The organism is Phycicoccus jejuensis (assembly GCF_000720925.1).
Classification (GTDB): Bacteria; Actinomycetota; Actinomycetes; order Actinomycetales; family Dermatophilaceae; genus Phycicoccus; species Phycicoccus jejuensis.
On record NZ_JOEE01000001.1, the window covers coordinates 56,577 to 170,374 of the forward strand.

General features: G+C 74.5%; 102 protein-coding genes and 1 pseudogene (1 of these 103 only partly in view). 41 read left to right on the plus strand and 62 right to left on the minus strand.

Annotated features, from left to right (window positions below):
• Positions 1-103: 103 nt before the first annotated feature.
• From IG69_RS0100255 to IG69_RS0100300, 10 genes are all read right to left on the minus strand, one after another.
• Entirely contained in the window at positions 104-1,399 is a 1,296-nt protein-coding gene (locus tag IG69_RS0100255; protein ID WP_030526182.1) for a fatty acid desaturase family protein, read from the minus strand.
• Between the two features lie 43 nt (positions 1,400-1,442).
• Positions 1,443-2,597 carry a ferredoxin reductase gene (locus IG69_RS0100260; protein ID WP_245616041.1) on the minus strand — a complete coding sequence of 385 codons (1,155 nt, stop codon included), beginning with the start codon at positions 2,595-2,597 and terminating at the stop codon, positions 1,443-1,445.
• Positions 2,598-2,903: 306 nt separating this feature from the next.
• The gene (locus IG69_RS0100265) at positions 2,904-4,553 is read right to left on the minus strand and encodes an ABC transporter ATP-binding protein (RefSeq protein ID WP_084696491.1); all 1,650 of its coding nucleotides are present in this window, start codon (positions 4,551-4,553) and stop codon (positions 2,904-2,906) included.
• The gene (locus IG69_RS0100270) at positions 4,553-5,590 is read right to left on the minus strand and encodes an ABC transporter permease (protein ID WP_030526185.1); all 1,038 of its coding nucleotides are present in this window, start codon (positions 5,588-5,590) and stop codon (positions 4,553-4,555) included. Before IG69_RS0100270 ends, IG69_RS0100265 begins: the two co-directional genes overlap by 1 nt.
• Positions 5,591-5,592: 2 nt before the next feature.
• Positions 5,593-6,753, minus strand: coding sequence for an ABC transporter permease (locus IG69_RS0100275; RefSeq protein WP_051749954.1), 1,161 nt, complete (start codon positions 6,751-6,753; stop codon positions 5,593-5,595).
• Positions 6,754-6,981: 228 nt separating this feature from the next.
• Positions 6,982-8,070, minus strand: coding sequence for a BMP family ABC transporter substrate-binding protein (locus tag IG69_RS0100280; RefSeq protein ID WP_030526187.1), 1,089 nt, complete (start codon positions 8,068-8,070; stop codon positions 6,982-6,984).
• 112 nt (positions 8,071-8,182) lie between these two features.
• On the minus strand, positions 8,183-8,935 hold the full coding sequence (locus IG69_RS0100285) for an SDR family NAD(P)-dependent oxidoreductase (RefSeq protein WP_030526188.1): 753 nt from the start codon (positions 8,933-8,935) through the stop codon (positions 8,183-8,185).
• Positions 8,932-9,432: a cupin domain-containing protein gene (locus IG69_RS0100290; RefSeq protein ID WP_245616042.1), complete on the minus strand. Its 501-nt coding sequence runs from the start codon at positions 9,430-9,432 to the stop codon at positions 8,932-8,934. The genes IG69_RS0100285 and IG69_RS0100290 overlap by 4 nt, the downstream gene beginning before the upstream one ends.
• Entirely contained in the window at positions 9,429-10,769 is a 1,341-nt protein-coding gene (locus tag IG69_RS0100295) for an amidohydrolase family protein (RefSeq protein WP_030526190.1), read from the minus strand. Before IG69_RS0100295 ends, IG69_RS0100290 begins: the two co-directional genes overlap by 4 nt.
• The gene (locus IG69_RS0100300; RefSeq protein WP_036828595.1) at positions 10,766-11,542 is read right to left on the minus strand and encodes an S-methyl-5'-thioinosine phosphorylase; all 777 of its coding nucleotides are present in this window, start codon (positions 11,540-11,542) and stop codon (positions 10,766-10,768) included. The genes IG69_RS0100295 and IG69_RS0100300 overlap by 4 nt, the downstream gene beginning before the upstream one ends.
• Before the next feature lie 73 nt (positions 11,543-11,615).
• Between IG69_RS0100300 and IG69_RS0100305 the strand changes: the two genes are divergently transcribed.
• The 3 genes from IG69_RS0100305 (at position 11,616) to IG69_RS0100315 (ending at position 18,116) form a co-directional block, all read left to right on the plus strand.
• Positions 11,616-13,148, plus strand: a complete 1,533-nt coding sequence (locus IG69_RS0100305) for a gamma-glutamyltransferase (RefSeq protein WP_030526192.1) — start codon at positions 11,616-11,618, stop codon at positions 13,146-13,148.
• 170 nt (positions 13,149-13,318) lie between these two features.
• Positions 13,319-16,645: a S8 family serine peptidase gene (locus IG69_RS0100310; RefSeq protein WP_030526193.1), complete on the plus strand. Its 3,327-nt coding sequence runs from the start codon at positions 13,319-13,321 to the stop codon at positions 16,643-16,645.
• 103 nt (positions 16,646-16,748) lie between these two features.
• The gene (locus IG69_RS0100315) at positions 16,749-18,116 is read left to right on the plus strand and encodes an MATE family efflux transporter (protein ID WP_030526194.1); all 1,368 of its coding nucleotides are present in this window, start codon (positions 16,749-16,751) and stop codon (positions 18,114-18,116) included.
• 104 nt (positions 18,117-18,220) lie between these two features.
• Here IG69_RS0100315 and IG69_RS0100320 read toward each other — a convergent pair whose 3' ends face one another.
• The gene (locus tag IG69_RS0100320; protein WP_030526195.1) at positions 18,221-19,447 is read right to left on the minus strand and encodes an acetyl-CoA hydrolase/transferase family protein; all 1,227 of its coding nucleotides are present in this window, start codon (positions 19,445-19,447) and stop codon (positions 18,221-18,223) included.
• Positions 19,448-19,543: 96 nt separating this feature from the next.
• Here IG69_RS0100320 and IG69_RS0100325 point away from each other — a divergent pair, with 96 nt between their 5' ends.
• From IG69_RS0100325 to IG69_RS0100335, 3 genes are all read left to right on the plus strand, one after another.
• A complete protein-coding gene (locus IG69_RS0100325; protein ID WP_030526196.1) occupies positions 19,544-19,819 on the plus strand; it encodes a DUF2277 domain-containing protein in 276 nt (91 codons plus the stop codon).
• A 387-nt stretch (positions 19,820-20,206) separates the two neighbouring features.
• On the plus strand, positions 20,207-21,577 hold the full coding sequence (gene dnaB / locus IG69_RS0100330; RefSeq protein ID WP_030526197.1) for a replicative DNA helicase: 1,371 nt from the start codon (positions 20,207-20,209) through the stop codon (positions 21,575-21,577).
• 227 nt (positions 21,578-21,804) lie between these two features.
• Positions 21,805-22,785: a GTP pyrophosphokinase gene (locus tag IG69_RS0100335; RefSeq protein WP_030526198.1), complete on the plus strand. Its 981-nt coding sequence runs from the start codon at positions 21,805-21,807 to the stop codon at positions 22,783-22,785.
• On the opposite strand, the gene IG69_RS0100340 is transcribed toward IG69_RS0100335, so the two are convergent.
• Positions 22,775-23,806 (minus strand): YncE family protein, encoded by a 1,032-nt coding sequence (locus IG69_RS0100340; RefSeq protein ID WP_051749955.1) that lies wholly within the window; start codon positions 23,804-23,806, stop codon positions 22,775-22,777. The genes IG69_RS0100335 and IG69_RS0100340 overlap by 11 nt on opposite strands.
• Positions 23,807-23,933: 127 nt before the next feature.
• Here IG69_RS0100340 and IG69_RS0100345 point away from each other — a divergent pair, with 127 nt between their 5' ends.
• Positions 23,934-24,611, plus strand: a complete 678-nt coding sequence (locus IG69_RS0100345) for an HAD family hydrolase (protein ID WP_030526200.1) — start codon at positions 23,934-23,936, stop codon at positions 24,609-24,611.
• Positions 24,612-24,629: 18 nt separating this feature from the next.
• Here IG69_RS0100345 and IG69_RS0100350 read toward each other — a convergent pair whose 3' ends face one another.
• Positions 24,630-25,430 (minus strand): alpha/beta fold hydrolase, encoded by an 801-nt coding sequence (locus tag IG69_RS0100350; protein ID WP_030526201.1) that lies wholly within the window; start codon positions 25,428-25,430, stop codon positions 24,630-24,632.
• Between the two features lie 88 nt (positions 25,431-25,518).
• A complete protein-coding gene (locus tag IG69_RS0100355; protein WP_030526202.1) occupies positions 25,519-26,637 on the minus strand; it encodes an aminotransferase class V-fold PLP-dependent enzyme in 1,119 nt (372 codons plus the stop codon).
• A 106-nt stretch (positions 26,638-26,743) separates the two neighbouring features.
• On the opposite strand from IG69_RS0100355, the gene IG69_RS0100360 reads away from it, so the two are divergent.
• Positions 26,744-27,589, plus strand: coding sequence for an aldo/keto reductase (locus IG69_RS0100360; RefSeq protein ID WP_030526203.1), 846 nt, complete (start codon positions 26,744-26,746; stop codon positions 27,587-27,589).
• 193 nt (positions 27,590-27,782) lie between these two features.
• Here IG69_RS0100360 and IG69_RS0100365 read toward each other — a convergent pair whose 3' ends face one another.
• Together IG69_RS0100365 and IG69_RS0100370 are read right to left on the minus strand one after the other, a co-directional pair.
• A complete protein-coding gene (locus tag IG69_RS0100365; protein ID WP_030526204.1) occupies positions 27,783-28,577 on the minus strand; it encodes a class I SAM-dependent methyltransferase in 795 nt (264 codons plus the stop codon).
• A 91-nt stretch (positions 28,578-28,668) separates the two neighbouring features.
• Positions 28,669-29,349: an aggregation-promoting factor C-terminal-like domain-containing protein gene (locus IG69_RS0100370; protein WP_051749956.1), complete on the minus strand. Its 681-nt coding sequence runs from the start codon at positions 29,347-29,349 to the stop codon at positions 28,669-28,671.
• Between the two features lie 112 nt (positions 29,350-29,461).
• Between IG69_RS0100370 and IG69_RS0100375 the strand changes: the two genes are divergently transcribed.
• Positions 29,462-29,932, plus strand: coding sequence for an SRPBCC family protein (locus IG69_RS0100375; RefSeq protein ID WP_030526206.1), 471 nt, complete (start codon positions 29,462-29,464; stop codon positions 29,930-29,932).
• A 7-nt stretch (positions 29,933-29,939) separates the two neighbouring features.
• Here the strand turns inward: IG69_RS0100375 and IG69_RS0100380 are convergent, their stop codons facing one another.
• Positions 29,940-30,644: a Pr6Pr family membrane protein gene (locus IG69_RS0100380; protein ID WP_030526207.1), complete on the minus strand. Its 705-nt coding sequence runs from the start codon at positions 30,642-30,644 to the stop codon at positions 29,940-29,942.
• A 49-nt stretch (positions 30,645-30,693) separates the two neighbouring features.
• Complete coding sequence (locus tag IG69_RS0100385; RefSeq protein WP_030526208.1) at positions 30,694-31,338, minus strand: hypothetical protein; 645 nt, start codon at positions 31,336-31,338, stop codon at positions 30,694-30,696.
• A gap of 356 nt (positions 31,339-31,694) precedes the next feature.
• On the opposite strand from IG69_RS0100385, the gene IG69_RS0100390 reads away from it, so the two are divergent.
• From IG69_RS0100390 to IG69_RS0100420, 7 genes are all read left to right on the plus strand, one after another.
• Positions 31,695-32,996, plus strand: a complete 1,302-nt coding sequence (locus IG69_RS0100390) for a nicotinate phosphoribosyltransferase (RefSeq protein ID WP_342666145.1) — start codon at positions 31,695-31,697, stop codon at positions 32,994-32,996.
• Complete coding sequence (locus IG69_RS0100395) at positions 32,989-33,567, plus strand: isochorismatase family protein (RefSeq protein WP_030526210.1); 579 nt, start codon at positions 32,989-32,991, stop codon at positions 33,565-33,567. Before IG69_RS0100390 ends, IG69_RS0100395 begins: the two co-directional genes overlap by 8 nt.
• Positions 33,564-34,280: an NUDIX hydrolase gene (locus IG69_RS0100400; RefSeq protein ID WP_030526211.1), complete on the plus strand. Its 717-nt coding sequence runs from the start codon at positions 33,564-33,566 to the stop codon at positions 34,278-34,280. The genes IG69_RS0100395 and IG69_RS0100400 overlap by 4 nt, the downstream gene beginning before the upstream one ends.
• 7 nt (positions 34,281-34,287) lie before the next feature.
• The gene (locus IG69_RS0100405) at positions 34,288-35,580 is read left to right on the plus strand and encodes a YibE/F family protein (RefSeq protein ID WP_051749957.1); all 1,293 of its coding nucleotides are present in this window, start codon (positions 34,288-34,290) and stop codon (positions 35,578-35,580) included.
• A 105-nt stretch (positions 35,581-35,685) separates the two neighbouring features.
• Positions 35,686-36,933, plus strand: a complete 1,248-nt coding sequence (locus IG69_RS0100410; RefSeq protein WP_030526213.1) for an arginine deiminase — start codon at positions 35,686-35,688, stop codon at positions 36,931-36,933.
• 3 nt (positions 36,934-36,936) lie between these two features.
• A complete protein-coding gene (locus IG69_RS0100415) occupies positions 36,937-37,887 on the plus strand; it encodes a phosphotransferase (protein ID WP_051749958.1) in 951 nt (316 codons plus the stop codon).
• Positions 37,888-37,970: 83 nt separating this feature from the next.
• Positions 37,971-39,113: a glutamate--cysteine ligase gene (locus IG69_RS0100420; protein WP_030526215.1), complete on the plus strand. Its 1,143-nt coding sequence runs from the start codon at positions 37,971-37,973 to the stop codon at positions 39,111-39,113.
• On the opposite strand, the gene IG69_RS0100425 is transcribed toward IG69_RS0100420, so the two are convergent.
• The 10 genes from IG69_RS0100425 to IG69_RS21395 form a co-directional block, all read right to left on the minus strand.
• Positions 39,103-39,759, minus strand: a complete 657-nt coding sequence (locus IG69_RS0100425) for an SDR family oxidoreductase (protein WP_030526216.1) — start codon at positions 39,757-39,759, stop codon at positions 39,103-39,105. The genes IG69_RS0100420 and IG69_RS0100425 overlap by 11 nt on opposite strands.
• Positions 39,760-39,896: 137 nt before the next feature.
• Positions 39,897-40,310 (minus strand): hypothetical protein, encoded by a 414-nt coding sequence (locus tag IG69_RS0100430; protein WP_030526217.1) that lies wholly within the window; start codon positions 40,308-40,310, stop codon positions 39,897-39,899.
• The gene (locus IG69_RS0100435) at positions 40,307-41,047 is read right to left on the minus strand and encodes a YqjF family protein (protein ID WP_030526218.1); all 741 of its coding nucleotides are present in this window, start codon (positions 41,045-41,047) and stop codon (positions 40,307-40,309) included. Before IG69_RS0100435 ends, IG69_RS0100430 begins: the two co-directional genes overlap by 4 nt.
• 83 nt (positions 41,048-41,130) lie before the next feature.
• The gene (locus tag IG69_RS0100440) at positions 41,131-41,328 is read right to left on the minus strand and encodes a hypothetical protein (RefSeq protein WP_030526219.1); all 198 of its coding nucleotides are present in this window, start codon (positions 41,326-41,328) and stop codon (positions 41,131-41,133) included.
• A 100-nt stretch (positions 41,329-41,428) separates the two neighbouring features.
• Positions 41,429-43,090, minus strand: coding sequence for a glycerol-3-phosphate dehydrogenase/oxidase (locus IG69_RS0100445; RefSeq protein WP_051749959.1), 1,662 nt, complete (start codon positions 43,088-43,090; stop codon positions 41,429-41,431).
• 164 nt (positions 43,091-43,254) lie between these two features.
• Positions 43,255-44,154 carry an NAD-dependent epimerase/dehydratase family protein gene (locus tag IG69_RS0100450; RefSeq protein WP_030526221.1) on the minus strand — a complete coding sequence of 300 codons (900 nt, stop codon included), beginning with the start codon at positions 44,152-44,154 and terminating at the stop codon, positions 43,255-43,257.
• Between the two features lie 129 nt (positions 44,155-44,283).
• Positions 44,284-45,198, minus strand: coding sequence for an SDR family oxidoreductase (locus tag IG69_RS0100455; protein ID WP_030526222.1), 915 nt, complete (start codon positions 45,196-45,198; stop codon positions 44,284-44,286).
• A gap of 83 nt (positions 45,199-45,281) precedes the next feature.
• Positions 45,282-45,692 (minus strand): nitroreductase/quinone reductase family protein, encoded by a 411-nt coding sequence (locus IG69_RS0100460; RefSeq protein ID WP_030526223.1) that lies wholly within the window; start codon positions 45,690-45,692, stop codon positions 45,282-45,284.
• 74 nt (positions 45,693-45,766) lie between these two features.
• Positions 45,767-46,177, minus strand: a complete 411-nt coding sequence (locus IG69_RS0100465) for a VOC family protein (RefSeq protein WP_030526224.1) — start codon at positions 46,175-46,177, stop codon at positions 45,767-45,769.
• Between the two features lie 63 nt (positions 46,178-46,240).
• The gene (locus tag IG69_RS21395; protein WP_084696496.1) at positions 46,241-47,638 is read right to left on the minus strand and encodes a DUF429 domain-containing protein; all 1,398 of its coding nucleotides are present in this window, start codon (positions 47,636-47,638) and stop codon (positions 46,241-46,243) included.
• Positions 47,639-47,736: 98 nt separating this feature from the next.
• On the opposite strand from IG69_RS21395, the gene IG69_RS0100475 reads away from it, so the two are divergent.
• The gene (locus tag IG69_RS0100475; protein WP_084696497.1) at positions 47,737-48,789 is read left to right on the plus strand and encodes an NAD(P)-dependent alcohol dehydrogenase; all 1,053 of its coding nucleotides are present in this window, start codon (positions 47,737-47,739) and stop codon (positions 48,787-48,789) included.
• Here the strand turns inward: IG69_RS0100475 and IG69_RS0100480 are convergent.
• Together IG69_RS0100480 and IG69_RS0100485 are read right to left on the minus strand one after the other, a co-directional pair.
• Complete coding sequence (locus tag IG69_RS0100480) at positions 48,740-50,380, minus strand: zinc metalloprotease (RefSeq protein ID WP_030526227.1); 1,641 nt, start codon at positions 50,378-50,380, stop codon at positions 48,740-48,742. The two genes, IG69_RS0100475 and IG69_RS0100480, sit on opposite strands and share 50 nt — an antisense overlap.
• 173 nt (positions 50,381-50,553) lie before the next feature.
• Entirely contained in the window at positions 50,554-51,930 is a 1,377-nt protein-coding gene (locus IG69_RS0100485; protein WP_030526228.1) for a cation:dicarboxylate symporter family transporter, read from the minus strand.
• A gap of 191 nt (positions 51,931-52,121) precedes the next feature.
• On the opposite strand from IG69_RS0100485, the gene IG69_RS0100490 reads away from it, so the two are divergent.
• From IG69_RS0100490 to IG69_RS0100500, 3 genes are all read left to right on the plus strand, one after another.
• Positions 52,122-53,690, plus strand: a complete 1,569-nt coding sequence (locus tag IG69_RS0100490; protein ID WP_036828600.1) for a sensor histidine kinase — start codon at positions 52,122-52,124, stop codon at positions 53,688-53,690.
• On the plus strand, positions 53,687-54,379 hold the full coding sequence (locus tag IG69_RS0100495; protein ID WP_030526230.1) for a response regulator: 693 nt from the start codon (positions 53,687-53,689) through the stop codon (positions 54,377-54,379). Before IG69_RS0100490 ends, IG69_RS0100495 begins: the two co-directional genes overlap by 4 nt.
• Positions 54,380-54,545: 166 nt before the next feature.
• Positions 54,546-56,963: an FdhF/YdeP family oxidoreductase gene (locus IG69_RS0100500; protein ID WP_084696499.1), complete on the plus strand. Its 2,418-nt coding sequence runs from the start codon at positions 54,546-54,548 to the stop codon at positions 56,961-56,963.
• Between the two features lie 87 nt (positions 56,964-57,050).
• Here IG69_RS0100500 and IG69_RS0100505 read toward each other — a convergent pair whose 3' ends face one another.
• Entirely contained in the window at positions 57,051-57,725 is a 675-nt protein-coding gene (locus IG69_RS0100505) for a TetR/AcrR family transcriptional regulator (protein ID WP_030526232.1), read from the minus strand.
• Positions 57,726-57,837: 112 nt separating this feature from the next.
• Here IG69_RS0100505 and IG69_RS0100510 point away from each other — a divergent pair, with 112 nt between their 5' ends.
• Positions 57,838-59,325 carry an MFS transporter gene (locus IG69_RS0100510; RefSeq protein ID WP_030526233.1) on the plus strand — a complete coding sequence of 496 codons (1,488 nt, stop codon included), beginning with the start codon at positions 57,838-57,840 and terminating at the stop codon, positions 59,323-59,325.
• A gap of 19 nt (positions 59,326-59,344) precedes the next feature.
• Here IG69_RS0100510 and IG69_RS0100515 read toward each other — a convergent pair whose 3' ends face one another.
• Entirely contained in the window at positions 59,345-59,839 is a 495-nt protein-coding gene (locus tag IG69_RS0100515) for a pyridoxamine 5'-phosphate oxidase family protein (RefSeq protein ID WP_030526234.1), read from the minus strand.
• 176 nt (positions 59,840-60,015) lie between these two features.
• A complete protein-coding gene (locus IG69_RS0100520) occupies positions 60,016-61,512 on the minus strand; it encodes a DHA2 family efflux MFS transporter permease subunit (RefSeq protein WP_084696500.1) in 1,497 nt (498 codons plus the stop codon).
• 117 nt (positions 61,513-61,629) lie between these two features.
• On the opposite strand from IG69_RS0100520, the gene IG69_RS0100530 reads away from it, so the two are divergent.
• Positions 61,630-62,682: a sigma-70 family RNA polymerase sigma factor gene (locus tag IG69_RS0100530; protein WP_051749960.1), complete on the plus strand. Its 1,053-nt coding sequence runs from the start codon at positions 61,630-61,632 to the stop codon at positions 62,680-62,682.
• Positions 62,679-63,269, plus strand: coding sequence for a maleylpyruvate isomerase family mycothiol-dependent enzyme (locus IG69_RS0100535; RefSeq protein ID WP_084696501.1), 591 nt, complete (start codon positions 62,679-62,681; stop codon positions 63,267-63,269). The genes IG69_RS0100530 and IG69_RS0100535 overlap by 4 nt, the downstream gene beginning before the upstream one ends.
• 152 nt (positions 63,270-63,421) lie before the next feature.
• Here IG69_RS0100535 and IG69_RS0100540 read toward each other — a convergent pair whose 3' ends face one another.
• Genes IG69_RS0100540 through IG69_RS0100550 form a run of 3 tightly spaced genes read right to left on the minus strand, consistent with a single transcriptional unit; the run spans position 63,422 to position 65,720 of the window.
• A complete protein-coding gene (locus IG69_RS0100540) occupies positions 63,422-64,306 on the minus strand; it encodes a 5-oxoprolinase subunit C family protein (RefSeq protein ID WP_036828605.1) in 885 nt (294 codons plus the stop codon).
• On the minus strand, positions 64,303-64,956 hold the full coding sequence (locus IG69_RS0100545; RefSeq protein WP_245616043.1) for a 5-oxoprolinase subunit B family protein: 654 nt from the start codon (positions 64,954-64,956) through the stop codon (positions 64,303-64,305). The genes IG69_RS0100540 and IG69_RS0100545 overlap by 4 nt, the downstream gene beginning before the upstream one ends.
• On the minus strand, positions 64,953-65,720 hold the full coding sequence (locus IG69_RS0100550; RefSeq protein WP_030526240.1) for a LamB/YcsF family protein: 768 nt from the start codon (positions 65,718-65,720) through the stop codon (positions 64,953-64,955). Before IG69_RS0100550 ends, IG69_RS0100545 begins: the two co-directional genes overlap by 4 nt.
• 193 nt (positions 65,721-65,913) lie before the next feature.
• On the opposite strand from IG69_RS0100550, the gene IG69_RS0100555 reads away from it, so the two are divergent.
• Entirely contained in the window at positions 65,914-71,148 is a 5,235-nt protein-coding gene (locus IG69_RS0100555; protein WP_051749961.1) for a peroxidase family protein, read from the plus strand.
• Between the two features lie 82 nt (positions 71,149-71,230).
• Positions 71,231-71,656 (plus strand): PPOX class F420-dependent oxidoreductase, encoded by a 426-nt coding sequence (locus IG69_RS0100560; protein ID WP_030526242.1) that lies wholly within the window; start codon positions 71,231-71,233, stop codon positions 71,654-71,656.
• 199 nt (positions 71,657-71,855) lie between these two features.
• Here the strand turns inward: IG69_RS0100560 and IG69_RS0100565 are convergent, their stop codons facing one another.
• The gene (locus IG69_RS0100565) at positions 71,856-72,062 is read right to left on the minus strand and encodes a cold-shock protein (RefSeq protein WP_030526243.1); all 207 of its coding nucleotides are present in this window, start codon (positions 72,060-72,062) and stop codon (positions 71,856-71,858) included.
• 139 nt (positions 72,063-72,201) lie between these two features.
• The gene (locus IG69_RS20700) at positions 72,202-72,813 is read right to left on the minus strand and encodes a superantigen-like protein SSL4 (RefSeq protein ID WP_051749962.1); all 612 of its coding nucleotides are present in this window, start codon (positions 72,811-72,813) and stop codon (positions 72,202-72,204) included.
• Positions 72,814-72,894: 81 nt separating this feature from the next.
• On the opposite strand from IG69_RS20700, the gene IG69_RS0100575 reads away from it, so the two are divergent.
• Both IG69_RS0100575 and IG69_RS0100580 read left to right on the plus strand, forming a co-directional pair.
• Entirely contained in the window at positions 72,895-73,929 is a 1,035-nt protein-coding gene (locus tag IG69_RS0100575) for a DUF5914 domain-containing protein (RefSeq protein ID WP_084696503.1), read from the plus strand.
• Entirely contained in the window at positions 73,926-74,678 is a 753-nt protein-coding gene (locus IG69_RS0100580) for an SDR family oxidoreductase (RefSeq protein ID WP_030526246.1), read from the plus strand. The genes IG69_RS0100575 and IG69_RS0100580 overlap by 4 nt, the downstream gene beginning before the upstream one ends.
• On the opposite strand, the gene IG69_RS0100585 is transcribed toward IG69_RS0100580, so the two are convergent.
• Genes IG69_RS0100585 through IG69_RS0100620 form a run of 7 tightly spaced genes read right to left on the minus strand, consistent with a single transcriptional unit; the run spans position 74,665 to position 81,821 of the window.
• A complete protein-coding gene (locus IG69_RS0100585) occupies positions 74,665-76,302 on the minus strand; it encodes an FAD-dependent oxidoreductase (protein ID WP_169742025.1) in 1,638 nt (545 codons plus the stop codon). The genes IG69_RS0100580 and IG69_RS0100585 overlap by 14 nt on opposite strands.
• A complete protein-coding gene (locus IG69_RS0100590) occupies positions 76,299-77,033 on the minus strand; it encodes a class I SAM-dependent methyltransferase (RefSeq protein WP_030526248.1) in 735 nt (244 codons plus the stop codon). Before IG69_RS0100590 ends, IG69_RS0100585 begins: the two co-directional genes overlap by 4 nt.
• On the minus strand, positions 77,030-77,350 hold the full coding sequence (locus tag IG69_RS0100595; RefSeq protein WP_030526249.1) for a lycopene cyclase domain-containing protein: 321 nt from the start codon (positions 77,348-77,350) through the stop codon (positions 77,030-77,032). Before IG69_RS0100595 ends, IG69_RS0100590 begins: the two co-directional genes overlap by 4 nt.
• Positions 77,343-77,687, minus strand: coding sequence for a lycopene cyclase domain-containing protein (locus IG69_RS0100600; RefSeq protein WP_245616044.1), 345 nt, complete (start codon positions 77,685-77,687; stop codon positions 77,343-77,345). The genes IG69_RS0100595 and IG69_RS0100600 overlap by 8 nt, the downstream gene beginning before the upstream one ends.
• The gene (gene idi / locus IG69_RS22835) at positions 77,684-79,198 is read right to left on the minus strand and encodes an isopentenyl-diphosphate Delta-isomerase (protein ID WP_245616045.1); all 1,515 of its coding nucleotides are present in this window, start codon (positions 79,196-79,198) and stop codon (positions 77,684-77,686) included. The genes IG69_RS0100600 and idi overlap by 4 nt, the downstream gene beginning before the upstream one ends.
• Positions 79,195-80,706, minus strand: a complete 1,512-nt coding sequence (gene crtI, locus IG69_RS0100615) for a phytoene desaturase family protein (RefSeq protein ID WP_030526251.1) — start codon at positions 80,704-80,706, stop codon at positions 79,195-79,197. The genes idi and crtI overlap by 4 nt, the downstream gene beginning before the upstream one ends.
• Positions 80,703-81,821 carry a polyprenyl synthetase family protein gene (locus tag IG69_RS0100620; protein ID WP_051749963.1) on the minus strand — a complete coding sequence of 373 codons (1,119 nt, stop codon included), beginning with the start codon at positions 81,819-81,821 and terminating at the stop codon, positions 80,703-80,705. Before IG69_RS0100620 ends, crtI begins: the two co-directional genes overlap by 4 nt.
• Positions 81,822-81,990: 169 nt before the next feature.
• Between IG69_RS0100620 and IG69_RS0100625 the strand changes: the two genes are divergently transcribed.
• The 5 genes from IG69_RS0100625 (at position 81,991) to IG69_RS19790 (ending at position 87,414) form a co-directional block, all read left to right on the plus strand.
• Positions 81,991-83,244 (plus strand): FAD-dependent oxidoreductase, encoded by a 1,254-nt coding sequence (locus tag IG69_RS0100625; protein ID WP_030526253.1) that lies wholly within the window; start codon positions 81,991-81,993, stop codon positions 83,242-83,244.
• Positions 83,244-84,737, plus strand: coding sequence for a cryptochrome/photolyase family protein (locus IG69_RS0100630; protein WP_036828610.1), 1,494 nt, complete (start codon positions 83,244-83,246; stop codon positions 84,735-84,737). The genes IG69_RS0100625 and IG69_RS0100630 overlap by 1 nt, the downstream gene beginning before the upstream one ends.
• A gap of 283 nt (positions 84,738-85,020) precedes the next feature.
• Complete coding sequence (gene gndA / locus IG69_RS0100635) at positions 85,021-86,502, plus strand: NADP-dependent phosphogluconate dehydrogenase (RefSeq protein ID WP_425414784.1); 1,482 nt, start codon at positions 85,021-85,023, stop codon at positions 86,500-86,502.
• 74 nt (positions 86,503-86,576) lie between these two features.
• On the plus strand, positions 86,577-87,062 hold the full coding sequence (locus IG69_RS0100640; protein ID WP_051749964.1) for a pyridoxamine 5'-phosphate oxidase family protein: 486 nt from the start codon (positions 86,577-86,579) through the stop codon (positions 87,060-87,062).
• Positions 87,063-87,177: 115 nt separating this feature from the next.
• Positions 87,178-87,414 (plus strand): VOC family protein, encoded by a 237-nt coding sequence (locus IG69_RS19790; protein ID WP_425414785.1) that lies wholly within the window; start codon positions 87,178-87,180, stop codon positions 87,412-87,414.
• Positions 87,415-87,438: 24 nt separating this feature from the next.
• Here the strand turns inward: IG69_RS19790 and IG69_RS0100650 are convergent, their stop codons facing one another.
• Both IG69_RS0100650 and IG69_RS0100655 read right to left on the minus strand, forming a co-directional pair.
• A complete protein-coding gene (locus tag IG69_RS0100650; RefSeq protein ID WP_030526258.1) occupies positions 87,439-88,839 on the minus strand; it encodes a WS/DGAT/MGAT family O-acyltransferase in 1,401 nt (466 codons plus the stop codon).
• 5 nt (positions 88,840-88,844) lie between these two features.
• Entirely contained in the window at positions 88,845-89,651 is an 807-nt protein-coding gene (locus IG69_RS0100655) for an esterase/lipase family protein (protein ID WP_157577251.1), read from the minus strand.
• A 230-nt stretch (positions 89,652-89,881) separates the two neighbouring features.
• Here IG69_RS0100655 and fumC point away from each other — a divergent pair, with 230 nt between their 5' ends.
• Complete coding sequence (fumC, locus tag IG69_RS0100660; protein WP_030526260.1) at positions 89,882-91,303, plus strand: class II fumarate hydratase; 1,422 nt, start codon at positions 89,882-89,884, stop codon at positions 91,301-91,303.
• 87 nt (positions 91,304-91,390) lie between these two features.
• On the opposite strand, the gene IG69_RS0100665 is transcribed toward fumC, so the two are convergent.
• The 3 genes from IG69_RS0100665 to IG69_RS0100675 form a co-directional block, all read right to left on the minus strand.
• Positions 91,391-94,699, minus strand: coding sequence for a DEAD/DEAH box helicase (locus IG69_RS0100665; protein ID WP_051749966.1), 3,309 nt, complete (start codon positions 94,697-94,699; stop codon positions 91,391-91,393).
• Positions 94,700-94,801: 102 nt separating this feature from the next.
• Positions 94,802-96,166, minus strand: coding sequence for a sensor histidine kinase (locus tag IG69_RS0100670; protein ID WP_051749967.1), 1,365 nt, complete (start codon positions 96,164-96,166; stop codon positions 94,802-94,804).
• Positions 96,166-96,870 carry a response regulator transcription factor gene (locus tag IG69_RS0100675; RefSeq protein WP_030526263.1) on the minus strand — a complete coding sequence of 235 codons (705 nt, stop codon included), beginning with the start codon at positions 96,868-96,870 and terminating at the stop codon, positions 96,166-96,168. Before IG69_RS0100675 ends, IG69_RS0100670 begins: the two co-directional genes overlap by 1 nt.
• Positions 96,871-97,135: 265 nt before the next feature.
• Between IG69_RS0100675 and IG69_RS0100680 the strand changes: the two genes are divergently transcribed.
• Positions 97,136-97,687 (plus strand): hypothetical protein, encoded by a 552-nt coding sequence (locus tag IG69_RS0100680; RefSeq protein WP_030526264.1) that lies wholly within the window; start codon positions 97,136-97,138, stop codon positions 97,685-97,687.
• Positions 97,688-97,768: 81 nt separating this feature from the next.
• Here the strand turns inward: IG69_RS0100680 and IG69_RS0100685 are convergent, their stop codons facing one another.
• The 7 genes from IG69_RS0100685 to IG69_RS0100715 form a co-directional block, all read right to left on the minus strand.
• Positions 97,769-99,145, minus strand: a complete 1,377-nt coding sequence (locus IG69_RS0100685; RefSeq protein ID WP_036828613.1) for an aspartate aminotransferase family protein — start codon at positions 99,143-99,145, stop codon at positions 97,769-97,771.
• Between the two features lie 50 nt (positions 99,146-99,195).
• Positions 99,196-99,807, minus strand: a complete 612-nt coding sequence (locus IG69_RS0100690; RefSeq protein WP_084696552.1) for a lipocalin family protein — start codon at positions 99,805-99,807, stop codon at positions 99,196-99,198.
• A gap of 58 nt (positions 99,808-99,865) precedes the next feature.
• Positions 99,866-101,344: a gamma-aminobutyraldehyde dehydrogenase gene (locus IG69_RS0100695; RefSeq protein ID WP_051749969.1), complete on the minus strand. Its 1,479-nt coding sequence runs from the start codon at positions 101,342-101,344 to the stop codon at positions 99,866-99,868.
• A gap of 99 nt (positions 101,345-101,443) precedes the next feature.
• Positions 101,444-101,965 carry a YbhB/YbcL family Raf kinase inhibitor-like protein gene (locus IG69_RS0100700; protein WP_030526268.1) on the minus strand — a complete coding sequence of 174 codons (522 nt, stop codon included), beginning with the start codon at positions 101,963-101,965 and terminating at the stop codon, positions 101,444-101,446.
• A 147-nt stretch (positions 101,966-102,112) separates the two neighbouring features.
• The gene (gene rpmG, locus IG69_RS0100705) at positions 102,113-102,283 is read right to left on the minus strand and encodes a 50S ribosomal protein L33 (RefSeq protein ID WP_030526269.1); all 171 of its coding nucleotides are present in this window, start codon (positions 102,281-102,283) and stop codon (positions 102,113-102,115) included.
• Between the two features lie 287 nt (positions 102,284-102,570).
• On the minus strand, positions 102,571-102,849 hold the full coding sequence (locus IG69_RS0100710) for an HU family DNA-binding protein (protein WP_030526270.1): 279 nt from the start codon (positions 102,847-102,849) through the stop codon (positions 102,571-102,573).
• 74 nt (positions 102,850-102,923) lie between these two features.
• Positions 102,924-103,916: a small ribosomal subunit Rsm22 family protein gene (locus tag IG69_RS0100715; RefSeq protein WP_030526271.1), complete on the minus strand. Its 993-nt coding sequence runs from the start codon at positions 103,914-103,916 to the stop codon at positions 102,924-102,926.
• Positions 103,917-104,108: 192 nt separating this feature from the next.
• Between IG69_RS0100715 and trxA the strand changes: the two genes are divergently transcribed.
• The 6 genes from trxA to IG69_RS0100745 all read left to right on the plus strand — a co-directional run bounded on the left by trxA (position 104,109) and on the right by IG69_RS0100745 (position 107,550).
• On the plus strand, positions 104,109-104,477 hold the full coding sequence (gene trxA / locus IG69_RS0100720; RefSeq protein WP_030526272.1) for a thioredoxin: 369 nt from the start codon (positions 104,109-104,111) through the stop codon (positions 104,475-104,477).
• A gap of 95 nt (positions 104,478-104,572) precedes the next feature.
• Positions 104,573-104,833, plus strand: coding sequence for a metal-sensitive transcriptional regulator (locus IG69_RS0100725; protein WP_030526273.1), 261 nt, complete (start codon positions 104,573-104,575; stop codon positions 104,831-104,833).
• 13 nt (positions 104,834-104,846) lie between these two features.
• Complete coding sequence (locus IG69_RS0100730) at positions 104,847-105,470, plus strand: class I SAM-dependent methyltransferase (RefSeq protein ID WP_030526274.1); 624 nt, start codon at positions 104,847-104,849, stop codon at positions 105,468-105,470.
• A gap of 60 nt (positions 105,471-105,530) precedes the next feature.
• Positions 105,531-105,692, plus strand: coding sequence for a hypothetical protein (locus IG69_RS21920; protein ID WP_157577253.1), 162 nt, complete (start codon positions 105,531-105,533; stop codon positions 105,690-105,692).
• A 276-nt stretch (positions 105,693-105,968) separates the two neighbouring features.
• On the plus strand, positions 105,969-106,802 hold the full coding sequence (locus tag IG69_RS20705; RefSeq protein ID WP_051749970.1) for a hypothetical protein: 834 nt from the start codon (positions 105,969-105,971) through the stop codon (positions 106,800-106,802).
• A 28-nt stretch (positions 106,803-106,830) separates the two neighbouring features.
• Positions 106,831-107,550, plus strand: coding sequence for a hypothetical protein (locus IG69_RS0100745; RefSeq protein WP_030526276.1), 720 nt, complete (start codon positions 106,831-106,833; stop codon positions 107,548-107,550).
• On the opposite strand, the gene IG69_RS0100750 is transcribed toward IG69_RS0100745, so the two are convergent.
• The 4 genes and pseudogenes from IG69_RS0100750 to IG69_RS23160 all read right to left on the minus strand — a co-directional run.
• Positions 107,525-108,157: a class I SAM-dependent methyltransferase gene (locus IG69_RS0100750; RefSeq protein WP_030526277.1), complete on the minus strand. Its 633-nt coding sequence runs from the start codon at positions 108,155-108,157 to the stop codon at positions 107,525-107,527. The two genes, IG69_RS0100745 and IG69_RS0100750, sit on opposite strands and share 26 nt — an antisense overlap.
• Positions 108,158-108,297: 140 nt before the next feature.
• On the minus strand, positions 108,298-109,353 hold the full coding sequence (locus IG69_RS0100755) for an alcohol dehydrogenase catalytic domain-containing protein (protein ID WP_030526278.1): 1,056 nt from the start codon (positions 109,351-109,353) through the stop codon (positions 108,298-108,300).
• A gap of 678 nt (positions 109,354-110,031) precedes the next feature.
• On the minus strand, positions 110,032-110,283 hold the full coding sequence (locus tag IG69_RS22840) for a rhodanese-like domain-containing protein (RefSeq protein ID WP_245616064.1): 252 nt from the start codon (positions 110,281-110,283) through the stop codon (positions 110,032-110,034).
• Positions 110,284-110,450: 167 nt separating this feature from the next.
• Positions 110,451-111,932, minus strand: a pseudogene (locus tag IG69_RS23160) (MBL fold metallo-hydrolase); the annotation flags it as partial.
• Between the two features lie 79 nt (positions 111,933-112,011).
• Between IG69_RS23160 and IG69_RS0100765 the strand changes: the two are divergent.
• Complete coding sequence (locus tag IG69_RS0100765; protein ID WP_084696506.1) at positions 112,012-113,097, plus strand: LacI family DNA-binding transcriptional regulator; 1,086 nt, start codon at positions 112,012-112,014, stop codon at positions 113,095-113,097.
• Here IG69_RS0100765 and IG69_RS0100770 read toward each other — a convergent pair.
• On the minus strand, positions 113,075-113,798 hold the 3' portion of the coding sequence (locus IG69_RS0100770; RefSeq protein ID WP_084696507.1) for a cupin domain-containing protein. It continues 512 nt past the right edge of the window; the window shows 724 of its 1,236 coding nt (coding positions 513-1,236); its start codon lies off the right edge, out of view; its stop codon occupies positions 113,075-113,077. The two genes, IG69_RS0100765 and IG69_RS0100770, sit on opposite strands and share 23 nt — an antisense overlap.

Consider the following 113,798-nt stretch of genomic DNA (forward strand, 5'->3'; position numbering starts at 1 on the left):
ACGGCGCCCGGCCACCATGCCATGCGCGGGCGGTCGCCCGCGCGACGGACGGGTGAGGGGTCGGCCGACCGGCCGACCCCTCACCCTCGCTGCGACGCCCCGCTCAGCGGCGGGTCTTCCGGCGGCGCTGCGCCTTCTTCAGCTCGAGACGGATGATGTCGCGACGGCGGCGACCCTCGACCTTGTTCGGCAGCGAGAGCTCGACGACCTTCCAGTACACCGACGCCGCCTGCTTCCAGAGGCTGCCGGTGACGTAGGGCAGGTCGTGGCGCTGCATGAGGTCGCGGATCTGCGGGGCGATCTCGGCGTACCGGTTGCTCGGCATGTCCGGGAAGAGGTGGTGCTCGATCTGGTGGCTGAGGTTGCCGGTCATCACGTGCATCGCCTTGGTGCCCGAGATGTTGCCGGAGCCGAGCATCTGGCGCAGGTACCACTCGCCACGGGTCTCGCCGTCGATCGAGGTCTTCTCGAAGGTGGAGATGCCGGGCGGGAAGTGGCCGCAGATGATGACCGTGTTGGTCCACACGTTGCGCACGAGGTTGGCGACGACGTTCGCGGTGAGCGTCGTGCGGGCCGAGCCCGTGACGGCCGAGAGCGCGGGGTGGACGAGGTAGTCCTTCGTCGCCTGGCGGCGGATCTTCGCGAGCACCTCGTCGCGGTTCTTGCGGAACTCGGCCTTGTCCTCCTCGCTGAGGCGGTGCTTCTTCGCGAGGTAGCCGCCGAGCTCGAGGTCGTAGGCGGCGATGGAGTACTCGAAGAGCAGCGCGTTGCCCACGTGCCAGATCGGCTGGAAGAGGTAGAAGAGGCTCCACTTCTGGTCCTCGTCGACCCGCAGGATGCCGTAGCCGAGGTCGTTGTCGCGGCCGAGCACGTTGGTGAAGGTGTGGTGGATCTCGTTGTGGCTGTGCTTCCACTGGCTGGCCGGCGAGGCGTTGTCCCACTCCCACGCCGTCGAGTGGATCTTCGGGTCACGCATCCAGTCCCACTGGCCGTGCATGACGTTGTGGCCGATCTCCATGTTCTCGAGGATCTTGGCGACCGAGAGGCCGGCCGTGCCGATCCACCAGGCCGGGCGGAAGCCCTTGACCTTGACGCCGCTGAAGAGCAGCGCGGCGCGAGAGCCCATCTCGAGGTAGCGCTGGACCTTGATGACCTTGCGGATGTAGGCCGCGTCGCGCTCGCCGCGGGAGTCCATGACCTCCTTGCGCAGGGCGTCGAGCTCGTGGCCGATGCCCTCGATCTGCTCGGGGGTCAGGTGCGCGGCCGGGTTGGGGCGGCCGGACTTCTTGAGGGCGGGGCGCTGGGGGCGCGGGGCGTCGGACGCGACGCGCAGGCGCGGGTTGATGCCGTGCGGCTTGCTCGAGCCGTGGGCGGGGGTGCGCTCGGGGGCGAGGGTCATGGGGTGGTCCTTCCGTGGAGGGGTCGGGACGGCGGTCGGGTGGTCAGAGGTCGAGCTCGCAGGAGCCGGCGACGGCGTTGACGCACGTCTGGACCGGCAGCGGCTCGTCGGACTCGTGGACGGTGACCTCGCCGGTGCGCAGGTCACGGATCGCGCCGGAGCGCATCGGCACGACGCAGCCGAAGCAGATGCCCATCCGGCAGCCGCTCGGCATGAGGACGCCGGCGTCCTCGCCGGCGTCGAGGATGGCCGTGGCGCCGTCGGCCTCGACGATGCGGCTGCTGCGGGCGAAGGTGACGGTGCCGCCCTCGCCGGGCTCGACGACGCTCGGGCGGAAGCGCTCGACGTGGAGGCGCTCGGGGACCCCGGCGTCCGCCCAGTGCTTCTCGGCGGCGTCGAGCAGCGCGGTCGGGCCGCACAGCCAGGTCTCGCGCTCACGCCAGTCCGGGACGAGGGTGTCGAGGCGGGCGAGGTCGAGGACGCCGTGGACGTCGTCGAGGTTGAGGCTGAGGGCGAGCCGACCGGCGGCGTGGTGCCCGGCGAGCTCGCGGTGGAAGATCACGTCGCGCTCGGAGGGGGCGCAGTGGACGTGCGCGACGTCGGCGAGCTCGCCGAGGTGGTTGCGCAGCATCCCCATGACCGGCGTGATGCCGCTGCCGGCGGTGAGGAAGAGGACCTTGGCCGGCGCCGGCGTCGGGAGGGTGAAGTCACCGGTCGCCTGGTCGAGCATCACGAGGGTGCCCGGGGTGGCGTGGCGCACGAGGTGGGTGCTGACCCTGCCCTCCGGGATCGCCTTGGTCGTGATGGCGACGCACCCGGCGGGGATGCCGGCCGCGGCGGTGCCGTCGGCGCGGTGGGTCAGGCTGTAGGCGCGCCAGTGGCGGACGCCGTCGATGTCGACGCCGATCCGGATGTACTGGCCGGGCACGTGCCCGCGCCAGCCGCGGCCCGGGCGGATGACGACCGTCGCGGCGTCGTCGGTCTCGGGACGGACCTCGACGATGCGCCCGCGCAGGTCGGCGCCGGCCCGCATCGGGTCGAGGAGGTCGAGGTAGTCGGCGGGGACGAGCGGGGTGGCGAGGGCCTCGGCGACCCGGCGGGCGCCGCGGGCGAGGCCGCCCAGGGGTCCGTCGGTGTGCGCCCCGAGGCGCGGCCGCATGGCCCCGCGGGGGGTCGCTCGGTCGGTGGTGGTGCTCACGTACGCCAGCGTAACCTACGCATCCGTAAGTTACGGCATCGTAGGGTCGCTTCTCAGGAAGCGATCAGCCACGCCCCGATCCGCACTGATTGCGAGTTCCGCCGCTCGACACGCCCGTCAGCGGCGCGTCGAGCGGCGGAACTCGCAAGAAGTCGGGATGGACGGCGCGACATCGGGTCGAGGTGAAACAGGACCTTCTCGTGGTGGGGTGTCACGTCGACCGGATGCGCGCGACCCCCGCCGGCCGGGGGCCGACGGGGGTCGTCGTGGTGTCTGTCGTCGTGGTGCCTGCCGCAGTGCCGCGGGTCAGTGGTCGCCGGCCATGAGGCGGCCGATCTCCGTCCGGTCCGCGTCCTTCGCGTCCATCTCGGCGACGACCGCGCCGCCGTGGACGACGGCGATCCGGTCCGAGAGCGAGAGGATCTCGTCGAGCTCGGCCGAGACGAGGAGGACCGCGGCGCCCGCGTCCCGGGCCTCGACGATCCGCCGGTGGATGAACTCGATCGACCCGACGTCGACGCCACGGGTGGGCTGGGCCGCCATGAGCAGCGTGGGCTCGAAGGACATCTCGCGGGCGACGACGACCTTCTGCTTGTTGCCGCCCGAGAGCGACCCCGCGCTCTGCCCGACGCCGCTGGAGCGGATGTCGAACTCCTCGCGCAGCCGCTCGGCGTTCTCGCGGACGGCGTCGAACTGGCGCACGCCGCCCTTGGCGTACGGCGTCTGGTCGAACTCGTTGAGGACGAGGTTGTCGGCGATCGAGTACGACCCGACGATGCCGTGCTTCTCGCGGTCCTCCGGGACGTGGCCGATGCCGGCGTGGTGGGTCTGGTGCGGGTTCGCCCTCGTGAGGTCGAGGGAGCCCAAGGCCATCCGGCCGGAGTCGACCTTGCGCATCCCGGCGAGGGCCTCGACGAGCTCGCGCTGGCCGTTGCCCTCGACACCGGCGACGCCGACGATCTCACCGGCGCGCACGGTCAGGCTGAAGCCGTTGACCGCCCCGAGCCCGCGGTCGTCGCGGACGTGGAGGTCCTCGACCTCGAGCACGGTCTCGCCGGGCGTGGCCGCCGCCTTGTCGATGGACAGGACGACCTCGCGGCCGACCATCATCGTCGCGAGCCCGCGGGCGTCGGTGTCCCTGGTCGCGACCTCGCCGACGACCTGGCCCTGGCGCAGGACGTAGACGCGGTCGGCGACGGCGAGCACCTCGCGCAGCTTGTGCGTGATGAAGACGATGGAGGTGCCGGAGTCGGCGAGCTCCTTCATGACGCCGAGCAGCTCGTCGGTCTCCTGCGGCGTGAGCACCGCGGTCGGCTCGTCGAGGATGAGCAGGTCGACCTTGCGCGAGAGCGCCTTGAGGATCTCGACGCGCTGCTGGGTGCCGACCGGCAGGTCCTCGACCGCGGCGTCGGGGTCGACGGCGAGGCCGTGGCGCTGCGAGAGCTCGCGGACCATCCGCCGCGCCGCCTCGAGGTCGAGCACGCCGCCGCCGCGGGTGGTCTCGTGTCCGAGGACCATGTTCTCGGCCACCGTCATGACCGGCACGAGCTGGAAGTGCTGGTGCACCATCCCGATCCCGCGCGCGATGGCGTCCTTCGGGTCCTTGATCGGCGTCGTGTCGCCCTTGACCGCGACCGTGCCGGTGTCGGGCGTGATGAGGCCGAAGATCTGGTTGACGAGGGTCGACTTGCCGGCGCCGTTCTCGCCGAGGAGCGCGACGATCTCGCCGCGCCGGACGCTGAGGCTGATGTCGCGGTTCGCGCGGACCGACCCGAAGGACTTCGAGAGCCCCTCGATGTCGAGCAGCACCTCGCCGACGTTGCCCTCGCCGAAGCCGGACTGCTCCGGCGGCAGGTCGAGGATCGCCTCGTTCGTGACGTGGGCAGCCAGGTGCTCGCGCGAGGTGTCGTGCCCGACCGGCCGCGGGGTGCCCTCGGTGGGCGTGGGGTCGCTCATCACTGGTCCTTCTTGACGTAGGGCTGGCCGGCCGCCGCCGGCCCGCGGACCCGGCCCGCGGCCAGCGCCAGGACGACGAGCGTCGCGACGTAGGGGAGGGTGCCGAGGATCTGCGGCGCGGTGATCGCGCCGAGGATGCCGTGGAAGAACCCGGTGCCCTCGCCCTGACCGAGCCCGGACTGCTGGAGCTGGCTGGCGATCGCGTTGACGAAGCCGAAGAACAGGGCCATGACGAAGGCCCGCAGCGGCCGCCACGCGCCCATGATCATGATCGCGAGGGCGAGGAAGCCGCGCCCGGCGGTGATGCCGCGCTCGAACGAGCTCGAGGCGTCCATCGACAGGTAGACCCCGGCGAGGCCGGCGAGCGAGCCGGCGAGCGTCACGTTGATGATCCGCAGCCGCTCGACGTTGATGCCGGCGGTGTCGGCGGCCGACGGGTACTCGCCGACCGCGCGGGTGCGCAGGCCCCAGCGGGTGTGGAACAGCGAGAGGTGCACGAGCACCGCGGCGGCGATGGCGACGAGCGCGATGGCGCTGCGGCCGCTGAAGAACGTCTCTCCGATGAGCGGGATGCTGCCGAGCACCGGGACGTCGACGTTGGGGATGACGCCCGGCAGGGTCTGGCCCGACTTGAGGTAGAAGGACGTGATGCCGGTGGCGATGATGTTGAGGACGACACCGGCGATGATCTGGTCCATCCGCCAGCGGACGGTCGTCCACGCGAGGAAGCCGCCCGCGATGAGGCCGGTGCCGATGCCCGCGAGGACGCCGACGATCATCGAGCCGCTGTAGGCGGCCCCGAAGAAGCCGGCGAACGCGGCGAGGAGCATCTGCCCCTCGATGCCGATGTTGACGACGCCGGAGCGCTCGCCGATGACGCCGACGAGCGCGGCGAGGACGAGCGGGATCGCGTAGCCCCACGCGGCGCCGAACATCGACGGCGCGATGTCGTTCTTCGCGTAGTAGAAGACGTACGAGGCGACGAGGACGGCGGCCGCGATGGCCAGCGTCGTGCGGTTCCTCTGCACCCAGGCCATGCTCAGCTCCCCCAGCTCGTCGAGGCGACGCTCACCTTGGCGGCGCGGCTGCGGAAGAGCCACTTGCCGAGGACGGGGATCGACACCATGAGGAGGATGACGGCGAGGAGGACGTCGACGATCTCGGGCGTGATGCCGCTCGGGAGGTCGGGCGTCTGGGTCGCGAACTGCAGGCCGGCGGCGCCGGTGCGCAGGATGCCGACGAGGAACGCGGCCGGGATCGTCGCGAGCGGGTTGGCCCGGGCGAGCAGCGCGATGGTGATGCCGTCGAAGCCGAGCGTGCCGACGATGGCCGGCTCGAACCGGAAGAGCGTGCCCTCCGCCTCGAGGGCGCCGCCGAGCCCGGCGAGGCCGGCGCCGAGCGCGAGCGAGAGGACGGTGATGGCCGGGATCGAGATGCCCGCGTAGCCGGCCGCGCTCTTGTTCGCGCCGACGGTGTTGAGCTTGAAGCCCAGGGTGGTGCGCGTGAGCATCCACCAGCACGCGACGGCGAGGACGACGGCGACGAGGAACCCGACCGGGACGCCGCCCACGGCGCCGATCTGGCTGGACTCGGGGATCGCCTCGGTCTGCGGGATGCCGCTGGTCTTCGAGGACTCCGCCTGCAGCGGGCCGACGACGAGCCAGAAGGTGACGCCCGCGACGATGTAGTTGAGCATGATCGTCGAGATGACCTCGTGCACCCCGCGCCAGGCCTTGAGGACGCCGACGAGGACCCCGACGAGCGCGCCCGCCACGAGCCCGGCGAGCATGCCGAGGAGCGCGCCGAGCCAGCCCGCCCCGCCCGCGGCGTAGGCGACCCACGCGCCCGCGATGGCGCCGGTGGCGAACTGTCCCTGGCCGCCGATGTTGAACAGCCCCACCCGCAGCGGCAGGACGACCGCGAGCCCCGTGAGGACGAGCGGCGCCGTCTTCTGGAGCGTGCGCGTGTACGCGTCGTTCTGGAAGGCCTCCTTGAACAGCGTCGTGTACGCGTACCAGGGGTCCACGCCCTGGTAGCGGATGAGCGCCGCGCCCACGAGGAGCGAGATGAGGAGGGCGACGACGATGACGACGCCGCTCTGGTGGCTGACGAGGAACGCGAGAGCCCCGCCCCGGTCGCGCTGCTGCGGATCCTCGGCGGGCGGCGGCGGAGTCTTCTCCGCCGTGCGGGTGTCGGACATGGGTCTCCAATGACTCGGGGTGCCCACAGTGTGGCCCGAGGGCCCGGTGGGCGGAAGTGCGGGGGTGCCCGACGCGCGGGCGTGCTCTGGGCAGGTTCTGCCGAGGGCGGGGCGGCCGAGGGCGGGGCGGCGCCGACGGCGACCGACGTGCCGAGGGGGCGGGCATCCGGTCGGGATGCCCGCCCCCTCGGGCGGGTGGTCAGCGGCGCTGACCGGTGACCGCGTCGGTCAGAGGGTGACGCCGGTCTTCAGCGTGCCGGCCTCCATCTGCTTGACGATGTCGGCGACCTTGGTCTTGACGTCCTCGGGGATCGTGGCGTCGAAGTCGTGGAACGACGACAGGCCCGCCTGGCCGAGGGTCTGGATGCCGGAGAACTCGCCGTCCTTGGCCGTCTTGATGGTGTCGGTGACACCCTTCGAGATGAGCTTCTCGGCCGAGGTGATGAGGCACGGCTGCGCGGCGGGGACGGTGTCCCACTGGTCGGTGTCGACACCGATGCAGAACTTGTCGGTGCCCGCACCGGAGGCCTTCGCGACCTCCTGGAGCGCGCCGTTGCCGGTGTTGCCGCCGGCGCCGAAGATGATGTCCGCGTTCTGCGCGAGCATCTTGCGCGCCTCGCCGCCGCCCCACACCGGGTCGTTGAACGCGTTGTCGCCGGCGGGGTGGTAGACGGTGGTGACCGAGACCGACGGGTTGGCGGCCTTGGCGCCCGCCTCGAAGCCCTTGGCGTACTTCTGGACCGGCGGGATCTCGAGGCCGAGGACCTGGCCGAGCTTGTTGGTCTTGGTCATCAGGCCCGCGAGGTAGCCCGCGCCGTAGCCGGCCTGGTCCTCGGGGAAGATCAGACCGGTGAGGTTCTTCTCGGTCGTGCCCTCGGGGTAGCCCTGGTCGACACCGATGAACTTGGTGTCGGGGGAGGCCTTGGCCGCGGCGACCGTGGCGTCGGTCATGAGGAAGCCGACCGTGACGACGACGTCGTACTTCTTGTTCGTGAACTGGGCCATGTTGGCCGCGTAGTCCTTGGCGTCCTGCGTCTCGATGTACTTGTAGAAGCCGTTGGTCTCGGCCTGAGCGGCCTTCGCGCCCTCGTGCGCCGACTGGTTGAACGACTTGTCGTCGACCTTGCCGGTGTCGGTGACCAGGCCGATGCAGAACACGTCGGCGCTCGCGCAGTTCGAGTCGTCGGTCGGGGCGCCGGCCGCGGCCGAGCCGGAGGCCGAGCTGCCGGACCCGGAGGTGCCGGTGCTGCCGCCACAGCCCGCGAGGGCCAGGGCGAGCGCCGCGGGGACCGCGACGAGGTAACGCGAAGACTTCATGGAGGATCTCCTCGAGAGGGCTGTACAGACGAGCAGATGCTACGGCCAGAAACGCCTCTCGCCGCACGCCGCCGGGCTTCGTTGCGGGGTCGTTACCAGAGGTCCCCGTCCCTCACCACCCGGGCGCGGCGGACCACCCGGCGTCGACGGTGACGGTGGTGCCCGTGATGCCGGAGGCACCCGGTGAGGCGAGGAAGGCGACGGTCGCGGCGACCTCGTCGGGGTCGACGGCCCGCCCGAGCGCCGAGGCCGCCCGCCACCGCTCGACGCCCGCGGGCCACGCCTCGGCGAGCCCGTCACGGTCGACCAGGCCCGGCGCGACCCCGACGACGCGCACGCCGCGCGGCCCGACCTCGTGCGCCGCCGCCCCGACGAGGTGGTGCAGCGCGGCCTTCGCGACGGCGTAGGGGGCGTGGGTCGGCATCGCCCGCAGCCCCTCGATCGAGCCGACGACGACGACCGCGCCGCCGGCGCCCATCCCGGCCGCGGCCTGGCGCAGGAGCACGGCGGTCGGGCGCAGGCCGGCCCGGTGGTAGCCGTCCCACGCGGCGGCGTCGAGGTCGTCCCACGCGAGGTGGTGCTGGGGGAAGGCGTTGAGCACGACGACGTCGGGGGCGCCGAGCGCGTCGGTGCAGCGCCCGAGCAGGTCGGCGCAGGCGGCGTCGAGGTCGGCGGGGGCCTCGAGGTCGAGGTCGGCGTGGAGGGCCAGCGCCCGCCGGCCCAGCCCCTCGACGCCGGCGACGACGGCGCGTGCCCCCGCCTCGTCGCCGCGGTAGTGGACGGCGACGTCGTGCCCGGCGCTCGCGAGGGCCCGGGCCACGGCCGCGCCGAGCCCACCGCTCGCGCCGGTGACGAGTGCGGTCACCGCATCCGCCCGACCGGCTGCTCGCGGGTCAGGGTGCGGATCTCCTCGCCGAACTGCGGGTACCGCGCGACGAGGTCGTCGCGGCGGCCGAGCTCGAAGTGCTCGGGACGGAAGGCCGGGGCGCACCAGCAGGACAGGAGCGTCCACCAGCCGAGGGTCGTCGCGCCCATCCACGTGTTCCTGCGGACGAGGACCTGCGAGTGCTCGCCCCCGACGTAGTTGAGGACGCCGGAGCCACCGGGCCGCAGCCGCAGCAGCGCGGCCGGCGCGCCACCGAGCCACTGCCAGCCCTCGTCGATCGTGAGCCGGTGCATCGCCGAGAACCCGTCGGGCCGGTTGGTCAGCAGCACGGTGATCGCGTTGAGGCCCTGGGTCCGGGGGCCGGCGACGTACCAGGCGCCCTCCTCCGGGATCGGGACCATGCCGAGCCGGTCGATGACCTCCTCGGCGCTCTCGTCCGGTGGGTCGACCTGGAGGACGCCCGCCGCCGCGCTCACGAGGCCTCCGCGGCCGCCCGGGCGCTGGCCCCGACCTCGCGGGCGCGCGCGAGGAGGGCAGGAGTGTCGACGCGGGTGCTGCGCCCGTCGCGCACGACGACCTCGCCGTCGACGAGGACGTCGGTGACGTCGGCGCGACCGGCCGCGAAGACGAGGAGCGCGTGCACGTCGTGCACCGGCGTGAGGTGCGGCTTCTCGAGGTCGAGGAGGACGAGGTCGGCCCGCTTCCCGACCTCGACCGACCCGACGACGTCGCCGAGGCCGAGCGCCCGGGCCCCGTCGATGGTCGCCGCGCGCAGCACGGCGTGGGCGCTCGCGACGTCGGGACGGCCGCTCGTCAGGCGGGCCAGGAGCGCGGCCTGGCGCATCGCCTGCCACATGTCGAGGTCGTTCGAGCTCGAGCAGCCGTCGGTGCCGATGCCGAGGCGGATCCCGCTCTCGCGCACCGTCTCCCACGGCAGGGCGCCGCTGGCGAGCTTCTGGTTGGAGCCGGCGCAGTGCGCGACGGCGGCGCCCGCGGCGGCCAGGCGCTCGCGGTCGCTCGCCGAGAGGTGCACGCCGTGGCCGACGACGAGCGGGAGGTCGCCGTGGAGACAGCCGGCCCCGGCGAGGACCTCGGTGGGGGTCGCGCCGTAGCGGGCCGCGACGTCGTCGTTCTCGGCGGCGTTCTCCGAGACGTGGGTCGTCAGCAGGGCGGGCCCGCCGTCGCGCACCTCGCGCAGCGTGGCGAGCACCTCGGCGAGGTTCTCGGGGGAGCAGGTGTACGTCGCGTGCGGCATGGCCGACACGGGCACCGCCGGGCCGCCGAGCGCCGCCATCGCCGCCGGCCAGGCGCGCATCAGGGCGAGGCGCTCCTCCCAGGCGAGGCCGTCGGGGCCGGGGCCGTCCATGAAGACCGGGCCGATGACGTGCCGGCTGCCCGCCGCGACCGCGCCCCGGTGGGCGGCCTCGTGGTGGAAGTACATGTCGAGCTGCGTGGTGCAGCCGCCGAGCAGCGACTCCAGCGCCCCGAGCGTCGCGCCGAGCTCGACGGTCGGCGGGTCCATCACCGCGCCCTCGGCCGCCCACACGCGGGTGAGGAAGCCCTGGAGGTCGACGTCCTCGGCGAGCCCGCGCAGCAGCGTCATCGGCAGGTGGGTGTGGAGGTTGACCAGGCCCGGCATCAGCAGCCGGCCGCGCGCGTTGAGGACCTCGTCGCCGTCGACCGGGCCGTCGGCCGCCGGCCGGACCTCGGTGATCGTGCCGTCCTCGACGACGACGGTCGTGTCCCGCAGGACGGTGTCGGTGTCGTCGACCGTGACGACGTACGCGGCGCCGTCGATGACCAGCCGGCTCATCCGGCGTCCTCCTCGCTGAACGTGGCCCGGGTGTGGACGAGCTCGTCGAGGACGGCGAGCACCGCGTCGCGGCTGCGGGCCAGCACCGCGTCGATCTCGGCCATGGTGATCGGCTCGTCGGCATCGCCGACCCCGGTCGCGGGGTTGACGACGAGCGAGACCGCCGCGTAGCGCAGGCCGGCCTCGCGGGCGAGGGTGACCTCGGGGACGCCGGTCATCCCGGCGACGTCGCCGCCGGCGAGGCGGGCCAGCCGGATCTCGGCGGCGGTCTCGAAGCGCGGCCCCTCGAAGGCGGCGTAGACCCCGCCGTCGCGCATCGGCCGGCCGACCGCCGCGGCGGCGTCGAGCAGCTCGCGGCGCAGCGCCGGGTGGTAGGGCGCCGAGACGTCGACGTGGACGACGCCCTCGGGGCCCGAGCCGTCGAAGAAGGTGAGCGGCCGCTGCTTCGTGAGGTCGAGGAAGTCGTCGAGGCAGACGAGGTCGCCGGGGGCGAGGTCTGGGTCGATCGAGCCGGTGACGTTGACGGCCACGACGTCCTCGACGCCGAGGTCGGCGAGCGCGCGGATGTTCGCGCGGTAGTTGACGAGGTGCGGCGGCACCGAGTGGCCCGGGCCGTGCCGGGTGAGGAAGACGACCGGCAGCCCGTGCCAGCGGCCGCGGGTGACCCGCGCCGGGCCCCACCGGGTGTCGACGGTCTCCTCGGTGCGGTCCTCGAGGGCCTCGAGGTCGTAGAAGCCGGTCCCGGCGACGACGGCGAGGGGCGGGCGGCTCATGCTCCCGAACGCTACCGCCCGGTCACGGACGGCGGCCACGCGAGCGGTCGGGGCGGTGGCAGGATGCCGCTCCATGGGTGAGGTGGCGCTGGCGGCGACCGGTCCGGTGTCGCTCGCGGCGGGCCGGGCCCTCGCCGACGCCGGGGGCAACGCCGTCGACGTCGCCGTCGCCGCGGCGCTCGCCGCGATGGCCACCGAGCCGGGCATCGTCTCGCTCGGCGGTGGTGCCTTCGTGTCGGTCTGGGGCCCCGACGGCGAGCCCGTCCTCGTCGACGGCACGGTCGAGATGCCGGGCCGCGGCCTGTCCCGCGAGGCCTTCGGGCAGGGCGTGCGCGAGGTCCACACCGAGTATGGGGGCGGCGTGACGATGTTCGCCGGCCACGGGTCGGTGGCGACCCCGGGCGCCGCGTCGGCGTGCGAGGACGTCGTGACCCGCTTCGGGCGGGCGGGATGGTCCGACGTCGTGGCCCCGGCGGCCGCCGCCTGCCGCGACGGGTACCCGATGGGGGGCGCCGCCGCCCGCTACCTCGGCTTCGTCGCCGGCAGCCTCTTCGGGGCCGACCCCGAGGCGCACCGGGTCGTCACCCGCGACGACGGTTCGCCGCTGCGCGCCGGCGACGTCACGACGAACCCGCTGCTCGCCGACGTCCTCGACCTCGTCGGGCGCGACGGCGCCTCCGTCCTCACGACGGGCGAGGTGGGTCGGGCGATGGTCGCCGACATGGCCGCGCACGGTGGGCTCGTGACCGCCGACGACGTCGCCGCCTACCGCGTCCTCGAGCGCGACCCGGTGCGGCGCACCGTCGGCGACTGGGACCTCGCCGCGAACCCGCCTCCGTCGGTGGGCGGTCCGATGCTCGCCGTGATGCTCGGCGAGCTCGCGCGTCGCGGCTCCTACGACTGGGACGACGTGCTGGCCGTCCAGCTCGCCGTGCTGCGCTACCGGCTCGAGGTCCACGACGTCTCGCCCGACCTCGACGCCGCGGGGCACGCGCTCCTGTCCTCGGTCGACCGCCAGGGCCTCGCCGGCCTGCCGACCTCGGCCTCCACCGCGCACGTCTCGGCCGTCGACGCCGACGGGCTCGCCTGCGCCGTCACGGTGTCGGCGGGCTACGGCGCCGGCATCACGGTGCCGGGCACGGGGATCCTCCTCAACAACGCGCTCGGGGAGCCGGAGCTCAACCGGCTCGGCCTCCACGCGCTGGCGCCCGGCACGCGGCTCGCGTCGAACATGGCACCGACGACCGGTCGCACCGCCGACGGCCGCGTCATCGCCGTCGGGTCCCCCGGGGCCGACCGCATCACGACCGCCCTCATGCAGGTGCTCGGCCAGGGGTGCCTCCACGGTGCGGACCTGACGACCGCCATCGAGGCGCCGAGGCTGCACGTCCGGTTCGACGCCGGCGGCCGGCCCGTCGTCGAGCACGAGTCCGACCCGGCCATCACCGCCGCGGTGCACCGGGCCGGCCTGGCGGCCACCGATCACGGCGCCCTCTCGATGTACTTCGGCGGGGTCGGGGCCGCGTACCGGCACGCCGACGGCGCCCTCAGCGCGGCGGGCGACCCGCGGCGCGAGGCCGCGGTGGCCGTCCTCGGTCACGGCTGAGCCGGCGAACGGGGCCGTCGGCCGACCCGCTCGTGACCTGCGGGTCAGCAGTTGGCAAAGAATCGCGTGGGTTGCCCTCTGCCCTATTCCCACAGCGCCGGATCCGTGGTTGCCTGTCGCCACCGTTGTTCAGACGCAGGCAGGTGCGTCGCGGGGAAGACAGGACACCGATGAGACATCCCCTCTCCCACAGGTCGGGGCGCGTCGCGCTCGCCGGCCTGGCCGCCGCAGCCCTCACCACGGGGTCGTTCGGCGCCTCGGGCGCCGTCGCGAAGGGGCCCGCTGACCCGGGTCTCCTGCGCGAGAAGGCCCCCCAGGCCACTCTCCAGAAGACCGAGGTCAAGGAGACCCCCTCGGCCACCACGACCGAGAAGAAGCTCGGCCAGCACGACGTGCAGCTGCTCGAGAAGGCGGAGGCGGCCGGCACCAAGCGGGTCACCCTCATCATGGCCGTCGACAAGGGCACGACGAAGCAGGTCGCCGCGTCCATCCGCGCCCAGGGCGGCTTCGTCGGCATGACCAACGACAAGGTCGGCTACGTGCGGGCCAGCGTCCCCACGAAGGCCGTCCCCGGTGTCGCGGCGCTCGCGAAGGTCCGCGCCGTCGACCTCGACGAGTCGGTCAAGCTCCCCACGCCGGGGGCCGAGGGCAAGGCCGGCGCCGTGCGCACCCTCGCGGGGCCGGGGAAGTCCACGCCGAACGCCAACCCGTACATGCCGACCCGCGAGACCGGGTCCGTGGACTTCAAGAAGGCCAACCCGACGTGGGACGGCCGCGGCGTGACCATCGGTGTCCTCGACTCGGGTGTCGACCTCGACCACCCGGCCCTGGCCACGACCTCCACCGGCGAGCGCAAGATCGTCGACTGGGTGACGGCCACCGACCCGATCTTCGACGGTGACGCCACCTGGCGACCGATGCTGACGCAGGTCGAGGCCACCCCGTCGTTCACCCTCACGGGTGTCGGCACCTATCGGGCGCCCAAGAGCGGCTCCTTCTACTTCAGCCGTTTCTCCGAGTCGATCACCGCGGCGAGCGAGCCCGGCGGCGACGTCAACCGCGACGGTGACACCACCGACCGGTTCGGCATCCTCTACGACGCGACGACCCACGACATCTGGGTCGACAGCAACCTCGACAACGTCTTCTCCGCCGACGAGCTCATGCGGCCGTACAACGAGAAGTACGACATCGGCCACTTCGGCGTCGACGACCCGTCGACCGACATCGTCGAGAGCATGCCGTTCGTCGTCGAGTACCGCGAGGACGTCGACATGAGCCCCTACGGCGGGCCCTACGTCGGGACCACCGCGGACTTCGTCAACATCGGCATCGTCGAGGACGCGCACGGCTCGCACGTCGCGGGCATCGCGGCCGGGCACAGCCTGTTCGGCGGCAGGATGGACGGCCAGGCGCCCGGCGCCAAGATCGTCTCCTCGCGCGCCTGCACCTGGGGCGGCGGCTGCACCAACGCGGCGCTGACCGACGGCATGGTCGACCTCGTCGCCAACCGCGGCGTCGACGTCGTCAACATGTCGATCGGTGGCCTCCCGGCCCTCAACGACGGCGCGAACGCCCGGGCGGAGCTGTACAACCGGCTCATCGACGTCTTCGGCGTCCAGCTGTTCATCTCGGCCGGCAACTCCGGCGCCGGCATCAACACCGTCGGTGACCCGTCGGTCGCGACCGACGTCGTGAGCGTCGCCTCCTCGGTCTCGAAGGAGACCTGGCTGGCCAACTACGGCTCGCAGGTGTCGAGCAAGCTCGCGCTGCACAACTACTCCTCGCGCGGCCCGCGCGAGGACGGCGGCTTCAAGCCGAACATCATGGCGCCGGGCTCGGCCATCTCGACCGTGCCCCAGTGGCTCAAGCAGCCCGACCTCGCCGAGGCCGGCTACACGCTGCCGATCGGCTACGCGATGTTCAACGGCACGTCGATGGCCTCCCCGCAGGCCGCCGGCTCCGCCGCGCTCCTGCTCTCGGCCGGCTTCCAGACCCAGACGCCGATCACCCCGAAGCAGCTGCGTGAGTCGATGTACACCAGCGCCGACTACCAGAAGAAGCTCGAGGCGGTCGGCCAGGGCACCGGCCAGACCGACGTCCCCGGTGCGTGGAACCTGCTCAAGAAGCGGTCGAACGTCCGCGGCGAGTACACCACCACGGCCCCGGTCTGCACCGCCCTCTCGGGCTTCCTCACGACCCCGAACCAGGGCACCGGCCTCTACGTCGACTGCCCCGCCGGCCAGGGTGGCCTCAAGGTGGGCCAGACCAAGCGGTACACCGTCAAGGTCGCGCGGACGACGGGCACCTCGCAGCGGGTCAAGCACACGGTCCGCATCATCGGCAACGACGGGACCTTCTCGGCGCCGTCCTCGGTGCGCATCGGTCGCGGCGGCGAGGTCTCCATCCCGGTGACCACGAAGGTCAAGACCCGTGGGCTGCACTCGGCGATCCTCGAGATCGACGACCCGACGACCCGGCTGGTCGACCACCGCGTGATGCTCGCGGTCGTCGCCTCGACCGACGTCACGAAGCCGTCGTACTCGACGGTCACCCGCGGCACGGTCGAGCGCAACCTCTTCAAGCGGGTCTTCGTCACGGTCCCCGAGGGCGCCAAGGCGCTCCAGGTGAACCTGTCGGGCATCGCCACGAAGAGCCAGGTCCGCTGGGTCGCGTTCAACCCGTACGGCGTCCCGGTCGACACCACGTCGACGCCGTTCTGCTACACGAACTACAGCGACCCGGCCACCTGCAAGCCGCAGTCCCGGGCCTACGCCAACCCGATCCCGGGCGTGTGGGAGCTGCTCGTCGAGTCGCGGCGCACCTCGCCGTTCCTCGACAACCCGTTCGTGCTGACCGCGGCCGTCCAGGGCCTCACGGTCGACCCGGAGACCCAGACCGTCGACGCCCCCGTCGGTGAGTCGACCCCGGTCTCCTGGACGGTGAAGAACGACTTCGGCACCGTGACGGTCAACCCGCGCGGCGGCTCGCTCGGCTCGGCCCACGCCGAGCGCGCGACCATCGCCGACGGCAACCAGGCCACGTACGAGGTCGTCGTGCCGGAGGGCGCGACCCGCCTCGACGCGGCGATCGGCAACACCTCGGACCTCAGCGCCGACCTGGACCTCACGGTCTTCGACGCCGACGGCAACCAGGTGGCGCAGTCGGCCGACGGTGACTCGGAGGAGGCGGTCTCGATCGCCAACCCGGCGCCCGGCACCTACACCGTCGTCATCGACGGCTACTCGGTCCCGGCGGGCACGACGGAGTACGACTACCGTGACGTGTTCTTCAGCCCGGCCCTCGGCACGCTCGACGTGCCGTCGGGCTCGGTCACCCTCGCGGGTGGGGCCTCGGTCACGGTCAACGGGGCCATCTCGCCCGACGCCGCGGCCGAGAACGGTCGTCAGCTGTTCGGGGAGATGAACCTGCTCTCCACGGAGGGTGCGGTCCTCGGGACGGGCTCGGTGCTCGTCTCGGCTCCGGCGCAGAGCTGACGCACGCGTCGCACGGAGGGCCCCGCGGGTACGTCCCGCGGGGCCCTTCCGCGTGCCGTGGGCGTGCCACCGGCCACGGCCGGTCCCGTGCGAGAGTGCCGGGGTGAGCGCGCCGCCCGAGGACACCTCCCCGTCGCAGCACCGCGAGGTCCTGCGCCTGGCCCTGCCGGCCTTCCTCGCCCTCGTCGCCGAGCCGCTCTTCCTCCTCGTCGACTCGGCCATCGTCGGGCGGCTGGGCGTCGAGCCGCTCGCCGGCCTCGGGGTCGCGAGCGCCGTGCTGCTGACCGCCGCCAACGTCTTCGTCTTCCTCGCCTACGGCACGACGAGCGTCGTCGCGCGCCGGCTCGGGGCGGGCTCGCGCGAGGGTGCGGTGTCGGCGGGGCTCGACGGCACCTGGCTCGCGGTCGGGCTCGGCGTCCCGACCGCCCTGCTCGTCGCCCTCCTCGCCCGGGACCTCTCGGGCGCCTTCGGGGCCTCCGCGGCCGTCGTCGACGAGGCCACCACCTACCTCGCGGTCTCGGCGGTCGGGCTCCCCGCGATGCTCGTCGTCCTCGCGACGACCGGGGTGCTGCGGGGCCTGCAGGACACCCGCACCCCGCTCGTCGTCGCGGTCGGCGGGTTCGGGGCCAACGCGCTGCTCAACCTCTGGTTCGTCCACGGGCTCGGCTGGGGCATCGCCGGGTCCGCGTGGGGGACCGTGCTCGCGCAGTGGGGGATGGCCCTCGCGCTCGGGTCGGTGCTCGTCCGCGAGGCCCGGCGCGCCCGCCTGCCGCTGCGGGCCCATCCCGGCCGCGTGCTCGCGGCAGCGCGCGGCGGCGTGCCCCTGCTCGTCCGCACGCTGGCGCTGCGCGCGGTGCTGCTCCTCACGACGTGGGTCGGCGCCGGCTTCGGGGACGTGCCGCTCGCGGCCTACCAGGTCACCGCGACGCTCTGGTCGTTCCTCGTCTTCGCCCTCGACGCCCTCGCCATCGCGGCGCAGGCCATCACCGGGCGCACGCTCGGTGCGGGCGACGTGGCGCGGACGCGGGCGGCGACGCGGCTCATGGTGCGTTGGGGCGTGCTCGGCGGTGTCGTGCTCGGGGTGCTGGTCCTCGCGGTCCGCCCGTGGGTGGGGGCGTGGTTCACGCCGGACCCGGCCGTGCAGGCGGCCGTCGCGGCGGGCCTGACCGTCGTCGCGCTCCAGCAGCCGCTGTCGGGGTTCGTGTTCGTCGTCGACGGCGTCCTCATCGGTGCGGGCGACGGGCGCTGGCTCGCGGTGGCGATGGTCGGGACGCTCGTGGCCTACGTCCCGGTCGCCCTCGGCGTGCGGGCGGCCGCGGACTGGCTCCTCGAGGGGGGCAGCGTCCTCGGGCAGGAGCACGCCCTCATCTGGCTCTGGCTGGCCTTCACGGCGTTCATGGCGGTGCGCGGCACCCTGCTCTGGCTGCGGGTGCGCACCGACCGGTGGATGGTGACCGGCGCCCCCCGCTGACCGGGCCCCCTCTTCCGCGAACGCGTGTGAACCCGCCGGGGAGGACCGGCGGTTCCACACGCGTTCGCGGACGGGACGGGGCGGAGGAGGGGGTGCGGGGGCGCTCAGGCGAGGCCGAGCGCGCGTGCCTCCTCCCACAGCTCGTCGCGGACGTCCGGGTGGGCGGCGTCGCGGATGATGTGCCGGCACTGGCCGCGCTGGTCGTACCCGAAGAGCTCCGCGGCGCCCTGCTCGGTGACGATCGCGGTCTGCTGCACGCTCGTCACGGGCTCGTCGAGGAGCGGGACGACGGTGGAGCAGTTCGCCTTCGGGTGCCACGAGCGCAGCGCGATGAAGGACTGCCCGCCCGGCGAGTGCAGCGCCCCGACGACGAAGTCGGTCTGGCCGCCGAAGCCCGAGTGGATGCGCGCGTCGATGCGCGAGGCGTTGGCCTGGCCGAAGAGGTCGACCTCGAGCGCGGAGTTGACTGAGGTCATCCGGCGCTGGTGGGCGATGAGCCCGGGGTCGTTGGTCGTCTCGGTCCGGGTCATCCGCACCCGCGGGTTGCCGTCGACCCAGTCGTAGAGGTCCTGGGAGCCGAACAGGAACGACGTCGTCAGCGGGTGGTCGCGGTCGAGCGCGCCGGCCCGGTCGAGGGCGACGACGCCGTCGGAGAACATCTCGGTCCACACGCGCAGGTCGCGCCGGCCGGTCAGGGCCGCGATCGTCGCGTCCGGGATGCCGCCGATGCCCGCCTGGATGGTCGCGCCGTCGGGGACGCGCGCCGCGATGCGCTCGCCGATGAGCCGGCTGTCGTCGTCGGGGACGAGCGGCTGGTGCGTCGGCAGGGGCGCCGAGACCTCGACGGCGAGGTCGACCGCCTCGACCGGGAGCAGGGCGTCGCCGCCGGTGTACGGCATCCGGTCGTTGACGACCGCGACGACGAGGCCGGAGCGGGCGCGGCAGGCGTCGATGGCCGCCGGGAGGACGTTGACCTCGATGCCGAGCGAGAGCATCCCGTCGCGCGGTGGCGCGCAGTGGACGACGACGACGTCGGGGGCGAGCGGCCCGCCGTAGAGCACGGGGACCAGCGAGAGCCGGCTCGGGACGTACGAGAGGTTCGAGTGGCGGCGCATCCCGCCGCCGACGAAGCAGGTCTCGGCGGTGACCCCGGGCCGGTCCGGGATCCCCGGTGGCGCGTTGAGGGCGTGGAGAACGTACTCCTGGCGTCCCTCGTCGAGGACCCGGACGGCCTCCCAGGGCACGGCCACGTTGCCGGAGACGACGACGCGGGGGACCCCCGGGAGGGCGGCGAGGTGGCGGCCGAGCTGGTCGAGCGTGACTGTCCGCACGACACCCATCATGGCCCGTCGCGGGCACGCGCACACGGCAGGTGAGGCTGTCCTGACCCCTTCCGGCCACGCCGTGGCGGGCCTAGCGTGGACGCCATGTGCCGCAACATCCGCCAGCTCCACAACTTCGAGCCGCCCGCGACGAGCGAGGAGGTGCGGGCCGCCGCGCTCCAGTACGTGCGCAAGGTGAGCGGGTCGACGCGGCCGTCCCAGGCCAACGAGGAGGCCTTCGCCCGGGCCGTCGACGAGGTCGCTCACGCCACCGCGCACCTGCTCGACGCGCTCGTCACGCAGGCCCCGCCCAAGGACCGCGAGGTGGAGGCCGCCAAGGCCCGCGCCCGCGCGGCGGAGCGCTACGGCCGCACCGGCTGACACCGGTGTCCGGCAGGTCGGGCGGGCCACGACGTGATGCAGATGCCTCCCGTCGCCTGTGGACCGTGACACGCCCGAAACTTTCTGTCGCGCACAGGGGGTGGACGGAGACGTCGCAGGTCAGGGCCGTGCGGTGCGATCCGTCGGTGCGTCGTCCACAGGGTTCTCCACCGACGGTGCACAACTCCGCCCGGCGTTTTCCCCACCTCGTCCACACCCTGTCCACAGCCGTTCGGCGCCGGGGTTGGAGGTCGCCGCCCGCAGGTCCTACGGTGACTCGGACGTCCCGGTGTCGGTGCCTTCTGGTGGGGTGAGCACCAGGCCGACGGACGTCGCGCAGGCGGTCCGCTCGGGGTCGCACGGACCGGTCCAGGAAGGGGCGCACGGGTGAGCATCGCGGAGCTGAGCGAGGCCTTCTCCGTTCCCAGCGACCGCCCGGACGAGCGGGTCCCCCCGCAGGACCTCCACGCCGAGCAGTCGGTCCTCGGCTCGATGCTCCTCGACAAGGACGCCATCGCCGACTGCCTCGAGGAGGTCAAGGCCCACGACTTCTACCGGCCGGCCCACGAGGCGATCTTCGACGCCGTCCTCGACCTCTTCGGCCGCGGCGAGCCGGCCGACGCCATCACCGTCGCCGACGAGCTCTCCAAGCGCGGCGACCTCACCCGCGTCGGCGGGCAGGCGTACCTCCACCAGCTGATCCAGTCGGTGCCGACCGCCGCCAACGCCGGCTACTACGCCGAGATCGTCCACGAGCGGGCCGTGCTGCGCCGCCTCGTCGAGGCCGGGACGCGCATCGTCCAGATGGGGTACGCGCAGGGCGAGGGTGACATCGACGACATCGTCAACCGCGCCCAGGCCGAGGTCTACTCGGTCGCCGAGAAGCGCGGCGGCGAGGACTACCACGCGCTCGGCGAGCTGCTCAACGAGACGATGGAGGAGATCGAGGCCGCCTCCGGCCGCACCGACGACCTCATCGGTGTCCCCACCGGGTTCATCGAGCTCGACGAGCTGACCCACGGCCTGCACCCCGGCCAGATGATCGTCGTCGCCGCGCGACCGGCCGTCGGAAAGTCGACGCTCGGCATCGACATCGTCCGGGCGGCCGCCATCAAGCACGGGATGGCCGCGGCCGTCTTCTCCCTCGAGATGAGCCGCACCGAGATCACGATGCGCATCCTCTCGGCCGAGGCGACCATCCAGCTCCAGGACCTGCGCCGCGGCCTGAAGAACCAGGAGCAGTGGACCAAGCTCGCCCGGATCATGGGCAAGATCTCGGACGCGCCGCTGTTCATCGACGACAGCCCGAACATGTCGCTCATGGAGATCCGGGCCAAGGCGCGCCGGCTCAAGCAGCAGCACAACCTCAAGCTCATCGTCATCGACTACCTCCAGCTGATGACGAGCGGCAAGAAGGTCGAGTCGCGCCAGCAGGAGGTCGCCGAGTTCTCGCGTGCGCTCAAGCTGCTCGCCAAGGAGCTCGAGGTGCCGGTCATCGCGGTCTCGCAGCTCAACCGTGGCCCCGAGCAGCGCACCGACAAGCGCCCGCAGATGTCGGACCTGCGTGAGTCGGGCTCGATCGAGCAGGACGCCGACGTCGTCATCCTCCTGCACCGCGACCGCTCGGACCCCGAGCGCGAGGGCGAGGCCGACGTCATCGTCGCCAAGCACCGCAACGGGCCGACCGCCGACATCGTCCTGGCCTTCCAAGGGCACTACTCGCGCTTCAACAACATGGCGCGCGACGGCGGCTTCTGACCCCCTCCGCGACTTCTTGCCCATCCGCCACCTGTGGGGCCGGTTTCCGGGGGTGGTGAGGTGGCGGATGGGCAATCAGTCCCCGGGTCGCGACTTCTTGCGAGTTCGGCCGGTCGACGCGCCGGTGGTGCGGCGTGTCAGCGGCGGAACTCGCAATCAGTGGGCTAGGTGACGGTCGGGGGCGTCGTGAGGTCGGGGGAGCGGGCCGGCGTGGGACAGTGGGCCGCATGTCCCTGCGCCACGTCGACCGGGCCGTGGCCGGGTACACAGCCTCCCGCCCGCGGCTCGTCCCCGCGACCGAGCAGTTCGTCGCCGACGTCGCCGCGACGATCGACGAGGCCGGCATCAACTACCTGAGCGTCACCGGCCGCACGAAGTCGGTGGCCTCCTTCGCCGCCAAGGCCCGCGGGGTGCTCGCGGCCGACGGTGCGGCCGACCCGCTCGTCGCCGTGACCGACCAGGTCGGCGTCCGCGTCATCACCTACGTGCAGCGCGACATCGATGCCGTCGCCGACCTGCTCGCCGAGCACTTCACCGTCCTCGACGACCGCGACCTCGGGGTCGAGACCGCCGCCGCCGGCCGCTTCGGCTACGCGAGCCGCCACCTCCTCGTGACGCGCTCGACCGAGCCCGGCGCCGGCTACGAGCCGCTGCGGTGCGCGTCGGTCCAGCTGCGGACCGTGCTGCAGCACGCGTGGGCCGAGTTCGAGCACGACATCCGCTACAAGGGGACGGTCCCGCCCGAGCAGGTGCCCGACCTCGACCGCCGCTTCACGCTCGCGGCCGGCCTCCTCGAGCTCGCCGACCGTGAGTTCCAGACCATCCGCGACCGGCTGCAGGCGGGCTTCGGCACGAGCGGGGTCGACGCCGGCGACGAGCTCGACCCGCGGATCAGCGCCCAGGAGCTCGCGACCTTCCTCGCCGGCCGGTACTCGAGCGCGGGGTGGTCGCGCACCGACCACTACGAGTGGATCGCCGGGCTGCTCCTCGAGCTCGGCATCGCGTCCCTCGACGAGCTGAGCGAGGTCCTGCGCGACATCGACAGCGCCGCCGTCACCGCCGCCATGGACTACCGCTACCCGCCCGGGGCCGTCCGCCGGCTCGACGACGACCTCCTCGCGCGCTTCGGGGAGCGCTACCTCGCCCTCCACGGCAACGCCCACCGGCACGACGCCCTCGCGGCGCGGGCCGCTCGCCTCAGCGGGTGACGCGCTGGACCGTGCCGTCGGTGCGGCTGGCGACCCAGAGCGTGCGCGACCCCGGCGCGACGGCCACGGTGTTCGGCTGCTGGACGGTCGGGTACCGGACGACCTCGCGCGGTGCCGACCCCGAGACGTCCACGCCCACGACCTCGTTGAGCGCGGTCAGGGTCACCCACACGAGGCCGCCCTCCGCGTCGGCGGCGAGGCCGTAGGGGCTGCCGGCGAGGGCCAGCGACCCGACCTGTCGCAGCGGGTCGACCGAGAACAGCAGCAGAGCGTCGCCCCGGGTGTCGGCGACGGCGACCAGCCCCGGCCGGGCGAGGATGCCGTGGGTCGGCCCCGCGCCGGCCGGCACCCGGGCGACCCGGGTCATCCGGTCGAGGTCGTAGCTCGTGAGCGACCAGTCGGCGACGTCGACGGCCAGGGCCGTGCGCCCGTCGGCGACGACGCCGCCCGGCTGGCGCAGGTCGTCGAAGGTGTGGACGACCCGGCCGTCCCGGACGACGCTCATCGAGCCGCTGAACTCGTCGCCGACGAGGATGTCGCCGCCCTCCGCGCCCGTCGCGTCGTGGGGCACGTGGCCGACCGGGGTCGTGCGGGTGAGTCCGGTCGCGGTGTCGACCTCGACGAGCTCGTCGGCGGCCTCGTTGGCCACGAGCACCGTCCCGCCGCCCGCGGTGAGGCCGAGGTGGCGCACCGTGCCGGGGACGTCCACCGTGCGACGCACGGCGAGCGTCGTGGGGTCGAGGAGGACGAGGCGGTCCGGGCGACGGACGCCCACGGCGAGCAGGCCGCTCGCGGGGTCGAGGACGATCCCCTCGGGCGAGTAGCCGACCGGCACGACCCGGCCGGCGGGCTCCACGCTCGGCGTCGGGGCCACGGCCGGCTCGGCGCCGGGGCCGCCGCCCGCGTGGTGGTCGGCGGGATCCGGCGGCTCGTCACCGGAGCACGCGACGATGGCGGAGACGGCACCCACCACACCCGCGCCGAGGACGAGACGGCGGCCGACGGGGCGAGGAGGGGTCACCGGCCCGAGTCTGCCCGAGGCCGGTCCCCGGACGGCTGTGCACATCCGGCGGGCCCGTCGTGCGTGCAGGCCAGCCGGGCCGGGTAGCCCTCCGGTGTCCCGTCCCCGACCCCACCGGAGGCCCTCCGTGCCCACCGCCCCCCGCGCCGTGCTCCTCGACGTCGACGGCACCCTCGTCGACACCTCCTACGCGCACACGACGTGCTGGTGGCAGGCCCTGCGCGAGCACGGGCACGTCGTGCCGATGCACCGCATCCACCGGGCCATCGGCCTCGGGTCGGACCGCATCGTCGGCCACCTCCTCGACGGGGACGACGAGGCGGTCGCCGACGAGGTCGTCGCCTCGCACGCGGCGCTGTTCGCGGCGTGGCACGAGCGGCTCGTCCCGCTGCCCGGCGCCCGCGACCTCGTGCGGCGCTGCCACGAGGCGGGGATGGTCGTCGTCCTGTCCACGTCGGCAGGCCGGACCGACCTCGACGCCCTGCGGAGCGCGCTCGACGCCGACGACTGGGTCGACGAGAGCACCACCAGCTCCGACGCCGAGCGCAGCAAGCCCGACACCGACATCCTCGACGTCGCCCTCGAGCGGATCGGGCTGGGCGCCGGGCAGGCGGTGTTCGTCGGCGACTCCGTCTGGGACGCCGAGGCCGCACGCCGCGCCGGGATGCCGTGCGTCGGCGTCGAGTGCGGGGGCACGAGTGCGGCCGAGCTGCGGGAGGCCGGCTGCGTCGAGACGTACGCGGACCCGGCCGACCTGCTCCGACACTGGCAGGAGTCAGCCCTCGCCGGCGTCACCGGGGGCTGACCGGCCGGCGGCGGCCGGTCAGGTCAGTCGCGCGACCCACTCGCGCAGCAGCCAGGCGAAGCGTTCGGGGTGGTCCATCGAGGGCAGGTGCGCGGCGTCCGGCCAGTCGACGCGACCGACGTCGGGCGCGCCCGCGACGACGCGGTCCGCGGCGTCGTGCACCGTCGCGAGGTCGTGCCCACCGACGAGGACGAGCACCGGCACCTCGAGCCGCGAGAGGCGCTCGACCGCGGGCGGCTCCGGCTCGTCGACGTCGAGGTCGCCGAGCAGCGCCTCGACGTCGAAGGCGCGCCGCTGCATCGTCGCGACGGCCCGGCGCGAGGCCGGGTCGACGTCGGCGTCGGTGCGTCCCGGGCCGACGAGCCACGTCCGGACGTTGAGCGCGACGGCGCCGTCCAGGTCGCCGGCCGCGACCAACGCGCGCTCGGCCTCGACGAAGGCCCGCAGGTCCTCCGTCATCGTCACGAGGAGGCTGCCGCCCGGCGGGGCGAGGACGAGCGAGCGCACGAGGTCGCGTCGCTCGAGGGCGACCTCGGCCGCGACCCCGGCGCCGAACGACGCGCCGACGAGGTGGCACGGGCCGGTGGCCAGCTCGTCGAGGAGGGCCGCGACGTCATCGCGGTGGCACACGCTGCCGTCGGGTGCCGTGTCCGAGGCGCCGAAGCCGCGCAGGTCCAGCCGCACGACGTCGAGCGCGTCGGTCAGGGTGTCCCACACCGGGTCCCACATCCGCCGGTCGGCGACCCCGGCGTGCAGGAGCACGACGGTCGATGCCTCGGGCCGGCCGGCGCGCTCGTACGCGACGGACCGGTCGCTCAACGGCACGCGGGACCGGGGACGGACGTCATGCGGTCAGTCAACGCCGCAGGCAGCCGGCGCGGCAAGCGGTTTACGGACGATGCGCGGCTCAGGCGGCCCGCCACGGCATCCCGGCGAGGACCTCCTCGAGCACCCCGACGCCGTGGTCGACGTCCTCCGGGGTCGTGTAGGGCGCGACGGACAGCCGGAGCACCGGGCCCTCGTCGGTGCCGGCGCACCAGAGGTCGACGCCGCGCGCGTGCATCCGGCGCAGGGCCTCCTCGGGATCGACCGGCGGGAGGCCGACCGCGACCATCGCGGGGGCGCGCGGCGCCGGGGCGAGGACGCTCGTGCCGGGCAGCGCGAGCAGGAGGGTCTCGGCGTGCCCGGTCAGCTTCTCCCAGTGGTCGACCAGCCCGTCGTCGAGCAGCTCGCGGTGGTAGGCGAGGGCGGTCGGGGCGACGAGGTGGGCGACGACGTCGTCCGTCCCGCCCCAGGCGAACCGCTCCGTCAGCGACCCCGACTGCGAGTACCAGCTGGTGACGACCGGGCGCAGGTCGTCGGCGGCGTCGTCGGGCACGACGAGGAAGCCCGCGCCCTTGGGCAGGTGCAGCCACTTGTGGAGGGTCAGGCAGACGAAGACCCCCGGACGCCGCACCGGCATCCTCAGCTGGCCGGCGGTGTGGGCGCCGTCGACGACGGTCGCGACGCCGCGCGGCGAGAGCTCGGCGGAGAGCCGGTCGACCTCGTTGACCTGCGACCAGGGCGAGGTGACGTGGCTGACGACCACCGCCCTCGTGCGCGGGCCGCAGGCGTCGAGCAGCCGCTCGACGAGCCCCTCGTGCCGACCGTCGACCACCTCGACGTCGACCCCGCGCGCAGCGAGCACACCCATGAGCGCGACGGTGGCCTCGTACTCGCGGCTCGTGACGACCACCTGCTCGCCGGGGCGCAGCGCGAGGTGGTCGACCACCGTCTGCATCGCCGTCGTGGCGTTGCGGACGAACACGCCGCGGTCCTCGGGCACGCCGAGGTGCGCGCAGACGGCGCGGCGGCTGGCGTCGAGCTGCGGGAAGAGCCGGTGGTGGTAGAAGCCCGGGTAGTCGGCCTCGGCGTCGGCCCGGACCTCGCGGGCGGCGTCGAGCACCGTCGCGGGCGTGGCCCCGAACGAGCCGTGGTTGAGGAAGGTACGGCCGCGGGCCAGCGCGTAGTCGTCCCGTCGGTCCATGACGGACATCCTCACCCGTCCGACCCCCTCCCGGGCCTCCGAGCGCCACGGATTCCACAGCGACGGTGAGCGGAATACCCACGGCCCGCTGACCGCTGGACCCTGCATGACCGTTCCCCGCATCACGCTCAACGACGGCACGACCATCCCCCAGCTCGGCTTCGGGGTGTTCCAGATCGAGCCGTCGGACACCGCAGAGGCCGTCACGCGCGCCCTCGAGATCGGCTACCGCCACATCGACACCGCGGAGATGTACGGCAACGAGGCGGAGGTCGGCGAGGCCATCCGCACCTCCGGCATCCCGCGCGACGAGATCTACGTGACCTCCAAGCTCAACAACGGCTTCCACCGCCCGGACGACGCGAAGCGCGCCTTCGGCGAGACGATGGAGAAGCTCGGGCTCGACAAGATCGACCTCTTCCTCATCCACTGGCCGCTCCCGACGCTCTACGACGGCGACTACGTCTCGACGTGGCGCACGATGGCGTCCTTCGTCGAGGACGGGCGCGCCGCCTCCGTCGGTGTCTCGAACTTCCAGCCGGCGCACCTCGAACGCATCGTCGCCGAGACCGGTGTGGTGCCGGCCGTCAACCAGGTCGAGGTCCACCCGTACTTCACGAACGAGGCCGTCCGCGCGGCCGACGCCGAGCACGGCATCGCGACCGAGGCGTGGTCGCCGATCGCGCAGGGCAAGGTACTCGGCGACCCGGTCATCACCGAGATCGCGCAGGCCAAGGGCGTCTCCCCGGCGCAGGTCACGCTGCGCTGGCACATCGAGCGCGGTGACATCGTCTTCCCGAAGTCGGTGACCCCCGAGCGCATCCGCGAGAACTTCGAGATCTTCGGCTTCTCGCTGACCCCGGACGAGGTCTCGCGCATCTCGGCGCTCGACCAGGGCGAGGAAGGCCGCACCGGCCCCAACCCCGACGAGTTCGACTACGTCCCCGAGTGACGTCTCGCTGACCGCCCGAGGGCCCGGCTCCACCAGGGGGCCGGGCCCTCGCGCGTCCCCCCGGGTCTTCCCACGAGTCACCTGCGTATCGGGTGACCCGATACGACCGCGCTTCACCCGAGAACCGTTCCGGGGTGAAGCGCACCCGTATCGGGTGACCCGATACGCGTGAGGTCTGGCGCGGCGAGGCGCGTCAGGGGGAGGCCAGCAGGTCGCCGTGGAGGACGGTGAACCAGCCGTCCGGCGCGTCGGCCCAGGCCCGCCAGTCCGCCGCGACCGCCCCGAGCTCGGCCGCGGCGCAGCGCTCCTCGCGCAGCAGCTGGTCGGCCAGCCGCGACCCCGTCATCCGGTCCGCCCAGGAGCCGCCCCACCAGGCCCGGTCCTCGGGGGTCGCGAAGCACCACGTCGAGGCGGTCACGCGTGGCGCGGGGAAGCCCGCCTCCAGCGCCCAGCCGAGCAGGCGCCGACCCGCGTCGGGCTCACCGCCGTTGGCCCGGGCGGCGTCGCGGTAGAGGTCGAGCCAGCGGTCGATGCCCGCCGGCCGCGGCCACCAGGCGAAGGCGGCGTAGTCGGCGTCCCGGGCGGCGACCACCCCGTCAGGACGGCAGACGCGTCGCATCTCGCGCAGGGCCCGCACGGGGTCGGCGACGTGCTGGAGCACCTGGTGGGCGTGCACGACGTCGAACGAGCCGTCCGGGAAGGGCAGGTCGTGCACGTCGCCCACGACGAGGTCGGCCCCGACACCGCGCCGGCGCAGCTCCGCGGCGGTGAGGGCGAGGGAGGCGTCGTCCGCCTCGAGCGCCGTGACCCGGCCGGGGGCCACGAGCCCGGCGAGGTCGGCGGTGATGGTGCCCGGTCCCGAGCCGACGTCGAGCAGGCGCAGGCCCGGACGCAGCCGCGGCAGGAGGTGCGCGGCCGAGTTCTCGGCCGTGCGCCACCGGTGCGAGCGCAGGACGGGCTCGGCGTGTCCGTGCGTGTAGGGGACCATCACCCCACGGTCACTCCCGCGGGAGGCGCGGGCAAGGGGGTGCTCGCGTCCCGGTCGGGCGGTGTCCACGGGGTGGTCGGTTGCCTGCGGGTCAGTACCAGTGCGGGGAGCGGGCCTGCCAGGCGTTCCACGCCGCGCACGGCGAGCCGTAGGCCCGCTGGATGTAGTCCATCCCCCAGCGGACCTGCGTCGTCGGGTCGGTCAGCCAGTCCGACCCGGCGCTCGCCATCTTCCAGCTCGGCAGGGCCTGGGGGATGCCGTAGGCGCCCGACGAGGGGTTGGTCGCGCTCCAGCTCCAGCCCGACTCGCCGTTCCACAGGTCGACGAGGCAGCCGTACTGGTCGCCGCCCCAGCCGTGGGCGCCGAGCAGCGAGCGGGCCGTGCGCTGGGCGCTCGCCGCGGAGCCACCTCCCGCTCCGACCACCGGCGTCGAGGCGCCGCCCCGCGCGGCGCGGTCGCGGGCGGCGCGGGCCTCGCGCGCGGCCCGGCGACGGGCCTGCGCCGTCGCCCGCGCGCGGGCCCGGGCGAGCGCCTGCAGGCCGGTCGCGCGCTGGGTCGCGAGCCGGTCGGCCCGGGCGCGCAGCGCGGTGACCTGCGCGTCGAGGGCCTCGGCGCGGGCGGCGAGGGCGGCTGCGACGACGCGGGCCGTCCGACCGTTCGTCGATTTCCCCCGCCGGCAGGCGCGTCCACCAACTGACGAATGTGTCAGTTTCTGTACACCGTCGGCCTCGTGGACGTGGACGAGCTGACGGATGTGTCGACTCGTGCACACGGGTGCGGCCGGCAGGCGTGCAGGAGTCGACGAAAGCGTCGACTCCCGTCCGCTCACGCCGACCCGCGGCCGGGTCTCGACGTGTCGCCCGACGACCGACACACTGGCCCGCATGGGCACCCCGTACGTCGTCACCCGCTCGACGACGACGAGCGCGCCGCCGGCGGCCGTCCACGCGCTGCTCGAGGACTTCCACGCCTGGCCGCGGTGGTCGCCGTGGGAGGAGCTCGACCCGGCGATGCGCCGCACGTACTCCGGCGCCGCGCGCGGTCCCGGCGCCCGCTACGCGTGGGGCGGCAACCGCAAGGCGGGCCGCGGCACGATGGAGGTCGTCGGCTCCACCCCCGAGCAGGTCGACGTCGACCTCGCGTTCGAGAAGCCCTTCCCGTCGCGCTCGCGCGTCGAGTTCGTGCTCACCCCGCAGGCCACCGGCGGGACAGGGGTCGAGTGGCGGATGCGCGGCGAGCTCTCCCCGGTCATGCGCGTGTTCTCGCTCGTGAAGTCGATGGACTCGCTCGTCGGCCCCGACATGGAGCGCGGCCTCGCCCGGCTGCGCGCCGCCGCGGAGACGCCCGCCGGCTGAGCCCCCGTCAGCCGCGCCGGCGGGAGCGTCGGGTCAGCAGGGCGTCGACACCCCAGAGCACGCTCGCCACGACGAGCCCGAAGACGAGGATGAGGACGAGTGTCGTCGCCACCGAGCCGTAGCCGAGGGCGACGACGTTGGTGAAGTCGTACGGGTAGGCGCCGACGACCGCCCCGCGCCCGAGCATCCACGCGACCCACGCGAGGGGCACGACGAGGGCGAAGGGGACGAGCCGGCCGGTCACCCAGCCCCGCGGGCCGGCGACGAGCCAGACGAGGACGGTCAGCGCCGGCGTCACGACGTGGAGGATCGGGTCGGTCAGCCGCGACCAGCCGACGACGTCGGCGGTGGGGGCGAGGAGCACCTGGTAGACGATGGCCGTGACGGTGATCATCAACAGCGCATCGAGCCGGATCACCCTCTCCAGGAGGCCTGTCCGGGTGGGGCGCAGGACGAGCAGGGTCGCCGACACCGCGACGACGACGTTGGACCAGATGGTGAAGTAGCTGAGGGTGTCGGCCAGTCGCGAGACCACGCCCGCCGCCCCGTCGGGGTGCAGGCCGTAGAGGCCGCGCGGCGGTACCGACTCGGCGTACCCGCCGGCGCCGGAGATCACGAGCGTGAGCACGAGCCCCAGCCACGCGACACCGGCGTTGAGGCCGAAGGCGGCGCGGGCCGCTCGGGACGGGGCGGGGGCTGCGACGTCGACCACGGGGCGAGTATGCCCGCGGGACAGGGCGATGCCCGCGCGGCGCGCCTCGTCAGAGCCGGTGGCGCCGGCCGCGACCAGGGAGCGTGTGCGCGGCCGCGGCGGCGAGGTCCCCGACGACGACGCACCACAGGAGCGGCACGGTCGGGACGCCTCCGGGCACGAGCGCCAGGGCGACGGCCGCCACGCCGGCGCATCCCGCGACCCATCTCGTGGCCGGATGACCGATCCGGCTGCGCGACAGCGCGACCGCCTGCGCCAACAGGCCGATCCCGAGCACCCCGGCGCCCGCCGCCCAGGCCGGTCGGGCTGCCGCGAGGTCCTGGGGGCCGAGCAGCCCCACGGCCGTGGCGGCCAGCACCAGGGCGTAGCCGAGCCGGCCGAGCAGTGCGGCGCGCGCGGCGGGTCGTGCGGCGGCCCGGGTGCGCCGCCACGCAGCGCGCGCGGCCAGGGCCTGCAGGCCGGCCACGAGGACGAAGGACGCGGCGACGTCGACCGTCGCGGTCCCGACCCGTCCGGCGGCCACCAGGGCCGGCACGGTGAGGGCGGTCGCGGCCACGACGGGGCCGAGCACCGCGAGGCCCGTCGGCGTCGCCCGGTCGGTCCCGGCGAGGACGCCGCCCCGCGCCACGGACGAGCGGGATGCGGCGGCGGGCCCCTCGACGGGGAGGGTGTCGCGCGCTGCGGTCGTGGTCATGGCTCGAGCGTGGCCCCCGCGCCGTCGGGCGTCTGTCGGGGGCGACCCTGACCCGACCCGGAGCGGAAGCCCGCACGTGCGGGGTCGTCGGGGTGCGGGAGGGGACGGGGTCGCGGAAAGCCGGCACGTGCGGGGTTGTCGGGGTGCGGGAGAGGACGGGGCCGCGGAAAGCCCGCACGTGCCGGGTCGTCGGGGTGCGGGAGAGGACGGGACCGCGGAAAGCCCGCACGTGCGGGGTCGCCGTGGTGCGGGAGGCGAGGGGGTCGCGGAAAGCCCGCACGTGCCGGGTCGGCGCTGCGGTGGTCGCGGTCGCTCGCCGCCGGTTATGGTCACGGTGACTTCCCGAGGAGGCTCCGGTGACCCACGGCCCCGGCATGCTGACCGACCGCTACGAGCTGACGATGCTCACGGCGTTCGTCCGCGACGGCAGCGTCGACCATCCCGCGGTGTTCGAGGCGTTCGCCCGACGCCTGCCCGAGGGGCGCCGGTACGGCGTCGTCGCGGGCCTCGGCCGGCTGGCCGCGCTGGTCGAGGACTTCCGCTTCGACGCCTCGGAGGTCGCCTGGCTCGAGGCGGCCGGGGTCGTCGACGACGCGACCGCCGCCTGGCTGTGCGACTTCCGCTTCACCGGCGACGTCGACGCCTACCCCGAGGGCGACCTCTACTTCCCGGGCAGCCCGGTGCTCAGCGTCCGCGGCACGCTCGGCGAGTGCGTGATGCTCGAGACCCTCGTGCTCAGCGTCCTCAACCACGACACCGCCGTCGCGAGCGCGGCCGCCCGGATGGTCCTCGCGGCGCAGGGCCGGCCCCTCGTCGAGATGGGCAGCCGCCGGACCCACGAGGAGGCCGCCGTGGCCGCGGCCCGGGCCGCGTACCTCGCGGGGTTCGCCTCGACGAGCAACCTCGCCGCCGGCCATCGGCACGGTGTGCCGACCGTCGGGACGGCGGCCCACGCGTTCACGCTGGCGCACGCCACCGAGGCCGGGGCCTTCGCGAGCCAGGTCGCCGTCCAGGGCGTCGGCACGACGCTGCTCGTCGACACCTACGACGTCGAGCAGGGCATCCGCACCGCGGTCGAGGTCGCGGGGACGGGGCTCGGGGCGGTGCGCATCGACTCCGGCGACCTCGCCGAGACCTCGGCGGCGGCGCGGGCGCTCCTCGACGACCTCGGGGCCCGCGACACCCGCATCATCGCGACGAGCGACCTCGACGAGTTCGTCCTCACCGCCCTCGCCGACGCGCCGATCGACGGCTATGGCGTGGGCACGCGCGTGGTCACCGGCTCCGGCCACCCGACCGCGAGCCTGGTCTACAAGCTCGTCGCCGTGGCGTCCGAACCCGGTGGGGCGCTGCGGCCGGTCGCGAAGAAGAGCCACGACAAGATCTCCGTCGGCGGCGGCAAGACCGCCTGGCGCCGCCACGACGAGCACGGGGTGCTGCGGCGCGAGTGGTACCGCACCGACGACCACGAGGAGCCCGGCGCCACCCGCGTCCAGGTCCCCGTCCTGCGCGGCGGGCGCCCGGTGGGGGTCCCCGACCTCGACACCGTCCGCGAGCACTGCGCCGCGGCGCTGGCCACGCTGCCCCCGCAGGCCCGGTCGGTGGCCGCCGGCCGCCCGTACCTCACCGTCGAGCAGGAAGGGGAGACCGATGGCTGACGCGCTCGTCGTCGTCGACGTCCAGACCGACTTCGTGGAGGGCGGGTCCCTCGGCGTCGAGGGGGGCCACGAGGTCGCCCGCCGCATCACCGAGCACCTCGCCGCGCACCGTGACGACTACGCCGCCGTCGTCGCCTCCCGCGACTGGCACGAGCCGCACGGCACCAACGGCGGGCACTTCGCGCAGCCGGGCACCGAGCCGGACTTCGTGACGACGTGGCCGGCCCACTGCGTCTCGGGCGGCCCGGGGGCGGCCTACGCCGACGGGTTCGACACCTCCGCCGTGACCCACCACGTCCGCAAGGGCCGGGGGAGCGCCGCCTACAGCGCCTTCGAGGGCACCACCGAGGACGGCCGTCCCCTCGCCGCGCTGCTGCGCGACCTCGGCGTCACGCACCTCGACGTCACCGGCATCGCCACCGACCACTGCGTCCGGGCGACCGTCCTCGACGCGCGTCGGGAGGGGTTCTCGGTGCGGCTGCTGCCGGGGATGCACGTCGGCGTCGCCCCCGCGACGAGCGAGCGGGCCCTGGCCGAGATGGCCGCGGCCGGCGCGGAGGTGGCCCCGTGAGCGAGCACCCGCCGTTCGCCGTCACCGTCGACCTCGGCGTCTTCACCATCCGCGACGGCGTGTTCTCGGTGCTGCTCGTCGAGCGTGGCTCCGAGCCGTTCGCGGGGTCGTGGGCGCTGCCCGGCGGGTTCGTCGAGGCCGACGAGGACGCCGAGACCGCCGCATGGCGCGAGCTGCGGGAGGAGACCGGCGTCGAGCGCTTCGAGGGGCACCTCGAGCAGCTGCGCACCTACTCCGCGCCCGACCGCGACCCGCGGATGCGCGTCGTGTCCGTCGCCCACGTGGCCTTCGCCCCCGACCTGCCCGCGCCGAGCCCCGGCTCGGACGCCGCGAACGCCCGCTGGTGGTCGGTCGACGACGTGCTCGACGGCGGGCCGGACGCCCCGACCCTCGCGTTCGACCACGCCGAGATCCTCCACGACGCCCGCGAGCGCGTCCGCTCCAAGCTCGAGTACACCACCCTCGCACGGGAGTTCGTGGCCGAGCCGTTCACGCTGCCCGAGCTGCGCCGCGTCTACACCGCGGTGTGGGGCGCGCCCCCGGACCTCGGCAACTTCCGTCGCAAGGTCCTCGGCACCGACGGCTTCGTCGTCCCCACCGAGGCCCACGGCGTCTCGGCCGCGGGCGGCCGGCCGGCCCTGCTCTACCGCCGGGGCACCGCGACCGACATCCAGCCCCCGATGCTGCGCACCGCCACCCGCGGCGAGCGCTGACCCGTCGGTGGGCCACCACCACGCGCTGCCGGACGCCGCGGCCCACGGCGCGCTGCCCGACGACGCGACCCACCGCCTGCCGCCGACGCCCCTCGTGACGCGGGTCGTCGTCGTCGCCCTCGTCCTGCTCACGGCCGCCGCGACCGCGTACGGCCTCGTCGCCCTCTGGCCGCGCGGCGAGCTGCCGACCGACCCGCAGCTCGACTACGCGGTGCAGGGGGCGACCTTCCCGCAGGGCAGCGTCGTCTCGCTGACCGCCCCCTGCCCCGCCGTCGCCCCCGACTCGACGGACGACGTACCGGTCGGCGACCCCGACTGCGGGCAGCTGACGGTGCGTCTCGACGACGGCTCGGAGCAGACGGTGCGCATCCAGCCGGAGGTCAGCCGCTCCGGGCTGCGCGCCGGCGACACGGTGACGCTGCTGAAGCTGCCGGACGCCGCGCTCGACTCGGCGCAGGAGCAGGGGGCGATCCTCGACAGCGCGTACTCGTACGCCGGGGTCGAGCGCCAGCCGCCGCTGCTCGTCCTCGCCGCCGTCTTCGTCGTCCTCGTGCTGCTCGTCGCGCGCTGGCGGGGGCTCGCCGCGCTGGTCAGCCTCGGGGTCGGTGGTGCGATCCTCCTGTTCTTCGTGGCCCCGGCGCTGCTCGACGGCGCGAACCCGGTCGCGGTGGGGCTCACCGCCTCCGGGGCGACGATGCTCGTCGTCCTCTACCTGACGCACGGCCTGAGCCTGCGCACGTCGACCGCGCTGCTCGGGACCGTGCTCGGTCTCGGGCTGACCGCCGTCGCGGGCGTCCTCGGCTCCGACGCCGCCCGGCTGACCGGCGTCGGCGACGAGAACAGCGGTCTGCTGCAGGCGCTCGCGACCGACGTGAGGCTGCACGACCTCGTCGCGTGCGGCGTCCTCATCGCGGCGTTCGGCGTGCTCAACGACGTGACGATCAGCCAGACCTCGGCCGTCTGGGAGCTGCGCGCCGCCGACCCCCGGCGCAGCCGCCGGGCGCTGTTCGCCTCCGCGATGCGCATCGGTCGCGACCACCTCGCCTCGACCGTCTACACCATCGTGTTCGCCTACGCCGGAGCCGCGCTGCCGATCCTGCTGCTCATCGCGCTCTCCGGCCAGGGCGCCGACAAGCTGTTCCTCTCCGAGGACATCACGGCCGAGGTCGTCCGCACGCTGGCCAGCGCCGTCGGCCTGGTGCTCGCCATCCCCGCGACGACCGCCGTCGCCGTCGTCGTCGCCCCGCCGCCCCGGGTCGCGCCGGCCCCCGCGGACGCCGAGGTCGCCGCGCCCGTCTGAGTCCCGCACTGGTCGGCGGACCGGGCGGTGTGGTGGGATCGAGGTCCGGTCCGCGGGCTCGACGACGCGGCCGGGCCGCCCGGTCCACCACCCGCAAGGAGCACGATGACCGACGCCAGCACGCTGGGGGTGCACTCCGAGGTCGGTCGCCTGCGCAAGGTCCTCGTCTGCCGGCCGGGCCTCGCGCACCGGCGGCTCACCCCGACCAACAGCGCCGACCTGCTCTTCGACGACGTCATGTGGGTCGGGCAGGCCGAGCGCGACCACGCCGACTTCGTCCAGAAGCTGCGCGGCCTCGGGGTCGAGGTGGTCGAGCTCCACGACGTCCTCGCCGAGACGATGGCCATCCCCGGAGCGCGCGACTGGCTGCTCGACCGCAAGATCGTCCCGAACCACGTCGGTCTCGGGCTCGTCGACTCCACGCGGGCCTTCCTCGAGACGCTCGAGCCGGCGCGGCTGGCGGAGTTCCTCATCGGCGGGCTCGCGATCCCCGACCTCCCCGACGACTTCCGCACCCCGTTCGTCATGCTCGCGCGCGAGCAGACCGGGGCGCGCGAGTACCTGCTGCCGCCGCTGCCCAACACCCTCTACACGCGCGACACGACGTGCTGGGTGTACGGCGGGCTGACGCTCAACCCGCTCTACTGGCCGGCGCGCCAGAACGAGACGATCATCTACAAGGCGATCTACCGCTTCCACCCCGACTTCGCCGGCGCGACCGTGTGGTGGGGCGACCCCGAGACCGACTGGGGCGAGGCGACCCTCGAGGGCGGCGACGTCATGCCGGTCGGCAACGGCGTCGTCCTCGTCGGGATGAGCGAGCGCACCTCGCGCCAGGCGATCACCCAGGTGGCGGCCTCCCTCTTCGCCCAGGGCGCGGCCGAGAAGGTCGTCGTCGCCGGCCTGCCGCAGCTGCGCGCCGCCATGCACCTCGACACCGTCTTCACCTTCGCCGACCGCGACGTCGTCACCCTCTACCCGAACGTCATGGACGGGGCGCACACCTTCGTCCTCCATCCCTCCGACACCGACCCCGGCGTGGAGGTCGAGGACCGCGGCGAGGGCACGTTCAGCAAGGTCGTCGCCGAGGCGCTCGACCTCGACGGCCTGCGCGTCATCGAGACCGGCGGCGACGTGTACGCCTCCGAGCGCCAGCAGTGGGACAGCGGCAACAACGCCGTCGCCGTCGAGCCGGGCGTCGTCTTCACCTACGACCGGAACACGACGACCAACGCCCTGCTGCGCGACGCCGGCATCGAGGTCGTCGAGATCGTCGGGTCCGAGCTCGGCCGGGGCCGCGGCGGCGGCCACTGCATGACCTGCCCGCTCGTGCGCGACCCCGTCGAGTACTGACCCGTGCAGTCCCCGCCGCGTGACCTGCCGGACGCCGACGTCCTCGACGTCGTGCGGCGGGGCTGGGACGCGACGACCCTGTCGCTGACCCACCTCCCGGTCGGCTACGGCAGCCACCACTGGGCGGCGACGGCGGCCGGGGGACGGCGCTGGTTCGTCACCGCAGACGCGACCCCCGACGACGGGACCGTCGAGGCGCTGGCGGCCGCGTACGCGGTGCCCGCGGCGGCCCGCGCCCACGGCGTCGCGGGCGCGCACGGCCCGGTCGCGGCGGCCGACGGGGCGCTGCTGCACCGTCACGGGACGTGGTCGGTGTCGGTGCAGCCCTGGCTCGACGGCGCCGCCGGGGGCTTCTCCGACCGGTGGCCCGACGCGGGCGCCGAGGCGGTCGTGCGCCTGCTCGCCGACCTCCACGCGCTCGACGCCCCGAGCACCCCGGCCCGGCCCGAGGACCCCGCCCTGCCCGGGGTCGACGGGCTCGCGGCGGCTCTCGACCGCTGCGAGCGCGACGAGCCGCTCGCCGGAGGGCCGCTGGCCGGGGTCGTCACCGGGTTGTTGCGCCCGCACACCGCCGCCGTGCGCGAGGCGCTGCGCGAGGACGCCACGGACCTCCCCGGCGCCACCGTCCTGACCCACGGCGAACCGCACCCGGGCAACGTCGTCCTCACCGCCGACGGCCCCGTGCTCGTCGACTGGGACACCGCGCGCCGCGCCGAGCCCGAGCGCGACCTCTGGCTCGTCGCGGCCCGCACCGACCTCGACGTCGCCGCCCTCTACGCCGACCTCACCGGCCGCACACCGTCCCCCGCCCGGATGCGCAGGCGCGAGCGCCGCTGGGCCCTCGCCGACGTCGCCGCGTACGTCGTCGACCTCGCGGCCGCGCCTGCCGAGGACGCCGACACCGCGTGGCAGCTGCGCTCGCTGCGGGGGACCCTCGAGGAGCTCGGACGCTGACGTCGGCGCAGGTCACCGGGCGACCCCGGCGCCCCGCCCCGTAGGCTCGGGCACCAGTGCTCGACCACCGGAGGGACCCCCCGATGAGCCCCGACCGCACGTTCCACCCGTCCGCGGGCCGCACCCTCGGTGTCGAGTGGGAGCTCGGCCTCGTCGACCCCGACACCCTTGACCTCGTCTCGCGCGCCCCCGAGCTCATCGCGGCCCTCGACGACGGCGGGTCGCGCAGCGGGTCGGCCTCCGCCGGACGCTCGTCCGTCACGAACGAGCTGCTGACCAACACCCTCGAGATCGTCACCGGCATCTGCGACAACGCGGCCGCGGCGGCGGAGGACCTCCAGCACGGACTCGACCAGGTCCGTCGGGCGGCCGACGAGCGCGGCCTCGCGCTGTTCGGCGGCGGCGCGCACCCCTTCAGCAGGTGGGAGGACCAGGAGGTCTCCTCCGGCGAGCGCTACGCGACGCTCATCGACCGCACCCAGTGGTGGGGCCGGCAGATGGTCATCTACGGCATGCACGTCCACGTCGGCATCACGTCGGCGGCCAAGGTGTGGCCGCTCGTCAACGCGCTGCTCACCTACCACCCGCACCTCACGGCGCTCTCGGCGTCGTCACCGTTCACCGGCGGCGTCGACACCGGGTACGCGAGCAACCGCACGATGCTCTTCCAGCAGCTGCCGACCGCCGGCCTGCCCTTCCAGTTCGAGTCCTGGGCGCAGTACCGGACCTACCTCCACGACGTGTTCACGACGGGGGTCGTCGACCACGTCAGCGAGCTGCGCTGGGACATCCGGCCCTCGCTCGGCCTCGGCACCATCGAGGTGCGGGCGTGCGACGGGCTGTCGAGCCCCGCCGACGTCACGGCGATCGCGGCGCTCGTGCACTGCCTCGTCGTGCACCTCGAGGACCAGCTGGACGTCGGTCGGCTGCCGGCGCCGCTCCCGCCCTGGCACGTGCAGGAGAACAAGTGGCGCGCAGCGCGGTACGGGCTCGAGGCCATCGTCATCGTCGATGCGGACAGCCGCGAGGTGCCGGTCGTCGACGACGTGCTCGAGCTCCTCGAGCGGCTGCAGCCGGTGGCGCGTCGGCTCGGCTGCGTCGACGAGCTCGCGGGCGTCGAACGGCTCGCGCGCGGCGGCGGGGGCTACACGCGGATGCGCGAGGCCGTGACCGCGGCGGACGGCGACCTGCGGGCCGCCGTCCGCGCCGCGCTCGTCAGCGGCTGACGGCGTCGAGCTCGTCGGCGACCGGGGTGTCGCCGGTGTTGAACTCGACGACCGCGTGCGCCGTGCCCGGGCGCGCGAGGACCTCTGCGATGACGAGGGCGACGTCGGCGCGCGGCACCGACCCCTTGCCCGCACCGGTGCGCGAGGTCTCGATGCGGCCGGTCGACGGGTCGTCGGTCAGGGCGCTGGGGCGGACGAGGGTCCACGCGAGACCCGAGGCCTGCAGGTGCTCGTCGGCCGCGGTCTTGGCGTCCGCGTAGGCGAAGAAGGCGTCGTCCTCCGGCACACCGTGGTCCGGCCCGGCGCCGTAGTACGACACCATGACGTAGCGCTCGACGCCGGCCTCGAGGGCGGCGTCCATCGAGCGGATGGCGGCGTCGCGGTCGACGGCGTAGGTGCGCTCGGGGTCACCGCCACCGGCGCCGGCGGACCAGACGACGGCGTCGAAGCCGCGGACGAGGTCGGCGAGCTCGGGGGTCGACATCGACTGCACGTCGGCGACCTTCGCGGTGGCGCCGTCGGCCTCGACGTCGGCCGCGTGCTCGGGGTTGCGGATCACCGCGGTGACCTCGTGGGAGCGCTCGGCGAGGAGGGGGGTCAGGTGGCGGGCGACCTTGCCGTGGCCGCCGATCGTGAGGATGCGCATGTCCGGGCCAACACCCGCGTCGGGGCCGCTGTTCCGGACCTTCGACAGTCCGGCCCATCCGGGGTCGAGTGCGGAAGCGGTCGCCGGGGCAGCCACGTGCGCCCTCGACCCCGGAAGGAGAGGGGCGTGGGGGACGGTCAGGCGAGGGCGGCGACGGCGGCCACGAGCCCGGCGAGCGCCGTCACGGAGCGCGCGGCGTCGACGGCGCGCAGCCGCCGGGCGAGCGCCGGGGTGCGCCCCTCGCGCCCGAGCGCCCCGTGGGTGGGGGCGGCGAGGAGCGCGGTGAGGAGGAGCACGACCCCCTGGAGGGCGACCGCCAGCAGGACCGCGGGGGTGCGCGGCCCGGCGGCGACGACCCATGCGACGGCGCCGAGCACCGCGGCGTACGTCGGGACGACGAGGACGAGGATTCGGCGCGAGTGCCGGTCGTGGGCGGCGGCGAAGCGGTCGGCCGGCTGCTCGAGGAGGGTCGGGTAGGCGAGCGTGCTGACGGCCAGCTGGAACGCCGCGTGCCACGCGGCCACCGCGGCGAGGGCGACGAGCGGGGTCACCACCCGGTGGTCCGCAGCCGGCGGGGCATCCCGAACGCGGTCCGTGTGCCGGCCGAGTGCAGGACGCTGTCGGGCGGGCGCGCGGCGAGGTCGGCGAACCCGGCGGCCCCGAGCAGCTCGTCGTCGAGGTCGAGCAGCTCGGCCCGGCGCAGCGGCCACGGCGGGTGCTCGTTGGGGACCCACGCCGTCCGCCCGGCGACGCGCGTGTGCAGGCCGAAGCGTGCGGTGACGAACTCGGACACCGGGTCCGGCTCGGGCAGCTCCTCGCCGACGCGGACCCGCATCGTCGAGCGGGCGCCGCGCGGGCCGGGCAGCCGGCGCGTCGAGGTGTAGCGGACCTCGTCGCCGGAGCGCTCCATCCGCATCCGGGCCCACGTGTACGGCGTACCGAAGACGACGCGGGCGCCGACGGCGACGAGGGTGCGCTCGCACTCCAGCGACCCGAAGACCACGCCGTGCCGACCCTCGTCGTCGACGGAGTAGAAGCGGACGTTGGTCTCGAGGAAGTCGCCGAGCCACGGCACCGCCGGCCCGCGGCCGAAGCCGGCCCGGTGCATCCGGAAGGGGATGAGCCCGACGTACGTCACGCCGTCGAGGACGTCGGGGCGGGCACCGGCCGGCAGGAGCGGGGCGACGCGCTCGGGCTCCACCGCCCAGTGGACGAACGTGATGTCGCGCCACTGCTGGCGCATCGTCCGCGGGCCCGTCAGCGGAGGAGCCTCGACGCGTACCTGCATGATCCGAGTGTCGGTCGCGCGCAGGCCCGTCGGGCGGCTCGGTGGCGCCGGCCGCCGGCCGCCGTCGAAGGAGCCGGCCGGCGTCAGTGCAGGCGGGAGCGCCGGCGACGCAGCTCGCGGACGACCGCCGCCTGCCGCCGGACGACGCGCAGGTCGCGCTCCGAGAGGCCGTGGCCGGCCCGGCCGCGCAGCGCGTCCTCGGTCGAGGCGAGCTCCGCGATGAGGTCGCGGACCGACGCGGTCGTGGGGGCGGTGGTCGGGAGCGGCGCCGTCGTCGTCATGCCTCCACCCTCGGGTGGGTGCCTCGGGACGGCTTCGGCCCCGACTGTGGGGTCGCTGTCAGGGCCGCGTCGGGCATCACCGGGAGGCGACGGGCAGGCCTCAGGCCGAGGTGCGGTCCTCGTCGGCCACGGTGTGCCGCTCGCGGTGGCGGGCGTCGAGGTACTCGGCCAGGCGCCGGTCGGCGTCGTCGCCGAAGAGGATCCGGGCGACCTCGCGCAGCCCCTCGGAGCCCTCGATGTCCTCGTCGCGCACGACGAGGTCGATCTTGGAGCGGCGGCGCATGAAGTCGTCGAGCGTGACGACCATCTCGTGCTGCGCGGCGGTGTAGAGCTCGGCGCGCAGGTAGTCGGCCGAGCCCATGACGTCCTCGCCCATCGACGGGTCGGCGCGGATGGCCTCGAGCAGGTCGAAGGCGCGCCGGCCGTAGCGGCGCCACAGCCGGTCGGTCAGCGGCTCGGTGTCGGGCTTGGTCCGCAGCGCGTCGAGGCGCATCAGCCGGGCCTGCCGGTAGAACTCGGCGCGGGTCTGCGCGGCGGGCTCGCCGTACCAGTTGCCGAGGTCCTTCTCGAGCGGGATGCCGAGACGCACGACCTCCTCCGCGACCTCCTCGCCGACGTTGAGGCAGTCCGTCAGCTTGCCGCCGAGGACCGTGACGACGCGCTGGTGGTCGTCGCGCTCGATCTCGTGCTTGCGCGACAGCGAGGTCCAGTCGGCCTGGTCCTGGTCGCCCGCGCCGCGGCTGACGACGAGGGGGCGCACGCCGCAGCGCTCGGCGATGACGTCGTCGGCGGTCAGCGGCTGCGCGAGGTCGAGGCGCTTGTTGATCTGCTCGAGGAGGAACTCGCGGTCCTCGTCGGTCACCTCGGTGTACGGGCTGTCGACCCGGGTGTCGGTCGTGCCGATGACCGAGCGGCGGCCCATCGGGATGACGTAGAAGAGGCGCTGGGTGTCGTCGAAGAACGCCAGCACGCGGTCGTGCTTGGTCGTCGTCAGGCGGGGGACGACGAGGTGGATGCCCTTGGAGTAGACGATCCGGTGCTCGGTGCGCAGGTCCCAGGACTCGTTGATCTCGTCGACGAACGGGCCGGCGGCGTTGACGACGACCCGCGCGGCGGTCGTCACCTCACGGCCGGTGTCGGTGTCGCGCAGGCGGCAGACCCAGCGGTCGCCGATGCGCTCGGCCGAGACGAGCTCGACGTAGTTGGCGACGGAGGCGCCGGCCTCGAGGGCGGAGCGGACGAAGGAGAAGACGAACCGGCTGTCGTTGTCGACGAGGAAGGCGTCGCGGTACTCGATGGCGCCGCGGACGTCGGTCGTGTCGATGGCCGGCTCCTGCTCCTTGACGTCGTCGGCGTCGTAGAGGTGCGGGCGCTTGGTGCCGAAGAGGCCGATGCCCCAGTAGGCCGTGGCCCCGAGGCCGGCGAACCACGGTGCGTACGGCGAGCCGTGGTCGAGCGCGGCGAGGAAGCCGATCTCGCGGATGTTGTCGGGGTAGGCCTTCATCAGCCGGTTGCGGCTGCGGCAGAGGCCGAAGACGAGCGGCAGCTCGTAGTTCTCGAGGTACTTGAAGCCACCCCACACGAGGTTGGAGGACTCCTGGCTGACGAAGCCGCCGAAGTCGCCCCGGTCGATGAGCGCGACGGAGGCCCCACGGCCGGCCAGCGCCGCCGCGGAGACGGCGCCGTTGATGCCGGCGCCGACGACGAGGACGTCGAACAGGCCGCCGTCGATCCGCTCGATGTTCGTCGATCGCAGGCTCATGACCCCAGCGTAGGCGTCCCGCGGCGCACACCGGGGCGGAGGGGGCGGGGCTGGACAGCGCCCGCCCCGCCCCATCCTCGACTTCTTGCGAGTTCCGCCGCTCGACACGCCGTCGGGCGGTGTGTCGAGCGGGGGAACCGGCAATCAGTGGGGAGGTGCGGGGGTCAGCCGGCGCGGGGGTCGTCGAGGACGTCGCGCCAGGAGTGCTGCGGCTCGTAGCCGAGGAGGCGCTTGGCCTTGTCGATGCAGAAGAAGGTCTCGTGCTCGCCCATCTCGCGGCGGACCTCGACCCCGTCGTAGAACTGCTCGACGAGCTCGGCCGTCGTCGCGGCGACGGAGTGGTCGGCGTTGGCGATGTTGAAGACCTCGAAGCCGAGGCCGTCGGTGGCCAGGCAGCGGTCGATCGCCTGCGCGAGGTCGCGGACGTCGATGTAGGCGAAGATGTTGCGCCGCCGCTGGGCCGGGTCCTCGAGGAAGCCGGGGAACCGCTCCGCGTACTCGTGCGGCTCGATGACGTTGTTGATCCGCAGCCCGTAGACGTCGGCCCCGGTGCGGCGCTGCAGCGAGCGCGCCGTCGTCTCGTTGACGACCTTCGAGGTCGCGTAGGCGTCCTCGGGCACGGTCGGGTGCTCCTCGTCGACCGGCAGGTACTCGGGCTTGCGCTCGCCGCGCGCGAAGCAGATGCCGTAGGTGGTCTCGGACGAGGCGAAGACGACCTTGCGGATGCCGAGGATCGCGGCGGCCTCGAGGACGTTCCACGTCGAGAGGACGTTGTTCGCGTAGGTCTCGTTGTCGGCCTTGAGCAGGATGGCGGGGACCGCAGCCAGGTGGACGATCGCGTCGTAGGCCCGCTCCTGCGGCTCGTCGAGCTCGTCGAAGGAGGCAGGCATCCGCAGCGTGGAGAGCAGCTGCCCGAGGTCGGTCAGCTCGACGTCGAGGTCGGTGACGCCGTCGAGGCCGAGCGGGGCGCGGTCGAGGTTGGTGACGGTGTGGCCGTGCTCGACGAGGTACGGGACGACGTGGCGGCCGGCCTTGCCGCTGCCACCGGTGAGGAGGATGCGCATCCCGTCATCCTCACACCCCGATCGACGGGTTCGGCCCGCGTGCGCAGCCTGACCCGCTCCCGCCGCGAACGTGTGTCAACCGCCGGGGAAGACCGGCGGTTTCACACGCGATCGCGAAAGGCGGGAGGGTCAGAGGGTGAAGGAGACGCCCGTCAGGTCCTCGGAGCGGTCGAAGAGGGTGCGGCCGAGGGTCGCGTCCTGCGCCCAGCGCGAGCGGCGGGCCTCGCCGACCGGCCCGCGGGTCTCGCCGATGCCGGTGGGGCCGGAGTAGGTGCCCCCGCCCGCGACCGTCGCGGCGTACAGCGGGCCCTCGGCGCCCTTCTCGGGGCCGGGGAAGAGCAGCCTGACGCCGAGCTGGCCGATCGTGCCGACGACGGGGATGGCCCCCATGCCGTCCTTGCTCGCGACGAGGTTGGTCGCGGAGACGCCGGGGTGGGCGGCGTTCGAGGTGAGCGCGACGCCGGCGGCGCGGGCGCGTCGCTCGAGCTCGTCGGCGAAGAGGAGGTTGGCCAGCTTGGAGCGGCCGTAGGTCGTCTGCGGGTCGTAGCCCTCGCGCGGGTTGCCCTCGCAGACCGCGCCGTCGCCCCGGTGGTGGGCGATCGAGGCCACGGTCGTCACCCGCGCGGCGGGCGCCTCGAGCAGGTGCGGCAGGAGGAGGCCCGTCAGCGCGAAGTGGCCGAGGTGGTTGGTGCCGAACTGCAGCTCGAAGCCGTCCTCGGTCTCGCGGTACCGGGGCGGGGTCATGACGCCGGCGTTGTTGAGCAGCAGGTCGAGCGGCCCGTCCCACCCCTCGGCGAACTCGCGGACCGACGCCTGCGAGGCGAGGTCGAGCCGCCGCACCGAGACCGCGCCGGGGGCGCCGGTGCGCCGGATGCGCTCGGCCGCCTGCTCGCCGGCCTGCGTGTTGCGCACGGCGAGGACGACGTCGGCGCCGTGCCGGGCGAGCTCGCGCGCCTCGACCAGCCCGATGCCGGAGTTCGCCCCGGTGACGACAGCGCGGCGTCCGGTGAGGTCGGGGATCTGCTCGAAGGTCCAGCGGCTCATGCGTGCTCCTCGGTGGTCGGCTCTCGGGGGGTCAGCGCGCGGGGCGCCGGCGGGGTTCCGCCGCCGGCGCGGCGCGGTGGGGGTCAGCGGCGGCGCAGCTCGACGACGGGGATGACGCGCGTCGTCTTCTGCTCGTAGGACCGGAAGCCCTCGGACATCGCAGTGAAGCGGGCCCACGCGGCGTCGCGCTCCTCCGGCGGCAGCACCCGCGCGGTCACCGGCACCGTGCCGTCGTCCGGCGTCTCGATCTCGGTCTCCGGGTGGGCGCGCAGGTTGTGGAACCAGTCGGGGTTGCCCGGTGCGCCGGCCTTGGAGGCGGCGACGAGCCAGACGTCCTCCCCGTCACGGACGGTGGCGAGGGGCGAGACGCGCGCGGTGCCGGTGCGCGCCCCCACGTGGTGCAGCAGGACGAGGCCGCGGCCGAAGCCCATGGTCCGCACCGTGCCGCCGTTGCTGCGGAACTCGTCGATGATGCTCTGGTTCCAGTCGGCCACGATGGCCACCTCCTGCTGCGTCGGGACGGCGTACGCCCACGTGTCCGAGGCGATCAGCGACGCTGCGCGCGAGGCTATTCCGCGGGGCTCTTGGCGGCCTCGCGCTCCGCGCTGTTGCGCAGGATGCAGAACTCGTTGCCCTCCGGGTCGGCGAGGACGACCCAGCCGGTGCCCGGACCGTACTTGCCGCGCAGGTCGGCGACCTCCGTGGCACCGTGCGCGAGCAGGCGCGCGAGCTCGTCGTCGCGGCTGCCCTCGACCGGCTCGAGGTCGAGGTGGATGCGGTTCTTGACCGTCTTCTCCTCGGGGACCTCGATGAAGAGGATGCGGTGGGTGCGGTCGCGGCTGACGAGCATGCACTCCTCGTGGCCCGGCTCGTTGGGGTCGTCGGGCAGGTCGGTGTAGTCGAGGACGCCCTTCCACCACTCGGAGAGCTCGTAGGCGTTGCGGCAGTCGACGGAGGTGTGGGAGACGCGCGCGGTCATGCCGTCACCCTCCCACCGGCGGCGGGGGCGGGCCAACCGGGTTGCCGGCCGGGGTGACGGAGGTCAGACGTGGATGGCCGCCGGGATGCCGTCCGAGAAGACCTCTGGCGGGTCCGGGAGGCGCTCGGAGCCGCCGGCCGCGTGACGGGCGGTGGTCCACGCGACGGCGCACGCGTCGAGGACGTCGTCGGCGGCGTAGCCCCGCCCCTCGAGCACCGACGGCCGGGCGATGCCGGCGGCCGCGAGCGCGTCGAGGCGGGCCCGGCGCCCCTCGTCGGTCTTCTTGTTGGGCCGCAGGGGGGCGCCGGACATCCGGGCGAAGCAGACCTCGGGATGGACCTCGAGCACCTCGACGGTGGGTCGCGAGCGCACCCACGCGTCGACCTCGAGGATCTTCGCGCGCAGGGCGAAGGCCTGCGCCCCGACGCCCTGCCCGCTGAGCGCGCGGTTGACGGTGTCCGCGGCGGCGCGGTCGGGAGCGCCGTAGGCCTCGCGGGTCAGCGTGGTGAACACCGACGACGCCTTGCCCGGCAGCGCGCGGCGGGCCAGGGCGTCCGCGGCCCGGGTCGTGCTGTCGGGCAGGCCGATCGGGATGTCGATGCCGACGACCCGGACGTCGGCGACCTCGCGGACGGTCTCGACGAGCTCGGCGATCGTCGAGGCGACGACGACGCGCGGCCGGGGCGCGCCCGGCTCGAGCAGCGCGCCGACCCAGCCGGCCGGGCAGCCGTCGACGCCGAGGACCGGCACGTCGACCGTGACGGGTGGCGGGACCGCCGGCCCGGCCGGTGCGTCGGGCGCGGCCGGAGCGAGGCCCTCGACCGCCCCGAGGACGAGGTCGAGGGTCACCTCGAACTCCGCCCCGAACGACCACCCGGGCCGCATCGTGTGGTCGCGGGCGAACTCGGTGAAGTGCGGGTAGGTCGCCGCCACGGCCTCGTCGATGATCTCGGCCTCGAGCTGCGCCAGCTCCTCCTGCCCGGCGAAGGGGAGCGAGAGCTCCTGGACCATGAAGCCGTAGAGGTGCGCGTCGACGAGCGCGAAGACGTGGCCGACCGCGGCGAGCGAGAAGCCCTGCGCGCGAAGGCATCCGATGACGGCGTCGTGGTGCGCGACGGCAGCGGGCCCGGGGGAGCGGCGCGCGTCCATCAGCCCGATCGCCCAGCGGTGGCGCAGCAGGGCCGCCCGGCCGGACACCGACCGGGCGCGCAGCTCCTGGCGCCAGGCGCCGCCCACGACCGGCGTGTGCAGCTCCGCGAAGACCGCGTCGACCATCGCGTCGAGGAGCGCGTCCTTGTTCGGCACGTGGTGGTAGAGCGACATCGCCTCGACCCCGAGCCGACCGGCGAGGGCCCGCATCGAGAGCGCGCCGAGGCCGTCGGCGTCGGCGAGGGCGACGGCCTCGGCCACGATGCGCTCGCGGCTGAGCGTGGGGCGGTCGGTGCGGGGGCGGGGCGGCACGGCGTCTCCGAGGGGTCCACGGGTGGGTCTTGCGCGATCTTACGTCGTAAGGCTACGGTGCGACGCATCCGCCGTTCTTACGCTGTAAGGGAGTAGCCGTGCGCGCCGTCGCCCAGGACCGCTTCGGGGGCACCGACCGCCTCCACCTCACCGACCGCCCCGACCCGGAGCCCGGCCGGGGGGAGGTGCTCGTGCGCGTCGCCGCCGCCGGCCTCGACCGCGGCACCGTGCACGTGATGACCGGGCGCCCGCTCCTGGCCCGCCTCGGCCTCGGCCTGCGCCGCCCGAGGTTCCCCGTGCCCGGCCGCGACCTCTGCGGCACCGTCGTCGCCCTCGGTCCCGGCGTCACGGGCGTGGAGGTCGGCGACCGCGTCGTCGGCACCGCCGACGGGTCGTGCGCCGAGCTCGCGGTCGTCCCGGTCCCGCGCCTCGCCGCGGCCCCCCGCACGCTGACCGACGAGGAGGCGGCCGCGCTCCCGGTCTCGGGCCTCACCGCCCTCCAGGCGCTGCGCGCCGCCGGTGTCGGGCCCGGGCAGCGCGTCCTCGTCGTCGGGGCGTCCGGGGGGGTCGGCACGTACGCCGTCCAGCTCGCCGTCGCCGCCGGCGCCCGCGTGACCGGGGTGTGCAGCCGGGCCAAGGCCGAGCTCGTCCGGGGGCTCGGGGCAGCGCACGTCGTCGCTTACGAGGAGGCCGACGTCGACGCCGAGGGCGTCCGCTACGACGCGGTCCTCGACATCGGCGGCCACCGGTCGCTGCGCACGCTGCGGGCGGTGCTCGCGCCCCGGGGCACGCTCGTCGTCGTCGGCAGCGAGGCACCCGGACGCTGGCTCGGGGGCCTCGAGCGGTCGGTGGGGGCGGCGCTGCTCTCGCCGTTCGTGCGCCAGCGCCTCGTGATGCACGTGTCCCGCGAGCGGGCCGCCGACCTCGCCGAGCTCGTCGGCCTCGTCGACGCCGGCGCGGTCCGGCCGGTCCTCGACCACGTCGTGCCCCTCGACGGGGTGGCGCGGGCCCTCGACCACGTCGCCGCCGGGCGCGCCCGGGGCAAGGTCGTCGTCCGCGTCGACGGGCGGTCGGACCGGGCCGGGTCGGCCGCGGCCGCCGTCAGCGAAGGGGGCGGACCGGGGTGGCCGTCAGCCTCGCCGAGACCTTGATCGTGGCGGAGGCCGCCGGCCACGCGGTCCCACCGCCGTCGACCGCCCGGACCGCGACGGTGTGCCGCCCGGACCACGTCGGACCCGACCACGAGGTCCCCGAGACCTGCTCGGTCCGCCCGTCGACCGTCACGGTGTAGCCACCCGAGGCGACGACGCCGGAGGGCGCCGTCCACGTGGCCTGCAGCGTCGAGCCGCTGACGGCGAGGGCGAGGTCGCGCGGGGCGACGCGCGAGCCGACGCGCAGCACGGCACCGGCCGCGGTCACCGACACCACGTCGACCCGGACACCCGTCGTCGCGTCCGTCACGGAGCCGCCCGGGAGCACCGGGGCGTCGGCGAACGAGGAGGTCGCGGGCTTGCCGTCGAGGAGCCAGCTCTGGTGCCCCGCACCGCGGTCGATGCGGAAGGTGACGCCCCGGACGGCCGGGTCCGTCGCCGCGAACGTGTCGAACGCCCCGGTGGTCGTGCGCAGCTCGGCGGTCAGCCACGACCCGTCCCGCCGCGGGATCCGCAGCTCGCGGTTCCCCGACGGCGTCTCGGACGGGACGATGCGCACGGTCCTCGCCTCGCCGGCGGGCACGGACACCGGCTTGACCTGGCCGAAGTGGACGCGGCCGGCCGCGGGGTGCAGGCGGGCATGGGTGTTGCCCATGACGGAGAACGGGTCCGCGTACTCCAGCACCGTCCCCGAGGGGTCGCTGCAGCCGGAGGGGGCCCCGAGGGTGACGTTCGTCGTCCCCGTCGTGCAGCGGTAGCCGGAGGCGTGGTGCTCACCGAAGTTGTGGCCGAGCTCGTGGGCGGTCACGAGCAGCGAGGGGGAGTCCTGGTTGATCCAGGACCAGGTGCCCGGCACCTCGGCGAGGCCGTCCCAGCCGCAGGAGGCCTGCCGCGGCACGACGACCATGATGTTCGTGTAGGCGGAGGTGTCGACCTTCGCGGCTCTGGCGGCGGCCTGTGCCTTCTCGCCCCACTCCCGGAAGTCGCAGCTCGACGGGTTGCTCCGGGTCACCGTGTAGGGGCCGACCGCGCGGCCGCCGACGGTCCACAGCCGGTCCGAGGACTCGGCGTAGAACGCCCGGACGCTCGAGGACGCGCCGAAGAGCCGCGCCGCGACGGTGCTCGGCGAGGCCGGCGCCTCGGACGGACGGTCGGCGAAGCGCAGGGAGATCGCGAGCACCGTGTAGGTGCGCTTCCCCGAGCCGGTGGGCAGGGCGAGCTCGGCGGTGCGGGAGGCCGTGCCCGAGGCGGCGAGGGCGGCGTCGGAGGTGCGCAGCGCCCCGGAGGCGGTCCGGGTGCCGCGGACGCTGACACGGGCCCCGACGAGGGGGTGCTCGTCCGTCGCCGTCACACCGGTCAGCGGGACGGGGCTGCCGGCCGTGCCGCCGGGGGTGACGGCGAGCGTCGTGCTCGTCGTGCCGCTGCGGAAGCCGTCGGCGACGAGCGCGGTCAGGGTGCCGCTCACGGTGGCCGGCCCGGTCCGCGCGCCGGGCGGGGCGGCGTGCACCGGGGCGGCGCCACCGCCGACGAGGGCCGCGGCGGACGCGGCCAGGGCCACGCCGAGGGCGAGCAGGCGGGGGCGCGGGGGCATGAGGGGTCCTGGAGGTCGGCGCGACGGGTTCACTCGCAGGGTAGGGACACCCGGGGACCGCCCGCTGCCCGTCCCGGGCGGGAAGGGCCGTCCGGCCGATGCCGGCACGGCGGAGGGCGGGCGGCCCCGTGGGGACCACCCGCCCTCCGGCGGTGCTGTGGGTGCGGCGGTGCTCAGCGCGCCGCGGGCTCGAGCTCCTCGGCGGCCGGCGGGGCCGTCTCGTGGTCGTCGATCATGCGGGCCTCGTCGAAGGGTCGCTGCCCGGCGAGCACGGCACTCATCTGCTCGCGGTCGATGGCGTTGGTCCACGTGCCGATGAGGACGGTCGCGACCGAGTTGCCGGCGAAGTTGGTCAGCGCGCGCGCCTCGCTCATGAGGCGGTCGATGCCGACGATGAAGCCGACGCCGTCGACGAGGTCGGGGCGGTGCGACTGGAGGCCGCCGGCGAGGGTCGCCAGGCCGGCGCCGGTGACACCCGCGGCGCCCTTGCTCGCGATGATCATGAAGACGAGCAGGCCGATCTGCTGGCCGATGCTGAACGGCTTGTCGAGCGCCTCGGCGATGAAGAGCGAGGCCATCGTCAGGTAGATCGCGGTGCCGTCGAGGTTGAAGGAGTAACCGGTCGGGACGGTGATGCCGACGACCGGACGGGAGACCCCGAGGTGCTCCATCTTCGCGATGAGTCGCGGCAGGGCCGACTCCGAGGACGAGGTCGAGAGGATGAGGAGGAACTCGCGGCCGAGGTACTTGAGGAGCGACCAGATGCCGACGCCCGCGACGACGCGGAGCATCGCCCCGAGCACACCGAAGACGAAGAGGAAGCACGTCGCGTAGAAGGCGACCATGATCAGGCCCAGGCTCTTGAGCGCGTCGAGGCCGGTGGCGCCGACGACCGCGGCCATCGCGCCGAACGCGCCGACGGGGGCGACCCACATGATCATCGCCATGAGGCGGAAGACGAGCTTCTCGAGGTGCTTGATGCCGCGCAGGATCGGCTCGCCGGCGGTGCCGAGCTTCTGCAGCGCGAAGCCGACGAGGATCGCGACGAGGAGGGTCTGCAGCACCGACCCGGAGGTGAGCGCCGAGACGAGGGTGTCGGGGACGAGGCCGAGGAGGAACTCGGTCGTCGACTCCGCCTCCGCCGAGACCTGCGACTGACCGGACTTCGCGAGCTCGTCGGTGAGGTTGAGCCCGGCGCCGGGCTGGACGATGTTGCCGACGACGAGGCCGATGGCCAGGGCGACGGTCGACATCGTGAGGAAGTAGCCGAGCGCGAGGCCGCCGACCTTGCCGACCTGCGCGGCGCGGCGCACCGACCCGATGCCGAGGACGATCGTCACGAAGATGATCGGGCTGATCATCATCTTGATGAGGTTGACGAAGAACGTCCCGAGCGGCTTGAGCTCCTTGCCGAACTCCGGGAAGAGGAAGCCCACGGCGATGCCGAGGAGCATCGCGACGATGACCGCGATGTAGAGGAAGTGCGTTCTGTCGCGGCGCTTCGGGGCGGCGGTGTCGCCACCCGGCGCTGCGGGCGCGGATGCAGTCATGGCGTGAACTCCTTTGTCCGACGCAGTGGGCCTGCGCTGTCGTCGTCGAGGGTGCTCGACGACGCGGCTATCGTCACCGTTGTGTACGCAAAGTTCACGCGGGAGCGCGGGCCCCGGTCGTGAGCCGGGCGGGCGAGGGTGCCCCGGGCCGGCCCGCGCCGCCGGACGAGCCCGGGTCGCACGGGCTGAGCGTGGCGGGGCAGACGGCGCTGCTCGTCGTCGCCCTCGTCTTCGGGGTCATCGCGGCCGGGCTGGGGGCCGCCTACCTCCAGGCGCGCCAGGCGGTCACCGACCAGTCGACCGCACAGGTCCTCGCCGTCGCCCAGTCCGTCGCCGCCGAGCCCGAGGTCGTCGACGCCGTCCGCGACGGCGACCCCGACGGCGTGCTCCAGCCGCTCGCGGAAGGGGTGCGGCGCAGCACCGGCACCGACTTCGTCGTCGTCATGAGCCCGAGCGGCATCCGGTACTCCCACCCGAACCCCGACCAGGTCGGGAAGCAGTTCGTCGGGCACATCGCCGCCGCGCGCGCCGGCGGGGAGGTCGTCGAGGACTACACGGGCACGCTCGGGCCGAGCCGGCGAGCGGTCGTGCCGGTGCGTGACGGGGCACGGGTCGTCGGGCTCGTCGCGGTCGGCATCGGCAAGCAGGCCGCGGACGAGCGGCTCGCCCGCGAGCTGCCGCCGCTGCTCGTCGCCGGCGTCGTGGCGGGCCTGCTCGCCGCGGTCGGCACCACGCTCATCACCCGGCGGGTGCGCCACCAGACCCGCGGGCTGCGGGCGGCCGAGCTCCAGGCGATGCACGACCACCACGACGCCGTCCTGCACTCGGTGACCGAGGGGCTCGTCCTCGTCGACCCCGGGGGCCGGTTGCGGCTGGCCAACGACGAGGCGCGCCGCCTGCTCGGGCTGCGCGAGGACCCCACCGGGCGCGACGTCGGCGAGCTCGGGCTCGCGCCACCGCTCGTCGCGGCGATGGCGGACCCCGACGTCCGCGAGGACGACCTGCACGTGACCGGCGGGCGGGTGCTCGTCCTCAACAAGGCGCGGGCGCGCCGCGACGGCGAGGACCTCGGCGCGGTCGTCACCGTCCGCGACCGCACGGACCTCGAGGAGCTGACCGGCGAGCTCGGTGCGGCGCGGGGGCTGGCCGAGGCGCTGCGCTCGCAGGCGCACGAATCGGGCAACCGGCTGCACACCATGGTCTCGCTCATCGAGCTCGGGCACCCCGACCGCGCGGTCGAGTTCGCGACCGACGAGCTCGAGCGGGCGCAGCGGCTCACCGACGTCGTCGTCACCGGCGTCGAGGACCCGACGCTGTCGGCGCTGCTGCTCGGCAAGGCCGCCGAGGCCCACGAGCGCGGGGTCGAGCTCGTCGTCGACCCCGGGCTGCGCTGGCCCGCGGACGTTGCGCCGGCCCGCGACGTCGTCACCGTCGTCGGCAACCTCGTCGACAACGCGATCGACGCCGTCACCGGGGTCGAGGGCGTCCGGCGGGTGACCCTCGGGGCGCACGACCTCGGCGAAGGGGTCGAGCTCGTCGTCGCGGACACCGGCCCGGGCATCCCGTCGGCGCTGCGCGAGCGGGTGCTCGAGCGCGGCTTCTCGACGAAGTCGGTCGACGGGCCGGCCGGGTCGCGCGGCATCGGGCTGGCGCTCGTCGCCGACACCGTGCAGCGGCTCGGGGGCACGCTGCGCATCGACGAGCCGCCGGGGGCGACCGTCACGGTGCGCCTGCCCGTGCGCGCGGGGGTGGACGGGTGAGCGCGGCCGAGCAGCCCATCCGCGTGCTCGTCGTCGAGGACGAGCCGGTGGCGGCGCAGGCCCACGCGACGTACGTCGGCCGCCTCGAGGGGTTCGTCGTGTCGGGGACGGTGCACACGGCCCGCGACGCCCTGCAGCACCTCGGGAGCAGCGCGGTCGACCTCGTGCTCCTCGACATGGGGCTGCCGGACCTGCCGGGGCTCGACGTCGTCCGGGCGATGCGGGCCGGCGGGCACCGGGCCGACGTCGTGGCGGTCACCTCGGCGCGTGACCTCGAGATGGTGCGCGCCGCCGTGTCGCTCGGGGTCGTCCAGTACGTCCTCAAGCCCTTCGTCTTCGGCACCCTCCGCGACCGGCTCGAGGCCTACCGCGCCTACCGGGCGGAGGCGTCGGGCGGCGTCGAGGCCGACACGCAGGCCGAGGTCGACACCCTCTTCTCGCGGCTGCGGCCCGCCGGGGGGTCGGCGGTGCCCAAGGGCATGACCGAGGACCTCCTCGCGCGCACGTCCGTCGCCCTGCGCGAGGCCGGGGGGCCGTGCTCGGCGGCCGAGCTCGGCGAGCGGCTCGGCGTCAGCCGGGTGACGGCGCGCCGGTACGGCGAGCACCTCGTGACGGCCGGGCGGGCGGCCCGCGGCAACCGCTACGCCGGCACCGGGCGCCCCGAGGTCACCTACGAGTGGACCGGCTGACCCCACCGCCCCCGTCCAGGTGCCGGCTACACCGCAGCAAGTGCTGCTGTGGCGACCCGTACTGCGGTGTAGCGCGCGACGGGGAGCGCGGCTGACCTGCGACGTCCTGACATTCGTCACGGACCCTGAGCCACTGCGGCGCGCCCGCGGGTGCGAGGGTGAGGACATGGCCGAGAACTCCCGCGTGACCCGGATGCTCGAGCCCTGGCGCGGTGCGCCGGAGGCCGACGTCGCCCCCACCGACGTCGACGTCCACCACCGCCGCAGGGCCGCGGCCGGGCTCGAGGCCGTCGCGGTCTCGATGAACCGCGGCATCGGCCAGATGGGGCCCGTACGCACCCTCAACACCCTCCGGCGCCTCAACCAGGCCGACGGCTTCGACTGCATGGGCTGCGCCTGGCCCGACCCCGACCCGGAGCACCGCAGCTTCGCCGAGTTCTGCGAGAACGGCGCGAAGGCGGTCGCCGAGGAGGCCACCAAGCGGCGCGCCGACCCCGCGTTCTTCGCGCGCCACCCGGTCTCCGAGCTCGCCACGTGGAGCGACTACCAGCTCGGGCAGCAGGGGCGCATCACCGAGCCGATGCTCCTGCGCGAGGGTGGCACGCACTACGAGCCGGTGACCTGGGGCGAGGCGTTCGGCATCGTCGCCGAGGAGATGCAGGCGCTCGACTCGCCCGACGAGGCCGTGCTCTACACGAGCGGACGCGCCTCCAACGAGGCCGCGTTCGTCTTCCAGCTGTTCGCCCGGGCCTTCGGCACCAACAACCTGCCGGACTGCTCGAACATGTGCCACGAGTCGACCTCGGTCGCGCTCGCCGAGACCATCGGCATCGGCAAGGGGTCGGTGACCCTCGAGGACGTCCACGAGGCCGAGCTCGTCATCATCGCCGGGCAGAACCCCGGCACCAACCACCCGCGGATGCTCTCGGCGCTCGAGAAGTGCGTCAAGGGCGGCGGGAAGATCGTCGCCGTCAACCCGCTGCCCGAGACCGGGCTCATGAAGTTCGACAACCCGCAGACGGTCCGTGGCCTGACCGGTGTCGGCACCGACCTCGCGGACGAGTACCTGCCGATCCGCCTCGGCGGCGACCTCGCGCTCTTCCAGGCCCTCGGCGCCCTCCTCGTCGAGCGCGGTGCCGTCGACCACGACTTCGTCGACCGGTACACGACCGGGTTCGAGTCCTACAAGCAGCACGTGCGCGACCTCGACTGGGACCTCGTGCTGCGCGCGACCGGGTTGGAGCGCAGCCAGATCGAGCGGGTCGCCGACCTGCTGGTCGGCTCGTCGAAGACGGTCTTCTGCTGGGCGATGGGCGTGACGCAGCAGAAGCACGCGGTGTCGACCATCAAGGAGATCACCAACGTCGCTCTGCTGCAGGGCAACATCGGCAAGCCCGGCGCCGGCCTGTGCCCGGTGCGCGGCCACTCCAACGTCCAGGGCGACCGGACGATGGGTATCTGGGACAAGCTGCCCGCCCACTTCGCCGAGAAGCTGCGCCTCGAGTTCGGCTTCACGCCACCGAAGCAGCGCGGCCACGACGTGGTCAACAGCATCCGCGCGCTGCAGGAGAACCGGGTCAGGGTGCTCGTCGGCCTCGGTGGCAACCTCGCCGCCGCGACGCCCGACTCCGAGCTCGTCCACGAGGTCATCCGCTCGGTGAGCCTCGGGGTGCAGATCTCGACCAAGCTCAACCGCACGCACGTCCTGCCCGGGCGGCGGATGCTCATCCTGCCGTGCCTCGGCCGGACCGAGAAGGACATCACGACCGAGGGCTGGCAGGGGCTGACCGTCGAGGACTCGATGTCGCAGGTGCACCTGTCGGTCGGGCGCAACGAGCCGGCCGGTCCGATGCTGCGCGGTGAGCCGTGGATCGTCTGTCGGATGGCCGAGGCCGTCCTCGGTCACGGCCCCGAGGGCTCGAGCATCGACTGGGCCGCGATGGCCGAGGACTACTCCGCCATCCGTCGGCACATCGGCCACGTCGTCCCCGGCTGCGACGCCTACGACGACAAGGTCCAGCGGCCCGGCGGGTTCACCCTGCCGCACCCGCCCCGCGACTCCCGTGTCTTCGAGACCGCGTCGGGGAAGGCCGAGATCTCGTCCGTGCCGATCGAGCTGCTCGAGGCGCGCGAGGGCCGGCTCGTCCTGCAGACGCTGCGCAGCCACGACCAGTTCAACACGACGATCTACGGCCACGACGACCGCTACCGCGGCCTCGCCGGCGGGCGCAACGTCGTCATGGTGCACCCCGACGACATCCGCGGGCTGGGCCTGCGCGAGGGCGAGCTCTACGACGTCGTCTCGGAGTGGGTCGACGGCTCCGAGCGGGTGGCGCACGGCTACCGGGTCGTGTCGTACCCGACCGCGCGCGGCTGCGCGGCGGCCTACTACCCCGAGTGCAACGTCCTCGTCCCGCTCGACCACGTCGCCGAGGGCAGCAACTGCCCGGTGTCCAAGGGCCTCGTCGTCCGGTTCGAGCCGCTCGGCTCGTGCGGGCGCGTCGACTGCGACCCCGAGAGCCGGGTCAGGTCCGGCAGCGACCAGAAGAACCGCAGCGACGTCGAGCCGCACCACCTGAGCTGACACGGGCTCCGCTCGCCACCTCGCCGGGATGCTCCCTCGGCCCCCGGAAGCCTCCGGGTGCCGCGGGAGCATCCGCAATCGGCGGGGTCAGGCGCCGGCCTGCAGGCGCAGCCCGGCGAGCAGCAGGTCCAGCCCCGCCCGGAACTGGTCGGTGTCGTCGTGGCCGGCGAACTCGTCGGCGATCTCGTGGAGGTACGGGAACTCGACCGGGTCGAGGGCCCGCCACTGGTCGACCGCGGCGTCGAGGTACTCGTGGCGCCCGACCTCGCCCGAGAGCACCTCGGCCGGGGGGTCCTGCCCGAGGTCGGCCGCGGTGCCGACGACGAAGCCGACGACCGCGGACACCGCGTGGAAGCGCTGGCGTGGCGTGAGGTCCAGGCGCAGGGCCTGCTGGCCGAGCTTCTCGAACAGGCGCAGGGCGTTGGGCTGCACGAGCGTGTTGCGCATGAAGTAGGCACCGAGCCACGGGCGCTCGACGATCGCGTCGAAGAGGGTGACGGCGATGGTGCGCAGGTCGTCGACCGGGTCGGCGCCGCCGACGTCGCGGACGTCGGCGAGGACGCCCGCGAGGACGTGGTCCGAGGCCCGGTCGAGCAGCTCGTCCTTGCTCGAGACGTACCAGTACACGCTGCCAACGCCACCACCGAGCCGCCCGGCCAGCGCGCGGAAGTTCAGCCCGGGCTCCCCGTGCTCGTCGAGCAGGGCGACGGCCTCGGTGAGGACGGACTCCAGCGAGTGCGAGGCGCGTCGACGAGGGGGCACGCCCCCATGAGACCACACCCGGACGCGGGGTCTTGCCGCGGACCGAACAACGTTCTATAGTTTCGAACGTCGTTCGACTACCGAACGACGTTCGATCCAGAGAGGGGGCGCCATGACCTCCATCCCGGCCACCGCGCCCCGCACGTACCCGTCCCTCCGCGCCGCCTGGGTGCCGCTGGCCGCCCTCTGCCTCGCCTTCTTCGTCGAGATGGTCGACAACACGCTGCTCACCGTGGCGCTGCCGACCATCGGCCGCGACCTCGGCAGCGGGACGACCGCCCTCCAGTGGGTCACCGGCGTTTACTCGTTGACCTTCGGGGGCCTGCTGCTCACCGCCGGCTCGATGGCCGACCGGCTGGGCCGCCGCCGGGTCCTCCTCGTCGGCCTCGCGGTCTTCGGCCTCGTGAGCTTCACCGTGGCCGCCGTCTCGACGACCGGCGAGCTCGTCCTCGTGCGTGCCGCGCTCGGGGTCGCCGCCGCCGCGATGGCCCCGATCACCAACTCGCTCGTCTTCCGGCTGTTCGGCGACCAGGCCCTGCGGATGCGGGCGATGACGGTGATGATCGTCGTCGGCATGTCCGGCTTCGTCCTCGGACCGCTGCTCGGCGGCACCGCGCTCGCGCACGTCCGGTGGGAGTGGCTGCTGCTCGTCAACGCCCCGATCGCCCTCCTCGCCTGGGTGGGCGTCCGGCTCGGCGTCCCGGCCGACCGCCGCGAGGACCTGACCGACGACCGCCTCGACCTCGGTGGCACGGTGCTCAGCGTCGCCGCCATCGGCCTCGGCTGCTGGTCGCTGACCAGCGGGGTCGAGCACGGCTGGCTCTCGGCGTGGACCGTGGCCGCGCTCGCCGGGGCGGCCCTGGCGGTGGTCGCCTTCGTGCGGCACGAGCGCCGCACGCCGTCCCCGATGCTCGACCTCGCGCTCGTGCGCACCGGGACGGTTCGGGGCGCGGCGCTGGCGCAGGTCGGCACGTCGATCGCCATGGCCGGCGTGATGTTCGGGCTGATCCTGCACTTCCAGTACGCCGACGGCTGGAGCCCGGTGCGCGCCGGGCTGGCTAACCTGCCGATGGTCGCGACGATGCTCCTCGCGACCCCGGTCACGGAGCGGCTGGTCGGGCACCTCGGCCACCGGGTCGCGTGCCTCGTCGGCGCGGGACTGCTCACGGCCTCGCTCGCCGGGATGGCCTGGGGCGTCTCGCACGGCTACCCCGCCGTGGCGGCGGCGATGGTCGGGCTCACCCTCGGCCTGCGCACGGTGATGACCACCTGCGCCGTCGCCCTCGTCGACGCCATGCCGGCCAACCGCACGTCCATCGGCACCGCGCTCAACGACACGGCGCAGGAGGTCGGGTCCAGCGTGGGCGTCGCCGTCGTCGGCACGCTCGTCGCGCTCCTCGTCACCCGGTCGCTGCCGGCGGGCCAGTGGGGGAGCGACCTCGTCGACGCGTTCTTCCGGGGTGAGCGGGTGACCTACCTCGTGCTCGCGCTCCTCGTCGGGGTCGTCGCGACCTGGGGCGCCTCGTCCCTCACCGACTCCCGGAGCGTCGAGGAGCACCCGCAGGACGCCACGGACGAGGAGGTGGCCGGCGTCCGCTGACGCCGGCCACCCGCGGGGGTCAGAGCTCGACGGTGCGGTGGTCGACGGGGAACTCGTCGGGGTCGTCGCGGCGGATGCCCCGGGCCATCCCCAGCATCTGCTTGACCCGGCTCGTCGCCGCGTCCCAGTACTCGGCGGTCTCGCCGTGGACCTTGACGAGCGCGAGGCCGGGGGTCTCGAGGCCGTCGGGGAACCACGTCTCGAGCGGCTTGGCCCACAGCTCCTCGGCCTTGGCCCGGTCGTGGACCACCTCGGCGCGGCCGCTGATGGAGGTCCACTCGCTCTTGCGGTCGTTGGAGAAGGACACGTTGACGCGCGGGTTCTCGCGGATCTGGCGCACCTTGTCCGAGCCCTCGTCGACGAAGAACCACAGGTCCCCGTCGAACTCGTTCTCCTGCACGGCCATCGGTCGGCTCACGTGGTCGCCGTCGGGGGTCATCGTCGTGAGCATCGCCGACTGGGCGCGCCCCACGAGCTCGACCACCGTGGCCCGGTCGTCCTGGTCCTGTGCCATGGTCACTCCGTTCGTCCCGGCCCGCCCCAGCGGCGCACCGCACACCGGGGCTACCCCGTCCGGCGACGCGGCAACCTCGGAACCCGAACGGTGTCCGCCGTGCTGACTCCCGGATGCTCCCGCGCCTCCGCGAAGGTCGCGGGAGGCGCGGGAGCATCCGCGCGGGCGAGGAGCCGTCAGTGGGCGGCCGGTGCTCCCGCCCCGCTCTCGAGGCCGGCCGTCGGCGGCAGGCGGTTCGGCAGGAGCAGGGCGAGGCCGACGACGCCGACCGCGAGGATCGCCGCGACGCTGAAGGCCGCACGCACCCCGCCGACGTACGCCGCGGCCTCGCCGGCGCCGCCCGCCGCCAGCTGCGCCGACCGCCACGAGAGCACGGTCACCGTCAGCGCCGTGCCGACCGCCGCGGACACCTGCTGGGCGGTGCCGAGCAGGGAGGACCCGTGGGCGTAGAGGTGCGCCGGCAGGGCACCGAGGCCGAGGGTGAAGGCCGGCGTGAACAGCGCCGCGAGCGAGACCATGAGCAGCACCTGCACCGCGAGGAGGAGGACGTACGGCGTCCCCTCGGCGAGGCGGGAGAGCGCGGCGAGCGAGGCCAGGACCCCGAGCGAGCCCGGCACGACGAGCGGTCGCGCCCCCACCCGGTCGAGGACCCGCCCGACCACCGGCCCGAGCAGACCCATCGCGACGCCGCCCGGCGCGACGAGCAGCCCGGTCTGCAGCGGTGAGAGGCCGCGCAGGTCCTGGAGGTAGAGCGGCAGGAGGATCATCGCGCCGAGCATCGTGAGGAAGGCGAGCGACTGCATCGCGAGCGAGACCGCGTACGTGCGGTGGGTCAGGGCGCGCAGGTCGAGGAGCGGCTCGGACCGCCGTGTCAGGGCGCGCTGGCGCAGGACGAAGCCCGCGACGACGAGCACGCCGCCGAGCGCCCAGCCCCACGCGGGCACCGCCCCGGGGTGCTCCTCGCCGACCCGGCTCAGGCCGTAGACGAGCGCCCCGAAGCCGAGGGCCGACAGGACGACGCTCGCCCAGTCGACGCGCGAGGCGCGGACCTCGCCGACGTCGGTGAGGCGGCGCAGCCCGGCGGCGCCGACGAGCACGACGACCGGCAGGACGAGCCCGAACAGCCAGCGCCACCCGGCCGCGGCGAGCACGACGCCCGAGAGCGCCGGACCGAGCGCGGGCGCCACCGAGATGGCGAGCGTGACGTTGCCCATGACCCGGCCGCGGTCGCGCTCGTCGACGACCGTCATGAGCGTCGTCATGAGCAGCGGCATCATCACGGCGGTGCCGGCCGCCTGGACGACCCGGCCGCCGACGAGGACCGGGAAGGTCGGCGCGAGCGCGCAGACGAGCGTGCCCACGCCGAAGACCGACATCGCCACGGTGAAGGCCTGCCGGGTCGTGACCCGCTGCAGGAACCAGCCCGTGACCGGGATGACGACGGCCATCGTCAGCATGAACGCCGTCGAGAGCCACTGTGCCGCACGGGCGCCCACGTCGAACTGGGCCATGAGGCGGGGGATCGCGTTGACCATCACGGTCTCGTTGAGGATGACGGTGAAGGTCGCCGCGACGAGCCAGCGCAGCACCGGGTAGGTGCGCGCCGGGGCGTCCGGGGCCGCCGCCGCGCGGGCCGCGGGGGCGTCGAGGGTGGTGGAGTCCGTGGTCGTCATGGTGGGATCGACCGGGACACCGGCCGGAACTCATCGTCGCCGCGGCGATGAGTTCGGCGGCCGGCGCCGGTCGGTACGGCTGAGAGGCACCACGGGGGTGCCGGGAGGAGGACCGCGATGACGTCCACGGGCTCACCGACCCGGGCCGCGGCCGACGGGGGCACCCGCGCCGACGCCGACACCGACTTCGACGCCGCCGTCGGCCGGTACCGCCGCGAGCTGCTCGCGCACTGCTACCGGATGACGGGGTCGCCGAGCGACGCCGAGGACCTCGTGCAGGAGGTCTACCTGCGCGCGTGGCGGGCGTACGGCTCGTTCGAGGGGCGCTCCTCGCTGCGCACGTGGCTGCACCGCATCGCGACCAACGTCTGCCTCACCGCGCTCGAGGGCAAGGACCGCCGCCCGCTGCCGTCCGGCCTCGGCACGGCCTCCTCCGAGGGTGCCGACCCGCTCGACGAGCGCACCGAGGTCCCGTGGCTCGGCCCGATGCCGGACGCCGCGCTCCTCGGCACCGCCGACCCGGCCGACGTCGTCGCCGAGCGCGACACCGTCCGGCTGGCCTTCGTCGCGGCGCTGCAGCACCTGCCGGCGCGCCAGCGGGCCGTCCTCGTCCTGCGCGACGTCCTGCGCTGGTCCGCGGCCGAGGTCGCGGAGGCCACCGGCTCGTCGGTCGCGTCGGTCAACAGCGCGCTCCAGCGGGCCCGCGCGACCCTCGGCGACGTCGCCCCCACACCGGACGCCCCGCGCGCCGAGCTCGACGACGAGCAGCGCGCCCTCCTCGACCGGTACGTCGACGCGTTCTGGCGCAAGGACCCCGACGCCATCGCGCGCCTGTTCACGCAGGACGCCGTCTGGGAGATGCCGCCCTTCGCCGGGTGGTACCAGGGGCCGCGCACCATCGCCGAGCTCGTCGACACCCAGTGCCCCGGCGGCACCTACGACATGCCGATGCTGCCGACGACGTGCAACGGGCAGCCGGCGTTCGGCCTCTACATGCGCGAGGAGGGCCCGGGCGGCGACGTCTTCCGGCCCTTCCAGCTGCAGGTGCTCGAGCTCGAGGGCCCGCTCGTCAAGCACGCCGTCGTGTTCTTCGACCCCGCGTACTTCGCGCTGGCCGGGCTGCCGGAGCAGCTCGGGCCGGACGACGTCCCCGCCCGACCGGGGGAGTGAGCGTGCACCCCGCGGACTGCCGTCCGGGGGTCGACGTCGAGCTGCTGGACCGGTCGCTGGCCTGGACCCGCGGCGTCCTCGTGGGGGTCACCGACGACGACGCCGACCGGCCGACCCCCTGCGCCGCCTGGACGCTCACCGACCTCCTCGTGCACCTGGTCGACTCCCTCGAGGTCGTCACCGAGCTCTCGCTCGGCCGGATGGCGAGCGTCGGGCCGCCGCCGACCTCCCGCCGGCCGACCGTGCTCGCCGACCACCTGCGCGTGCTGGGCTGCGCCCTCCTCGAGGGGTGGGTGCGCGACGGCGGTCCGGGGCCGGTGCTCGTCGGCGACCGACGCCTGGAGCCGGACGTGGCGCTCGAGGTGTCGTCGGTGGAGGTCGCGGTGCACGGGTGGGACGTCGCCGCCGCGCTCGGGTCGCCGGCGCCGTTCCCGCCGCTGCTCGCCGCCGCCCTGCTGCCCGTGGCCCTGCGCCGCGTGCCGGCCGGCGTGCGCCATCCGCGCTTCGCGCCGCCGGTGCCGCCGCGGGCGACCGACCCCGCGTCCCTCCTGCTCGCGCACCTCGGCCGGGTGCACCCCGTCGAGTGAGCAGGACGCGCCGCCTGCGAGCCGGCGCACACGGCGTGTCCTGTTCACTCGACGGGTGGGAGGGGCCGAGGAGCCGACGGATGCCGGGGTGCGGTCGGCGGGGTGGCGGGCCGGTGGCGTCAGCGGGCCGGCGGGGTGGCGGACCGGTGGCGTCAGCGGGCCGGGGTCGTGACCGCGCGCAGGCGCACGGCCTGTCCGGGGCGCAGCTGGGCGGCGCGATCGGCCGAGGCCTCGGTCAGCACGGCGACGACCGGGTAGCCGCCGGTCACCGGGTGGTCGGCGAGGAACACGACGGCCTCGCCGCCGGGCGGCAGCTGAACCGCGCCGCGCACCATGCCCTCGCTCGGCAGCTCGTCGCCCGCGTGCTCCGGGAGGCGCTCGACCGGGGCGTCGACCGGCCGCAGCCGCACCCCGACCCGGTCGCTGTCCGGGCCGACGACCCAGCCGCCCCGGGTCATCGAAGCGAGACCGCCGACCCACGAGGCGCGCGGCCCGGGCAGCACGTCGAGGACGACCTCGCCGGGGGCCGGAGGCGGCACCACGGCGTGGTCGACGTGCGGGAAGGTCGCCGGCGCGGGTCCGACCGGCAGGACGTCCCCGGGCCGCACCGGGGCCGGGCCGATCCCGGACAGGACGTCGGTCGAGCGCGAGCCGAGCGCCGCCGGCACGTCGAGGCCACCGCGCACCGCGAGGTAGGAGCGCAGGCCGGCGGTGGGCGCGCCGAGGGCCAGCTCGGCGCCGTCGCGCAGCTCCAGCACGGCGGCGTGGGGCGCCGGCCGGCCGCCGACCACGAGCGGTCCCACCGCCCCGGTGACGGCGACGAGCACGCGGCCCCGCGCCCGGACGACGAGTCCGCCGAGCAGCACCTCGAGCGCCGCCGGGTCGTCCCGGTGCCCGACGAGCCGGCAGGCCAGCCGGTACGCGCCGCGGTCGGCGGCCCCGGACCGGCCCACCCCGACCGCGGCGAGCCCCGGCCGCCCGGCGTCCTCGAGCAGCACCTGCGCCCCCGTGCGCACGACCTCGAGCGCGGACGTCATCCGTCCACCGCCACGAAGCGGACGAGCCCACCAGGGCGCAGCAGCGCGGGCGGCTCGCGCTCGGCGTCCCACAGCACGACGTCCGTCGTGCCGACGAGTCGCCAGCCGCCGGGCGAGGCGCGCGGGTAGACGCCGGAGAACTCCCCGGCCAGCCCGACCGACCCCGCCGGCACCGAGGGGCGCGGGGCGTCGCGGCGCGGCACGCGCAGCCGCGGGTCGCCGCCGACGAGGTAGGCGAACCCCGGCGCGAACCCGCCGAAGGCGACGCGCCAGGGCGTGCCGGTGTGCGCGGCGACGACCTCCCCGGCGGTCAGGCCGGTCAGCCGGGCCACGTCGTCGAGGTCCGGCCCGTCGTAGCGCACCGGCACCTCGACGAGGTCGCCGTCGGTGGGGGTCGAGGCGTCGGCGTGGACGACCGCGGCCAGTCGGCGCACGGCATCCGCGACGGGGGCCGGGTCGAGGCGGTCGCCGACGAGGAGGAGGGTCCGGGCGGCGGGGACGACGTCGGTCACGCCCGACCACGGCGCGCCGCCTCGGGCGACCGCGGCCCGGACCGCGACGGCCAGCGCGAGGACCTCGGCCAGGCCGGGCGCCTCGACGAGGACGGCGTGCTCCCCGGCGGGCAGGATCCGCACGGGGACGCCGCTCACGGCTCGACGACCGCCCGCAGGCCGATGCCGGCCGCCGCCAGCGCGTCGCGGACGGCCTGCGTGACGGAGACCGCGCCGGGAGTGTCGCCGTGGACGCACACGGAGTCGGGGGCGACGGGGACGAGCGTGCCGTCGACGGCCTCGACGACGCCGTCGCGCACCATCCGCACGACCCGCGCGGCGACCTGCGCGGGGTCGGTCACGAGCGCGCCGGGGTCACGGCGTGGCACGAGCCGGCCCGCGGCGTCGTATCCGCGGTCGGCGAAGGCCTCGGCGACGGTCGCCAGGCCGGCGTCCGCCGCGACGGCGAGCAGGACCGAGCCGGGCAGCCCCATCACCGGGAGCGAGGCGTCCCACGCGACGACGGCGTCGACGACCGCCCGCGCCTGCCCCTCGTCCACCGCGGCCGTCGTGTAGAGCGCGCCGTGCGGCTTGACGTACCGGACGCGCGTGCCGGCCACCCGGCACATCGCCTCGAGCGCGCCGAGCTGGTAGAGCACGTCGGCGGTCAGGTCCTCCGGCGCGACGTCGATGCGGCGCCGCCCGAACCCCGCGAGGTCGCGGTAGCCGACCTGCGCGCCGACGACCACGCCGGCGGCCGCGGCCTGCGCGACGGTCCGGCGGATGGTCGTGGGGTCGCCCGCGTGGAAGCCGCAGGCGACGTTCGCGCTGGTCACGACCCGGAGCATCGCGGCGTCGTCGCCGAGCGTCCACGCCCCGAAGGACTCGCCGAGGTCGGCGTTGAGGTCGATGACGGCTCCCACGGCGCCGACGCTACCGGCCGGCCGGGGCGACGACCCCAAGGCAACCCCAAGGTGGCGGCGGGACCCTGCCCGGATCGGCGCGCAGGGGCGCCGGGGAAGCGGGACGACCATGGTCGGGTACAGCAGCAGGCGACAGGGGCTCCGAGGGCCCGGACTCCGTGCGGCGGGCCGGCCCCGCCGGGGATGGCGACACGTGGTGGTCGCCGTCGTGGCGGCGACGGTGGCCGGCGGTGCCGTGCCGGCGCTGGCCGGCCCGGCGGCCGCGGCCACGACGGTGGGCGCCGGGTTCACCGTGACCAAGGGCGACCTCGCGTACATCCTCAAGCAGGTCAGGATCGCCGAGCGGCACAGCACGACGTTCACCGCCGCGGACCCGTGCGGCACGCTCGTCGCGCGGGCCGGCGACGGCATCCCCGACGGCGAGCAGGTGCCGGACATCCTCACGGCCTACGGTCTGCGGACGGTCGACGGCTCGTGCAACAACCTCAAGACCGCCGGCACCTTCCGCGTCGCCGCGGCGGACGAGCTCTTCCCGCGCCTGACGACCCCGGTCTTCCGGGACGCCGACCCCATCACTTCGAGCCTGCCGGTGGGCGCGCCCGGCCCGACGAGCTATGCGCAGAAGACCGGCAACGTCGTCGACGCGCAGCCGCGCGTCGTCAGCAACCTCGTCGCGGACCAGACCGTGACGAACCCGGCCGCCGTCGCCGCCGCGGGGCGGCCGGTGCGCTCGCAGAGCACCAGCCCGACGGCCGTGCCCTGCACCACCGACCCCGACGAGTCGACCGACCCGCCGGTCGTCGCGGACCCGCCCGGGTGCACGCCGAGCCACCAGACGCTCTTCATCCCGAACATCACGACCGACGTCGGCCTCTCGCCGCCCTACAACAGCCTGTTCACCTTCTTCGGGCAGTTCTTCGACCACGGCATCGACCAGACCGTCAAGGGCGGCGCCACCGTCTTCGTGCCGCTCAGGGCCGACGACCCACTCGTCACGGTCGGCCCGGACGGCCGCGCGGGGACCGGTGACGAGGTCCCGCCGTCGCGCCGGTTCATGGTCCTCACCCGGGCCCGCAACCAGAAGGGCGACGACGGCGTGCTCGGCACCGCCGACGACGTCCAGGAGGCCGCGAACACCGACACCCCGTGGATCGACCAGAGCCAGACCTACACCTCGCACGCCTCGCACCAGGTCTTCCTGCGCGAGTACCGCGCGGCCACCGGCCCGGTCGGCCCGACCAGCCCCGCGGCCGTCGCCACCGGCCGTCTGCTCGACGGCCTCCCCGCCGGTCAGACCTACACGGGCTCACCGGACATGACCGGCGGCGAGTCGAGCTGGGCCGCGGTCAAGCGCCAGGCCCGCGAGCTGCTCGGCCTCGAGCTGTCCGACCGGGACGTGCTGGACGTGCCGATGCTCGCCGTCGACCCCTACGGCAACTTCCTCCCGGGCCCGGCCCGCGGCCTGCCGCAGTACGTGACCGCGAGCGGGCTCGTCGAGGGCGACACCACGAACCCGGTGCCGGTCCCCACCGACGTCGCGCACTTCGACACCCCGTTCCTCACCGACATCGCGCACGCCGCCGACCCGTCGCAGGTCGACACCGACCACGACGGCGCGCCGGACTCCTGGCCGACGCCCGACCCCGACGACGTCGTCACCGCCGGGCCGACCGCGCCGGGCACCTACGACGACGAGCTCCTCGCGTCGCACGCCGCCTGCGGCGACGGCCGCTGCAACGAGAACATCGCGCTCACTGCGGTGCACCAGGTCTTCCACTCCGAGCACAACCGGCTCGTCGACGCCATCCGCGCCACCCTCGAGGGCGACACGACCGCCGCCGGGCGCGCCGCGCTCGCCCAGTGGCAGGCGGTCGGTGTCGCCGGTGAGAACGGCACGGGGTCGTGGACCTACGGCCAGCGGCTCTTCCAGGCCGCCCGCTTCGTCGACGAGATGGAGTACCAGCACCTCGTCTTCGAGGAGTTCGGCCGCAAGGTGCAGCCGGCCATCCGTCCGTTCCACGTGTACTCACCGGACGTGAACCCCGCCATCAGCGCCGAGTTCGCGCACGCGGTCTACCGGTTCGGCCACTCGATGCTCGACGAGACCGTCTCGCGCCACGTCGTGGCCGCCGACGGCTCGATGACGGACACCTCGCTGCCCCTGCTCGACGCCTTCCTCTCGCCGCCGACGCTCTACGACGGCGGTCCGGTGGGCACGCTGACCGCGAAGCAGGGCGCGGGCGCGGTCTTCATGGGCTCGTCGGACCAGACCGGCAACGAGATCGACGAGTTCGTCACCGAGACCCTGCGCAACAACCTCCTGGGTCTCCCGCTCGACCTCGCGACGCTCAACATCACGCGGGCCCGCGACGCCGGCGTCCCCCCGCTCAACGACGTCCGACGGCAGATCTTCGACCGGACGCACGACGCCGCGCTGACGCCCTACGAGAGCTGGAGCGACCTCGGCCAGCACCTCAAGCACCCCGAGTCGCTCGTCAACTTCGTCGCGGCCTACGGCACGCACCCGACGATCCTGGCCGCCACCACGACGGCGGCCCGACGTGACGCCGCCCGGGCGCTCGTCGACCCGACACCGACCGACGTGGTCCCGGCCGACGCCGCGGACTTCATGTTCGGCACGGGTGACTGGGCCAGCACGTCCGCCGGCGTGACGACCACCGGGCTCGATGACGTCGACCTGTGGATCGGCGGGCTCGCCGAGCTGACGAACCTCAACGGCGGCATGCTGGGCAGCACGTTCAACTACGTCTTCCAGAACCAGATGGAGGACCTCCAGGACCACGACCGGCTCTACTACCTGGCCCGGACCCCCGGCATGAACCTGCGCACGCAGCTCGAGGGGAACTCCTTCTCCGAGATCATCATGCGCAACACCGACGGGACGCGGACGCTCAAGGCCGACGCCTTCGCCCGGGCTGACTGCAAGTTCGAGCTCGCGAACCTCGCGGGCACCCCGGCGGGCTACGCGGCGGGCGGTTCCACCGTGGCCGACGACCCGGCCTCGGAGTGCAACGAGACCAAGCTGCTGCTGCGGCGGCCCGACGGCACCATCCAGTACCGCTCGGTCAACACCGTCGACCCGCCCGGCATCAACGGCCAGGCCGTCTACGACGGGACCTCCGGCGCCGACCGCGTCGCGGGTGGCGTGGACAACGACACCTTCTGGGGTGGCGACGGGCCGGACGTCATCGAGGGTGGTGGTGGTGACGACGTGGCCCTCGGCGGCAACGGCAACGACATCATCACCGACACCGACGGCGCCGACGTGCCCAAGGGCGGTCCGGGCAACGACGCGATCGACGCCGGCCCCGGGGACGACATCGTCCACGGCAACGACGGCGACGACCTGCTCAACGGCGGGGCGAACGACAACGAGATCTTCGCCGGTCCCGGCAACGACCTCGTGATCGCCGGCCAGGGCGCCGACGCCGTCTTCGGTGGCGGTGGCGACGACTGGATCCAGGGCGGCACGGGGCAGGACCTGCTCCAGGGCGACCACGGCGCGCCGTTCTTCGACGACCCGGCCGAGACGGCCCCCGGCAACGACGTCTTCGTCGGCCAGGTCGGCGAGAACGACTACGACGCCGAGGGCGGCGACGACATCATGTCGCAGAACGCGGCGGTCGACCGCAACGCCGGCTCCGGTGGCTTCGACTGGGCCATCCACCAGTACGACACCGTCGCTGCCGACGACGACCTGATGATCAACAACAACCTCGGCGGCCTGCCGATCCAGGTGATCACCAACCGCGACCGGTGGCAGGAGACCGAGGCGGTCTCCGGCGGACCGCTCAACGACAAGATCAAGGGGACGACCAACGTCCTCGCGTTCCCGCGGCTCGTCGGCGGTGGCGGCTTCACCGGCTGCGACGCCATCGACCGGGACGGCCTCGCGCGCATCGACGGCCTGGCCGACGTCCTCCCGCCGGTGTCGTCGTGGGTCGGCACCGCCGAGGAGACGGCCGCGCTGTCGGCGAGCGGCAGCTGCCCGCTCACCGGCCCCGTCTGGGGCGAGGGCGACATCCTCCTCGGCGGGGGTGGCAACGACACCTTCACGGGCCGCGCCGGCGACGACGTCATCGACGGCGACAAGGAGCTGCGGGTGGCCCTCAGCGTCCGGACCGACCCGGCCGACCCCTCGACCGAGCTCGGGACGACCGACCTCATCGAGGGCGTGGCGAAGACCGGCACCTTCGGGCCCGGCACGAGCGGGATGACGCTGCAGTCGGCGATCTTCAAGGGGCTCGTCGACCCCGGCAAGGTCGTGGCGGTCCGTCGCATCACGACGCCGGTCACCCCGGCCCCCGACTGCGGGACGACCGCGCCCCGCAACTGCGACGTCGCGACGTTCCTCGGGACCCGCGGGACCTACGTCATCACGACGAACGCGGACGGCACGATCAGCGTCCAGGACACGACGAGCACGCCCCCGGCCGTCGGTGGCGCGACCCGCGGTGACGGCAAGGACCGGCTGCGGAACATCGAGGCGCTGCAGTTCAGCGACCAGCGGATCCTCGTCCGGACCCCCGCGGCGCCGGCGAGCGTCACGGCGGTCGCCGGGACCAACCGCAACGCGACGGTGTCGTGGACGGCGGCGCCGGCCAACGGCAGCCCGACGTTCACGAGCTACACGCTCGTCGTGAAGTCGGGCGGCGTGGAGGTCAGCCGGGTCACCGGCATCGGCACCGGCATCCGGGCGCGCTCGGTCACCGGGCTCACCGCCGGGCAGTCCTACACCTTCACCGTTCAGGCCGTGAACCTCTTCGGGGCCGGGCCCGCGACGGAGTCGACCGCCGTGACGGCCGTCGGGCCGCCGCTGCCTCCGACGGCCCTCGTGGCCGCGCGGGCCGACGGGTCGGCCCTGCTCACCTGGACGCCCCCGAGCGACACCGGCGGGCAGCCGATCACGGGCTACCAGCTGCAGGTCCGCACCGGGACGACCGTCGTCGAGACCCGCACCCTGACGGGCGCGCCGACGAGCACGACGGTCACCGGGCTGACCAACGGGACGGCGTACACGTTCCGGCTCGCGGCGGTCAACGCCCTCGGGGCCAGCGCCTTCTCGACCGCCTCGAACGCCGTCACCCCCGCCGGGGTGCCCGGGGCCGCGGTCATGCTCGCCCCGACCCAGGGTGCGGCCGGTGGTGCCCTGACGGCGAGCGCGAACTGGTCTCCGCCCGCGAGCACCGGCGGCTCGGCCATCACGGGCTACCGGGTGACGGCGCTGCGGATGGACGCCGACGGCGTCACGCCGGTCGGCTCGCCGACCGTCGCCGTCGTCGGGGCGAACGCCCGCACCCGGTCGTTCACCCTGCCGGCGGGCTCGTACCGCTTCGAGGTCGTCGCCTTCAACAGCGTCGGCGACGGGCCCGTGTCCGCTCGGTCGGCGGCGGTGTCACCCCGCTGAGCCCCCGACCCCCCCGCCGGCGACCGGATGCTCCTCGGTCGCCGGCGGGGCCTTGCGCTCGCCCGGTCCCTACGCTGGGCGCATGAGCGCCGCCGACCACCCCCTCGCGTCCGCGAAGTACGTCTCGCTGACGACCTTCCGCCGCGACGGGCGCGCGGTGTCGACCCCGGTGTGGGTCGCGCCCGCCGTCGACGGCACCGACCGGCTCGCCGTCATCACCGTCGACGCGACCGGCAAGACCAAGCGCCTCGGCCACACCCGTCGGGTCGAGCTGCGGCCGTGCTCGGTGCGCGGCGCCGTCGAGGACGGGGCGCCGACCTACCGCGGCGAGGGCGTCGTCGTCCGCTCGCCCGAGGAGGTCGCGCAGGTCCGGGCCGCGGTCGTCGCGAAGTACGGCCTGCCGGCGCGGATGTCCGACCTCGTCGAGAAGGTCACCGGGCTCGTCGGCGTCCGCCGCAACCCGCGGGCCGGCATCCTCCTCGAGGTCGAGCGAACCCCGGTCGCCTGACCTCCCCCGCGGGGGCGCGGCGTGTTCAGGAATCGTCGAATGTGTCGGTTCGTGCACGGTGGGTGACCCGACCCCGGGCCGGGGGTGTGCAGGAATCGTCGAATGTGTCGGTTGTTGCCCGGCCCCGGACGCACGAACGCCGCCCGGCGGTGCCGGACGGCGTTGCGTGGTGCGCCTCGCGGCGCGGAGGTGACGAACGTCAGCCGATGACGGTGATGTTCGACGCCTGCGGGCCCTTCTGGCCCTGCGTGGTCTCGTACTCGACCTTGGCGTTCTCGTCGAGCGAGCGGTAGCCGCTGGAGTTGATGGCCGAGTAGTGGGCGAAGACGTCGGCGGAGCCGTCGTCGGGGGCGATGAAGCCGAAGCCCTTCTCGGCGTTGAACCACTTCACGGTGCCAGTAGCCATGGGATGGCCTTTCTCTCTGAGCGAGGACCCCACGACTGCCGTGGGGCCCGGCGTTGGTGATGCCTGGTGCGTACCTCTGCTCAGAAAGCTGCTCGGTCCCGTGAGGACCGGTTCTGCCACTACTTCACAAACGGAAAGCTCAACAACGAGACCAGCGTAGCCCCAACCGGCCTGGATCTCGCAGCCCGCGCCCGTCGGTGCCGTTTCGGACCGGGGCGCGACCAGCCCGCACGTGCGGGGTTGTCGCTGTCGGGTCGTGGTCCGGGGCGCGGAAAGCCCGCACGTGCGGGGTTGTCGCTGTCGGCTTCCGGTCCGGGGCGCGGAAAGCCCGCACGTGCGGGGTCGTCGCTGTCGGGTCGTGGTCCGGAGCGCGGAAAGCCCGCACGTGCGGGGTTGTCGCTGTCGGGTCGTGGTCCGGCGCGCGGAAAGCCCGCACGTGCGGGGTTGTCGCTGTCGGGTCGTGGTCCGGCGCGCGGAAAGCCCGCACGTGCGGGGTTGTCGCTGTCGGGGCGTACGACCACGTCCGCGTCGCGTGGTCGACCTCGTCGACGGTGAAGACGGCGACGACCCCGCCCACGCCGCGGACCCGGCCGTGCGTCCCCGGTTCGATGACGGCGAGCGGGTAGTCGACCTCGCGGATCTGCGGCGACCACACCGACCAGCGGCGCGGCTCGGTGTAGCGGGCCCACGCGTGCTCGGGCGCGAGCGGGCCGGTGGCCGAGAGCCGGAGCGAGCCGTCGAGCAGGGACATGCCGCCATCGTCCCAGACGACGTCGTGTCCGGGTCGCGCGCGAGCGTTCCCCCACGGCGGCAGGCCGGTTAGCGTGGGTGGATGAGCCTGTTCCGCACGGACCGACCGGCCCGCCCCGACCGCTCGGTGGCCGGGGCCGTCCGCGAGCGGGTCCCGGTGCGCTACCTGCCGCAGACCACACCGGACCACCTCCGCGGCACCTGGCGCGAGGCCCGTCCGGCCCGGATCGACGCCTCGCTCGCCGCGGCGCTGCGGCGTCCGACGCACGGCTGGCTCGTCGCCGGCGCGTCGAGCGAGGTCGCGCGCGGCCGCTCGCTCGTGCGGACGGTCGCCGGCCGCGAGGTCGTCCTGTGGCGCGACACCGACGGCGGCCTCCTCGCCGGGCCAGGCGCCTGCCCGCACCTCGGGGCCCGGCTGCACGACTGCGACGTCGTCGACGGCGACGTTTTGTGCCGCTGGCACGGGATGCCGCTCGGCCGCGACACCTCGCCGCCCTGGAACACCTACGCCGCGCACGACGACGGCGTCCTCGTCTGGGTGCGCGTCGGCGCGGTCGAGGACGGCGTCGGGCCGAGCGAGCGCCCGGTGCTCGGTGAGCGTCCCGACCCCGCCGGGGCCGTCGCGTCCGTCGTCTCCCTCGTCGCCGACTGCGAGCCGCGCGACATCGTCGCCAACCGGCTCGACCCGTGGCACGGGGCGTGGCTGCACCCCTACGCCTTCAGCGACCTCACGGTCGACGACGACGCCTCGAGCGACGACGTCCTCGTCCTCGACGTCGCCTACCGGCTCGGGCGGACCTTCGCCGTGCCCGTGCGCGCCGAGTTCACCTGCCCCGACTCGCACACCGTCCTCATGACGATCACCGACGGCGAGGGCACCGGCAGCGTCGTCGAGACCCACGCGACGCCGCTCACCGCACCCGGCGAGCACCCGGCCCGCACGGTGATGACCGAGGCGGTCGTCGCCACGTCCGAGCGCGTCGGCTTCCGCGCCGCCCGCTCGCTCTCGCGGCTGGTGCAGGTCGGGATGCGCGCCTCCCAGCGCCAGCTGTGGGCCGACGACCTCGAGTACGCGGCCCGGCGCTACGCCCTGCGCCGGCGCGGCTGGTCCGGGTGAGGCCCGAGCTCGAGCCCGGGCACGTCGCGGTCGTCACCGGGGGCGCCCGCGGCATCGGGCTGGCGGTGGTCGAGGCGCTCGCGGCACGCGGGGTCGGCGTCCTCTGCGTCGACCACCCGGACGCCGACACGGCCGCGTTCGTCGCGTTCTGCGAGGCGGCCGGGGTCGCGCACGCGGTCGCCTCCCTCGACGTCCGAGACCGCGACGCCGTGCGGGCCGGCGTCGCCACGGCGGCCGACCTCGGGCCGGTGTCCTACGCGGTCAACTGCGCGGGGGTGGACGGCCTGCACCCGGCGTCGGGCATGACCGCCGACGAGTGGCGCCGGGTCGTCCAGGTCGACCTCGACGGCGTGATGTTCGCCTGCCAGGCCGAGCACGACCTCCTGGCCGGCCGCGGTGGCTCGATCGTCAACATCGCCTCGATGAGCGGGCACGTCGTCAACCGCGGCGTCACCCACGCGGCGTACTCGGCGGCCAAGGCCGGGGTCATCCACCTCGGGCGCTCGCTCGCGGTCGAGTGGGCGCCGCTCGGCATCCGGGTCAACTCGGTGAGCCCGGGCTACACGATGACCGCGATGACGGCCACGAACCCGCCGGAGGTCAACGCCGGCTTCGCCGCGCAGACGCCGATGGGACGCCTCGCCGAGGTCGAGGAGGTCGCCGAGCCCGTCGTCTTCCTCCTCGGACGCCGGGCCTCGTTCGTCACCGGCACCGACCTCCTCGTCGACGGCGGCTTCACCGCCTGGTGAGGGACGCCGCGGCCCGCAGGCCGCGCCGGGCGAGCCCGGGCACGGGCCCGAGCCGCGAGCCCAGCGGCACCGACCACACGCCGTGACCCGGCAGGCCCCAGCCGGTGAGGAGGGTGTCGGCGGCCTGCCAGCCCGTCGTCGCCGCCCGCTCCATGAGGGCCACGGGCAGGTCGCAGCGCACCGAGTCGCCGGCGAGGACGAGCCGCGGGTCGGGGGTCGTGACGCCCGGGCGCGACGCCCACGGCTCGAGGCCGACGAGCACGCAGTCGCCGCGGACCAGCCACTCCTCGTGGACGACACCGAGCCGGGCCGTCTCGGGCCACACCTCGTGGAGGGCCGTGCGCAGGGCGGACCGGACCTCGTCGTCGCCGACCTCGTCGGGCAGGGCGTAGGCGTGCAGCTCGACGACCGACCCGCCGTGCTCGCGGCTCCACGCCGCCGCGTGGTCCTCGAAGCGCTCGAGCACCGAGACGTTGTCGAGCGGCCCGTACCCGCTCGTCCCGAGGAACGGCGGGCGCTCGGGGTCGACGAGCCCGTCGAGCCAGAGGCGCCAGACGGCGAAGCGGGGGGCCGAGCGGACGGCGCCGACGCGCGCGCGCCACCCGTCATCGCCGAGCCCCGGCGAGGCCGCGACGACCTCGCGCAGCCCGACCGGGTCGAGGGCGAGGACGACGGCGTCGGCCTCGAGGACCTCGTCGGAGGCGCCGGCGTCGGCCCCGCGGTGGTGCACCGCCAGGCGGCCGTCGTCGCCCGCGCGCACGCCCGTCACCGCGCGACCGACGCGGACCTGCACGCCGAGGTCGTGCAGGTGGGCACCGAGCGGCCCCCAGAGCGTGCTGTCGTAGTCGTCGCGCGGCACGTCGAAGAGCAGGCCCTCGGACGAGCCGACGAAGTACAGGTGGAACATCGCGAGGAGCTCCGCGCCGGAGAACACCCGGGGGTCGGCGAAGAAGCTGCGCGCGAAGACCTCCAGGGCCAGATGGCGTGCGGCGGTGGGGAACCGGAGGCGGTCGAGCACCTCGGACGCGCTGACGCCATCGAGGTCGGTGAAGGACCCGGGGAAGCTGAGGTCGAGGAGGCCGAGCGCCTGCTCGACGTCGACGCCGCGCAGGCCGGCGAGGTCGAAGCTGGGGGAGCGGGCGACGAAGGCCGCGAGGTTGGCCGGGGGCGTGCGCGGGATCCCGGCGAACGAGTCGGCGCCGCCGTCCTTGCGGACGAGCGGGTAGTCGGCCAGGGGCCGCAGCCCGGACAGCGTCGGGTCCGTGCGGCGCAGCACCGCCCGCAGGTTGTAGTACTGCCGGAAGAAGGCGTGGAAGCCCCGGCTCATGACCGACCCGGAGCCGTCGGGGAGCGTCACCGGCCACGCCGAGACGCGACCCCCGAGCCGCTCGTCGCGCTCGAGCAGCGTGACGCGGACGCCGCGCTCGGCCAGCCCGAGCGCCGCCGTCAGCCCGCCGATGCCGCCGCCGACGACGACGACGTGCCGGTCCGCCGGCGCCCGGCCGTCACCGGCCGAGGGCTGCGGCGGGGCGTGGAAGACCGCCCGGCGGTCGAGCCCCGGCCGCCAGGACCGGCTGCGGCGCAAGGCAGCCGGCCGCAGCGACGTCGGACGGCGGGGGCTCACGCGGCGCGCCGGCCCACGACCGTGTGGACGAGACCGTCCTGCCAGCCGGGGTAGGAGCGGTGGCGCACGTCGGTCATCCCGGCCTCCTGGAGCCGGCCGCACATCCGGTCGACGGAGTCGAAGTCGCGCACGCTCTCGTAGAGGTAGCGGTGCAGCGGCACGTCGGAGCGCTTGACCGCGGCGAGCGGGATGATGATGCCGTGGCACACCGCGGCCCAGATGGCCTGCGCGCGACGGCTGCCCGCGACGGAGTAGTCGTGCAGGACGAACCCGCCGCCCGGCCGGAGGACCCGTGCGACCTCGGCGACGAGCGCCTGCCGGTCGGGGACGTTGCGCAGCAGGTAGGCCCCGAGGACGCCGTCGACGGAGGCGTCCGGCAGCCCGCGCAGGTAGGTCACGGCGTCCGACACGACGAGCTCGACCCCGTCCGGCCACTGCTTCTGCCGCGCCTGCTCGACCATCCCCTCGGAGGCGTCGACGCCGGTGACGTGCAGCGGCCCGCGGCCGCCGTCGCGCCACGCGTCGAGGAGCGCGCGGGTCGAGGCGCCCGAGCCGCAGCCGAGGTCGAGGACCACGGGGGCGACACCGGTTCGCCGGGGCAGCCGCTCGACGAGCGCGTCGGCGGCCGTCCGCAGCTGGTCGTGGTACCCCGGCGACAGGGCGACCATCGCGTCGTAGGTCGGTGCGGCACGGTCGAACGCGTCGGCGAGCACCCAGTCACGCGGGCTCATCGGTCCACCTCCTCGCGGGACCGGCCGAGCCGGACCCACAGCAGAATCGTCAGGGTCACCATGCTGAACCCGAAGAGGTAGTCCTCGACGGGGACGTCCCAGGGGATGCGCAGGCCGGTGGTCTGCGACTCGTCGTAGATGACGATCGGCGCCGACAGCTTGGTCAGCCAGCCGTCGACGAGCACCTGGAAGAAGAAGACGATGGCCATGGCCAGCCAGTACTTCGCGGTGCGGAACACCCCGGTGCGCAGCCAGAACCGCTCGACGAGGACGGTCAGCACGACCGACACCACCGCGAGCGCCGTGTACTCAGGCATCCCGACGCCGCTCGCGCAGGACCGAGAGGACGGTCCCGACCGCCTCGTAGGTCAGCAGCCCGCAGATCGGGATGACGACGAAGAAGACGAGCTCCTCGAGCGGCACGTCGAGCGGCAGGATGACGCCGGTCGTGTAGAGCTCGCTGTAGGTCCAGTGGCCGCGCCGGATGCCGAGGACGTCCCAGGCGACGTAGAGCACGACGACCGGCAGGAGCGCGGCGAGCAGCCGCAGGGGGCGCCGGTAGACGCGGGCGCGCAGCACGAGCTCGAGCGGCAGCGTGATGAGGAGGCACCCGGCCATGAGCAGCAGGTACTGGTACCGGTCGTCCACGGTCACCCGGCCCCGACGGTGTCACCGGCACGTGCGGCCGCGGGAAGCTGCTCGCGCGGCGCGGTGGGCCACTGCAGCGGGTCGGGGCCGAGCGCGGCGAGCAGGGGCACCTGCTCGGCGCACCAGCTGGACACCTCGCGGGTGCCGGCCAGCACCTCGCGCGAGAACCGCTGCCACGCAACCCAGTCGACCCGGCCGACCTCGACCGGGTCGGGGCTGGTGGCGGGGGAAGCGGCGTGGGCGACGAGCACCGGGCAGAGCTCGTTCTCGGCGAGCGTGCGCGCCCGGGCGCGGTAGCGGAAGGCCGGGAGCACGAGGCGGACCTCGGCCAGCTCGACGCCGAGCTCGTCGCGCGCCCGGCGGCGCACGGCGTCCTCGAGCGGCTCGCCCGGCCGGGGGTGGCCGCAGACGGAGTTGGTCTCGACGCCGGGGAAGCTCGGCTTGTCGTCGGCGCGGTGGGTGACGAGCAGGCGTCCGTCGTCGTCGACGACGTAGCAGGAGAAGCCGAGGTGCAGCGGGGTCGCGTCGTGGTGGACCTCGGCCTTGCGGGCGGTCCCGAGGGGGCGGCCGTCGTCGGCGACGAGCACGACGTCGTCGTCGACCCACGCCGGATCGGCGGTGCGGCGGGTCGAGCGCTCGCGGGCGACGAGCCGGCGCGGGTCGCGCGCCGTGACCATCCGGGCAGCGAGGCCGGCCTTGACCGGGGTGGGCACGCGGACGCGCCCGGAGAACACGTCGTGGTCGGCATCCTCGATGCGCTCGAGGATGCGGGCGTAGAGGACCCGGGCGGTCGCGACGCAGCGTCGCGAGGCCGGCGGGAGGGCGGACAGGCCCGCGTCGGCCTCGCGGTAGAGGCGGCGGTTGCGCTCGATCTCGAAGGCCATGAGCGCGCGCCACTCCGGCGTCACGGTGCGCGTCCACGGGTCGGCGCCGAAGTGCCGCAGGTCCTCCTGGGGCACGTAGACGCGGCCGCGGTCGAGGTCCTCGCCGACGTCGCGCAGGAAGTTCGTCAGCTGGAAGGCCAGCCCGAGCGCCCGGGCCGGGGTGCGCGCCTCGCTCGTCGGGTGCAGGACGGGCAGCATCATCTCGCCGATGACCGCGGCGCTGCCGTCCATGTAGCCGAGCAGGTCCTCCCACGTCTCGTAGGTGCGCTGGGTGAGGTCGGCGCGCATCGCCCCGAAGAACCGGTCGAAGCACTCGTCGGGGATGCGGCGCTCGCGGACCGTGGTGGCGACGGCGGCGAGCACCGGGTCCTCGGAGGTACCGGTGGCCACGGCCTCGTGGAAGCGGGCCTCGAAGGCGTCGAGCTCGGACGCGGTCGCGGGGCCCGGCTCGGGCCCGGCGAGGTCGACGATGTCGTCGGCGAGGCGGGCGAGGGTGTAGACCGCGAACACGTGCCGCCGCTCGGCCCGCGGGAGCAGCCGCGCGCCCCAGTAGTACGTCGTGCCGTGCTCGCGCGTCATGGCCGCGCACCGGGCGTAGCCCTCCTCGAGGTGGGCAGCGGGGGGTCCGCTCATGCAGGCAAGCCTGCCGCACGGGGACGGGGGGTGGGAACGGCGCCCCCGGCGTACTGCTGCACCCGCTCGGCCGCGAGCTTGCCGCTGACGAGCACCATCGGGATGCCCACGCCGGGCGTCGTGCCCGAGCCGGCGAACACCAGGCCCGGCACGCGCCGGTCGACGTTGGCCGGCCGGAACGGGCCGGACTGGAGGAACGTGTGCGCCAGGGCGAACGGGGTGCCGAGGTGCATCCCCTGGGCCAGCCAGTCCTCGGGCGTGACGAGCCGGTCGACGACGACGTCGGTCGGGTAGCCGTTGGCGTCGAGGAACGCGAGCAGGCGCTCCTTCATCGGCCCGCTCTCACGGCTCCAGTCGATGCCGGAGCCGGTGTGCGGCACCGGCTCGAGGACGTACAGGGTCGAGTGGCCGTCGGGGGCCACCGACGGCTCGCTGAGCGACGGCACGGTGACCAGGCGCGACGGGTCGGGCATCAGCTCGCCACGGTCGATGAGCGCCTCGAAGGCGGTGTCCCACGCGTCGCCGAAGTGGATGTTGTGGTGGTGCACGCCCGGGGCGGGGGTGCCCTTGACGCCGAGGTGCCAGACGACGGCCGACGGCGAGTAGTCGCCGCGCCGGACGACGCGCGGCGGGGTGACCTCCGGCAGCAGGCGGGCGTAGGCGACCGGCAGGTCGACGGTGCAGACGACCGCATCGGCCGAGAGTCGGGTGCCGTCGGCGGTCGCGACCCCGGCCACGGCCCCGTCGCCGCGCCGCAGCACCGAGGTCACCTCCACGCCCAGGTGGATCGGCACGCCGGCGTCCTCGAGCGCCCGGCCCATCCCGGCCGGGACGGCGTGCATGCCGCCCTCGGGGTGGAAGACGCCGCGGACGCTGTCCATGTACGTGATGACCGCGAAGACCGCACGGGCCTGAGCCGGGGCCACGCCCGCGTAGAGGGACTGGAAGCCGAAGATGCGGTGCAGCCGCTCGTCCTCGAAGAAGGAGCCGACGCGGGGCCCGAGCGCCCGCAGGCCGCCGAGCCCGAGGAGCCGGGCGGCCGTGACCGGGTTGCGGACGAGGTCGAGGACGGAGTCGAGGTTGCGGTCGATGAAGGTGTCGAACTCGACGTCGTAGAGCTCCTCGAGCCACGTGAGGAAGCGGTCGAACCCGGCGGCGTCACGCTCGCCCGACAGGCGTCGCACCTCCTCGCGCAGGTCGGTCATGTCGGCCCGGACGTGCAGCTCGGAGCCGTCGGCGTAGACGGCCCGGTAGGCGGGGTCGAGCCGGCGCATCGGGACGAGCGCCTCCGGGTCGCCGCCGACCGCGCGGATCGGGGCGTGCAGCAGCTCGGGCATCGTCATGACGACCGGCCCGGGGTCGAAGCGGAAGTCGCCCATCCGCAGCAGGCCGGCGCGGCCGCCGACGACCTCGTCGCGCTCGAGGACGGTGACGTCGTGCCCGGCGGCGGTCAGGTGGCAGGCGGCGGCCAGGCCGGAGAGGCCGGCGCCGACGACGAGGACCCTCATGCCGACCTCCAGCCGATGGCGTGGGCCAGCTCGCGCAGGGCCGCCCGCGTCTCGTCGTCGGTGTCGATGCGCTCGACGGCCTCGTGCGAGCGCTCGACGAGGTCGGCGATCGCGGCCTCGGCGCGCTCACGGACGCCGCACGAGCGCATCGCCTTGCGCAGCGCGAGCACGCCGTCGGCGTCGAGGGTGCCGGCGTCGCAGGCCTCGAGGAGGTGGTGATGGCGCTCGGGCAGCATCTCGGCGGCCCAGACGAGGAGGACGGTCGGCTTGCCGCAGCGCAGGTCGTCGCCGGCGGGCTTGCCGGTGAGCCCCGGGTCGCCCCAGACCCCCAGCAGGTCGTCGCGCAGCGCGAAGGCGTCGCCGACGAGGTCTCCCCAGACGACGAGGCTCGCGACGACCTCGGGCGCGGCCCCGGCGACGAGCGCGCCGAGCTCGAGGGGGCGGGTGATCGTGTAGCGGCCGCTCTTGAGGCGCCCGATCCGCCGCGACACCGCGAGGTCGCGCCCGCGGCCGGCCGTGTGCGTGACGTCGAGCAGCTGCCCCTCGACGAGCTCGGTCGCCATGACCCGCCAGGCGCGCGCCACCCGGCGCGTCCCGGCGGACGCGAGGAGCGTCGCCTCGGACAGGGCGAGGTCGGCGACGAGCACCGCGACGCTGTCACCGAAGAGCTGGGCGTCGCCGAGGCCCTCCTCCGCGACGTGCCGCTCGGTGGCCACGACGTGGAGGGCCGGGCGCCCGCGGCGCTCGTCGCTGCGGTCCATCACGTCGTCCTGGACGAGCGCGAAGAGCTGGAGCAGCTCGAGGGCGGCCGCGACCCGGACGAGCTCCTCGCGGGTGTCCGACCGGCCACCGGCGACGGCCCAGCCCCAGCCGGTGAGGAGCGGGCGCAGGCGCTTGCCGGGATGGCGCAGCCGCTGGGCCAGCTCGTCGACGAGGTCGACGGCCAGCGAGCCGACGCTGGTGTCGACGAGCTCGCCCCCGACCTCGTGGAGGATGCTGCCGAGCTCCTCGAGGACCTGCTCCAAGGTGTCGTCGACGTCGGCCAGCAGCAGCTCGGTCTCGGGGTCGCGGCGCAGCACGTCCAACGTTCCGGTGGTGGTCGGGTGGGTGGTCATCGTGAGGTGGTCCGCCCCTCGTCGCGTCGGTCGCTCGTGGCGTGCTCGGGCCCCGGCGGGTTCGACGATTCAACCATCCGTCCCCGACGGGCCGCTTCTCGCTGTCGAACCCTAGACGGCCCCACCGACGCCTCCTACCCACTGCACGGGCTCGTACTACGGTGCGGGAGTGGATGCGGACGTCGTCGTCGTGGGGGCAGGACTGGCCGGGCTGCGTTGTGCGGACCGGCTCGCCGAGGCGGGTCGCGCGGTGGTCGTCGTCGAGCGGGAGGCGGTCGTCGGGGGCCGTCAGCGCACCGACGAGGTCGACGGGTTCCTCCTGGACCGCGGCTTCCAGGTCCTCAACCCGGCCTACCCGGCGGTCCGCCGCTGGGTCGACGTCGACGACCTCGCGCTGCGTCCGTTCGGCGCCGGGCTGCTGGTGCGCCGCGCGCGCGGGCTCGTCGAGCTCGCCCACCCGCTGCGCGAGCCGGCGAGGCTGGCGGCCACGCTGCGCAGCGGCCTCCTCGACCCGCGTGGGCTGGCGGCGCTCGGGCGCTGGGCCGCCCCGGCCCTCACCGCGCCCGGCCGGGTCAAGCGCGGCGCCGACCGCAGCCTGGGCGAGGGACTCGACGCCGCCGGTGTGTCCGGGCCGCTGCGGACCGAGGTGCTCGAGGCCTTCCTCGCGGGGGTCGTCGCCGAGGACCGCGCCGAGACGTCCGAGGCCTTCGTGCGCCTCCTCGTGCGGATGTTCGCCCTCGGCGTGCCCGGGTTGCCCGCCCGCGGCATCCGGGCCCTGCCGGAGTGGCTCGCCGACCGCGCCGTGCGCCGCCGCACCCCGGTCGACCTGCGCCTGTCCACGCCGGTGATCGGGGTGCGACCCGGCGCCGAGCCCGCGGTCGAGTGCGCCGACGGCACGTCGCTCTCGGCGCGGGCGGTCGTCGTCGCCGTCGGCCCCGAGGCCGTCGCGGGGCTGGTCGACGTGCCGGCACCGGTCACCCGTGGGCTGAGGACCTGGTGGTTCGCGGCCGACGAGGCGCCGACCCGCTCCGACAAGGTCGTCGTCGACGGCCGCCGCCGCGGCCCGATGGTCAACGCCGCCGTCGTGAGCAACGCCGTGCCGTCGTACGCGCCCCCGGACGCCCACCTCGTCGAGGTGACCACGCTGCTCGGGCCCGGGCACGACGCCGCGGAGGACGACGTGCGCCGCCAGGCAGCAGAGGTCTTCGGCTGCTCGACCGCCTCGTGGCGCACCGTGCGCCGCGACGACGTCCACGACGCCCTCCCCGCGCAGCCGGCGCCGCTGCGCCTCACCTCGCCGGCCCGCGTGGCCGACGGCGTCCTCGTGGCCGGCGACCACCGCGACACCGCCTCCATCCAGGGGGCGCTCGTCTCGGGCCACCGGGTGGCCGGCGCCGTCCTCGACCTGCTCGCGACCGCCTGATGGCGGCCCGCCGGCGGCTGCGCCTCGTCTTCCCGCACCAGCTGTTCGAGTCGCTGCTCGACGAGCCGACGGGTACGCGCTTCGTCCTCGTCGAGGACGACCTGCTCTTCCGCCAGCAGCCTTTCCACGCCCAGAAGCTCGTCCTGCACCGCGCGTCGATGCGGCTCTTCGCGGACCGTCTGCGCGAGAAGGGGTTCGACGTCGACGTCATCGAGACCTCGGCACGGCGCAAGACCCGGATTCGGCTGGCCGAGGCGATCGCCGACGCCGCCCCGGACGAGGTGCGGCTGCACGACGTCGTCGACGACTGGCTGCTGCGCGACGTGCGGCGTGCCTTCCGCGAGGCCAAGGTCGAGCTGGCGCCCGAGGACGTCGAGGAGACGCCGAACTTCCTCACGACGCGCCCGGAGCTGACCGAGTGGTTCGGGTCGCACCGCGCCCGGATGCAGACCTTCTACCAGTGGCAGCGGCAGCGGTTCGACGTGCTCGTCGAGGGGAAGGAGCACGACCAGCCGGTCGGCGGCCGCTGGTCGTTCGACACCGAGAACCGCAAGAAGCTGCCGAAGAAGCACCAGGTGCCCGGCCGGGCGTCGCCCGAGCGGTTGCCCGAGGTCGAGGAGGCCATCGCGTGGGTCGGCGAGGAGTTCCCCGACGCGCCCGGGAACGCCGACACCTTCGACTGGCCGGTCACCCACGAGCAGGCGCGGGAGGGCCTGCGCGAGTTCGTCGCCGAGCGCCTCGCGCAGTTCGGTCCGTACGAGGACGCAGTCGCCACCGAGCACCCCTTCGTGTTCCACGCCGCCATCACCCCGGCGCTCAACTGCGGCCTGCTCGACCCCCGCGAGGTCCTGCGCACGGTGCTTGAGGGCGCCGAGGAGCAGGGCGTCGACCTGCCCTCGCTCGAGGGTTTCGTGCGCCAGCTCATCGGGTGGCGCGAGTACATGCGCGCCACCTACCACCTCTACGGCCGGCGGATGCGGACCTCGAACCACCTGCGGCACACCCGGTCCCTCGCCGACGGCTGGTGGGACGGGACGACCGGCCTCGACCCCGTCGACCACGTCGTCCGCGGCGTCGTCGAGCGCGGGTACGCCCACCACATCGAACGGCTCATGGTCCTCGGCAACGCGATGTGCCTGCTGCGCACCGACCCCGACGAGGTCTACGAGTGGTTCATGGCCTTCTTCGTCGACGCCTACGACTGGGTGATGGTCCCCAACGTCTACGCGATGTCGCAGTTCGCCGCCGGCACCGGCATCACGACCAAGCCCTACGTCTCGGGCAGCAACTACCTGCGGAAGATGACCGACTTCGGGCCCGGCGAGTGGCGCGAGGACTGGGACGCCCTCTACTGGGGGTTCGTCGACCACCACCGCGACGTCTTCAAGTCCAACGTCCGCGCCCGGATGGTCACCCGCACCTGGGACGGGATGGACCCCGACCGCCGCGAGGAGCTGCTCGCCCGCAGCCGCCGCGTCGTCCGCCGCCTCTGACCCCGGCCCGCCCGCGAACCCCACGCGTATCGGGTGACCCGATACCGCTGCGCCTCACCCGAGAACGGTTCCGGGGTAGAGCGCTGTCGTATCGGGTGACCCGATACGCGGGTGACACGTGGGGCGACGGGGTGGGCGCATGCGGTGGGGTGGAGGAGCGGCGGGGCCGGGGGCTCGGCCTGTCGAGGGGTGGGAAGAGCGGGGCGCTCGCGCGGGTTGGCCCGAAGGACGTGCCGCCCGCCCGCCGGTCGGCACCCCACCCCCTCGACGACGGGAGACCCCGGTGAGCACGGACCACGCGGAGACGACGGACACGAGCACGGACGGCGGCGGGGGCGCCGGGCACGCGCAGATCGGCGTCACCGGCCTCGCGGTGATGGGCCGCAACCTCGCCCGCAACCTGGCCCGCCACGGCTTCCGGGTCGCGGTGCACAACCGGACGACAGCCAAGGCCGAGGCGCTCGTCGACGAGTTCGGCGACGAGGGCGACTTCACGCTCGCGCGCTCGCTCGAGGACCTCGTCGGCTCGCTCGAGCGCCCGCGCCGGATCATCGTCATGGTCAAGGCCGGCGAGGGCACGGACGCCGTCATCGACGAGCTCGTGCCCCTGCTGGACGAGGGTGACGTCGTCGCCGACGCCGGCAACGCGCACTGGCGCGACACCGCGCGGCGCCACGACGCGCTGGCGGAGAAGGGCATCCGCTTCGCCGGGGTCGGGGTCTCCGGCGGCGAGGTCGGCGCGCTCGAGGGCCCGTCGATCATGCCCGGGTGCGGCGGCGACACCTACGCCGAGATCGGGCCGTTCCTCGAGGTCATCTCCGCCCACGTCGACGACGAGCCCTGCTGCACCCTCATCGGTCCCGACGGCGCCGGCCACTTCGTCAAGATGGTGCACAACGGCATCGAGTACTCGGACATGCAGCTGATCGCCGAGACCTACGACCTGATGCGCCATGTCCTCGGTCTCGAGCCGTCCGCGGTCGCCGACACCTTCCGCGAGTGGAACGGCACCGAGCTCGAGTCCTACCTCGTCGAGATCACCGCCGAGGTGCTGAGCCACACCGACGCCGACACCGGCCGCCCCTTCGTCGACGTCGTCCGCGACGCCGCGGAGCAGAAGGGCACCGGCCGCTGGACCGTGCAGACCGCCCTCGACCTCGGGGTGCCCGTCACCGGCATCGCCGAGGCGACGATGGCCCGCGCCGTGTCCGGCGACACCGCGCGCCGCGCGGCCGTCCGCGAGGCGCTCGCGGGCGAGGCCGCACCGGGCGTCGGGGTCACCGTGACGACCGACGACCTGCGCCAGGCCCTCTACGCCGCCAAGGTCGTCTCTTACGCCCAGGGCCTCGACATGGTGCGCGACGGCTCGGCCGAGCACGGCTGGGACGTCGAGCTCGCCGACCTCCCGCGCATCTGGCGCGACGGCTGCATCATCCGGGCCCGCCTGCTCTCCGACATCACCGAGGCGCTCGAGGAGCACGCCGACGCGCCGTCGCTCCTCGCGACCCCGGCCTTCGCCGGGGCCGTCGCCGAGCGCCTGCCCGCGCTGCGCCGGGTCGTCACCGCCGCCGTCGCGGCCGGGCTCCCCGCGCCGGTCTTCTCGTCGGTGCTCGCCTACGTCGACGCCCTGCGGGCCGAGCGACTGCCGGCCGCCCTCGTCCAGGGCCTGCGCGACTACTTCGGCGCGCACACCTACGAGCGCACCGACCGCGAGGGCTCCTTCCACACGCTGTGGGCGGAGGACCGCACCGAGGTCGACGCCTGAGACCCGACCCGCGGCGCCGTGTCACCGGCGCCGCGGCTGGGTAGCGACAGAAGACCGAACCGGAAGGAGACCGCATGATGACCCACCACGAGGGCGCCGCCCACGTCAAGGAGCTCGTCGAGGACCAGCGCACCGCGATGCTCACGACCGTGCACCGCGAGAGCGGCGCGCTGACCTCGCGCCCGATGACGCTGCAGGAGGTCGACGACGACGGCACGTTCTGGTTCCTCGCCCAGCGCGACAGCGCCGCGGCGTCCGAGATCGAGGCCGACCCGCAGGTCAACGTCGCCTTCACGAAGGAGGGCGCGTGGGTGTCGGTGGCCGGCCGGGCCAGCGTCCGCCACGACCCCGAGAAGGCCCGCGAGCTGTGGAACGAGTTCGCGAAGACCTGGTTCCAGAAGGAGCCCGAGGACCCGGAGGTCGCCGTCATCCGCGTCGACGGCGAGTCCGCCCAGTACTGGGACAGCCCCGGCAAGGCCGCGACCGTCGTCGAGATGGTCAAGGCGCGCCTGACCGGCGACCGCCCCGACGCGGGTGAGAGCCACACCGTCGAGCTCTGACCCCCACCGACCGACCGGCCCCTCCGACTCCCCCCCTCCCGGAGGGGCTGGTCCGTGTCGGTGCCCCGGCGTGGCGTCGTCCAGCGTCACCGACGACCCGGCGCAGGAGGCCACCATGGCGAGCCAGCTCAACCCCTACCTCAACTTCCCCGGCACGGCCCGCGAGGCGATGACCTTCTACCAGGAGGTCCTCGGCGGCAGCCTCGACGTCATGACCTTCGGCCAGTACGGGATGGAGGGGGAGGGCGCCGACGGCGTGATGCACGCCTACCTCGCAGATGTGGGGCGACGAGTTCGGCACCCTCACCGACCGCTTCGGCATCTCGTGGATGGTCAACATCGGCACCGGTGAGCCGCCGCAGGGCTGACCGACGCGTCAGGCGGTGCCGGTGGCGGCCTCGAGCTCCTCGAGGGCGGCGCCGGTGTGCACGGCGAGCCGCTGCAGGTGCGGCAGGGCGTCGCGGTCGCCGATGAACCCGAGGTTGAGCGTGCCCGCGTACGACTGCGCGGTGATGTTCAGCGCCATCGAGTGCCCGGGGATCGACACCGGGTAGGTGGCGTCGAGCCGCGCCCCGCGCCAGTACAGCGGCTTCGTCGGCCCCGGCACGTTCGAGATGCACACGTTGAGCGTCAGCGGGCCGGGCAGCGGCAGCCCGCTCATCGCCCGCAGCACCTGGAGGCCGGCCGGCGCCAGGAGCATCGCGCTGTAGGCGATGACCGCGTCGCCGCCCATCCCGCGCATCCGGGCCTTGGCGGCGCGCGACGACGAGGTGATCGCGGCGAGCCGCGCGACCGGGTCCTCGATGTCGGTGGCCAGAGACACCAGCGTCGCCCCGACGTAGTTGCCGCCGCCCTCGCTCTCGGGGGCGCGGACGTTGACCGGCACGAACGCGACGAGCGGCCGGTCCGGCAGGCTCGCGAGGTCGTCGAGGAAGCGCCGCAGGCCCCCGGCGCACACGGCCATGAGCACGTCGTTGAGCGTCGCGTTGCGGGCGCGCGCGACGGCGCGCAGCCGCTCGAGCTCGTACTGCTGCGTCGCGAACCGGCGGGCCCGGCCGGTGCGTCCGTTGAGGATGCTCACCGGCGCCTGGTACGACGCCACCGCCCGGGTGGTCGGCCCGCCGCGCCGCAGCTGGGTGCCGACGAGGGCGCGCGCGACCTCCGGCATGGAGGTCACCGCGTTCCCGATGCTGCGCAGGATGGCCGTCACGTCACCGACGGGCTCGCGCGGCTCGCCCTCGGCGCGCGGCGGGCGGGTCAGCCCGAGGAAGTGCGGGTGGGTGCGGTCGTCCGGGTCCTCGGTGAGCCCGCGCTGCAGCAGGCGGTTTCCCGTGTAGCCGTCGACGAGGCTGTGGTGGATCTTCGTGTAGACGGCGAACTGCCCGGGTGCGACGCCCTCGATGAACGTCAGCTCCCACGGCGGGCGGCGGAAGTCGAGCTGGTTGGAGTGCAGCCGCGACACGAGCACGCCGAGCTCGCGCTCGCCGCCGCCGCTCGGCAGCGCGGAGTGCCGCACGTGGTAGTCGATGTCGAAGGCGTCGTCCTCGACCCAGCGGTGCACCGGCTGGCGCAGCAGCCGCCGGGTCTGCAGCCGGTAGGTCCACGGCGTCCGCACGGGGGAGGCGCGCACGTCGGCGACGAGGTCGCGCAGCCAGGCGTCGTCGGCGTCCGGAGGCATCGAGAAGTGCAGGAGGGACCCGACGTGCATGAGGGTCTCGGGGGTCTCCCCGATGAGGAAGACGGCGTCCAGCGGTGAGGCCCAGCGCGAGCGCGGCACCCGCCTCAGCCCGCCACGTCGTGGAGCGGGTCGCCGTCGTCGGGGTGCTCGGGCGCTGCAGTGGCGGTGGGCGCGACCCACGGCCGCCAGGCGCCCTCCTCCTGGGCGAGCCGGTCGGCGAGGACGCGCAGGGTGTCGAGGTGGTGGCCGTAGCCGAGGTGCGTCGCGTCGACCTCGACGTTCTCGGCGAGGGGGCCGGGGTCGAGGACGCAGCACTCCCACGCGACGATCCCGTCGGTGCGCGACCAGATGCTCGTCGTCGGCACCTTGAGCGGCGCCGCGCGCAGGGCCAGGGCCTCCTCGGTGAACATCTGGTCGAGGTGGTGGCGGTTCATCACGCGGTACATCGCCCAGGCGCGGGTGGCGGCCGGGTGGTGGCGGAACGGGCTGCCCAGCGTGACGACGGAGCGGGTGTAGTGGGGCAGGGCGCGGGCCATCTCGCGGGCGTAGATGCCTCCGGCGCTCCAGCCGACGAGGCTGACCCTGCGGCCGTAGCGGTCGTAGACCTCGAGGAGGAGGTCCTCGAGCCGGGCGGCGAGCTCCGGGCTCGCGCCGAGGTTGCGGCCCTGGCGCCAGTCGTGGACCCGGTAGCCGAGGCGGCGCAGGTGCGAGCGGAGGAAGACGGTCGACTCGGGGCCGGCGAGGAAGCCGGGCAGGACGATGACGGGGTGCCCGTCGCCGACCGGCCAGCCGGCGATGTCGCGGGTGCGCACGGCGGAGGACGCGAGCTCGAGGGCGGCGCGCCACTCGCGGCGCGCCATCCAGAGCGTCGGCGCGGACGGAGCACCGCTGGTCGCATCGAGCCTCGGCATCCTCGCTCCTTCCGTGCGGCGCACCGACGAGGACCCGGACCCGGGCTCGCGACGCTGCGAATGGGCAGAGGACGATTGTGGCAGAGCGCGGCTCGGCACGGGAGTCTGTCGGCGGAGCCGTATCCGGACCGTCACCTGCCCCTCCACCACCCCCGCCCCCACCGCGAACGCGTGTGAACTCGCCGGGGTCGACCGGCGAGTTCACACGCGTTCGGAGGGAGAGTGGAGGGATGAGCACGCAGCCCGAGGCCGTCGGCGGGTCCACCCGCACCGAGCGCGACACGATGGGGCCGGTCGAGGTGCCGGCCGACCGCTACTGGGGGGCGCAGACCCAGCGCAGCCTCGAGCACTTCGACATCGGCCGCGACACCTTCGTCTGGGGGCGCCCCGTCGTCCGCGGGCTCGGGCTGCTCAAGAAGGCCGCGGCCCTCGCCAACGCCGAGCTCGGGCTGCTGCCGCAGGAGGTCGCCGACGCCGTGGTGCGGGCCGCGGACGAGGTCGCGCGCGGCGAGCTCGACGACCACTTCCCGCTCGTCGTCTTCCAGACCGGCTCGGGCACGCAGTCGAACATGAACGCCAACGAGGTCGTCGCCAACCGCGCGGTCGAGATCCTCGGCGGCGAGCTCGGCTCCAAGGACCCGGTCCACCCGAACGACCACGTCAACCGCAGCCAGTCGAGCAACGACACCTTCCCGACGGCGGTCCACGTCGCCGTCGCCCTCGAGCTGGCCGAGCGGCTGCACCCTGCGGTCGACGCCCTCTGCGCGGCCCTCGACGCCAAGGCCGCCGAGCTCGGCGACGTCGTCAAGGTCGGGCGCACGCACCTCCAGGACGCGACGCCGGTCACCCTCGGCCAGGAGATCGGCGCGTGGGCCGGGCAGCTGCGCGAGGCGCAGGCCGACGTCCGGTACGCCGGCGAGCGCGTCCTGGCCCTCGCCATCGGCGGGACCGCGGTCGGCACCGGGCTCAACGCCCCGGCCGCGTTCGGCCCCACCGTCGCCCGTCACCTCGAGGCCGAGACGGGGCTCGCCTTCCGGCAGGCCGACAACCTCTTCGTCCAGCTCGCCGCGCACGACGCGCTCGTCGCGGTCTCGTCGTCGCTGCGGACGCTCGCGGGCGGGCTCATGAAGCTGGCCAACGACGTCCGCTGGCTGGCGTCGGGGCCGCGCACCGGCATCGGCGAGCTGCGCATCCCCGAGAACGAGCCGGGGTCCTCGATCATGCCGGGCAAGGTCAACCCCACCCAGTCCGAGGCGATGACGATGGTCGTCACGCGGGTGTTCGGCAACGACGCGACGGTCGGGTTCGCCGGCACGCAGGGCAACTTCCAGCTCAACGTCTTCACGCCGGTCATGGCGCACGCCGTGCTCGAGTCGGTACGGCTCGTCGCGGACGCCTGCCGCTCCTTCCGCGAGCACTGCGTCGAGGGTCTCGAGGCCGACCGCGAGCGCATCGCCGAGCACCTCGACGCCGACCTCATGCTCGTCACCGCGCTCGCGCCGCACATCGGCTACGACGCGGCGGCGGCCATCGCGAAGCAGGCGCACCGCGACGGCTCGACGCTGCGCGAGGCGGCGCTCGCCTCCGGGCACGTCACCGACGAGGACTACGACCGCTGGGTCGTCCCCGCCGCGATGACCCGCCCCGACTGACCCCCGCCTCCCCTCTCCCGCACCGCGAACGCGTGTGAGATCGCCGGAGAAGCCCGGCGAGTCAACACACGTCCGTGGAGAGAAGGGTCAGCCGGAGAGGAGGCCGCGGAGGTCGTCGGCGGTGAGGGCCCGGCTCATCGCGCCGCCCTCGTCGACGACCCGCGTGAAGAGGTCGCGCTTGCGCTCCTGGAGCGCGACGACCTTCTCCTCGACGGTGCCGCGCGAGACCAGCCGGTAGACGTTGACCGGCCGGGTCTGGCCGATGCGGTGCGCGCGGTCGATGGCCTGCGCCTCGGCAGCCGGGTTCCACCACGGGTCCAGGACGAAGACGTAGTCGGCCTCGGTGAGCGTCAGACCGAACCCGCCGGCCTTGAGCGAGATGAGGAACACCGGTGCGTCGCCGTCGCGGAAGGCGGCGATCCGGTCGGCGCGGTCGCGGGTGCGGCCGTCGAGGTACTCGTAGGCGATGCCCTCGGCCTCCAGCCGGCGCCGGACGATCGCGAGGAAGCCGGTGAACTGCGAGAACACCAGCGCCCGGTGGCCCTCGCCGGCGAGCTCGGTGACGTGCTCGACGAGCGTGTCGACCTTGGCGGACTCGGCGAGGCCGGCGTACTCCTCGTCGACGAGCGAGGGGTCGAGCGACATCTGCCGCAGCGCGGTGAGGGCGCGCAGCACCGCCATCCGGTTGCCGTCGAGGTCGTCGATGAGGCCGAGCAGGCGCTGGCGCTCGCGCTGGAGGTGCCGGTCGTAGACGGCACGGTGGCGCGGGTGGAGGTCGACGGTGAGGACCTGCTCCTGCTTGGGCGGCAGCTCGCGGGCCACGGCCTCCTTGGTGCGCCGCAGCATGAGCGGGCGCACGCGGCGGCGCAGCAGGGCCAGGCGCTCGGTGTCGCCGTCGCGCTCGATGGGGGTGGCCCACTGCTCCTTGAACGCCCCCGGCCGCGGGTGCAGCCCGGGCGCGACGATCGACAGCAGGGACCACAGGTCCATCAGCGAGTTCTCGAGCGGGGTGCCGGTGATGGCGAACTTCGCCCGCGCGCTGAGCCGCCGCACCGCCTGGTAGGTCTTCGCCTGGTGGTTCTTGACGAACTGCGCCTCGTCGAGGACGACCGCCGACCACTCGCGCGAGCGCCATGACTCGCCGTCGATGCGCGCGACGGTGTACGAGGTGATGACGACCTGCGCGTCCCCGACGGCCGCCGCGAGCGAGCGCCCGTCCTTGCCGCGGGTGCGGTCGACGACGACGGTCCGCAACGACGGCGCGAAGCGCGCGGCCTCGCCGGCCCACGTCGAGAGCACCGACGTCGGCGCGACGACGAGCACGGGGTGCTCGAGCTCGCCGCGCTCGTGGGCCCGCAGGACGAGCGCGAGCATCTGCATCGTCTTGCCGAGGCCCATGTCGTCGGCGAGGACGCCGCCGAGACCGCAGTCCCACAGCAGCGACAGCCAGCGGAAGCCGTCGACCTGGTACGGGCGCAGCGTCGCCCGGAGGGCCGCCGGCACCTCGGCCGGCTCGACGCCCTCGCCGTCGACGAGGCGGCCGACGGTGCGTCGCCAGCGTTCGCTCTGCTCGTCGACGACCCCGAGCGCCGCGAGCTCCTCCCACAGGCCGACGTGCACCGCCGAGATGCGCAGCGGGTCGGTCGGCCTGTCCTGCAACGAGCGGGCCTCGTCGACGAGCCGGCGCAGCGTCTCGAGCTCGGGGCGGGCGAGCGAGAACCACGTGCCGGAGTCGAGGATGAGGTGCTCGTGGCCGCGGGCGATCGCCTCGATGAGGGGCGCGAGCGGGACGTCCTCGCCGGCGACCGTGACCGAGATGTCGAGGTCGAACCAGTCGGTGGAGGCGCCACCACCACCGCCGCCCGGGCCGTCGCTCGTCGACACCTGGATGAGCGGCGCCTCGTCGACCTCGGTGTACTCGGCGACCTCGCCGTGCACCTCGACGTCGAGGAACGGCAGCTCCTCGAGCACCGGCAGCAGGCGGCTGAACGCGATCGTCGTGAACGCGTGCAGGCGCAGCTCGGGGACCAGGCGCGGGTGCTGCGCGACGACCTGCCAGAGGACGTCGAGGTCGGCGACCTCCGGGACGGCGCGCAGCTCGTCGACGAGCCGGCGCTCGGCGCCGTGGTCGCGCATCGGGTCGGGCTCGTCGGAGCCGAGCGGGACGTGCACGCCGGTCGGGCCGCCGTAGCGGTAGCCCCAGCGCAGGTGGGTGCGGTGCCCGGGCTCGACGGTGACGTCGAGGGCCAGGCGCGGCGGCACGGCGTCCGGCAGGTCGAGCTCGTCGGAGAGGCTGCGGACCCGGGCCTTGCGCCGCAGCGCCGGGAGGTGCGTGACGGTGAAGCGGGCCCAGTCGGCCTCGGGGACGTCGACGACGCCGAGGTCGAGCAGGCGCTGGCGGGAGCCGTCGAGCGGCTCGGTCAGCGCGCCGAGGACGAGGGTGCCGTCGTCGCGCAGCCAGAAGCCGGTGGCCGGCGAGCCGACGAGGTGGGTGTCGGTGCCGGGCTCGACGGGCAGGTCGAGACGCGGGTGCAGCGTGGCGCCGTCGGCGGTGCGCTCGATGTCGACGACGAGCTCGGCGGGGTCGGAGGCGAAGGCGACGTGCCCCTCGCCGGTGAGGTCGGTGAGCAGCCGGACACCGGCGCGGTCGGCCGAGCGCAGCAGCGACACCCAGCCGCTGCCGAGGTGGTCGAGGAGGATGGCGTCCGGCATCCGGCCGTAGCCATAGGCCCGGACCGAGCGGCGGTGCGCGTCGGCGATGGCGGTGAGCGCGTCGACGTGGTCGTCGGAGTAGGTGACCCGGCCGTAGCCGTAGTAGCCGCCGGCGAAGCTCTCCCAGGAGACGCCCGTGCGGATCCAGGCGCCGCGCACGCCCGGGACGACCGGGCGCAGCCGCAGCGGGGCGCGCCCGGTGTCGTCGGCGACGCGGGCCCGTCCACCGGCGGGCGCCGCGTCCTCGATGAGCAGGCCGACAGGGGTGACGTGCCGGGGGACGTCGTCGGTGAGGACGCCGCCGAGCGCACGCTCCCACGCGGGCCGGGGCTCGTCGCCGGGGGCGGCAGGGGTGGGGTCGAGCTCGCGGACGCGGGCGGCGACCGCGACCGCGTGCTTGCAGTCGCTGGCGACGGGGCACGAGCACTCGCTGTGCCAGCGCCGCACGGAGCGGGTGCCGACCGACTCGCCGGGCCGCAGCGCGACCTCGGTCGTGTACGTCTCGCCCCGGCTGCCGCCGACCCATCCGGTGGCGTGGGCGCCGTCGGAGGAGACGTGGACGTCGACGACGCGGCCCTCGCGCGCGTACGCGAGCCCGCGCGCGACGGTGACGGTGCCGCAGACGTCGCCGAGCTCGCGGTTGGTCAGCTCGGCGAGCCGTTCGGCGGTGACGACCCGGGCCACGGGCACCCTCCTCCCACGGGAACGGTCCGTCCCCTGGCGCGACGGACCCGAACACCCCACCGTACGTCGGCGGACCGACATCCGCCGACTCCGTCCACAGGGTCAGGCCGGTCGGTCGGGGAGGTCCAGGACGAACGTCGTGCCCACCCCCGGCGTCGACGCGACCGACACCGCGCCGCCGTGCGCGCGCGCCACGGCGTCGACGACGGCGAGCCCGAGCCCGGACCCCCCGCTGCCGGAGCTGCGGGAGCGGTCGACCCGGTAGAACCGCTCGAGCAGGTGCGGCAGGTGCTCGGCGGGGATGCCGGGCCCCGCGTCCGAGACCTCGATGCGCACCCACCCCGGCACGGTGTGCAGCCGCAGCGCGACGGGGGTGCCCGCCGGCGTGTGCCGGACGGCGTTCGACGTCAGCCCGACCACGGCCTGGGTGACGCGGTCGTGGTCGGCGTCGATGACGAGCGAGGCGGGTGCTTCGAGGGTGACGACGCGGTCCGGCGCGACGACCCGCAGGTCCGAGGCGACGTCGCGCAGCACGGCCGCGAGGTCGACCGCCTCGCGTCGGAGCGCGTCCGGCGACTCGAGCCCGGTGAGGTCGAGCAGGCCGTCGACGAGCCGGCGCATCCGGCCGGCCTCGTCGCCGATGCGCCGCATCGCGTCGTCGACCTCGGCGCGGCCTGCCGTGTCGAGCGGGCCGGCCGGGCGGGCGGCGTGCAGCGCGGCGTAGCCCCCGACGGTCGTCAGCGGGGTGCGCAGCTCGTGCGAGGCGTCGGCGACGAAGCGGCGCATCCGCTCGTTGGTGGCCGTCGTCGTGTCGATCATCGTGTTGAGCGCCTCGCCGAGCCGGGCGGCCTCGGTGCCGGGCGGCCCCGGCGGGACGCGGCGGGCGGTGTCGCCGGCGGTGATGGCGCCGGCGGCCTCGGTCATCGCGGCGATGGGCCGCAGCCCGAGCCGGTCGACCCACCAGAGCAGCAGGCCGACGAGCACCGCCGCGACGAGGCCGGTCAGCCCGAGCGTGACGGCGAGGCGGCGCGTCGCGACGTCGGCCGGCGTGGTCGGCACGGCGATGACGGCCTGCGCGCGGCCGTTGGGCAGCGTCACCGTCACCACGCGCACGCGCTGGGCGGTGCCGGCCTCCGTCGCGCGGCCCTCGGGCGTGGGCACCTGCTCGCCGGGGCCGAGCGCGGGGACGAGGTCGGGGTCGTCCTGGGGCGCGAGCACGGTGGTGAGGCGGCCGTCGGCGGTCATCCGGCCGACGTAGACGTCGCTGAGGGCCGCGGTCGCGACGGCTCCCTCGGCGCGCTGCGACGCGAGGAGGACGGCACGGGGGTTCTGCGCGAGGGCCGCGATCTCGGCGTCGAGCCGCCCGACGAGGAAGGCGCGCTGCACGACGACGACCGCGCTCCCGGCGACGACCGCGACGACCGCCAGCACGGCCGCGGCGACGAGCAGCCGGCGGCGCAGCGTCATCAGGGCTCCCGGACGGTGTAGCCGACCCCGCGGACGGTGTGCAGGAGCTTGGGCTCGACGGTGTCGACCTTCTTGCGCAGCGTCGAGACGAAGGACTCGATGATGGCGCTCTCGCCCGCGAAGTCGTACTGCCACACGTGGTCGAGGATCTGCGCCCGGGTGACGACCCGGCCGGCGTTGACGAGCAGGAGCCGCAGCAGGCTGAACTTGGTCGCCGTGAGGTGGACCTCGGTGTCGCCGCGCCACACCCGGTGCTGGTCCTCGTCGAGCACGAGGTCGTGGACGCGGTGGCGCGCGCTCGGGGCGGCCGCCGTGCCGGCGCGGCGCAGCGCGACGTGGACGCGGGCCACGAGCTCCTCGAGGGCGAACGGCTTGGTCACGTAGTCGTCGCCGCCGCTCGTCAGGCCGCGCACCCGGTCGGCGGTGTCGCTGCGGGCGGTGAGGAAGAGGACCGGGGTCGTGCTGCCCGTCGCGCGCAGCCGCCGCAGCACCTCGAAGCCGTCGAGGTCGGGGAGCATCACGTCGAGGACGACGACGTCGGGGCTGGTGCGGGCGGCCGCGGCCAGCGCCTCCTCGCCGCTCGCCGCGGCGGTCACGTCCATCCCGGCCAGGCGCAGGGCCGAGGTGACGAGGTAGGCGATGTTCTCCTCGTCGTCGACGACGAGGACGCGCGGGGCGGGGGTGGTGTCGGCCACGGGGCCCACGGTCCCACGGTGGGGTCGCACCCGTCTGGAGGAAACCTCGGGACTTCCTGAAGACGCTCGTCCCTCGCCCCCTCCCCGACTTCTTGCTAGTTCCGCCGCTCGACACGCCCTGCCGCGGCGGGTCGAGCGGCGGAACTCGCAATCAGTGCGGTGCGCGCGGTGTGGTCTTCAGGAAGTCGCGAGGTCGGCCTGCGGTGGCCGCGAGGGTCGGCACGCATCGTCGTCGTCACCGTCAGCACAGGACCCATCCCGCAAGGAGCCCCCGATGCCCGCCCTCCGCACCTCCCTCGTCGCGCTCGTCGTCGGCGGCGCCGCCGTGACGACCGGTGTCGTCGCGACGACCGCCGCTTCTGCCGCCCCCGCCCCGGTGGCCGCCGTCGATGCCGTCAGCGTCGCGAGCTCCGACGACGCCGGACCGCAGGCCCGCCTCCACCCGGGCCGTGCGTGGTGGAAGAAGCTGAGCGACACCCAGCGCCAGTGCCTCGAGGACGCGAAGGTCAGCCGACCGGTCGGTCCGCTCGACGACGCCGAGAAGGCCGCGCTGCGCGAGCAGGTGACCGCGGCCGCGCAGACGTGCGGCGTCGAGCTGCCCTTCCCGAAGGCGCGCGCCTTCTGGGACGGCCTGAGCGACACCCAGAAGCAGTGCCTCGACGACGCGAAGGTCACCCGCCCCTGGGGGCCGATGACGAAGGAGCAGCGTCGCGCCGTCCGGTCCGACCTGCGCGCGGCCGCGGAGAAGTGCGGCGTCGAGCTGCCCCAGAAGCCGGCCAACCGTGCGCCGGCCTCCTCTCCCACCCCGGCGCCGTCGGCCTCCTGACGCACGGCGCGGGCTACACCGCAGTCACTGTCGCCACAACGACACGTACTGCGGTGTAGCCCGCGCTGCGAGCCCTCGGGGTCAGGCCGTGACGTGGGCGTCCGCGACGGCGAGGGCGCGGTCGAGGATGTCGAGGCCCTCGGTGAGCTCCTCGGCGGTCGTCGTGCACGGCGGCACGACGTGCAGCCGGTTGAAGTGCGTCATCGGCCACAGGCCCTCGGCCTTGCACGCGGCCATCAGCTCGCCCATCGGCTTCGCCGCCTCGCCCGAGGCGTTGTAGGGCACGAGCGCCTCGTTCGTCGTCGCGTCCTTGACGAGGTCGAGCGCCCAGAACATCCCGAGGCCGCGGACCTCGCCGACCGAGGGGTGCGCGGCGCGGATCTCCTCCAGGCGCGGCCCGATGACGGTGTCGGCCATCTTCCGGACGTGCTCGAGGATGCCCTCCTCCTCGAAGATCCGCATCGACGCGACGGCCGAGGCGCAGGCCAGCGGGTGGCCCGAGTAGGTGAGGCCGCCGGGGTAGGGGCGGTCGTCGAACGTCGCCGCGACCTTGCTGGACATGACGACGCCACCGAGCGGCACGTAGCCGCTGTTGACGCCCTTCGCGAAGCAGATGAGGTCGGGCGCGAGGTCCCAGTGGTCGACGGCGAACCACTCGCCGCAGCGCCCGAAGCCGGCCATCACCTCGTCGGCGATCCAGAGGATGCCGAACTCGTCGCACAGCTCGCGGACGCCGGCGAGGTAGCCGTCCGGCGGCACGAGGATGCCGTTGGTGCCGACGACGGTCTCGAGCATGATCGCCGCGATCGTCTGCGGCCCCTCGACCATGATCGTGTCGCGCAGGTGCTGCAGCGCGCGCTCGCACTCCTGCTCCGGCGAGGTGGAGTGGAACGCCGACCGGAACGGGTACGGGCCCCAGAAGTGCACGAACCCCGGTGCACCCGGCTCGGAGCCCCAGCGGCGCGGCTCGCCGGTCGCGAGGATGGAGCCGCTCGTCGCGCCGTGGTAGCTGCGGTAGGTCGTGAGGATCTTGTGGCGGCCGGTGTGGATGCGCGCCATCCGCATCGCGTTCTCGGTGGCCTCCGCGCCGCCGTTGGTGAAGAACACCTTGTCGAGGCCCTCGGGGGCGCGCTCGGCGATCATCCGCGCAGCCTCGGAGCGGGACTCGTCGGCGAAGCTCGGCGCGATGGTGCACTGCCGGGCCGCGGCCTCCTGGATGGCGGCGACGAGCTTCGGGTGCTGGTAGCCGATGTTGACGTTGACGAGCTGGCTCGAGAAGTCGAGGTAGCGCTTGCCCTCGAAGTCCCAGAAGTACGAGCCCGACGCGCCGGCGATCGGCAGCGGCGCGATCTGCGCCTGCGCGGACCACGAGTGGAAGACGTGCGCGCGGTCGTCGCGCGCGACCTGGGCGCCCTTCTCGCTGTCGGGCTGGACGTCGGGGGAGGCGAACTCGGTCATCGGGCGGCCTTTCGGGGTCGGGCGGAGGCGAACTGGTCGGGGTCGGTGCGTCAGGCGGTGGGGCGGTACGGACGTGTGGTGCGGGTGGTCCAGTCGGCGACGAGCAGCGGGTCGAGGTCGAAGCCCTGCTCCTCGGCCCAGGCGAGGTGCGCCCCGACCGCCGGTGAGCCCCAGGCGTGCTCGTCGCGGGCGAGCATCCAGAGGGCGGAGCGGTCGGGCGTGCCGACGAGCGCGGTGGAGTAGTCCTCGGCGAGGCGCATCACCCAGTAGTTGCCCTCGGACGACACCGGCACGAAGCGGACGAGGCCGCCGAAGCGCACCCGCAGCCGGTCCTTGCTCTCCTCGGCGCCCTCCGCCGGGGTGGCCGAGCCGTCGATCGAGTGCTCGAGCTCGTCGCCGCGGTGGCTCTCGTTGTGCACGCCGACCGAGCCGTCGTCACGCAGCGTGTACTCGGCGATGCTCACCGTCGCGTCGTCCTGGAAGGTCATCGGCAGGCGGGCGAGCTCGTACCAGCGGCCGGCGTACCGGGCGAGGTCGACGGACCCGGCCGTGGGCGGCGGCGGGCGGTCGTCGCCGCGGACGAGGCCGACGACGCGGTCGACCGCGCCGGTGACGATGTTCGCGGCGGTGCGCAGGGGGTCGCCGGGCAGCAGCTCGCTCATCCCCTCACGGTAGGCGAGGAGGCCCGGCGCGCGCCCGCCCGGAGCGGACGGCGCCACGTCAGCCCGGCAGCGTGAAGATCGTGCGGTGCCACGGCTTGTGCGCCTCGCCGGTGATGTCGTGCATGACGTGCTTGACGTTCGTGTACTCGTCGAACGAGTACGCCGACATGTCCTTGCCGAAGCCGGAGGACTTGTACCCGCCGTGCGGCATTTCGCTGATGATCGGGATGTGGTCGTTGACCCACACGCAGCCGGCGGCGATCTCGCGGGTCGCGCGGCCGGCGCGGTAGGTGTCGCGGGTCCAGGCCGAGGCGGCCAGCCCGAACTCGGTGTCGTTGGCGAGCCGCATGGCCTCGTCGTCGTCGTCGAACGGGACGACGACGAGCACCGGGCCGAAGACCTCGTCACGCCAGATCTCGGAGTCGAGCGGCACGTCGGCGACGACGGTCGGCTCGTAGTAGCAGCCCCGGGCGAGGTCGCCGCCGGGGGTGGCGCCGCCGCGGACGACGCGGGCGTACCCGCGGGCGCGCTCGACCATCCCGGCGACCTTGTCGAGGTGTGCGCGCGACGACAGCGGGCCGAGGTCGGTGGCGGGGTCGGCCGTCGGGCCCATCCGCACGGAGCCGTAGAGGTCGGCGACGCCCCGGACGAACTCGTCGTAGACGGAGCGGTGGACGATGGCCCGCGCCGCGGCGGTGCAGTCCTGCCCGGCGTTGATGAGGTTGCCGGCGACGGCGCCGTGGACCGCGGCCTCGAGGTCGGCGTCGTCGAACACGACGAACGGCGCCTTGCCGCCGAGCTCGAGGTGGACGCGCTTGCCGGTGGCCGCGGCCGTGGCCATGACCCGGCGGCCGACGGCGGTCGAGCCGGTGAACGACGTCATCGCGACGCCGGGGTGGGCGACGAGGTGCTCGCCGGCGACCGGCCCGGTGCCGGTGACGACGTTGACGACCCCGGGGGGCGCGCCGGCCTCCGTGAAGGCCTCGGCGAAGGGGAGCGAGGTCAGCGGCGTGATCTCGGCCGGCTTGAGGACGATCGTGTTGCCCGCGGCGATCGCCGGCAGCACCTTCCAGGCGGCCATCTGGAGGGGGTAGTTCCACGGGGCGATCGAGCCGACGACGCCGATCGGCTCGCGACGGATGGTGCTCGTGTGGTCGGCGGAGTACTCGCCGGTGGCCATGCCGTCGAGGCGGCGGGCGGCAGCGCCGAAGAACGCGGTGTTGTCGACGGTGCCCGGCACGTCGAACTCGCGCGCGAGGCGGATCGGCTTGCCGGCCTGGCGCGACTCGAGCTGCGCGAGCTCCTCCGCGCGCTCGTCGAGGAGGGCCGCGGCCTTGAGCAGGACGGCGGAGCGCTCGGCCGGGGTCGCGCGCGACCAGTCGGCGTAGGCGGCGGTCGCGGCGTCGACCGCGGCGTCGACGTCGTCGGTGCCGGCGAGGACGACGGACTCGACCACCTCGTCCGTGCCGGGGTCGAGGACGTCGAAGTGCTCGCCGGTGCTGCCGGTCCGCCGCTCACCGGCGATGTACTGGTGCATGCCGGCGAGCATACGGGTGCGCCCCCGCTGCCGGAAAGGGCAGCGGGGGCGCGATGAGACGACGGATTCCGTCGCGGCGGGGCGCGACGGCTGGTCGCATCAGTGCTGGTAGGTCCCGTGGATGACGGCCCGGCCGAGGGTCTTGAAGGCGAGGTTGAACGAGACCACGGCGGGTGAGGCGTCGGCGTCGACCCCGAGCGTGGGCTCGGAGACGGCGTGCACGACGAGGTAGTAGCGGTGCGGCACGTCGCCCTCGGGCGGGGCGGCGCCCGTGAAGCCGTGCTCGCCGCCGTCGTTGCGGACGTGGAAGGCCTTCCCGGGCAGCTCGCCCGCCGCGGCGCCGGCCGGCAGCGACGTGACGTCGGCGGGCACGTCGACGAGCACCCAGTGCCAGAAGCCCGACGGGGTGGGGGCGTCCGGGTCGAAGACGGTGACGACGTAGCTCTGCGTGCCCTCGGGGGCGCCGCTCCAGGAGACCTGCGGTGAGGTGTTGCCCTGGTCGGCGACCTGGTCGGCCTTGAGGGGCGCGCCGTCGGTCACGTCCTCGCTCGTCACCGTGAAGGACGGGACGGCGGGCAGCATCTCGTACGGGTTCGGGGCGGTGGGGCGCTCGAGGCTCATGCGGTCATCTCCTGGGACGTCGGGGGAGTGTGGTCCTCGGGGCCAACCCCGCGGCGCCCCCACTTATTGCGAGCTCGGCCGCTCGACACGCCTGGGGACGGCGTGTCGAGCAGCCGAACTCGCAATATGTCGAGAAGAAGGGTGGGGTCAGCGGGTCTCGCGGAACTCGACGTGCCGGCGCACGGTCGCGTCGTACTTGCGCAGGACCAGCCGGTCGGGGTCGTTGCGCCGGTTCTTCTCGGTGACGTACGTGGTGCCGGTCCCGGCGCTCGAGCGCAGGACGACCTTCGGTCGGACGTCGGCGGACTTCTTCGCCATCTGATCCTCGATTCGGTGCGGAGTGGCGGTGCGGCCTCGGCGGGCCGCCTCGTGGGTGGTGCACCCACCGACGCTCTCAATGAGAACCGTTCTCAGAATATTCCGCTGTGGACGGCCAAGCGCGCCCGACACAGGGGTTCGTCCACGAGGCCCCGGCTCCGAGCCGGGGTCTCGTGGACATTTCGGGGTGACCCCGAAAAGGGGAGGCGCGAGGGGCGCGTGGGGCGGGGACGCGAACGGGGCGCCGACCGGGTGGTCGGCGCCCCGTTCGGGCGTGTGCTGCTGCGTCAGCCGTTGACGGCGCGCTTGAGCTGCGCGGCGGCCTTGAAGCCGACCGACGTCGACGCGGCGATCTGGATCTCGTCGCCGGTCTGCGGGTTGCGGCCGGTGCGGGCGGCGCGCTCGCGGGTCTCGAAGCTGCCGAAACCGGCCAGCTTGACGTCCTCGCCCTTGGCGAGGTGCTCGACGACCACGTCGAGGGCCGCGTTGATGATCTCCTCGGCGGCGGACGCGGAGACGTCCGTGCGCTGCGAGACGGCCTGGGCGATGTCCTTCTTGGTCGACATGGGACCTTTCCTCGTTGTCGTGTGGTGCTGAAGTTCCGACGCTACCGCCGGGGTGTGTCCGGCGGCGTCAACGGTCAGTCTGCCGGGTCCGTTCCCCCATCGGGCCACTGGTCCCCCCACCCGGCGTGGCGCGCGGCCCGGTACCGCGGGCCCTGACGCCTGCTGACGACCTCCGCGGAGGCGCTCCCGTCGGCCCGGCACAGCTCCAGCCGGACCAGTCCCTTGCGCGTCTGCGGATGCCGCAGCACACGTCCCGCGGGGAGGTCGGCGGGAGCCGGTCCACGTCGGGCGACGACGTACGACACCTTCTCGTCCTCGTGCCCGAGCGCCGCTCCCTTGAGCCGGCGGTGCAACGCCGTGCGGTCGAGCCGGACGGCCAGGTGGCACCAGTCACCGGCCGCCGCGAGGGGGCAGGCGAGCTCGTGCGGGCACGGGGCGACGACGTGCCAGCCGGCCGCGAGCAGCCGGTCGCGCGCCGCGACGACGGCCGCGAACCCCCGCGGCGTCCCGGGCTCGACGACCGCCACGACGTCCGCGGCGGCCGCGGCCGCGTCGACGACCCGCTCCTGCAGCCCGGCGTCGAGCTCGCCCAGCAGGTAGGCGACGGTCGCGAGGTCGGCCGCCGGCAGGGCGGCGCCGTCCCCGAGGTCCCGTCGCGTCCAGCGGGCGCCGATCACTGCGGGCGGCCCGTGGCGCCCCACCGCCTGCCCCACCGCCAGCGCGTCGGCCGAGCCGTCGACGACCACCACCGACGCCAGCCCCTCGAACGCCTCCGCCACCGCCCACGCCGCGGCGCCCGTGCCGCCCCCGACGTCGACGAGCGAGCGCGGGGCGAGGTCGGGGGCGACCTCGAGCGCGTACCGCAGGACGCGCGCGACGGCGGCGTGCGTCGCCGGCATCCGGTAGGCGGCGTAGGCGGTGGCCGCCACGCGGTCGGCCAGCACCTGCTCGGCCGGCGGCCTCCCGGACCGGTACACGTCGATGAGCCGGGTTGTCGCCCGGCGCAGGGCCTCGGCGTCGGCGCCGTCGAGGACGGCCTCGAGGGCGCGGTTCAGCGGAGCGGGCACGCCTCATCCTCCCGTCTGCGCAGCGGCGGTGCGTCGCCGCGGGTGCGCGTCGCCCTCCCGGTGCGGTCCGCTCGCGGGGATGAACTCGCGCCCTGGGGGCGTTCTCGTTATCGACAGCGTGTCCGGGAATATACCCACAGGGGTATCCTGTTGACCGATCCGAACCCGTTCCCCCGACTCCGAGGAGCTGACATGGCCACCGTGGACCTCACGGCCGAGACCTTCGAGAAGACCGTCACCGACGAGGGCATCGTGCTCGTCGACTGGTGGGCGTCCTGGTGCGGCCCGTGCCGCCAGTTCGCGCCGACCTACGAGAAGTCGAGCGAGGCGCACGACGACATCACCTTCGGCAAGGTCGACACCGAGGCCGAGCAGGCGCTCGCCGGCGCCGCGCAGATCACCTCGATCCCGACGCTCATGGGCTTCCGCGACGGCATCCTCGTCTTCCGTCAGGCCGGTGCACTGCCGCCCGCCGCGCTCGAGCAGGTCGTCGAGGGCATCAAGGGCCTCGACATGGATGAGGTCCGGGCCCAGGTCGCGGCCCAGTCCGACGCGAACTGAGCGTCGCCTCCGTGTCCGCACCCGCTCGACCCACGTCGAGTACCGCGGGGGGTACGCTCGACGCCCCGTCGTCGATCGCCCCCGGAGGCCCCAGCATGGAGCTCGACCTCACCGAGATGCAGGCCGTCGTCAAGCGGCTCAAGCGGGCGCAGGGCCAGATCGGCGGCATCCTCAAGATGATCGAGGACGGCCGCGACTGCCAGGACATCGTCACGCAGCTCGCCGCCGTCTCGAAGGCCCTCGACCGGGCCGGCTTCGCCGTCATCGCCCTCGGGCTGCGGCAGTGCATCACCAACCCCGAGGCCGGCTCCATGGACGTCGAGTCGATGGAGAAGCTCTTCCTCTCGCTCGCCTGACCCGGAGGTGGTGATGGACTCCCTCGCCTGGGACGCCCGGTACTCGGGCTCCGACCTCGTCTGGTCCGCCGGCCCGAACACGTTCGTCGAGGAGCTCGTCGGGCCGATGGCGCCGGGCTCGGTGCTCGACGTCGCCGCGGGCGAGGGCCGCAACGCCCTCTGGCTCGCCGAGCGCGGATGGGACGCCACGTCGGCCGACTTCTCGCCGGTCGCCGTCGAGCGGGCCCGCGACATCGCCGGCCGGCGGCTCGGTGCCGACGCAGGCCCCTTCCGGGCGCTCGTCGCCGACGCGCTCGAGCCCCTGCCCGCGGCGCCCTCCGGCGACGGCTACGACCTCGTGCTCTTCGCGTACCTGCAGCTGCCCGATGCGCAGTGGCGCCGGGCGCTGGCCCGCGGGGTCGAGGTCGTCCGGCCCGGCGGCGCGGTGCTCGTCGTGTGCCACGCCGCCCGCAACCTCGCCGACGGCGTCGGCGGGCCGCAGGACCCCGGCGTCCTCCACGACCCGGACGACGTCCTCGCCGCGGCGGCCGACCTGCCCGTCGAGGTCGTCTCGTCCGACCTGCGTGAGCGGGTCATCGACGGCGCCGACCGGCCGGCGCTCGACGCGGTGGTCCTCCTCCGTCGGGTTGCCGACTAGGTACCCCCGGGGGTATGCTGTCGACGTACCCCGAGACCCCGTCCCCGAGGAGGACTCCCCATGTGCCGAGCCGTCAGCTGCCGCAAGTGCGGGAAGGCGACGTGGGCCGGCTGTGGCCAGCACGTCGACCAGGTGATGCGCGGCGTGCCGTCGTCCGACCGCTGCCAGGGCCACGAGGGCGAGCCGAGCACCGGCTTCCTCGGCAAGCTGTTCGGCCGCTGAGCCGCTCCGACCGCCGCGCCACCCCGTCGGGTGGCGCGGCGTCATCGTGCGCGGGGTGATGGCCGCCCCGCCGCCGATGGTGTCGACGGTGGCGCCGAACGTGGGGTGATCACCCCACCTCCCGCGCCACGGAGCCGGCCGCGGCGGCCACCACGGTGCGCATCCTGCGGGTCGACCCTGGTTCGTCCCTGACTCGTCGTCGCGGCCCGTGACTTCTCCCGAGCCGTCGAGCAGGCTTCACTACGCCGCACGATCCCGACGTGGAAGGACCCCCGAGTGACCGCCTCGCCCGCACCCGTCACCCCGACCGCCGCCGACCCCTCGCCTCGTCATCGCCGCCGGTGGGTGGCGGTGCTCCTCACCGTCGCGGTCTTCGCCGTCCCGGCCGGCGTGGTCGCCCTGCGTGGCTTCGGCGGCGAGCCGGCCCTGCGGTCCGCGGTCGTCTCGGCCTTCGTCGGCGCCGACCTGTCCGCCCCCGTCGCGGGGTCGTCGGACCTCGCGGCGCTGGTCGCCACCTGGCGGGAGTTCCACCTCGTCAAGGCGCTGCTCGCCGGCCTGCTCGTGCTCGTCCTCGTGGGTCTCGTGTCATCGGTGCGCCGACGAGCCGAGGCGTCCGAGCCCGGCCGCCGGCGTCGGGTGCTGCGGGCGGTCTACGCCGGCGCGGTGGTCTGGCTGCTCGGGGCGCTCACCCTCCTGCTCGCCAACCTCCAGGGCACGGCAGCACCGTTCGCGTCCGTGGCGTCCTTCCTCCCACCCGGCGGCACCGACGCCGTCGGTGGGGTGCTGGGCGACCTCGGCGGAGCGCTCGAGGCCGGCCCCCCGTCGTCGGTCGGGGGTGTCGCCGGGGCGCTGCTGCGCGACTTCACCTGGTACCACGCGGTGTTCGCGGTCCTGGCCGCCGTGACCGGCACGACACTCTGCGTCCAGGCCGTCCGCGCCGGGTGGCGCCGGTGGCGCCTGCGTGGCTCGGGGTCGACCGGGCAGCCGACGTGGCTTCTGCGGGCGGGTCTCTTCGGCGGCGCCGGTGCGGTCTTCCTGCTGCTCGCGCTCGCCAACGTCAGCACCTGGCTCCGACCCGTCCCCGCTCTCGTGGCCTCGCTCGGCGGCTGACGCCGCACCCGCACACAGGAGACGCAGCATGAGCACGACCTCCAGCCCCGCGCTCTCAACAGCCCCGGCGCCGGCCCGCGCCTCGGGGTCGACCCGACTGGTCGGGGGCGCAGCGGTCGCCGTCGCGGTCGGGATCGTCACCGAGAACGCCGTGCTGGCGGCGGCCGGCGCGCCCGGCTATGACGCGCCGATCGGCGAGGTGGTCGCCTACTACGCCGCGCAGCGCGGTCCGGTCGCCGTGGCCACCGGCGTCGTGGCCCTCTACCTGCCCCTGCTGCTCCTGCTCGTGACGGGCCTGCGCGACCTCGTCGAGCGGCGTGGTTGGGCGGGCGCCGTCTGGGCGCGCCTCGCCGTCGCTGCAGGCGCGTCGGCGGTGGCCGTCCTCGTGCTCGTCAACGTGCTCCAGGTGGGGCTGGCGCTGTCCGCGGACGCCGCCCTCGGGCCGTCACCCGCCGCCGAGCTCGTCTGGCGAGCGCACGCCGCCGCCTTCGCCCTCGCCCTGCCGATGCTCGGCGTCACCTCCGTCGCCACGGCCCTCGCGGCGCACGCGAGCGGGTTGACCGGGTCGTGGCAGCGCGGGCTCGGCCTCGCCGGTGGGGTGTTGATGCTCCCGGCCGGCCTCGCGACCGTCGCGGTCGCCGACGGCTCGCCCCTGCTCTTCGTCGGCCTCCTCGGCCTCGTCCTCTGGCTCGTGTGGCTCGTCGTGACGGGCGTGCGGTTCCTCAGGTGGGGCGGGCGGAGCCGGTGAGGAACCAGCCCCAGGCGCGCATCGGGCCGGGGGCGATGTAGCGGGCCCGGTCGAGCGTGACCTCGAAGCCCGCCGCCTCGATGACCCGCGGCAGGTCGCGGTCGACGTGGCAGCCGCCGGCCATCCGCCCCCACACCGGCTGGACGAAGCGCTGCACCCGGACGGTGCCGGGGTCGGGGGCGAGCGAGTGCTCGGCGAAGTGCAGCGCGCCGCCGGGTCGCAGCACCCGCCGGGCCTCGGCCAGGGCGCGCTCGACCTCGGGCACCGTGCAGAGGGCCCACGCGGTGACGACGGTGTCGACGGAGCCGTCGGCGAGCGCGGAGAGGTCGGCGGCGTCGAGGGAGACCCGCTCGACCGGCCGGCCGAACGCGGTGACGCGCGCCGACGCGAGCTCCCAGGCGAGGTCCGAGGGGTCGGCGACGAGCACACGGGTGACGGCGACCGGGTAGTGCTCGAGGTTCGGGCCGGAGCCGAACCCGATGTCGAGCACGACGCCCTGCGCCCGCGCGCACACCGGGGCCCGCCAGCGGTCGACGTCCGCTCCCTGGCAGGCGCGGTGCGTCAGGCGCGGCAGCACCCGCTCGTCCCACCACCGGCGCGGCCCCATGGGGCCAGTCTGGCGCGTCGGGCGGGCCGGTGCGAGTGTGCCTGGGATCACTGTGTCGCATACGCGGCGGGGTATGACCTCGAGACGTCCGGACGATCACGGACGGCGTCGGGCCGGGTGGTCTGCCCGGCGCCGCTCGGTCAGCGGGTGGGGTCGACGAGGACCATCCCGCGCGAGCCGGCCTCGCCCATCCTCGCGAGCAGTGTGCCGGCCTCGGCGAGCCCGACCGGGTCACCGGGGGCCAGGAGCGCGCCGAGGTCGAGGCGTCCGCCGGCGACGTCGTCGAGCAGGCCCGCGTAGTCGGCGGCGGCCATCCCGTGGCTGCCGAGCACGTCGAGCTCCCAGCCGATGACGCGTTCCATCGGGACGGTCGCGGACCCGGCGGCGGGCGGCAGCAGTCCGACCTGGACGTGTCGGGCGCGGCGTCCGAGGGCGAGGATCCCGGTGCGGCAGGCGGTGGGTGACCCGACGGCCTCGATGCCGACGCGCACGCCGCCGTCGGACCAGTCGGCGACGGCCGCGACGAGCTCGGCCGGGTCCAGCGCCGCGTCGAGGGTGAGCTCGGCGCCGAGGGCCTCGGCGCGGGTGCGGGAGGCGGGGTCCGGGTCGGTGGCGGCGACGCGCGCCCCGGCGGCGACGGCGATCGCGACGGACGCGAGCCCGACGCCGCCGCACCCGCTGACGAGGACCGTGTCGCCGGGCGCGACCCGACCGCGCGCGACGACGGCCCGGTGGGCGGTGGCGACGCGGCAGCCGAGGCCGGCGGCGGCCTGCGGCGGGACGTCGTCGGGGAGGGCGACGAGGTTGGTGCCGGCGGCGTGGATGACGACGCGCTCGGCGAAGCACCCGGGGTCGGTGAAGCCCGGCTGGCGCTGGTGGGGGCAGACCTGGCCGTCGCCGGCCGCGCACGTGGGGCACGCCCCGCAGGCCTGGACGAAGGGGGCGGTGACGGGGCGGCCGACCCACGCGGGGTCGACGCCGTCGCCGACCGACTCGACGACGCCGGCGAGCTCGTGCCCCGGCACGTGGGGGAAGGTGGCGATGTCGTCGTCGTGGCCCATCCAGCCGTGCCAGTCGCTGCGGCAGAGGCCGGCGCTGAGGACCCGGACGACGGCGCCGCCCGCCGGGCCGGTCGGGTCGGGGAGCTCGGTGACCCGCAGGGGCTCGCGGAAGGCGTCGTAGACGAGGGCTCGCACGAGGCCAGCCTGCCAGCGGCCGGCGGGTCGAGGTGAGACGCGACCACCAGGGGTTCGGTCTTCACCTCGACCCGGGTGTGGCTGCGGGGATCGAGGTGAAAGCCGACCACCTGAAGGTCGGACATCACCTCGACCCGCGACGGCCAGGGGGTGAGGGGACGTCGAGCCGCTGCTGGTCGCTCCCCATCTCGGAGCAGCCGGGATGAGCGGTTGGCTGCGTCCCATCTCGGAGCAGCCGGGATGAGCGGTGGCTCCGGGCCGCTCGTCGACGCATCCGTCCGCTGATCCCGGTTGCGTCGGAGAGTGACGCAGAAGACCGCTCATCCCGATTGCTCCGGAGTGTGGGGCGAACGACAGCGGGCCGCTCGGTCGAGGTGTCCGGCCACCACCGGCGGCCGGCTGGATACCTCGACCCCGGTGTGGCTGCGGGCCTCGAGGTGAAACGGGACCGCCAGAGGGTCGGTCATCACCTCGACCCGCGGCGGACGGACGACGGCGGCGGGCAGGACTCGTGTCTCCGCTCCGCCGCCGTCTGTCCGGGGCCCCGTGCACCGAGGTGCACACCCGGGACGGTATCCGTCCGAGGATGGACCGCAGGGTCTCGTGCGCGACCTTTCTGCCCGCACGACGAAGCCCCCGGGCGGCGGGACGCCCGGGGGCTTCGTCATGGGAGGGTGATCAGGCGCTGGCGTGCGCGGCGTCCCAGGCGGCGTACCCGCCGAGCACGTCCGACACGTCGGCGAAGCCGCGCGAGCGCAGCAGGCTCGTCGCGACCGAGCTGCGCCACCCGCCCGCGCAGAACGCGACGACCGGACGGGCCGGGTCGAGCTCCTCGCTGCGGCGGCCCAGCTCGGCGAGCGGGATGTGGCGGGCGCCCGGGATGGTGCCGTTCTCGAGCTCGCCGGCGTTGCGGACGTCGACGAGCTGCACGTCGCCGACCGCCGCCGCCCGGCCACCTCGGTGACCGTGAGCCGGCTCGCCCGGCGTACGCGGTCGGCGTGCGCGAGGAGGTAGCCCTCGACGTCGGCGACGTACCCGACGACGTGGTCGAACCCGATGCGCGAGAAGCGGGTCGCGACCTCCTGCTCCTGGCCCTCCGGGGCCATGACGACGATCCGCTGCTCCGGCCGGAAGACCATCCCGACGGTCTCGGCCATCCGGCCGTCGACCGGCACGTTGACCGCGCCCTCGAGGTGGGCGGCCGCGAACTCCTGCGGGTCGCGGGCGTCGTGGACGACGGCCCCGTCGGCGAGGGCCGCGTCGACCGCGTCCGCGTCGAGGGCCGGCACCGCGACGTCGAGCTCGCGCACGTCGCGCTCGCGGCGGTTGAGGATCGCGTTGTAGACGAAGTACTCCGGCGCGGCGGGCTGGCCGGCGGTGACGACGGCGAGGAACTGCACCTCCGTCATCGGCTGACAGGCGTAGTTGACGCGCCGCTGCTCGCCGATCGTCGACTGCTTCTCGGTCGAGAGGTTCTTGCCGCACGCCGAGCCGGCGCCGTGGGCGGGGAAGACGCGCACGGCGTCGTCGAGACCCATGAGCCGGTGCTGGATCGAGTCGTAGAGCATCCGGCCGAGCTCGTCGGCGGTGACGCCGATGGAGGCGAGCAGGTCCGGGCGGCCGACGTCGCCGATGAAGAGCGCGTCGCCGGTGAGGACGCCGTACGCGACCTCGTCGTCGGCGTGCTCGAACACGAGCACCGAGATCGACTCGGGGGTGTGCCCCGGCGTCGCCATGACCTGCAGCGTCACGTCTCCGAGCGGGATGCGCTCGCCGTCGGCGAGGTGGCGGACCTCGAAGTCGGCCTGCGCGGCCTCGCCGTAGCCGATCCAGGCACCCGTCTCGCGGGCGAGCTCGGGGTGGCCGGAGACGAAGTCGGCGTGGAAGTGGGTGTTGCCGACCCCGACGACGGTCAGCCCGCGGGCCCGGGCGTCCTCGACGTACTCCGCGACGTCGCGGCGGGGGTCGACGACGACCGCCTGTCCGGTGGTCTCGTCGGCGACGAGGTAGGAGGCCTGCGAGAGGCAGTCGAGGTAGTACTGGGTGAAGATCATTGGTCCTCCGGTCGGGAAGGTGCCGGCGTTGTTGACGAGGACGTCGACGTCGGTGGGCAGGCCGCCGAGGGCGTCGAGGTCGCTGAGGTCGACGACGTGCGGCTGCACCCCCGCGACGGCGCCGAGGCGCTCCAGGCCCGCGGCGTCGCGGTCGACGGCGTGTACCTTCGCGCCGGCCCCGGCGAGGGCGAGGGCGACGGCCTCGCCGATGCCGCTCGCGGCGCCGGTGACGAGGGCGGTGCGGCCGTCGAGGTCGACGGCCGGGGTGCTGCGGGCTGCGGTCATGGTGCTCGACAGTAGGGACGAGGACGTCGGCACCCGGTGTGTGCGGAGACCATACTTCGCCACGGTCTGTGGTGCGGCCCGCGGGGTGGTCTCGGGCGTCGGTGTCGCTCGGCGGGCAGCGTCACCCCGGTTCGTCCGCGAGACCCCGGCTCCGAGCCGGGGTCTCGCGGACATTTCGGGGTCACCCCGAAAAGCTGTGGCGCAGGGGGCGGTCACGGTTCGGACACGACCGGACCGCATCCGTTGACGGGCGACCGGCGGGCGGGGAGATACTGGCGGGGTGACGGATGGGAGCGCTCCCACGCTGACGGGACCCCCTGTGCCCGGTCAGCGTCCGCACCCGTCCGGCGACCGTGCCGCGACCGACCGGGAACCCGGTCGCGTCACGGGAGCCGGACGGCCTCCCACCCTCGCCGAGGTCGCGGCCCATGCGGGGGTGGGCCGCGGCACCGCGTCGCGCGTGCTCAACGACTCCCCGCACGTCAGCCCCGCCGCCCGGGACGCCGTGCTCGCGGCGGTCGCCGAGCTCGGCTACGTCCCCAACCGCGCGGCCCGCTCGCTCGTCACCCGGCGCACCGACACCGTCGTCCTCGTCGTCTCCGAGCCCGAGGAGCGGGTGTTCGGGGAGCCCTACTTCGCCGGCATCGTCCGCGGCATCGGCGAGCGGCTGGCCGAGGCCGGTCTCCAGCTCGTCCTGACGATGGCCGGCGCCGCCGGCGGGCACGAGCGGGCCGCGGCCTACCTCACCGAGCAGCACGTCGACGGGGTGCTCCTCCTGTCGCTGCACGCCGAGGACCCCCTGCCGTCGCTGCTCGAGGCCCGTGGCGTGCCGACGGTCTGCGGCGGCAGCCCGGCGACGAGCCGGCCGGCGTACCTCGTCGACATCGACAACCTCGCCGGCGGACGCAGCGCCGTCGACCACCTCGTCGCGACCGGACGGCGACGTCTCGCCGTGCTCGCCGGCCCGCAGGACATGTCCTCGGGCCGCGACCGGCTCGTGGGCGCGCTCGACGCCGCCGAGGCCGCGGGCATCGACCGCGCCGAGGTGGCGGTCGCCGTCGGCGACTACTCCGAGGAGAGCGGCCGCCGCGCGATGGCCGAGGTGCTCGCGGCCGGGCCGCCACCGGACGGGGTGTTCGCCGCCTCGGACCTCATGGCCGTCGGCGCGCTGCGGGTCCTGCGCGAGGCCGGTCTCGACGTGCCCACCGACGTCGGGCTCGTCGGCTTCGACGACGCCGCGGTCTGCCGCCACACCGACCCCGAGCTGACGAGCGTCCGCCAGCCCGTGGCGCGGATGGGGCGGGTCATGGTCGAGGTGCTGCTCGGGCGGATCGCCGGGCGCGAGGTGCCGCCCGACACCGTGCTGCAGACGCGCCTGGTGGTCAGGGGCTCGACGGCCCGCTGACGAGCAGCCCTGCGAGGGCCAGCCGCCGCCGCAGCCCCGGCGCCAGCGCATCCGGGGCCACCCGGCCGTCGAGCACCGCGGCGACATCGTCGGCCTCGTCGGCCCCGAACGACGTCCGGCCCACCCGGGTCACGAGCGTCGTGCCCTCCCACCGCGCGGCCAGCCCCGCGCGGACCCGCCATCGCGGGCCGACCTCGGCGTCGGCGGCGGCGTGCTGGGCGAGGACGCCGAGCGGCTCGGCGCGCTCTGCGGCTCGCGCACGCCGGGCCAGGGCAGCCGCGAGATCCTCGTCGCTCACGGCGTCGAGCGCGGCGACGACGCTGTCGCGCACCGCGGCCCGTGCGGCGGCGGCGGTCGCCGGGTCGAGCACGTCGACGCCCGGCGGCAGCGCCCGGCGCAGCGCGAGGTCGTCGTCGAGGACGCGCCCGGCGGCGGCCAGCAGGTCGTCGGCGAGGGTGCGGCCGGTCCACACGTGGACGCCGAAGGTCAGGTGGATGCTCGTGCCGCCGAGGGCGGTCGCGGAGTGCAGCCAGCCGCGCGGCAGGTAGAGGCAGTCGCCGGGGGCGAGCACGGCGTCGACGACCGGCTCCTGCTCGGCGGCGGCGCGCACCTCGTCGCGGCGGTCGGTCCACGGCTGGCCGCGCAACGGCGCCTCGAGGACGGGCGGCCGCACGCGCCAGTGCTTCTCGCCGGACACCTGG

Excerpts from the sequence above, each read along its gene's own strand:
- IG69_RS0100295 (WP_030526190.1), bottom strand. The coding sequence starts at position 10,769 with ATGAGCCGGCTGGTCATCGACGGCGCCGCGTACGTCGTCACGGTCGAC.
- IG69_RS0100455 (WP_030526222.1), bottom strand. The coding sequence starts at position 45,198 with ATGAGCCGCTGGACCTTCGAGCAGATCCCCGACCTCACCGGACGCCGC.
- IG69_RS0100685 (WP_036828613.1), bottom strand. The coding sequence starts at position 99,145 with ATGACCGAGTTCGCCTCCCCCGACGTCCAGCCCGACAGCGAGAAGGGC.
- IG69_RS0100640 (WP_051749964.1), top strand. The coding sequence starts at position 86,577 with ATGATGACCCACCACGAGGGCGCCGCCCACGTCAAGGAGCTCGTCGAG.
- IG69_RS0100680 (WP_030526264.1), top strand. The coding sequence starts at position 97,136 with ATGCCCGCCCTCCGCACCTCCCTCGTCGCGCTCGTCGTCGGCGGCGCC.
- IG69_RS0100365 (WP_030526204.1), bottom strand. The coding sequence starts at position 28,577 with ATGGTCCCCTACACGCACGGACACGCCGAGCCCGTCCTGCGCTCGCAC.
- IG69_RS0100500 (WP_084696499.1), top strand. The coding sequence starts at position 54,546 with ATGGCCGAGAACTCCCGCGTGACCCGGATGCTCGAGCCCTGGCGCGGT.
- IG69_RS0100745 (WP_030526276.1), top strand. The coding sequence starts at position 106,831 with ATGAGCACGACCTCCAGCCCCGCGCTCTCAACAGCCCCGGCGCCGGCC.
- IG69_RS0100655 (WP_157577251.1), bottom strand. The coding sequence starts at position 89,651 with ATGCCGAGGCTCGATGCGACCAGCGGTGCTCCGTCCGCGCCGACGCTC.
- IG69_RS0100355 (WP_030526202.1), bottom strand. The coding sequence starts at position 26,637 with ATGGACCGACGGGACGACTACGCGCTGGCCCGCGGCCGTACCTTCCTC.
- IG69_RS0100420 (WP_030526215.1), top strand. The coding sequence starts at position 37,971 with ATGAGCCCCGACCGCACGTTCCACCCGTCCGCGGGCCGCACCCTCGGT.
- IG69_RS0100435 (WP_030526218.1), bottom strand. The coding sequence starts at position 41,047 with ATGCAGGTACGCGTCGAGGCTCCTCCGCTGACGGGCCCGCGGACGATG.
- fumC (WP_030526260.1), top strand. The coding sequence starts at position 89,882 with ATGAGCACGCAGCCCGAGGCCGTCGGCGGGTCCACCCGCACCGAGCGC.
- IG69_RS0100275 (WP_051749954.1), bottom strand. The coding sequence starts at position 6,753 with ATGTCCGACACCCGCACGGCGGAGAAGACTCCGCCGCCGCCCGCCGAG.
- IG69_RS0100560 (WP_030526242.1), top strand. The coding sequence starts at position 71,231 with ATGAGCGCCGCCGACCACCCCCTCGCGTCCGCGAAGTACGTCTCGCTG.
- IG69_RS0100360 (WP_030526203.1), top strand. The coding sequence starts at position 26,744 with ATGACCGTTCCCCGCATCACGCTCAACGACGGCACGACCATCCCCCAG.
- IG69_RS0100695 (WP_051749969.1), bottom strand. The coding sequence starts at position 101,344 with ATGCACCAGTACATCGCCGGTGAGCGGCGGACCGGCAGCACCGGCGAG.
- IG69_RS0100410 (WP_030526213.1), top strand. The coding sequence starts at position 35,686 with ATGACCGACGCCAGCACGCTGGGGGTGCACTCCGAGGTCGGTCGCCTG.
- IG69_RS0100700 (WP_030526268.1), bottom strand. The coding sequence starts at position 101,965 with ATGAGCCTCGAGCGCCCCACCGCCCCGAACCCGTACGAGATGCTGCCC.
- IG69_RS19790 (WP_425414785.1), top strand. The coding sequence starts at position 87,178 with ATGGCGAGCCAGCTCAACCCCTACCTCAACTTCCCCGGCACGGCCCGC.
- IG69_RS0100530 (WP_051749960.1), top strand. The coding sequence starts at position 61,630 with ATGACGTCCACGGGCTCACCGACCCGGGCCGCGGCCGACGGGGGCACC.
- trxA (WP_030526272.1), top strand. The coding sequence starts at position 104,109 with ATGGCCACCGTGGACCTCACGGCCGAGACCTTCGAGAAGACCGTCACC.
- IG69_RS0100450 (WP_030526221.1), bottom strand. The coding sequence starts at position 44,154 with ATGCGCATCCTCCTCACCGGTGGCAGCGGCAAGGCCGGCCGCCACGTC.
- IG69_RS0100515 (WP_030526234.1), bottom strand. The coding sequence starts at position 59,839 with ATGGCACAGGACCAGGACGACCGGGCCACGGTGGTCGAGCTCGTGGGG.
- IG69_RS0100425 (WP_030526216.1), bottom strand. The coding sequence starts at position 39,759 with ATGCGCATCCTCACGATCGGCGGCCACGGCAAGGTCGCCCGCCACCTG.
- IG69_RS0100385 (WP_030526208.1), bottom strand. The coding sequence starts at position 31,338 with ATGACCACGACCGCAGCGCGCGACACCCTCCCCGTCGAGGGGCCCGCC.
- IG69_RS0100310 (WP_030526193.1), top strand. The coding sequence starts at position 13,319 with ATGAGACATCCCCTCTCCCACAGGTCGGGGCGCGTCGCGCTCGCCGGC.
- IG69_RS0100730 (WP_030526274.1), top strand. The coding sequence starts at position 104,847 with ATGGACTCCCTCGCCTGGGACGCCCGGTACTCGGGCTCCGACCTCGTC.
- IG69_RS0100270 (WP_030526185.1), bottom strand. The coding sequence starts at position 5,590 with ATGGCCTGGGTGCAGAGGAACCGCACGACGCTGGCCATCGCGGCCGCC.
- IG69_RS0100590 (WP_030526248.1), bottom strand. The coding sequence starts at position 77,033 with ATGAGCCCGCGTGACTGGGTGCTCGCCGACGCGTTCGACCGTGCCGCA.
- IG69_RS20700 (WP_051749962.1), bottom strand. The coding sequence starts at position 72,813 with ATGTCCCTGCTCGACGGCTCGCTCCGGCTCTCGGCCACCGGCCCGCTC.
- IG69_RS0100630 (WP_036828610.1), top strand. The coding sequence starts at position 83,244 with ATGGCGGCCCGCCGGCGGCTGCGCCTCGTCTTCCCGCACCAGCTGTTC.
- IG69_RS0100465 (WP_030526224.1), bottom strand. The coding sequence starts at position 46,177 with ATGACCGCGCGCGTCTCCCACACCTCCGTCGACTGCCGCAACGCCTAC.
- IG69_RS21920 (WP_157577253.1), top strand. The coding sequence starts at position 105,531 with ATGTGCCGAGCCGTCAGCTGCCGCAAGTGCGGGAAGGCGACGTGGGCC.
- rpmG (WP_030526269.1), bottom strand. The coding sequence starts at position 102,283 with ATGGCGAAGAAGTCCGCCGACGTCCGACCGAAGGTCGTCCTGCGCTCG.
- IG69_RS0100480 (WP_030526227.1), bottom strand. The coding sequence starts at position 50,380 with ATGCCCCCGCGCCCCCGCCTGCTCGCCCTCGGCGTGGCCCTGGCCGCG.
- IG69_RS0100300 (WP_036828595.1), bottom strand. The coding sequence starts at position 11,542 with ATGAGCCGCCCGCCCCTCGCCGTCGTCGCCGGGACCGGCTTCTACGAC.
- IG69_RS0100595 (WP_030526249.1), bottom strand. The coding sequence starts at position 77,350 with ATGCCTGAGTACACGGCGCTCGCGGTGGTGTCGGTCGTGCTGACCGTC.
- IG69_RS0100710 (WP_030526270.1), bottom strand. The coding sequence starts at position 102,849 with ATGTCGACCAAGAAGGACATCGCCCAGGCCGTCTCGCAGCGCACGGAC.
- IG69_RS0100440 (WP_030526219.1), bottom strand. The coding sequence starts at position 41,328 with ATGACGACGACGGCGCCGCTCCCGACCACCGCCCCCACGACCGCGTCG.
- IG69_RS0100520 (WP_084696500.1), bottom strand. The coding sequence starts at position 61,512 with ATGACGACCACGGACTCCACCACCCTCGACGCCCCCGCGGCCCGCGCG.
- IG69_RS0100620 (WP_051749963.1), bottom strand. The coding sequence starts at position 81,821 with ATGACCACCCACCCGACCACCACCGGAACGTTGGACGTGCTGCGCCGC.
- IG69_RS0100335 (WP_030526198.1), top strand. The coding sequence starts at position 21,805 with ATGTCCCTGCGCCACGTCGACCGGGCCGTGGCCGGGTACACAGCCTCC.
- IG69_RS0100395 (WP_030526210.1), top strand. The coding sequence starts at position 32,989 with ATGGCTGACGCGCTCGTCGTCGTCGACGTCCAGACCGACTTCGTGGAG.
- IG69_RS0100445 (WP_051749959.1), bottom strand. The coding sequence starts at position 43,090 with ATGAGCCTGCGATCGACGAACATCGAGCGGATCGACGGCGGCCTGTTC.
- IG69_RS0100750 (WP_030526277.1), bottom strand. The coding sequence starts at position 108,157 with ATGGGGCCGCGCCGGTGGTGGGACGAGCGGGTGCTGCCGCGCCTGACG.
- idi (WP_245616045.1), bottom strand. The coding sequence starts at position 79,198 with ATGAGCGGACCCCCCGCTGCCCACCTCGAGGAGGGCTACGCCCGGTGC.
- IG69_RS0100265 (WP_084696491.1), bottom strand. The coding sequence starts at position 4,553 with ATGAGCGACCCCACGCCCACCGAGGGCACCCCGCGGCCGGTCGGGCAC.
- IG69_RS0100690 (WP_084696552.1), bottom strand. The coding sequence starts at position 99,807 with ATGAGCGAGCTGCTGCCCGGCGACCCCCTGCGCACCGCCGCGAACATC.
- crtI (WP_030526251.1), bottom strand. The coding sequence starts at position 80,706 with ATGAGGGTCCTCGTCGTCGGCGCCGGCCTCTCCGGCCTGGCCGCCGCC.
- IG69_RS0100485 (WP_030526228.1), bottom strand. The coding sequence starts at position 51,930 with ATGACTGCATCCGCGCCCGCAGCGCCGGGTGGCGACACCGCCGCCCCG.
- IG69_RS0100575 (WP_084696503.1), top strand. The coding sequence starts at position 72,895 with ATGAGCCTGTTCCGCACGGACCGACCGGCCCGCCCCGACCGCTCGGTG.
- IG69_RS0100725 (WP_030526273.1), top strand. The coding sequence starts at position 104,573 with ATGGAGCTCGACCTCACCGAGATGCAGGCCGTCGTCAAGCGGCTCAAG.
- IG69_RS0100305 (WP_030526192.1), top strand. The coding sequence starts at position 11,616 with ATGGGTGAGGTGGCGCTGGCGGCGACCGGTCCGGTGTCGCTCGCGGCG.
- IG69_RS0100670 (WP_051749967.1), bottom strand. The coding sequence starts at position 96,166 with ATGACGCTGCGCCGCCGGCTGCTCGTCGCCGCGGCCGTGCTGGCGGTC.
- IG69_RS0100325 (WP_030526196.1), top strand. The coding sequence starts at position 19,544 with ATGTGCCGCAACATCCGCCAGCTCCACAACTTCGAGCCGCCCGCGACG.
- IG69_RS0100540 (WP_036828605.1), bottom strand. The coding sequence starts at position 64,306 with ATGACGTCCGCGCTCGAGGTCGTGCGCACGGGGGCGCAGGTGCTGCTC.
- IG69_RS0100510 (WP_030526233.1), top strand. The coding sequence starts at position 57,838 with ATGACCTCCATCCCGGCCACCGCGCCCCGCACGTACCCGTCCCTCCGC.
- IG69_RS0100255 (WP_030526182.1), bottom strand. The coding sequence starts at position 1,399 with ATGACCCTCGCCCCCGAGCGCACCCCCGCCCACGGCTCGAGCAAGCCG.
- IG69_RS0100565 (WP_030526243.1), bottom strand. The coding sequence starts at position 72,062 with ATGGCTACTGGCACCGTGAAGTGGTTCAACGCCGAGAAGGGCTTCGGC.
- IG69_RS0100375 (WP_030526206.1), top strand. The coding sequence starts at position 29,462 with ATGGGCACCCCGTACGTCGTCACCCGCTCGACGACGACGAGCGCGCCG.
- IG69_RS0100280 (WP_030526187.1), bottom strand. The coding sequence starts at position 8,070 with ATGAAGTCTTCGCGTTACCTCGTCGCGGTCCCCGCGGCGCTCGCCCTG.